The organism is Streptomyces sp. NBC_00414 (assembly GCF_036038375.1).
Taxonomy (GTDB): Bacteria; Actinomycetota; Actinomycetes; order Streptomycetales; family Streptomycetaceae; genus Streptomyces.
Map to the genome: position 1 here is coordinate 2,753,865 of NZ_CP107935.1, position 115,343 is coordinate 2,869,207.

At 69.7% G+C, this 115,343-nt stretch carries 89 protein-coding genes and 4 pseudogenes (2 of these 93 cut by a window edge); 38 read left to right on the plus strand and 55 right to left on the minus strand.

From position 1 onward, the window contains the following. The 9 genes from OHS59_RS11780 to ngcE form a co-directional block, all read right to left on the minus strand. Nucleotides 1-974 carry the 5' portion of an amino acid permease gene (locus tag OHS59_RS11780; RefSeq protein WP_328493354.1) on the minus strand. 523 nt of this gene lie to the left of the window's left edge, so 974 of the gene's 1,497 nt are visible here — the first part of the coding sequence; it begins with the start codon at nucleotides 972-974; its stop codon lies off the left edge, out of view. Between the two features lie 150 nt (nucleotides 975-1,124). Beyond that, a complete protein-coding gene (dxs, locus tag OHS59_RS11785; protein WP_328493355.1) occupies nucleotides 1,125-3,047 on the minus strand; it encodes a 1-deoxy-D-xylulose-5-phosphate synthase in 1,923 nt (640 codons plus the stop codon). Between the two features lie 324 nt (nucleotides 3,048-3,371). After that, complete coding sequence (locus tag OHS59_RS11790; RefSeq protein ID WP_328493356.1) at nucleotides 3,372-4,664, minus strand: sugar ABC transporter permease; 1,293 nt, start codon at nucleotides 4,662-4,664, stop codon at nucleotides 3,372-3,374. Continuing rightward, entirely contained in the window at nucleotides 4,661-5,452 is a 792-nt protein-coding gene (locus tag OHS59_RS11795) for an ATP-binding cassette domain-containing protein (RefSeq protein WP_189777611.1), read from the minus strand. Before OHS59_RS11795 ends, OHS59_RS11790 begins: the two co-directional genes overlap by 4 nt. A 219-nt stretch (nucleotides 5,453-5,671) precedes the next feature. Further along, nucleotides 5,672-6,778, minus strand: a complete 1,107-nt coding sequence (locus OHS59_RS11800; protein ID WP_328499172.1) for an ABC transporter substrate-binding protein — start codon at nucleotides 6,776-6,778, stop codon at nucleotides 5,672-5,674. 133 nt (nucleotides 6,779-6,911) lie between these two features. After that, complete coding sequence (locus OHS59_RS11805) at nucleotides 6,912-8,111, minus strand: ROK family transcriptional regulator (protein ID WP_328493357.1); 1,200 nt, start codon at nucleotides 8,109-8,111, stop codon at nucleotides 6,912-6,914. A gap of 194 nt (nucleotides 8,112-8,305) precedes the next feature. Next, complete coding sequence (locus tag OHS59_RS11810; RefSeq protein WP_328493358.1) at nucleotides 8,306-9,223, minus strand: carbohydrate ABC transporter permease; 918 nt, start codon at nucleotides 9,221-9,223, stop codon at nucleotides 8,306-8,308. 37 nt (nucleotides 9,224-9,260) lie between these two features. Beyond that, nucleotides 9,261-10,190 (minus strand): carbohydrate ABC transporter permease, encoded by a 930-nt coding sequence (locus tag OHS59_RS11815; protein ID WP_328493359.1) that lies wholly within the window; start codon nucleotides 10,188-10,190, stop codon nucleotides 9,261-9,263. A gap of 172 nt (nucleotides 10,191-10,362) precedes the next feature. Then, nucleotides 10,363-11,811 (minus strand): N-acetylglucosamine/diacetylchitobiose ABC transporter substrate-binding protein, encoded by a 1,449-nt coding sequence (gene ngcE, locus OHS59_RS11820; RefSeq protein ID WP_328493360.1) that lies wholly within the window; start codon nucleotides 11,809-11,811, stop codon nucleotides 10,363-10,365. Between the two features lie 593 nt (nucleotides 11,812-12,404). On the opposite strand from ngcE, the gene OHS59_RS11825 reads away from it, so the two are divergent. Further along, the gene (locus OHS59_RS11825; protein WP_443061425.1) at nucleotides 12,405-16,244 is read left to right on the plus strand and encodes a GH92 family glycosyl hydrolase; all 3,840 of its coding nucleotides are present in this window, start codon (nucleotides 12,405-12,407) and stop codon (nucleotides 16,242-16,244) included. 50 nt (nucleotides 16,245-16,294) lie between these two features. On the opposite strand, the gene OHS59_RS11830 is transcribed toward OHS59_RS11825, so the two are convergent. The 9 genes from OHS59_RS11830 to OHS59_RS11870 form a co-directional block, all read right to left on the minus strand. Next, nucleotides 16,295-17,659, minus strand: a complete 1,365-nt coding sequence (locus OHS59_RS11830; protein WP_328493361.1) for a hypothetical protein — start codon at nucleotides 17,657-17,659, stop codon at nucleotides 16,295-16,297. A gap of 348 nt (nucleotides 17,660-18,007) precedes the next feature. Beyond that, nucleotides 18,008-19,108: a lytic polysaccharide monooxygenase auxiliary activity family 9 protein gene (locus tag OHS59_RS11835; RefSeq protein ID WP_328493362.1), complete on the minus strand. Its 1,101-nt coding sequence runs from the start codon at nucleotides 19,106-19,108 to the stop codon at nucleotides 18,008-18,010. Nucleotides 19,109-19,409: 301 nt separating this feature from the next. Further along, entirely contained in the window at nucleotides 19,410-20,744 is a 1,335-nt protein-coding gene (locus tag OHS59_RS11840) for a DUF3500 domain-containing protein (protein WP_328493363.1), read from the minus strand. Between the two features lie 596 nt (nucleotides 20,745-21,340). Continuing rightward, on the minus strand, nucleotides 21,341-22,876 hold the full coding sequence (locus OHS59_RS11845) for a sensor histidine kinase (protein ID WP_328493364.1): 1,536 nt from the start codon (nucleotides 22,874-22,876) through the stop codon (nucleotides 21,341-21,343). Next, nucleotides 22,873-23,589 carry a response regulator transcription factor gene (locus OHS59_RS11850; protein WP_328493365.1) on the minus strand — a complete coding sequence of 239 codons (717 nt, stop codon included), beginning with the start codon at nucleotides 23,587-23,589 and terminating at the stop codon, nucleotides 22,873-22,875. The genes OHS59_RS11845 and OHS59_RS11850 overlap by 4 nt, the downstream gene beginning before the upstream one ends. A gap of 214 nt (nucleotides 23,590-23,803) precedes the next feature. Then, on the minus strand, nucleotides 23,804-26,518 hold the full coding sequence (gene acnA, locus OHS59_RS11855; protein ID WP_328493366.1) for an aconitate hydratase AcnA: 2,715 nt from the start codon (nucleotides 26,516-26,518) through the stop codon (nucleotides 23,804-23,806). Between the two features lie 319 nt (nucleotides 26,519-26,837). Continuing rightward, the gene (locus OHS59_RS11860; protein WP_328493367.1) at nucleotides 26,838-29,567 is read right to left on the minus strand and encodes a DUF6493 family protein; all 2,730 of its coding nucleotides are present in this window, start codon (nucleotides 29,565-29,567) and stop codon (nucleotides 26,838-26,840) included. After that, the gene (locus OHS59_RS11865; RefSeq protein ID WP_328493368.1) at nucleotides 29,564-31,081 is read right to left on the minus strand and encodes an SWIM zinc finger family protein; all 1,518 of its coding nucleotides are present in this window, start codon (nucleotides 31,079-31,081) and stop codon (nucleotides 29,564-29,566) included. The genes OHS59_RS11860 and OHS59_RS11865 overlap by 4 nt, the downstream gene beginning before the upstream one ends. A 206-nt stretch (nucleotides 31,082-31,287) precedes the next feature. Continuing rightward, a complete protein-coding gene (locus tag OHS59_RS11870) occupies nucleotides 31,288-32,793 on the minus strand; it encodes an MFS transporter (protein ID WP_328493369.1) in 1,506 nt (501 codons plus the stop codon). Nucleotides 32,794-33,130: 337 nt separating this feature from the next. Between OHS59_RS11870 and OHS59_RS11875 the strand changes: the two genes are divergently transcribed. Then, nucleotides 33,131-33,328 carry a DUF4236 domain-containing protein gene (locus tag OHS59_RS11875; RefSeq protein WP_189777588.1) on the plus strand — a complete coding sequence of 66 codons (198 nt, stop codon included), beginning with the start codon at nucleotides 33,131-33,133 and terminating at the stop codon, nucleotides 33,326-33,328. 63 nt (nucleotides 33,329-33,391) lie between these two features. After that, nucleotides 33,392-34,921 carry a helix-turn-helix domain-containing protein gene (locus tag OHS59_RS11880; RefSeq protein WP_328493370.1) on the plus strand — a complete coding sequence of 510 codons (1,530 nt, stop codon included), beginning with the start codon at nucleotides 33,392-33,394 and terminating at the stop codon, nucleotides 34,919-34,921. Nucleotides 34,922-35,069: 148 nt separating this feature from the next. Here OHS59_RS11880 and OHS59_RS11885 read toward each other — a convergent pair whose 3' ends face one another. Then, nucleotides 35,070-36,146: a hypothetical protein gene (locus OHS59_RS11885; protein WP_328493371.1), complete on the minus strand. Its 1,077-nt coding sequence runs from the start codon at nucleotides 36,144-36,146 to the stop codon at nucleotides 35,070-35,072. 153 nt (nucleotides 36,147-36,299) lie between these two features. Here OHS59_RS11885 and OHS59_RS11890 point away from each other — a divergent pair, with 153 nt between their 5' ends. Next, on the plus strand, nucleotides 36,300-40,142 hold the full coding sequence (locus OHS59_RS11890) for an NACHT domain-containing protein (protein ID WP_328493373.1): 3,843 nt from the start codon (nucleotides 36,300-36,302) through the stop codon (nucleotides 40,140-40,142). Nucleotides 40,143-40,412: 270 nt separating this feature from the next. Here OHS59_RS11890 and OHS59_RS11895 read toward each other — a convergent pair whose 3' ends face one another. The 4 genes from OHS59_RS11895 to OHS59_RS11910 form a co-directional block, all read right to left on the minus strand. Next, nucleotides 40,413-40,739, minus strand: a complete 327-nt coding sequence (locus OHS59_RS11895; protein ID WP_328493374.1) for a hypothetical protein — start codon at nucleotides 40,737-40,739, stop codon at nucleotides 40,413-40,415. Nucleotides 40,740-40,851: 112 nt separating this feature from the next. Further along, nucleotides 40,852-41,250 (minus strand): hypothetical protein, encoded by a 399-nt coding sequence (locus OHS59_RS11900; protein ID WP_328493375.1) that lies wholly within the window; start codon nucleotides 41,248-41,250, stop codon nucleotides 40,852-40,854. Between the two features lie 82 nt (nucleotides 41,251-41,332). Beyond that, nucleotides 41,333-45,322, minus strand: coding sequence for a golvesin C-terminal-like domain-containing protein (locus OHS59_RS11905; RefSeq protein ID WP_328493376.1), 3,990 nt, complete (start codon nucleotides 45,320-45,322; stop codon nucleotides 41,333-41,335). 141 nt (nucleotides 45,323-45,463) lie between these two features. Next, nucleotides 45,464-46,018, minus strand: coding sequence for a hypothetical protein (locus OHS59_RS11910; RefSeq protein ID WP_328493377.1), 555 nt, complete (start codon nucleotides 46,016-46,018; stop codon nucleotides 45,464-45,466). Between the two features lie 463 nt (nucleotides 46,019-46,481). Here OHS59_RS11910 and OHS59_RS11915 point away from each other — a divergent pair, with 463 nt between their 5' ends. Together OHS59_RS11915 and OHS59_RS11920 are read left to right on the plus strand one after the other, a co-directional pair. Next, nucleotides 46,482-46,784 carry a hypothetical protein gene (locus OHS59_RS11915; RefSeq protein ID WP_328493378.1) on the plus strand — a complete coding sequence of 101 codons (303 nt, stop codon included), beginning with the start codon at nucleotides 46,482-46,484 and terminating at the stop codon, nucleotides 46,782-46,784. Between the two features lie 306 nt (nucleotides 46,785-47,090). Further along, nucleotides 47,091-48,764, plus strand: coding sequence for a hypothetical protein (locus OHS59_RS11920; RefSeq protein WP_328493379.1), 1,674 nt, complete (start codon nucleotides 47,091-47,093; stop codon nucleotides 48,762-48,764). Between the two features lie 66 nt (nucleotides 48,765-48,830). Here OHS59_RS11920 and OHS59_RS11925 read toward each other — a convergent pair whose 3' ends face one another. After that, the gene (locus OHS59_RS11925) at nucleotides 48,831-49,340 is read right to left on the minus strand and encodes a DUF6299 family protein (RefSeq protein WP_328493380.1); all 510 of its coding nucleotides are present in this window, start codon (nucleotides 49,338-49,340) and stop codon (nucleotides 48,831-48,833) included. 234 nt (nucleotides 49,341-49,574) lie between these two features. On the opposite strand from OHS59_RS11925, the gene OHS59_RS11930 reads away from it, so the two are divergent. From OHS59_RS11930 to OHS59_RS11970, 9 genes are all read left to right on the plus strand, one after another. Then, a complete protein-coding gene (locus OHS59_RS11930) occupies nucleotides 49,575-49,787 on the plus strand; it encodes a DUF5999 family protein (protein ID WP_328493381.1) in 213 nt (70 codons plus the stop codon). A 407-nt stretch (nucleotides 49,788-50,194) separates the two neighbouring features. Next, nucleotides 50,195-51,049: a PaaX family transcriptional regulator gene (locus OHS59_RS11935; RefSeq protein WP_328493382.1), complete on the plus strand. Its 855-nt coding sequence runs from the start codon at nucleotides 50,195-50,197 to the stop codon at nucleotides 51,047-51,049. Between the two features lie 83 nt (nucleotides 51,050-51,132). Beyond that, a complete protein-coding gene (locus tag OHS59_RS11940) occupies nucleotides 51,133-52,050 on the plus strand; it encodes a sulfotransferase family protein (protein ID WP_328493383.1) in 918 nt (305 codons plus the stop codon). Then, nucleotides 52,047-52,493: a hypothetical protein gene (locus tag OHS59_RS11945; RefSeq protein WP_328493384.1), complete on the plus strand. Its 447-nt coding sequence runs from the start codon at nucleotides 52,047-52,049 to the stop codon at nucleotides 52,491-52,493. Before OHS59_RS11940 ends, OHS59_RS11945 begins: the two co-directional genes overlap by 4 nt. Further along, complete coding sequence (locus OHS59_RS11950) at nucleotides 52,490-53,869, plus strand: glycosyltransferase family 4 protein (protein WP_328493385.1); 1,380 nt, start codon at nucleotides 52,490-52,492, stop codon at nucleotides 53,867-53,869. Before OHS59_RS11945 ends, OHS59_RS11950 begins: the two co-directional genes overlap by 4 nt. Continuing rightward, complete coding sequence (cysC, locus tag OHS59_RS11955) at nucleotides 53,866-54,438, plus strand: adenylyl-sulfate kinase (protein WP_328493386.1); 573 nt, start codon at nucleotides 53,866-53,868, stop codon at nucleotides 54,436-54,438. Before OHS59_RS11950 ends, cysC begins: the two co-directional genes overlap by 4 nt. 71 nt (nucleotides 54,439-54,509) lie before the next feature. Beyond that, complete coding sequence (gene cysD / locus OHS59_RS11960; protein WP_328499174.1) at nucleotides 54,510-55,397, plus strand: sulfate adenylyltransferase subunit CysD; 888 nt, start codon at nucleotides 54,510-54,512, stop codon at nucleotides 55,395-55,397. Between the two features lie 2 nt (nucleotides 55,398-55,399). After that, a complete protein-coding gene (locus OHS59_RS11965; protein ID WP_328493387.1) occupies nucleotides 55,400-56,680 on the plus strand; it encodes a sulfate adenylyltransferase subunit 1 in 1,281 nt (426 codons plus the stop codon). A gap of 329 nt (nucleotides 56,681-57,009) precedes the next feature. Next, nucleotides 57,010-57,462 (plus strand): ATP-binding protein, encoded by a 453-nt coding sequence (locus tag OHS59_RS11970; protein WP_328493388.1) that lies wholly within the window; start codon nucleotides 57,010-57,012, stop codon nucleotides 57,460-57,462. Nucleotides 57,463-57,492: 30 nt separating this feature from the next. On the opposite strand, the gene argF is transcribed toward OHS59_RS11970, so the two are convergent. Both argF and OHS59_RS11980 read right to left on the minus strand, forming a co-directional pair. Beyond that, a complete protein-coding gene (argF, locus tag OHS59_RS11975) occupies nucleotides 57,493-58,500 on the minus strand; it encodes an ornithine carbamoyltransferase (RefSeq protein ID WP_328493389.1) in 1,008 nt (335 codons plus the stop codon). 133 nt (nucleotides 58,501-58,633) lie between these two features. Beyond that, nucleotides 58,634-59,860 carry an arginine deiminase gene (locus tag OHS59_RS11980; RefSeq protein ID WP_328493390.1) on the minus strand — a complete coding sequence of 409 codons (1,227 nt, stop codon included), beginning with the start codon at nucleotides 59,858-59,860 and terminating at the stop codon, nucleotides 58,634-58,636. Between the two features lie 167 nt (nucleotides 59,861-60,027). On the opposite strand from OHS59_RS11980, the gene OHS59_RS11985 reads away from it, so the two are divergent. Together OHS59_RS11985 and OHS59_RS11990 are read left to right on the plus strand one after the other, a co-directional pair. After that, nucleotides 60,028-61,164: an SPFH domain-containing protein gene (locus OHS59_RS11985; protein WP_328493391.1), complete on the plus strand. Its 1,137-nt coding sequence runs from the start codon at nucleotides 60,028-60,030 to the stop codon at nucleotides 61,162-61,164. Continuing rightward, complete coding sequence (locus OHS59_RS11990; RefSeq protein ID WP_328493392.1) at nucleotides 61,161-62,078, plus strand: hypothetical protein; 918 nt, start codon at nucleotides 61,161-61,163, stop codon at nucleotides 62,076-62,078. Before OHS59_RS11985 ends, OHS59_RS11990 begins: the two co-directional genes overlap by 4 nt. A 217-nt stretch (nucleotides 62,079-62,295) precedes the next feature. Here the strand turns inward: OHS59_RS11990 and OHS59_RS11995 are convergent, their stop codons facing one another. Together OHS59_RS11995 and OHS59_RS12000 are read right to left on the minus strand one after the other, a co-directional pair. Next, nucleotides 62,296-64,905: a polynucleotide kinase-phosphatase gene (locus OHS59_RS11995; protein ID WP_328493393.1), complete on the minus strand. Its 2,610-nt coding sequence runs from the start codon at nucleotides 64,903-64,905 to the stop codon at nucleotides 62,296-62,298. Further along, the gene (locus OHS59_RS12000; RefSeq protein WP_328493394.1) at nucleotides 64,902-66,422 is read right to left on the minus strand and encodes a 3' terminal RNA ribose 2'-O-methyltransferase Hen1; all 1,521 of its coding nucleotides are present in this window, start codon (nucleotides 66,420-66,422) and stop codon (nucleotides 64,902-64,904) included. The genes OHS59_RS11995 and OHS59_RS12000 overlap by 4 nt, the downstream gene beginning before the upstream one ends. 256 nt (nucleotides 66,423-66,678) lie before the next feature. On the opposite strand from OHS59_RS12000, the gene OHS59_RS12005 reads away from it, so the two are divergent. The 3 genes from OHS59_RS12005 (at nucleotide 66,679) to OHS59_RS12015 (ending at nucleotide 70,279) form a co-directional block, all read left to right on the plus strand. Further along, nucleotides 66,679-67,995, plus strand: a complete 1,317-nt coding sequence (locus tag OHS59_RS12005; protein WP_328493395.1) for a Clp protease N-terminal domain-containing protein — start codon at nucleotides 66,679-66,681, stop codon at nucleotides 67,993-67,995. Between the two features lie 135 nt (nucleotides 67,996-68,130). Beyond that, entirely contained in the window at nucleotides 68,131-69,621 is a 1,491-nt protein-coding gene (locus tag OHS59_RS12010) for a sensor histidine kinase (RefSeq protein WP_328493396.1), read from the plus strand. A 4-nt stretch (nucleotides 69,622-69,625) separates the two neighbouring features. After that, nucleotides 69,626-70,279, plus strand: a complete 654-nt coding sequence (locus OHS59_RS12015) for a response regulator transcription factor (protein ID WP_328493397.1) — start codon at nucleotides 69,626-69,628, stop codon at nucleotides 70,277-70,279. A 55-nt stretch (nucleotides 70,280-70,334) separates the two neighbouring features. On the opposite strand, the gene OHS59_RS12020 is transcribed toward OHS59_RS12015, so the two are convergent. After that, nucleotides 70,335-71,255 carry an LLM class F420-dependent oxidoreductase gene (locus OHS59_RS12020; protein WP_328493398.1) on the minus strand — a complete coding sequence of 307 codons (921 nt, stop codon included), beginning with the start codon at nucleotides 71,253-71,255 and terminating at the stop codon, nucleotides 70,335-70,337. Between the two features lie 209 nt (nucleotides 71,256-71,464). Here OHS59_RS12020 and OHS59_RS12025 point away from each other — a divergent pair, with 209 nt between their 5' ends. Continuing rightward, nucleotides 71,465-71,626, plus strand: a complete 162-nt coding sequence (locus OHS59_RS12025) for a hypothetical protein (RefSeq protein ID WP_328493399.1) — start codon at nucleotides 71,465-71,467, stop codon at nucleotides 71,624-71,626. A 179-nt stretch (nucleotides 71,627-71,805) separates the two neighbouring features. Here OHS59_RS12025 and OHS59_RS12030 read toward each other — a convergent pair whose 3' ends face one another. The 4 genes from OHS59_RS12030 to OHS59_RS12045 form a co-directional block, all read right to left on the minus strand. Next, a complete protein-coding gene (locus OHS59_RS12030) occupies nucleotides 71,806-72,267 on the minus strand; it encodes a DUF6099 family protein (RefSeq protein ID WP_328493400.1) in 462 nt (153 codons plus the stop codon). A 335-nt stretch (nucleotides 72,268-72,602) separates the two neighbouring features. Then, nucleotides 72,603-72,929: a nucleotide pyrophosphohydrolase gene (locus OHS59_RS12035; RefSeq protein WP_328493401.1), complete on the minus strand. Its 327-nt coding sequence runs from the start codon at nucleotides 72,927-72,929 to the stop codon at nucleotides 72,603-72,605. Next, on the minus strand, nucleotides 72,926-74,215 hold the full coding sequence (locus OHS59_RS12040; protein ID WP_328493402.1) for an ATP-binding protein: 1,290 nt from the start codon (nucleotides 74,213-74,215) through the stop codon (nucleotides 72,926-72,928). The genes OHS59_RS12035 and OHS59_RS12040 overlap by 4 nt, the downstream gene beginning before the upstream one ends. A 140-nt stretch (nucleotides 74,216-74,355) precedes the next feature. Further along, nucleotides 74,356-74,745 (minus strand): cell division protein SepF, encoded by a 390-nt coding sequence (locus tag OHS59_RS12045; RefSeq protein WP_328493403.1) that lies wholly within the window; start codon nucleotides 74,743-74,745, stop codon nucleotides 74,356-74,358. A 336-nt stretch (nucleotides 74,746-75,081) separates the two neighbouring features. Here OHS59_RS12045 and OHS59_RS12050 point away from each other — a divergent pair, with 336 nt between their 5' ends. The 3 genes from OHS59_RS12050 (at nucleotide 75,082) to katG (ending at nucleotide 82,040) form a co-directional block, all read left to right on the plus strand. Beyond that, nucleotides 75,082-79,098, plus strand: a complete 4,017-nt coding sequence (locus OHS59_RS12050) for a molybdopterin-dependent oxidoreductase (RefSeq protein WP_443061625.1) — start codon at nucleotides 75,082-75,084, stop codon at nucleotides 79,096-79,098. 231 nt (nucleotides 79,099-79,329) lie between these two features. After that, the gene (locus OHS59_RS12055; RefSeq protein ID WP_328493405.1) at nucleotides 79,330-79,776 is read left to right on the plus strand and encodes a Fur family transcriptional regulator; all 447 of its coding nucleotides are present in this window, start codon (nucleotides 79,330-79,332) and stop codon (nucleotides 79,774-79,776) included. A gap of 32 nt (nucleotides 79,777-79,808) precedes the next feature. After that, nucleotides 79,809-82,040 (plus strand): catalase/peroxidase HPI, encoded by a 2,232-nt coding sequence (gene katG / locus OHS59_RS12060; protein WP_328493406.1) that lies wholly within the window; start codon nucleotides 79,809-79,811, stop codon nucleotides 82,038-82,040. 103 nt (nucleotides 82,041-82,143) lie between these two features. Here katG and OHS59_RS12065 read toward each other — a convergent pair whose 3' ends face one another. From OHS59_RS12065 to OHS59_RS12095, 7 genes are all read right to left on the minus strand, one after another. After that, entirely contained in the window at nucleotides 82,144-82,488 is a 345-nt protein-coding gene (locus tag OHS59_RS12065; protein WP_328493407.1) for a DUF3140 domain-containing protein, read from the minus strand. Beyond that, a complete protein-coding gene (locus tag OHS59_RS12070) occupies nucleotides 82,485-82,724 on the minus strand; it encodes a DUF2945 domain-containing protein (protein ID WP_328493408.1) in 240 nt (79 codons plus the stop codon). The genes OHS59_RS12065 and OHS59_RS12070 overlap by 4 nt, the downstream gene beginning before the upstream one ends. A gap of 94 nt (nucleotides 82,725-82,818) precedes the next feature. Beyond that, complete coding sequence (locus tag OHS59_RS12075) at nucleotides 82,819-83,832, minus strand: DNA topoisomerase IB (protein WP_328493409.1); 1,014 nt, start codon at nucleotides 83,830-83,832, stop codon at nucleotides 82,819-82,821. A 72-nt stretch (nucleotides 83,833-83,904) separates the two neighbouring features. After that, nucleotides 83,905-85,077 (minus strand): spore photoproduct lyase family protein, encoded by a 1,173-nt coding sequence (locus OHS59_RS12080; protein ID WP_328493410.1) that lies wholly within the window; start codon nucleotides 85,075-85,077, stop codon nucleotides 83,905-83,907. 38 nt (nucleotides 85,078-85,115) lie between these two features. Beyond that, nucleotides 85,116-86,690: a cryptochrome/photolyase family protein gene (locus OHS59_RS12085; RefSeq protein ID WP_328493411.1), complete on the minus strand. Its 1,575-nt coding sequence runs from the start codon at nucleotides 86,688-86,690 to the stop codon at nucleotides 85,116-85,118. A 178-nt stretch (nucleotides 86,691-86,868) separates the two neighbouring features. Further along, nucleotides 86,869-87,615, minus strand: a complete 747-nt coding sequence (locus OHS59_RS12090) for a GAF and ANTAR domain-containing protein (RefSeq protein WP_328493412.1) — start codon at nucleotides 87,613-87,615, stop codon at nucleotides 86,869-86,871. 64 nt (nucleotides 87,616-87,679) lie between these two features. Further along, nucleotides 87,680-88,351 carry an ANTAR domain-containing protein gene (locus OHS59_RS12095; RefSeq protein WP_328493413.1) on the minus strand — a complete coding sequence of 224 codons (672 nt, stop codon included), beginning with the start codon at nucleotides 88,349-88,351 and terminating at the stop codon, nucleotides 87,680-87,682. 237 nt (nucleotides 88,352-88,588) lie between these two features. On the opposite strand from OHS59_RS12095, the gene OHS59_RS12100 reads away from it, so the two are divergent. Continuing rightward, nucleotides 88,589-90,121 carry an FAD-dependent oxidoreductase gene (locus OHS59_RS12100; RefSeq protein WP_328493414.1) on the plus strand — a complete coding sequence of 511 codons (1,533 nt, stop codon included), beginning with the start codon at nucleotides 88,589-88,591 and terminating at the stop codon, nucleotides 90,119-90,121. 53 nt (nucleotides 90,122-90,174) lie between these two features. Here OHS59_RS12100 and OHS59_RS12105 read toward each other — a convergent pair. Further along, nucleotides 90,175-90,726: pseudogene (locus tag OHS59_RS12105) on the minus strand (hypothetical protein); the annotation flags it as partial. A gap of 344 nt (nucleotides 90,727-91,070) precedes the next feature. Between OHS59_RS12105 and OHS59_RS12110 the strand changes: the two are divergent. Together OHS59_RS12110 and OHS59_RS12115 are read left to right on the plus strand one after the other, a co-directional pair. Further along, nucleotides 91,071-91,397, plus strand: coding sequence for a plasmid stabilization protein (locus OHS59_RS12110; protein ID WP_328493415.1), 327 nt, complete (start codon nucleotides 91,071-91,073; stop codon nucleotides 91,395-91,397). A 154-nt stretch (nucleotides 91,398-91,551) separates the two neighbouring features. Further along, nucleotides 91,552-91,953: an ANTAR domain-containing protein gene (locus tag OHS59_RS12115; protein WP_328493416.1), complete on the plus strand. Its 402-nt coding sequence runs from the start codon at nucleotides 91,552-91,554 to the stop codon at nucleotides 91,951-91,953. A 141-nt stretch (nucleotides 91,954-92,094) separates the two neighbouring features. Here OHS59_RS12115 and OHS59_RS12120 read toward each other — a convergent pair whose 3' ends face one another. Then, nucleotides 92,095-93,522 carry a non-reducing end alpha-L-arabinofuranosidase family hydrolase gene (locus OHS59_RS12120; protein WP_328493417.1) on the minus strand — a complete coding sequence of 476 codons (1,428 nt, stop codon included), beginning with the start codon at nucleotides 93,520-93,522 and terminating at the stop codon, nucleotides 92,095-92,097. Between the two features lie 490 nt (nucleotides 93,523-94,012). Continuing rightward, nucleotides 94,013-94,942 carry a LysR family transcriptional regulator gene (locus OHS59_RS12125; protein ID WP_328493418.1) on the minus strand — a complete coding sequence of 310 codons (930 nt, stop codon included), beginning with the start codon at nucleotides 94,940-94,942 and terminating at the stop codon, nucleotides 94,013-94,015. A 143-nt stretch (nucleotides 94,943-95,085) separates the two neighbouring features. Here OHS59_RS12125 and OHS59_RS12130 point away from each other — a divergent pair, with 143 nt between their 5' ends. Both OHS59_RS12130 and OHS59_RS12135 read left to right on the plus strand, forming a co-directional pair. Next, nucleotides 95,086-95,946: an alpha/beta hydrolase gene (locus OHS59_RS12130; protein WP_328493420.1), complete on the plus strand. Its 861-nt coding sequence runs from the start codon at nucleotides 95,086-95,088 to the stop codon at nucleotides 95,944-95,946. A gap of 50 nt (nucleotides 95,947-95,996) precedes the next feature. After that, nucleotides 95,997-97,169: pseudogene (locus tag OHS59_RS12135) on the plus strand (MFS transporter); the annotation flags it as partial. A 758-nt stretch (nucleotides 97,170-97,927) separates the two neighbouring features. Here OHS59_RS12135 and OHS59_RS12140 read toward each other — a convergent pair. After that, nucleotides 97,928-98,533 carry a hypothetical protein gene (locus tag OHS59_RS12140; protein ID WP_056789649.1) on the minus strand — a complete coding sequence of 202 codons (606 nt, stop codon included), beginning with the start codon at nucleotides 98,531-98,533 and terminating at the stop codon, nucleotides 97,928-97,930. Between the two features lie 166 nt (nucleotides 98,534-98,699). Between OHS59_RS12140 and OHS59_RS12145 the strand changes: the two genes are divergently transcribed. Further along, nucleotides 98,700-99,845: a helix-turn-helix domain-containing protein gene (locus tag OHS59_RS12145; RefSeq protein ID WP_328493422.1), complete on the plus strand. Its 1,146-nt coding sequence runs from the start codon at nucleotides 98,700-98,702 to the stop codon at nucleotides 99,843-99,845. Nucleotides 99,846-99,899: 54 nt separating this feature from the next. Here OHS59_RS12145 and OHS59_RS12150 read toward each other — a convergent pair whose 3' ends face one another. From OHS59_RS12150 to OHS59_RS12165, 4 genes are read right to left on the minus strand one after another with little or no spacing between them, the layout of a single operon-like run. Further along, the gene (locus OHS59_RS12150; protein WP_328493423.1) at nucleotides 99,900-100,148 is read right to left on the minus strand and encodes a TIGR02679 domain-containing protein; all 249 of its coding nucleotides are present in this window, start codon (nucleotides 100,146-100,148) and stop codon (nucleotides 99,900-99,902) included. Next, the gene (locus OHS59_RS12155) at nucleotides 100,109-100,549 is read right to left on the minus strand and encodes a TIGR02679 domain-containing protein (RefSeq protein ID WP_328493424.1); all 441 of its coding nucleotides are present in this window, start codon (nucleotides 100,547-100,549) and stop codon (nucleotides 100,109-100,111) included. Before OHS59_RS12155 ends, OHS59_RS12150 begins: the two co-directional genes overlap by 40 nt. Beyond that, a complete protein-coding gene (locus OHS59_RS12160; RefSeq protein WP_443061426.1) occupies nucleotides 100,546-101,088 on the minus strand; it encodes an SbcC/MukB-like Walker B domain-containing protein in 543 nt (180 codons plus the stop codon). Before OHS59_RS12160 ends, OHS59_RS12155 begins: the two co-directional genes overlap by 4 nt. Nucleotides 101,089-101,141: 53 nt before the next feature. Next, entirely contained in the window at nucleotides 101,142-101,351 is a 210-nt protein-coding gene (locus OHS59_RS12165; RefSeq protein WP_328493425.1) for a hypothetical protein, read from the minus strand. A 152-nt stretch (nucleotides 101,352-101,503) separates the two neighbouring features. Here OHS59_RS12165 and OHS59_RS12170 point away from each other — a divergent pair, with 152 nt between their 5' ends. After that, nucleotides 101,504-101,659 (plus strand): hypothetical protein, encoded by a 156-nt coding sequence (locus OHS59_RS12170; protein ID WP_328493426.1) that lies wholly within the window; start codon nucleotides 101,504-101,506, stop codon nucleotides 101,657-101,659. Between the two features lie 84 nt (nucleotides 101,660-101,743). On the opposite strand, the gene OHS59_RS12175 is transcribed toward OHS59_RS12170, so the two are convergent. Beyond that, on the minus strand, nucleotides 101,744-102,859 hold the full coding sequence (locus tag OHS59_RS12175) for an ImmA/IrrE family metallo-endopeptidase (RefSeq protein WP_328493427.1): 1,116 nt from the start codon (nucleotides 102,857-102,859) through the stop codon (nucleotides 101,744-101,746). A 578-nt stretch (nucleotides 102,860-103,437) separates the two neighbouring features. Here OHS59_RS12175 and OHS59_RS12180 point away from each other — a divergent pair. The 5 genes from OHS59_RS12180 to OHS59_RS12200 all read left to right on the plus strand — a co-directional run bounded on the left by OHS59_RS12180 (nucleotide 103,438) and on the right by OHS59_RS12200 (nucleotide 107,616). Next, nucleotides 103,438-103,689: a hypothetical protein gene (locus OHS59_RS12180; RefSeq protein WP_328493428.1), complete on the plus strand. Its 252-nt coding sequence runs from the start codon at nucleotides 103,438-103,440 to the stop codon at nucleotides 103,687-103,689. Further along, nucleotides 103,686-104,057 (plus strand): hypothetical protein, encoded by a 372-nt coding sequence (locus OHS59_RS12185; protein ID WP_328493429.1) that lies wholly within the window; start codon nucleotides 103,686-103,688, stop codon nucleotides 104,055-104,057. The genes OHS59_RS12180 and OHS59_RS12185 overlap by 4 nt, the downstream gene beginning before the upstream one ends. Continuing rightward, on the plus strand, nucleotides 104,054-105,532 hold the full coding sequence (locus tag OHS59_RS12190; protein WP_328493430.1) for a ThiF family adenylyltransferase: 1,479 nt from the start codon (nucleotides 104,054-104,056) through the stop codon (nucleotides 105,530-105,532). The genes OHS59_RS12185 and OHS59_RS12190 overlap by 4 nt, the downstream gene beginning before the upstream one ends. Nucleotides 105,533-105,606: 74 nt before the next feature. Further along, complete coding sequence (locus tag OHS59_RS12195) at nucleotides 105,607-106,638, plus strand: hypothetical protein (protein WP_328493431.1); 1,032 nt, start codon at nucleotides 105,607-105,609, stop codon at nucleotides 106,636-106,638. A 471-nt stretch (nucleotides 106,639-107,109) separates the two neighbouring features. Continuing rightward, complete coding sequence (locus tag OHS59_RS12200; protein WP_328493432.1) at nucleotides 107,110-107,616, plus strand: hypothetical protein; 507 nt, start codon at nucleotides 107,110-107,112, stop codon at nucleotides 107,614-107,616. A 350-nt stretch (nucleotides 107,617-107,966) separates the two neighbouring features. Here OHS59_RS12200 and OHS59_RS12205 read toward each other — a convergent pair whose 3' ends face one another. The 3 genes and pseudogenes from OHS59_RS12205 to OHS59_RS12210 form a co-directional block, all read right to left on the minus strand. Then, nucleotides 107,967-109,172 (minus strand): tetratricopeptide repeat protein, encoded by a 1,206-nt coding sequence (locus tag OHS59_RS12205; protein WP_328493433.1) that lies wholly within the window; start codon nucleotides 109,170-109,172, stop codon nucleotides 107,967-107,969. A gap of 39 nt (nucleotides 109,173-109,211) precedes the next feature. Further along, nucleotides 109,212-110,132 (minus strand): annotated as a pseudogene (locus OHS59_RS44540) (NB-ARC domain-containing protein); the annotation flags it as partial. A gap of 543 nt (nucleotides 110,133-110,675) precedes the next feature. Beyond that, nucleotides 110,676-110,929 (minus strand): annotated as a pseudogene (locus OHS59_RS12210) (Tat pathway signal protein); the annotation flags it as partial. Between the two features lie 402 nt (nucleotides 110,930-111,331). Here OHS59_RS12210 and cutA point away from each other — a divergent pair. Beyond that, the gene (gene cutA, locus OHS59_RS12215) at nucleotides 111,332-111,658 is read left to right on the plus strand and encodes a divalent-cation tolerance protein CutA (RefSeq protein WP_328493434.1); all 327 of its coding nucleotides are present in this window, start codon (nucleotides 111,332-111,334) and stop codon (nucleotides 111,656-111,658) included. Between the two features lie 74 nt (nucleotides 111,659-111,732). Here cutA and OHS59_RS12220 read toward each other — a convergent pair whose 3' ends face one another. From OHS59_RS12220 to OHS59_RS12230, 3 genes are all read right to left on the minus strand, one after another. Then, nucleotides 111,733-112,974 carry a helix-turn-helix transcriptional regulator gene (locus tag OHS59_RS12220; protein WP_328493435.1) on the minus strand — a complete coding sequence of 414 codons (1,242 nt, stop codon included), beginning with the start codon at nucleotides 112,972-112,974 and terminating at the stop codon, nucleotides 111,733-111,735. A 189-nt stretch (nucleotides 112,975-113,163) separates the two neighbouring features. Continuing rightward, nucleotides 113,164-114,327: a helix-turn-helix domain-containing protein gene (locus OHS59_RS12225; protein WP_328493436.1), complete on the minus strand. Its 1,164-nt coding sequence runs from the start codon at nucleotides 114,325-114,327 to the stop codon at nucleotides 113,164-113,166. A gap of 6 nt (nucleotides 114,328-114,333) precedes the next feature. Then, nucleotides 114,334-114,753, minus strand: a complete 420-nt coding sequence (locus tag OHS59_RS12230; protein WP_328493437.1) for an NUDIX hydrolase — start codon at nucleotides 114,751-114,753, stop codon at nucleotides 114,334-114,336. Between the two features lie 238 nt (nucleotides 114,754-114,991). Here OHS59_RS12230 and OHS59_RS12235 point away from each other — a divergent pair, with 238 nt between their 5' ends. Next, on the plus strand, nucleotides 114,992-115,343 hold the 5' portion of the coding sequence (locus tag OHS59_RS12235) for a TauD/TfdA family dioxygenase (RefSeq protein ID WP_328493438.1). It continues 509 nt past the right edge of the window; 352 of the gene's 861 nt are visible here — the first part of the coding sequence; the start codon lies at nucleotides 114,992-114,994; the stop codon falls past the right edge of the window.

Below are 115,343 nucleotides of genomic sequence, written 5' to 3' on the forward strand. Positions count from 1 at the left end.
CCGGTGGCCTTGAAGGCGTCGGCGAGCGGGGCGTCCACGGACAGCTTGGTGTAGTGCTGCATGCCGGTCACGACGATCGACACCGCGACGTACAGCGTGGTGCAGATGAGGAGTGAGCCGAGGATGCCGCGGGGCATGTCGCGCTGCGGGTTCCTGGTCTCCTCGGCGGCCGTGGCCACGACGTCGAAGCCGATGAAGGCGAAGAAGACGACGGAGGCGGCGGTGAAGATGCCCATCACGCCGAAGTTGGAGGGCGCCCAGCCGAACATCAGCTGGATCAGCGGCGAGTCGAGACCGCTGCCCGCCTCCACGGGCTTCGCCTTCGGGACGAACGGGTCGTAGTTGTCGCCCTTGATGAAGAAGGCACCCGCGATGATCACGACGAGGACGACGGTCACCTTGATGGCGACCACGACGGCGGTCACCCGCGCGGAGAGCTTCGTGCCGACCACCAGGATGGCGGTGAGCACCAGCACGAGGGCGGCGGCGAGGATGTCGAAGCCGAAGCCGTCCGCCCCCTCTCTCCCGCTGAGCGCCGCGGGCAGATGCCAGCCCGCGTTGTCGAGCAGCGAGGCGATGTAGCCGGACCAGCCGACCGCGACCACCGCGGTGCCGAGCGCGAACTCGAGCACGAGGTCCCAGCCGATGATCCAGGCGGGCAGTTCACCGAGGGAGGCGTAGGAGAAGGTGTACGCGGAGCCGGCCACGGGGACCGTGGACGCGAACTCGGCGTAGCAGAGCGCGGCGAGCGCGCAGACGACCCCGGCCACGACGAAGGCCAGGGCGACGGCGGGACCGGCGTTGTTCTTGGCGACGGTGCCGGTGAGGACGAAGATGCCGGTGCCGATGATGACACCGACCCCGAAGACCGTCAGATCCAGGGCGGACAGGGATTTTTTGAGCGCGTGCTCCGGTTCCTCGGTGTCCTGGATGGACTGCTCGATCTTCTTCGTCCTGAAGAGGGTGTTGCTCACGGGCGTACCTCCCACGCTTGTCGTCCTCGACATGATCGAGAGGGTGCGTGGTCCGTATGCCCCGGCGCGTGGGGATTCACGCGAATGGGCCGGTTCAGCCACCGTAAAGGGTGCGGAACCGGCCCATGCGGGTGTGTGCCGTCGGGTGGGTCAGTCGCGGGCGGGCTCCGGTGTGGCGTGGGCCTGGTCGTACCGTCCGTCGAGCTTGGAGACCAGACCGGTGACCTGGCGGGCGATGTCCGGTGCGGTCAGTCCGATCTCGGCCATGACCTCCTTGCGGGAGGCGTGGTCGAGGAAGCGCGGCGGGATGCCGAAGTCGCGCAGGGGTACGTCGACGCCCGCGTCGCGCAGGGCCTGGGCGACCGCCGAGCCGACGCCGCCGACGCGGGAGTTGTCCTCGACGGTGACGACCACGCGGTGCCGCTCGGCGAGCGGGGCCATGGCCTCGTCGACGGGCTTGACCCAGCGGGGGTCGACGACGGTGGTGGAGATGCCCTGCTGGTCGAGGAGACCGGCGATCTCCAGGCACATGGGCGCGAGGGCGCCGACCGAGACGAGGAGCACGTCCGGGGTGTCGGTGCCGGGCTCCCGCAGGACGTCCATGCCGCCGACGCGGCCCACGGCGGGCACGGCGGGGCCGACGGCGCCCTTGGAGAAGCGGACCACGGTCGGCGCGTCCGTGACCTCGACGGCCTCGCGCAGCTGGGCGCGGACCTGGTCGGCGTCGCGCGGCGCGGCGAGCCGCAGGCCCGGGACGACCTGGAGGATCGACATGTCCCACATGCCGTTGTGGGAGGCGCCGTCGGTGCCGGTGACGCCGGCCCGGTCGAGCACGAAGGTGACTCCGCACTTGTGCAGGGCCACGTCCATCAGGACCTGGTCGAAGGCGCGGTTGAGGAAGGTCGCGTAGACCGCGAAGACGGGGTGCAGTCCGCCGGTGGCGAGGCCCGCGGCGGAGACGGCGCCGTGCTGCTCGGCGATGCCGACGTCGTAGATGCGGTTCGGGAAGGCGTCCGCGAACTTCTTCAGGCCGACCGGCTGGAGCATGGCCGCCGTGATCGCGACGACGTCCTCGCGCTCCTTGCCGAGCGCGACCATCTCGTCGCCGAAGACGGAGGTCCAGTCGGCGCCCGAGGCCTTGACGGGCAGGCCGGTGTCGGGGTGGATGGGGCCGATGCCGTGGAAGCGGTCCGCCTCGTCGAGCAGGGCGGGCTGGTAGCCGCGGCCCTTCTCGGTGAGGCAGTGCACGATGACCGGGCCGCCGAAGCGCTTGGCGCGTGCGAGCGCGGACTCCAGGGCCTCCATGTCGTGCCCGTCGATGGGCCCGACGTACTTCAGGCCGAGGTCCTCGAACATGCCCTGCGGGGCGATGAAGTCCTTGAGGCCCTTCTTGGCGCCGTGCAGGGTCTCGTAGAGGGGCCTGCCGACGACGGGAGTGCGCTCCAGGAGGTCCTTGCCGCGGGCCAGGAAGCGCTCGTAGCCGTCGGTGGTCCGCAGGGTCGCCAGGTGGTTCGCGAGGCCGCCGATGGTGGGCGCGTACGACCGCTCGTTGTCGTTGACGACGATGACGAGCGGGCGGTCCTTGGCGTCGGCGATGTTGTTGAGCGCCTCCCAGGCCATACCGCCGGTGAGCGCCCCGTCGCCGATGACGGCGACGACGTGGTGGTCGTCCTTGCGCAGCACCTCGTTGGCCTTCGCGAGGCCGTCGGCCCAGCCGAGGACCGTGGAGGCGTGGCTGTTCTCGATGACGTCGTGCTCGGACTCGGCCTGGGAGGGGTAGCCGGACAGGCCGCCCTTCATCTTCAGCTTCGAGAAGTCCTGGCGGCCCGTGAGCAGCTTGTGGACGTAGGACTGGTGTCCGGTGTCCCACAGGATCCGGTCCTTGGGGGACTCGAAGACCCGGTGCAGGGCGATGGTGAGTTCGACGACGCCGAGGTTGGGGCCGAGGTGGCCGCCGGTCTTGGAAACCGCGTCGACGAGGAAGGTCCTGATCTCGTCGGCGAGCTGATCCAGCTGCTCCGGGCTGAGCCGGTCCAGATCGCGCGGTCCCTTGATGCGGGTCAGCAGCGGCACCCCGTGCCTCCTTGCAGTAGAGCGATTGCCGGGCCTGTCGAGTCTAATGTTCCGTCTTTCACCACGACGCCCGGGCTGTGCGTCATACATCACGCGTTCGGCCGTAAATCATCTCGCCCCCGGCTGCCCCACCAAACGCCCCAGACCACACAAAAGTGCCCGGCACCACGAGGGTGCCGGGCTCTCAAGCCCCGCTGTCGGGCCCCGTAAGGGGCGCGGGCCCGTGACGTCTGCGGCTCCGCCGCGGGGCGCGACCAGCCACAACGGCCCCGCGGCCCCCCGACGGACAGCAATCCTCACCACCGTCGGGGCAACCGCAGACCGTTACGCGCGGCCCGCGGTCTTCTGCGTCTTCCGCGTGATCGAGTCGATGACGACCGTGGCCAGAAGCACACCACCAGTGATCATGTACTGAACCGGCGTGGCGATGCCCTCAAGGGCGAGGCCGTACTGGATCGAGGTGATCACCATGACACCGAGCAGCGCGTTCCACGTGCGGCCACGGCCACCGAAGAGGCTGGTGCCGCCGATGACGGCCGCCGCGATGACGTTCATCAGGAGGTCACCGGCACCGGCGCTCTGGTTGGCCGCGGCGATCTTCGAGGCCCAGAACAGACCGCCGACGGCGGCGAAGAAGCCCGCCAGGGCGAAGACCGAGACGCGGACCGCCGTGACGTTGATGCCCGCACGACGGGACGCCTCGACGCTGCCGCCGAGTGCGAAGATCTTGCGGCCGTAGCTCGTGCGGCGCAGTACGAAGTCGCTGATGACCAGGACCAGCACGAACAGCAGCAGCGCCAGCGGCAGACCCTTGTACTGGTTGAACATGATCGCGGCGGCGAACGCCACGATCGCGAGCAGGGCCGTGCGCATGATGAGGTCGCCGAGCGGCCGGGACGGGATGCCCGCGGCCTCGCGGCGGCGGCTGTCCAGGAAGCTGGTGACGAAGAAGAGCACCACGGCGACGAGCGCGAGGCCGTAGGCGGCCGCGACGTCCGAGAAGTAGTACGTGGTCAGCTTGCCGACCACGCCGTCACCGTCGATGTTGATGGTGCCGTTCTCGCCCAGGATCTGGAGCATGAAGCCGAGCCAGAACAGCAGGCCCGCCAGGGTGACCGCGAACGCGGGGGCGCCGATCCGGGCGAAGAAGAAGCCGTGGAGCGCGCCGATGGCCGCACCGCTCGCGAGGGCGATGAGGACGGCCAGCCACTCGTTCACACCGTGGGTGACGCTGAGCACCGCGGTGATGGCGCCCGCGACACCGCTGACCGAGCCGACCGACAGGTCGATCTCGCCGAGCAGCAGCACGAAGATGATGCCCACCGACATCATGCCGGTGGCGACCATCGCGACGGCGATGTTGTTGAGGTTCTCGGCGGAGAGGAAGGCCGAGTTCAGGCTCTGGAAGATGATGCAGATGGCGATCAGGCCGAGGACGACCGGGACGGATCCCAGGTCGCCACCCTTCATCTTGCGCTTGAACTCGCCGACGTAGCCGGCCAGGCCCTGCTCGCGCACGAGCAGCCGGGGGTCGACCACGGTCACCGCGTCGGCGGCGGCCTCGGGGTTCGCGACGGCGTGCTCGTCCGTGCTGGCGGAGGTCTTGTCGATGCTCACTTCTGAGCCTCCCCGTTGCTGCGCGCCGCACGGCGGGTCACGGCGTTGTCCGTGGCACCGGTGATGGCGGAGATGATCTCTTCCTGCGAGGTCGCCTTGACCTCGAAGACTCCGTTGTTGCGGCCGAGCCGGAGCACGGCCACCTTGTCGGCGACGGCCTTCACATCGGCCATGTTGTGGCTGATGAGGAGGACGGCGTGGCCGCGCTCGCGCAGCCGCTCGACCAGGTCGAGGACCTGGGCGGTCTGCTCGACACCGAGGGCCGCGGTGGGCTCGTCGAGGATGACCAGCTTGGGCTCGCCGAGCATGGAGCGGGCGATCGCCACGGTCTGGCGCTGACCGCCGGAGAGCGAGGCGATCGGGATGCGCACGCTGGGAATGCGGATCGACAGCGTCTGGAGCAGTTCGCGTGAGCGGCGCTCCATCTCGACCTCGTCCAGGATGCCGCGCTTCTTCAGCTCACGGCCCAGGTAGAGGTTGCCGACGACGTCGATGTTGTCGCACAGCGCGAGGTCCTGGTAGACGGTCGCGACGCCCAGGTGCTGGGCGTCGTGCGGCTTGTTGATCTGGACGGCCTTGCCGTCCCATTCGATGACACCCTCGTCGATGGGGTGCACGCCGGCGATCGTTTTCACCAGCGTGGACTTTCCGGCGCCGTTGTCGCCGACCAGGGCAACCACCTCACCGGCGTGGACCTCGAGCTCGACGTCGGTGAGCGCCTGAACGGCACCGAATCGCTTCGAGACCCCGCGCAACGCCAGAACAGGCGTAGCGGACACGTTGACCATCTCCTTCGCCGCCTGACCCGGCGGGAGGTTGTGCAGAAGAATTGGGGGGAGTGAAGTGTTCCGTCCGGCGCCCCGCCCTAGCTTGCGGGGCTGGTGATTGCGGGGCGCCGGAGGGGCTTCGGGGGTGACCGTCCCTCATGGACCACATCGGTGGGCCACAAGCCCGTACGGGAATTCAGTGGCGCGAATTCCCGTACGCGGTGAGGGACTTGTCGTTGCCTACTTCAGGCCGGCCTTGTCACAGGCGGACTTGAACTTGGCGGTGCAGATCTCGTCGACGGTGTAGATGCCGTCCTTGAGGACCGTGTCGTTGATGTTGGCCTTGGTCAGCGAGATGACCGGGACGAGCACCGACGGGACGCCCTTGGTGGTGGGGCTGTCGACCGAGTCCTTGGCGATGGAGTCGAGCTTCTCACCCTTGGCGAGCGCGACGGCCATCTGCGCGGCGACGTCCGCCTCCTGCGGGTAGGGCTTGTAGACGCTCATGAACTGCTCGCCGGAGACGATGCGCTGCACACCCGCCAGCTCGGCGTCCTGGCCGGTCACGGGCGGCAGCGGGGAGACGCCCGCGGCCTTGAGGGCGGTGATGATACCGCCGGCCATGCCGTCGTTGGCCGAGTAGACGCCGACGATCTTGTTCTTGCCGATCGCCGAGATGGCGCCTTCCATGTTGGCGTTGGCGTTCTCCGGCTTCCACTCCTTGGTGTCGTACGACTTGGCGATGTCCACCTTGCCGTCGAGCTCGGAGAGCGCGCCCTTCTTGAAGAGGGCGGCGTTCGGGTCGGTGACCGCGCCGTTCATCATGACGATCTTCGCGGTGGGCTTGGCCTTGTCGCCCAGGGCCTCCAGGAGCGCCTTGCCCTGGACGCGGCCGACCTCTTCGTTGTCGAAGGAGGTGTAGGCGTCGATCGGGCCCTCGGCCAGACGGTCGTACGCGACGACGGGGATGCCGGCGTCCTTGGCCTTCTTCACGCCGTTGGCGATGGCCTTGGAGTCCACCGCGTCCACGATCAGCACGTCCACCTTGTTGGTGATCATCGTGTCGACCTGCTGGGACTGGGTGGTGGCGTCCTGCTTGGCGTTGGCGTAGACGATCTCGCCCTTGTCGTTCGTGAGCTCCTTGACCTTCTTCTCGATCAGGGGCTTGTCGAACTTCTCGTACCGCGCGGTCTGGTTCTCCGGAAGGAGCAGACCGACCTTGATGTTGTCGCCCTTGGCGGCGGACTTCGTGGAGTCGCTCTTGTCGCCGGACTCCTCGGCGCTGCCACAGGCAGCCAGCGAGACGGCCATCGCACCAGCGGCAACGGCAAAGGCGGCGCGACGCATACGCGTATTCACTTCAGAAACCTCCCTGACGAGGCCGCGACGTTGCGGCCGAGGTGGCTGGAAGTCAACTCGGCCGCACGTGCGACGTCAAGAAGTAAATCCTTAACGGAATGGCAACGCTGCCATCCGTTCTCTAAGTGAAGGCAGGCGTGACAGCCGTGAGCGATCCATCCAAAAGGGTTGAATCGCCCATCTCGCCGAGCGCGAGGGCGAGGGCCCCGAGGACCTCCGCCCGACCGCCAAGTGCCCCTGGCAGAACGGATAGTTGACGTGCCGCACTGGGGATCGCATAGCGGCCGACGGACTCCCGGATGGGTCCTAGTACGAGCTCTCCGGCCTCGGCGAGATCACCGCCGAGCACCACCCGGCTCGGGTTGAGCAGATTGCACAGATTTGCTACTCCACTGCCGATATGTCGGCCGACGTCGGCGATCACCCGACGGCAGCCAGGGTCTCCGTCCCGTGCCAGCCGTACGACACCTTCCATGGTCAGATCCGTGCCGTGGCTGGACTGGAGGAGCGGCAGCACATAGCGCGCCGCCGCGAAGGTCTCCAGGCAGCCCCGGTTGCCGCAGCGGCAGACAGGGCCGGACTCATCAAGAGTAATATGCCCGATTTCTCCCGCTGTGCCACCCGGGCCGCGGTAGATCTTGCTGTTGATCACGAGCCCGGCGCCGACACCGCTGGCCACCTTGATGTACGCCAGGTCCCGGACGCCCCTGCCGCTCCCCCAGACGAGTTCCCCGAGGGCTCCCAGGTTGGCGTCGTTGTCGACGTGCACAGGGACCCCCAGCCGCCCCTGGAGCTCCTCGGCGGGCTTGGTGCCGGTCCAGCCCGGCAGGATCGCGGTGGAGCCGAGCGTGCCGGACTCCACGTCGATGGGCCCGGGCACGCCGAGACCCACCCCCGCGACCTTCGCACGGTCCACCCCGGTGGCCGCGATCAGGCGATTGACCAGCTGTTCCGCCCGGTCGAAGCCCTGCGCGGCGGAGGCGTCCACGTCCAGCGGCTCGGACTCCTCGGCCAGCACCTGGTGCGCCAGGTTCCCGACCGCCACGCGCAGATGCGTATGACCGAAGTCGACACCGATCACGATGCCGGCGTCGCCGCTCAGGCTGACGCTGCGGGCCCTTCGGCCGCCCGCCGAGGTGGGTGTGACCTCGACCGTCCCGCCGTCCTTCAGCTCCCGCACGATGTTGGAGACCGTGGCCGCGGACAGGCCCGTCGTCCTCGCGATCTCCGCCTGCGTGAGCGACCCGGCCAGGCGCACCGCGCGTACGACCCGTTCGAGATTGGCTCGGTGCAGCGACGACTGCGACCCCGGAGTCTCCACGACGACCTCCTGCGTACGGGGTCGCCTCGGTGAGACCCCGTCTATGTCCAACTAGTGAACTCTAAGCTGAGCCGTTTGGGTCGCCTCCCGTCAAGAGGTTGAGCAAGAGAGGGGCCGCGGACGCCCGCACACACCAGGGTGGCCCCGGCTCCAATCCGGGACCACCCTCGCAAACCGAACCGATGCCGCGGCCGTTACTTGAGCGCGCCCGCCGTCAGGCCCTGCACCACCTGGCGCTGGAAGACGATGTACGCGGCGAGCACCGGCAGCATCGCCATCACGAGGCCGGCGAAGAGTCCGGACCAGTCGCCCTTGTAACCCTGGCTGACCGCCAGCTGGACGAGGCCCTGGGTGAGCACCTTGTTCTCCGGCTCGGTGTTGAGCACCGTCGGCAGCAGGTACTGGTTCCACTGGCCCAGGAAGTTGAAGATGGTGATGCTGATCAGGCCGGGCTTGGCCATCGGCAGCATCACCTGGAAGAACGTCCTGGTGTGCGAGGCGCCGTCCACGAAGGCCGCCTCGGCCACCGAGGTCGGCAGGGTACGGAAGAAGGACGTCATGAAGAACACGGTGAACGGCAGCGAGTAGCCGATGTAGACCAGGATCAGTCCGGGCAGCGTGTTCAGCAGCGCGAGGTTCTGCATGACGTAGAACAGCGGGACCAGCGCCAGGATGATCGGGAAGCTCATTCCTCCGATGAAGAGGAAGTAGATGAAGCGGTTCCCGGGAAATTCGAAGCGCGCGAGGACGTAGGCCGCCATGGAGCCCAGCAGCATGGTGCCGAGGAGCGAGCACCCCACCACGATGATCGTGTTGAGGAAGTAGTCGCTCATGTTCGCCTCTGTCCAGGCGCGCGACCAGTTGTCGAAGTGCAACGTGTCGGGCAGCGCCCACGGCGAACTGAAGATGTCCTTGTCCCGCTTGAACGAGGTCATCACCGCCCAGAGCAGCGGCAGCACGACCATGAACGCCCAGAGGATCAGGAAGCCGTGCGAGAAGATGTTGAGGGTCCTGCCGGTGGCCTTCTCCTGCGGCTGGGCCGCGGGCGCCGTCTTGACGACGGGCGGCCTCTCCCCTGCGGTGTCGGCGGGAGGCGTGTCGGTCGTCTTCACTCGTGGCCTCCTCGCGGCTCGGTCAGCTCGGTTCGCATCAGTACTCCAGCCGCTCGCGCCGGCCCAGCCGCATCACGATCGCCACGAAGAGCAGCGTCACGAAGAGCAGGGCGACACCGATCGTCGTCGCGTAGGCGGCCTGGCCGTCGCGGAACGCCTTCTGGTAGACGTACAGCGGCAGGACGGTCGTCGAATAGTCGGGACCGCCGCCGTTCGGGCCCACGGTCATGATCTGTACGACCGCGAAGGACTCGGCGCCGAGCGCCAGGATGCCCACGTAGGCCCAGCCGGACTGCACGGTGTCCCAGAGCAGCGGCAGGGTGATCTTGAAGAATGTCGTGATGCGGTTCGCGCCGTCCAGCAGCGCCGCCTCGTAGTAGTCCTTGGGAATGGAGGCCATTCCCGCGGAGAAGAGCACCACGAAGAATCCGACGGTGCACCAGACCAGGACCGCGAAAACACACCACAGGGCGAGGTCCGGGTCGCCCAGCCAATCGGGCTGGACGCTGTCAAGACCCACCGCCTGCAAACCCGAGTTGATCGCACCGCTGTTGGGGTTGTACGCGAACTGGAACAGCAGCGCGACGATCGCGATCGACAGGACCTGTGGAAAGAAGTAGACCACCTTGTAGAACGAGGAACCGCGGACACCGGCGATCGCGGCATTCTTCCGGCGCCGTCCGCCCACATTGAGCATGAAGGCGAAGAACAGCGCCATGGTGAGCGTCACCAGCGGCAGCAGCACGACGAACATCACGCTGTGCTGCAACGACTTCCAGAAAACCTCGTCGTCGAGCAGTCTCGTGTAGTTCTTGAAGCCCACCATCTTGAACTCGGGGCTCAGACCGCTCCAGTCCGTGAACGAGTAGTAGATGGACTGGACGAAGGGCCAGATGACGAACAGGCTGTAAATGGCCAGGGGGGCCGTCAAGAACCCCACGATGAAACGGTATTTGCCGTGTTGCATTCCTACCGACCCGATCTTCCCGCGGGGGCTGCCGTCGACGCCGCACAGCCAGATCCTGTCTCCCCGGTCTTCGCGGGCGCACCGCACCGGATGCCGCGCGCCGATCCGCGAAGGCCGGGGAGACAGGGCCTGGAGCCGGGGCCCCGGACACCGTCCGGGGCCCCGGCCGCGCTCACTGGTGCTTGTAGTGCTGGATGTTGTCGTCCTTGGCCGCCTCGTCGGCGTACCCCTGGATCTTCTTGATCGCCTCGACCGGGGTGAGCCGGCCCGCCATCATCTCGCCGAGACCGCCGACACCGATCTTCTCCTTCTGGAGCGCCACGTACCAGTCCTGGATACGCGGGTTGACCACGTTGTCGCCGGCCTTCTCCAGGGCCGCGACACCGGACTTCAGACCCGGCGTCAGCTCGATGCCGTCGGTGCCGCCGTTGAAGGCGGTCAGCGACTTGACGGACGAGGTGAAGTTCTTGGACGAGGCCTCACTGAGCATGATGCGCAGCTGCTCCATGCCGCCGTCGGTGTTCTTGGCCTTGGCGGGCACGATGAAGGGCTCGCCACCGGACGCCCAGATGGTGCCGAAGGGCATCTTGTCGGAGCTGTCGATGCCGCTGGGCGCGTTCACCGCGAGGTTGAAGTCCTTCGGCATGGTCTTCGCCGCCTCGTTCTCCACCCAGGAGCCGTTGGGGATGAAGAGCGCCTTGCCCTCGGTCCAGGCGGTCTGGGACTGGATGTGGTCCAGGCCCGGGGTGCCCTTGAGGATGTACCCCTTCTTGTAGAGCTCGTAGTACGCCTCGAAACAGGTCTTGACGGCCGGGTGCTTCCAGGCGTTCGGCTCCAGGTTGTCGATGGCGTCGAGAACCTCGCGCCCGCCGACCTTGGCGATCATCGGGTAGAGCGAGAAGGGGATGTAGTACGGGTGCTTGCCCGCGTACGTCCAGCCCGCGATGCCCTTCTTCTTCGCCTTGGCGCAGACCGCGAGCATGTCGTCCCAGGTCTCCGGGTACGTCGCGTCGAGGGAGTCCAGCGCCTTCTGGGAGTACCACACGCCGTAGACGGTGTACGCGTAGTACATGATCCAGACCGGGTCGCCGTCGAACTGGCCCATCTCGACGATGCCGGGGCGCAGGGTGTCGCGGACCTTCTTGGCCGGGTCGTCGAAGGACGGCGCGTCCAGCAGCGGGGTGAGGTCCGAGAGCTGCTTCTTGCCGACGAGGACGCCCATGTCCATCTGCTCGGCACCCGAGTTGTCGATCAGGTCCGGCGGGGTCCCCTGGTTGAAGCGCGGCTGCAGGACCGACTGGATCTTCTGGGTCGAGGAGAACTTGACCTTGGCCTTCGGGAAGTTCTTCTCGTAGACCGCCTTGGCGTCCTCGGCGTACTGGGTGCCGAAACCGCCGTCGAAGATGACGATCTCCAGCGGCGCGGTCTCATTGACCGCGAGCGGGTTCTCCTTGGTCTTCTTGCCCTTGTCGACCTTTTCCTCGCCGCCGCTGTCACCGCTGGCACACGCGGACAGAAAAGCCATCGTGGGTACGGAAATCAGACCGAGCGCGGCGGACCGCTTGATCAGGTCGCGCCGGCCGACACCCTCGCGGTCGTTGTGTGCGGAAGTGGATCCCATGCTCAAGTCCTCGCCTTCATCAGGACTCAGGCGGTGAACCGGACCCTCCCCGGCACCGCGGTTGGTACTGCATTACCCGGGGAAACCCCCGGTCCCCCGGCAGGAAAAGCTGGTCGGACGGGCTGCCCGGCGCTTGAGCGAGGGGACGTCAGTAGAGCTGGATCGTGCCTGGAATACCGGGAGCCACGGGAATGCACGGCGAGTCGCTGATCGCCACACCCCTCACCTCCGGCCTCTGCCTGTCCGCGACCGGTCGAACGACTGGGGCGGACGCCGACAGGTATAGTCCACTTCCCGCCAACGGAGCAAGATCGAATGCACAGTTGGCCGACACTCTTTCCCGAAGTGAGACCTCGCGGAAATATGAGCTGCCCGGACGCTTGCCACACAGCGGGTGATCAGGCAACGATCAGTGCCCGAACAGGAAGCCGACAGGTGGGCCCACGAGGGGGCCGCCGAGTCGGCTGTCGGCGATACCCCCGTACGCCTCATCCAACACCCTTGACATCAATGGTCACTTGACTCCCTACTGGACCTGCGCAGCGAATTTGACAACGTTGTCCAGGCGCACGTGACAGGGAGGGTGCTGGCGCATGCACCAGAATTCTCGGCAAGGGTCTCGGTACAGATCCCCGCTCGGAACACGGCACGGGTGGGGTTCCACGGCGGTCCTCGGAGCGGCCGCCTTCGCACTGGTGGTGGCCTCGCAGGGCGCCGCCGTAGCCCGTCCCGGTGAAGCGGCGGCCGCGGAGCGGGAGTTCGGCTCCTCCTTCGAGACGGGCCAACCCGCACCCGACTGGCTCAACACGGTCGACACCTCGGCCGACGGCACGAAGCGCGCGTCGGGCGTCGACGGCGGTTTCAGCACCGGCATTCCCGGCAATGTGACGGACCACGTCACGGACGTCCGCGCGAGCGCCGAGAACACCGGCGGGGGCGAGGTGAAGGAGAACCTCACCGATGTCGAGCCCGGCACCAAGTGGCTGACCTTCGCGCCCACCGGCTGGGTCGAGTTCGATCTGGACGCCCCCGTCAAGCTGGTCACCTACGCGCTGACGTCGGCCAACGACCACGACGAGCGCGACCCCGTCGACTGGACCTTCCAGGGCTCCACGGACGGCAAGGACTGGAAGACCCTCGACACCCGGACCGGCGAGTCCTTCGGCGAGCGGTTCCAGACGAAGTCGTACAAGCTCGGCGAACCAGCCGAATACGAGCACTTCCGGCTCGACATCACCAAGAACAACGGCGCCTCCGACGCCCTGCAGCTCGCCGACGTCCAGTTCTCGACGGGCGACGAGGAGGACCCGACTCCCAAGGACATGCTCTCCCTCGTGGACCGCGGTCCGAGCGGCTCCCCGACGGCCAAGTCGGGCGCGGGCTTCACCGGCAAGAAGGCCCTGCGGTACGCGGGCACCCACAAGACGGACGGGCGCGCCTACTCGTACAACAAGGTCTTCGACGTGAACGTGGCCGTCGGCCGCGACACCGAGCTGGCGTACCGGATCTATCCGTCGATGGCGGACGGCGACCGGGACTACGACGCCACGAACGTGTCGGTGGACCTGGCCTTCACGGACGGCACCTACCTCAGTGACCTGCGCGCCCAGGACCAGCACGGGTTCGCGCTGACACCGCAGGGCCAGGGCGCCTCGAAGGTGCTGTACGTCAACCAGTGGAACAACGTGACCTCGCGGATCGGCTCGGTCGCGGCCGGCCGGACCGTCGACCGGATCCTGGTCGCGTACGACTCCGCGAAGGGTCCCGCCAAGTTCCGGGGCTGGCTGGACGACGTGAACCTGAGCGTGAAGAAGCCCGGGAAGCCGAAGGCGCATCTCTCGGACTACGCGTCGACCACCCGCGGCACCAACTCCAGCGGCGGCTTCTCGCGCGGCAACAACTTCCCCGCGACGGCCGTGCCGCACGGCTTCAACTTCTGGACGCCGGTGACGAACGCGGGTTCGCTGAGCTGGCTGTACGACTACGCGCGCTCCAACAACGCGGACAACCTGCCCACCGTCCAGGCGTTCAGCGCGAGCCACGAGCCGAGCCCGTGGATGGGCGACCGGCAGACCTTCCAGGTGATGCCGTCGGCCGCCGCCGGCACCCCGGAGACGGGCCGCACCGCCCGCGCGCTGCCCTTCAAGCACGAGAACGAGACGGCACGCCCGTACTACTACGGGGTGACGTTCGAGAACGGGCTGAAGACGGAGATCACGCCGACGGACCACGCGGCGTCCATGCGGTTCACCTTCCCCGGTGACGACGCGAACGTCCTCTTCGACAACGTCACGGACCAGGCGGGCCTCACCCTCGACAAGGAGAGCGGCACCTTCACCGGCTACTCGGACGTGAAGTCCGGTCTGTCGACGGGCGCCACCCGCCTCTTCGTGTACGGGACCTTCGACGCGCCCGTGAAGGACGGCAGCTCCACCGGCGTCAAGGGCTACCTCAAGTTCCAGCCCGGCGCCGACCGCACCGTCACCCTGCGCATCGCCACGTCCCTGATCAGCATCGACCAGGCCAAGGACAACCTCCGCCAGGAGATCCCGGACGGTACGTCCTTCGACAAGGTCAAGTCGCGCGCCCAGCAGGCGTGGGACAGGATCCTGGGCAAGGTCGAGGTCGAGGGCGCGACCCCGGACCAGCTGACGACGCTCTACTCCAGCCTCTACCGGCTGTACCTGTACCCGAACTCCGGCTTCGAGAAGGTGGACGGCAAGTACCAGTACGCCTCGCCGTTCTCGCCGATGCCGGGCCCGGACACCCCGACGCACACCGGCGCGAAGATCGTCGACGGCAAGGTGTACGTCAACAACGGCTTCTGGGACACCTACCGGACGACGTGGCCCGCGTACTCGCTCCTCACGCCCGGCCAGGCCGGTGAGATGGCCGACGGCTTCGTGCAGCAGTACAAGGACGGCGGCTGGACCTCGCGCTGGTCCTCGCCCGGCTACGCGGACCTGATGACCGGCACCTCCTCGGACGTGGCGTTCGCGGACGCGTACGTGAAGGGCGTCGACTTCGACGCGGAGTCGGCGTACGACGCGGCCGTGAAGAACGCGACCGTCGTGCCGCCCTCCTCGGGTGTGGGCCGCAAGGGCATGACCACCTCGCCCTTCATCGGCTACACGAGCACCGACACCCATGAGGGCCTGTCGTGGGCGCTGGAGGGCTACCTCAACGACTACGGCATCTCGAAGATGGGCGAGGCGCTCTACAGGAAGACCGGCAAGAAGAAGTACAAGGAGGAGTCCGCGTACTTCCTCAACCGCGCCCAGGACTACGTCAACCTCTACGACTCGAAGGCCGGCTTCTTCCAGGGCCGGGACGCCAAGGGCGACTGGCGGGTGGACTCCGACAAGTTCGACCCGCGCGTGTGGGGCTACGACTACACGGAGACCAACGGCTGGGGCTACGCCTTCACCGCGCCGCAGGACTCGCGCGGGCTCGCCAACCTGTACGGCGGCCGGTCGGGACTCGCCGAGAAGCTGGACACGTACTTCAGCACCCCGGAGACCGCCGCACCCGAGTTCGTCGGCTCCTACGGGGGCGTCATCCACGAGATGACCGAGGCCCGCGACGTACGCATGGGCATGTACGGGCACTCCAACCAGGTGGCCCACCACGTCAACTACATGTACGACGCGGCCGGTCAGCCCTGGAAGACCCAGAAGAACGTGCGTGAGGTCCTCTCCCGCCTCTACGCGGGCAGTGAGATCGGCCAGGGCTACCACGGCGACGAGGACAACGGCGAGCAGTCGGCCTGGTACCTCTTCTCCTCGCTCGGCTTCTACCCGCTGGTCATGGGCAGCGGCGAATACGCCGTCGGCTCACCGCTGTTCACCAAGGCGACCGTGCACCTGGAGAACGGCCGCGACCTCGTCGTGAAGGCCCCGAAGAACAGCGCGAAGAACATCTACGTGCAGGGCCTGAAGGTCAACGGCAAGAAGTGGACGTCGACCTCGCTCCCGCACTCGGTCATCTCCCGCGGCGCGGTGATCGAGTTCGACATGGGGCCGAAGCCGTCCTCGTGGGGCACCGGGAAGAACGCGGCGCCCGTGTCGATCACACAGGACGACAAGGTGCCGGCGCCCCGGACGGATCTCGCCAAGGGCGAGGGCGCGCTGTTCGACAACACGTCGGCCACGAACGCCACCGTGGCGTCCGCGGACCTGCCGACCGCCGATCCGGCCAAGGCCGTCCAGTACACGCTGACGTCGGCGGAGGCCGCCAAGGCACCCAAGGGCTGGGTCCTGCAGGGCTCGTCCGACGGGACCAAGTGGAAGGACCTCGACAAGCGTTCCGGGCAGTCCTTCGCCTGGGACAAGCAGACGCGGGCGTTCTCGGTCGCGGCACCCGGCACGTACACGAAGTACCGCCTGGTCCTCGACGGTGAGGCGACTCTCGCGGAGGTCGAACTGCTGGGCTGACGCCCTGCGCTCGACCCCCTGGAGAACACGCACGGCGCACACGGCACCGGTTACGGCAGGACGGTAACCGGTGCCGTGTCGTCGGCGGGGTCGGGGTCGCGGCGGCCGGGCTCGTCGGTGTCCGTCACCCGCACACTCCCCTCGGACGGTCCGCCGAGCCGGAGCTCGAAGTCGAAGGTGCGCGACTCCCCCGGTTCCAGTCCGCCCTGCAACCGGCAGGAGTACGTGCCCTTGTCGAGGTCGCAGTAGGGCTCGTACACGTCCTCGTCGATGGCCTCCATGGGCTGCTTCACCACGGTGGCGCTCTCCGGCGGGGTGAACAGCAAGGTCGTGCTCCCGGGGGTGGCGGGCCCGTTGTTGCGGACCTTCAGACGCACGGTGTGCTCGGAGCCGCGCTTGCCGCTCACCTCGGCGCCGAACACCTCGAAGTCGGCGTGGGTGTCCACCCGTACCTCGCTCCACGCGTCGCCGCCGGCGAACGTCCCCTTCAGGTCGGGCCCCTTCGCGGTCCCGGTCGTCAGCCCCGGGCCGTCGCCGGGGTCGCCGCCCTCGGGTACGACGCTGTACTGCGCGGGGCCCATGTCCAGGGCCCACGCCTCCTGGTGGAAGGAGGTGTACATGTGGGTGGCGGAGACGTCCAGCGCCAGGTCCGGGTGGAGGACTACCGCCTTCCCGGGCGCGATGCGAAGGCGGGGGAACTCGCACACCGCCAGGTGGTCCTTCCGGGGCTCCGGATAACGGCGGTTGCCGTACCGGTCCTCGAAGGCCAGGCCGCTGCCGACGGAGATCTGCAGGCCCACGCCCCGCACGGGCACCTCCCCGGTGTTGCGGACGACGACGGGTGTACGGAGGACGGAGCCGGGCCCGACGTCCTCGAACACCTTCGTCGTCCGTACCTTCACCACGGGCTCGCCGACGACGACCCGCGTGCGGGCGCTGAGCGTCCTGCCCTTCTGCGTGGTGAACCGGAGACGGACCGTCGCGCTGTCGCCGGGCCTGCCGCCCGGGGCCGCGTACGGGTACACCCGGTCCAGGTCGGCCCAGCTGTCGTACGCGCCGCTCACCTCGCAGACGACCCGGGTGGCGGTCCCGGAGCACCTGGGGTTCTTCTTGCGGATCTTCGAGATCTTGAGCCGTACGGCCTGCCCGGACCCGGTGACCTGCACGGTGAGCCGGTGGTCCTGCGTTCCGGTGCGGCTCCTGGCCGTCACGTCCTCGGCCTGGACGTGGAAGGGCGTCTTCTTCTCCGGGCCGGAGTCGTCCCCGTGCGGCCGCAGATAGAACAGGTCCGGCGCCGAGATCCACGACTTCTCCCCGGAGTCGAGGATCGCACCGCACCCGGTGAGTCCGCCCAGCAGCATCACCAGCGCCAGACAGAGGGCCAAGGGCCGCGGTGCAATGCCGCGCTCACGCATGGCCACTCCCCCGGGAGGATCGTCGGAATCGCACACGCTACCGGCTCGACCGGACGGGCCCGGAAAAGGCGGACCCGCCCGGCTCCGGCCGTGCTGCGACACGAACCTCAGAAGTGGCTCAAGGTTTCAACTGCATTGGCAGCGCGGTCCGTTGGAGAGGTAGAGTCGTTTTCAGACCGCCGGACAACGTTGTCGCGTCCGCGGTCGGCACGAACCTCATCCCCTCCGGCCAGGCATTCCCCCGACCTGCCCGGCTCGCGGACCCGGTGGATTACGGCCACCGGGTCCGCCCAGAGCGGACCGCGCGCACGACGCCCGGGGCCGGTCCTGAACCGCCCCCGGACCGGCTCAGCCCGGCCGGCACGCCAGGGCGGTCGCCGTATCACCTCCGGAACCCTGGACCACGTATCCGAACGTGGCACTCTCGCCCGGATCGAGCGACCCGTTCCAGTCGGCGTTGTGCACCATCACGTTCTGCCCGGAGTACGTGGCGTTGCCGCTCCAGAGGCTGGCGACGGACTGTCCGCCCGGCAGCGACCAGTCGACCATCCAGCCGAGCAGCGACACGTCCCCGCTGTTGGTGACGGTCACCTCGGACTGGTAGCCGCCCGACCAACTGCCCGTCGTACGGCGGGTGGCGGAGCAGGCGCCGGCCGGGGGCTCGGTCGGGTTGCCCGGGTCGTGGATGCCCGTCACCTCTCCGTTGCCGCCGTCGAAGACGATGTCGGAGCAGGAGTAGAAGGTCTCCGCACTGTCCGAGCGCTGCCAGACCATGTAGACGACATGGCGGCCCGACTTGCCGGACGGGAGCTTGCCGGACCAGGAGTAGTTGGCCTCGACCGTGCCCGGGGACCCGTTGAGCGGCGGGTGGTCGACACTCAGGAACGGCTGTTCCTCCATGTCGTTCCAGGTGAGCGCCTTGGTCGGGTCGTAGCCGTCCTTGGTCAGGTAGACGTAGAACCAACCCGGGTGCGCCGCCCAGGCGTTGTAGGAGAAGTCGACGGTGGCGCCCGAGGTGAGGTGGGTGATCGGCCAGTCGGCGCTCGGAGTGTTGAAGCCGGTGAAGTTGGTGTTGCCGCCACTGCACAGTTCGCCGTCGGGCACGAAGCCGCGGGTGCGGCCGGCTCCGTCGGAGCGCAGGACCGAGAACCAGTTGTAGAACGGCGTCGTGCCGCTGACCTGCTGCGCCGCCTTGCAGGCGGGGTTGATCGGCTTGATCTCACCTGTGTCGGTGAGTGCGTCCTGCCAGCACAGGAAGGTACGGCTGGCGGGCTTCATGGGGGTGCCGTGGGCCTCGGCCTCACCGCCCGCCGAGACGACCAGGCCGAGAGCGGGGACCGTGACGACCAGGGCCAGCAGGATGAGGAGGAAGGCTCTGCCCCGGGCGGGGAGCGGTGGGCGGCGTGGAGGGCGCCGGGTCGGTGGGGTCGGTGCGGTTGTCAGGATCATGACAGTAGAGTCCATCCCTTCGTTCACAGGCCGTGGGGTGTGCGTGTGGTGTACGTGCGGGATGCGTGCGGCGTACGTACGGGATGCGTGGGGTGTACGTACGGGATGCGTGGGGTGGGAGCGGTCCCGGGGCGGGTTCCGGTCCACCCGGAATGGGAGCGCTCCCACCCCACGTGCTGTCGAAGCTAGCGCGGAGCGATGCACATGTAAACGGCTGGCGCGCGAGGGCCGCACCCGGACGGGTGCGGCCCTCGCGATGACGGGAGACCCGGATGACGGGAGACTCCAAGTGCGCTGTGCCTCAACGGTGGTGAGGAGACGTCAGGTAGTGCTGTCGCAGCAGCTCCTTCCCGTAGTCGTTGCCGTTCGGGGTGCGGATGACGGAGTGGACGTGCATCTGGGTCGCGCCGCTGCCCTGCGAGGCGCCGTACGCGCCCGCGAGCGGGCCGGGGGCCTGGCAGTCGACCTCGACCCAGACGACCGGGCTGTGCACCCGGACGTAGAAGGCGGAGTCGTCCGCGATGCCGCCCGCCCAGGTGACGTACGTGTCGTTCAGATGGGCCCGGACCTCGGCCAGCCTGGCCTTGGCGACATCGGCCTTGGCGCGGCCGGTGAAGGCCTCCACGATGCCGAGCAGTTTCAGCTTCTGGGCGCCGGTGAGGGTCCTGCCGCGGATGCCGGTGTACTCCTGGACCGCGTTGTCGGCGAAGGCGCCCGCCTTCATCGACTCGTTCGACTTGGTCGTGGACTCGATCGCGACCGTCCGCTGGTCCTCGGTGAGGGAGTTGATGAAGGCGAGGCTCGCCTCCACCTCCTCCTTGCACACGGAGACGGTCGTGCCCTCGATCTCGATCTCGGTCGGTTCCGAACCCCAGAAACAGGGGCTCATGACGACCTGGTCGCCGAGCACGAAGTAGTTGATGACCAGGTGGTGCCCGTCGAACTGGAAACCCCAGGGTTCGGTCGCGGACGGCGTGCCCATGACCGTGTAGTAGAAGGCTTCCTCGTTGAAGGCGTCCGTGTTGTCGATCGCCTCTCCGGCGGCCTGGTTGATCCTGCGGATCCTCTCGGTGGTCTCCAGGCCTTCTGCGCTGAGCGCCGACTTCAACAGCGCCTTGCCGAGGGCCTGTTGCTCGTCGGAGAGGTCGGCGATCGAGACGCCCTGGCGGTCGTACGCGTCGACGTTGCTCCACAGCCGCCACTCGGTGGAGTGGACGGTGAACTGCGTCGACGACTTCTGTACGGCGCTCAGTCCGGCCAGGAAGGCGTTCGCCGCGGCGATCACCGGGGCGGTCGCGACGCCCTCGGAGTGGACCGTGAAGAGGTCGTCGATCTTCTTGCCGTCGGTGGTCAGGCCGAAGAAGTCCTCGGTGATCGACTGGTTGCCGGGGCCTCCGGCACCGCCGGGCCCTCCGGTGGGGGCGCCGGTGGGGGTGGCGCTCGGGTCGGCCGAGGCGGTCGCGCCGGTGTCGTCGGCGGCGAGGGCGGCCCAGGCTCCCGCCCCGCCCATCGTCGCGACCGCCGTCGCGCCGCCGGCGAAGAAGACCTTGCGCATGAAGTTCCGTCGACCGGCGCGGGCCTGACGGCCCGTCTGCGGCTCCTGCGCCGCGGGCTCCTCGGTGTCGAGCTCGGTCATCGCAGCGGGGTCCCTTCGCCTTGGGCCGGTCCCTTGCGGACGGCCGTGCGACGACTGTGTACGGGGAACCTGAGTGCTACCTGAAGTGGGGGGTGGGGCGGGGGCGGTCGGTCGGGTGCGGTCGCGTTGCGGCCGGTCGCGCAGTTCCCCGCGCCCCTAAAGGCGACAAGATTGCGCCGTTCCCCGCGCCCCTGAGGGGCAAAGGCTGGGGCGCAGCCCCGCCTTTGAGGGGCGCGGGGAACTGCGCGGCCAGCATCCACACGCCCGCACAACACACCCGGCCCGCAGACCCCGCCCACAAGGGGCGCGGGGAACTGCGCGGCCAACCCCCACACGCCCGCACAACACACCCGGCCCGCAGACCCCGCCCACAAGGGGCGCGGGGAACTGCGCGGCCAACCCCCACACGCCCGCACAACACACCCGGCCCGCAGACCCCGCCCACAAGGGGCGCGGGGAACTGCGCGATCCGCCCCCGCCGGGGCCGCGCCCGACGGCGGGCGCCCGGTGGGCCGGGGTGGGGCTCCGCCCCAGGGGCCGGCGAAGGCCCGGGGGCGGAGTCCCGAGTACTCAGGTCGAGGGGTGTCGCTCCGTGGTCAGCGTGGGTCGGGGGTGGGGGCTCCGAGCGCCAGGTCGGGGCGTGGCGCGCCGGTGACCAGCGCTGCCGGAGGTGCCTCCAGGCGCACGTGGGACGGCGGCAGGGTGAGCGTGAACTCCGTACGGCCCGGCTCGCTGTCCACGGCTATGTGGCCCCCGTGCGCCGCCGTGATGGCCGCGACGATGGCGAGACCGAGCCCGGAGCCGCCGTCGGTGGGACCACCGCGGGAACGGGAGCTGTCTCCCCGTGTGAAGCGCTCGAAGACCGCGGGCAGCAGATGCGCCGGAATGCCGGGCCCGTCGTCGCGGACGCGAATCACGCAGTGGGCCTCCGTGGCCTCCACCGAGGCGACCACGGTCGTGCCCACGGGCGTGTGCACGCGCGCGTTGGCCAACAGGTTGGCCACCACCTGGTGGAGGCGGGCCTCGTCGCCCAGGACGAGCGCGGGTGCGTCGAGGAGCAGCGCCAGTTGCCAGTCGTGTCCGCCGCCGGCCGCCCGCGCGTCCCACACGGCCTCGGCGACCACCGCCGCGAGGTCGACCTCGGACGACTGGAGCGGGCGCCCCTCGTCGAGCCTGGCGAGCAGCAGCAGGTCCTCCACGAGGCCCGTCATCCGCGCCGACTCGGCGGAGACCCGCCGCCAGGCCAGTGCGGGCTCGATCCGTTCGGTGCCGCGGTTCATCAGCTCCGCGTATCCGGCGATGGACGCCAGTGGCGTACGGAGTTCATGGCTGGCGTCGGCGAGGAAGCGGCGCATGCGTTCCTCGCTGCGCTGACGCTCTGCGAGCGACGACTCCACGTGGTCGATCATGCGGTTGAGCGCGGCGCCGACCTGGCCGGCCTCGCTCCCGGGGTAGGTGTCGCGTTCGCGAACCCGGGTGAGGCCGGTGACCGCGCCCCGGCCCAGCGGGACACGCGAGACCTCGACGGCGGTGGCGGCCACCCGGCCGAGCGGCCGCAGCTGACGGCGTATCACCACGGCGCAGACGCAGCCGGCGACGGCCAGACCGGCGATCGCCGCCACGGCCTCGACCAGGACGAGGCCGCCGATCATGTCCTGTACGTCGTCCATCGGGAGCCCGGTGAGAACGGGGACGCCGTTGCCCGCGATGGCGGTCACGCGGTAGGTGCCGAGGCCGGGGACCGTGCGGGTGTGCCGGGAACCGTCGGTGGCGATGCCGTCGAGGGCGGAGCGCTGGTCGGCGGTGAGGGTCTGCTGCTTGCCGTCGTCGGTGACGACCTGGGCGGCGATGACGTCCCCGTCGTCGTCGAAGCGGGCGGCGAGGGTGCCGACGGCCTGCCCCCGCTCGTTCAGGAACCCGAGGTCCGTGTCGTCGCCGGTGCGGCGCTGCAGTCCGCCCTGGCTGCGCTCGGCGGCGTCGGTGACGCGCTGGTCGAGGTTGCCCAGCAGGTAGGCGCGTTGCGCGAGAACGGTGGTGAGGGCCATCGCCGTGCAGACGACGACCAGGGTGACACCGATGAAGAGCAGGAGGCGGGTGCGCAGTGAGCGCCGCTCCGGCAGCCGCGGCCTCATCTGCCGTCCCCCGGCGGTCTGATGGCGTACCCGACGCCCCGTACGGTGTGGATCATCGGCGTCCGCCCCTTGTCGATCTTGCGGCGGAGGCTGGAGATGTAGACCTCGACGAGGTTCCCCCCGCCGTCGAAGCAACTGCTCCACACATGGTCGAGGATCTGTGTCTTGCTCAGCACCTGGCGCGGATGGCTCAGCATGAGGCTGAGCAGGTCGAACTCCTTGGCGGTGAGCCGGATCCGCGTTCCGTCGCGGTGCACCTCGCGGGTCTCCTCGGTCAGCACCAGGTCCCCGAGCGCCAGCACCGAGGCGTCGGACCGGGCGTCCTCTGCGCCCGACCGCCGCAGCAGCCCGCGCAGCCGCAGCACGACCTCCTCCAGGGAGAAGGGCTTCGTCACGTAGTCGTCGGCGCCGGAGGCGAGGCCGTCGATGCGGTGTTCCAGCGCGTCGCGTGCGGTGAGCATGAGGACGGGCAGCTTCGGGTTCTCCTGCCGCAGGCGGCGCAGGACCTGGATGCCGTCCAGGTCGGGCAGCATTCCGTCGAGGACGACGGCGTGCGGGACGCGGGCGCGGGCGACGCGCAGCGCGGAGCGGCCGTCCGCCACCGGGTAGGGCCGCCAGCCGGCCTCCGTGACGGCCACGGAGAGCAGTTCGGTCAGACCTGGTTCGTCGTCGACGATCAGCACGCGGACGGGCTCGCTTCGGGTGCCAGACATGTGGTGATCCTGTCCGAATCGCCTGGGAGAACCCTGTGTTCCAGCTGAGCCGCAGCCGTGTGTCCGGGCGGACCCGCGCCGTTCGAAGGTGCTGGTCCGCTGCGGCCGGCCGCGCAGTTCCCCGCACCCCGGATGCCTCCGCCTCCGTGCACGGCGAAGGGCCGCACCCCCGTGACTTGCGGGAGTGCGGCCCTCGACTGCCGTACCGGAGCGCCTACTTGGCGATCAGGCTGCGCAGCACGTACTGCAGGATGCCGCCGTTGCGGTAGTAGTCGGCCTCACCGGGGGTGTCGATGCGGACGACCGCGTCGAACTCCACACCGGTGTCGGTGGTGACCTTGACCGTACGGGGGGTGGTGCCCTCGTTCAGCTCGGTGATGCCGGTGAAGGAGAAGGCCTCCTCGCCGGTCAGACCGAGGGACTCGGCGGACTGGCCCTCCGGGTACTGCAGCGGGATGACGCCCATGCCGATGAGGTTCGAGCGGTGGATGCGCTCGTACGACTCGGCGATGACGGCCTTGACGCCGAGGAGCGCGGTGCCCTTGGCGGCCCAGTCGCGGGACGAGCCCGAGCCGTACTCCTTGCCGGCCAGGATGGCCAGCGGGGTGCCCTGCTCGATGTAGTTGCGCGAGGCGTCGTAGATGAAGGAGACGGGGGCGTCCTCCTTCGTGAAGTCGCGGGTGTAGCCGCCCTCGGTGCCCGGCGCGATCTGGTTGCGCAGGCGGATGTTGGCGAACGTGCCGCGGATCATGACCTCGTGGTTGCCGCGGCGCGAGCCGTAGCTGTTGAAGTCACGACGCTCCACACCGTGCTCGGTGAGGTACTTGCCCGCCGGGGTGTCGGCCTTGATCGCGCCGGCCGGCGAGATGTGGTCGGTGGTGACCGAGTCGCCCAGCTTGGCGAGGACGCGCGCGCCGGTGATGTCGGAGACCGGGGTGGTCTCCATCGTCATGCCCTCGAAGTACGGGGGCTTGCGGACGTAGGTGGACTGCGCGTCCCACTCGAAGGTGTCGCCGGTCGGGATCGACAGGGCCTGCCACTGGGCGTCGCCCGCGAAGACGTCCTGGTAGGACTTGTTGAACATGTCCTCGCCGATGGTGTTCGCCACCACGTCGTTGACCTCGGCCTCGGTCGGCCAGATGTCCGCCAGGTGGACGGCGTTGCCGTCCTGGTCGACGCCCAGCGCGTCCTTGGTGATGTCCACCTTCATGGAGCCCGCGATGGCGTACGCGACGACCAGCGGCGGGGAGGCCAGGTAGTTCATCTTGACGTCGGGGTTGATCCGGCCCTCGAAGTTCCGGTTGCCGGAGAGGACCGAGGTGACCGCGAGGTCGTGCTCGTTGACTGCCTTGGAGACCTCTTCCGGCAGCGGGCCGGAGTTGCCGATGCAGGTGGTGCAGCCGTAGCCGACGAGGTTGAAGCCGATCTTGTCGAGGTAGGGGGTGAGCCCCGCCTTGTCGAAGTAGTCGGTGACGACCTTGGAGCCGGGCGCGAGGGTGGTCTTGACCCACGGCTTGCGGGTCAGGCCCTTCTCCACGGCCTTCTTCGCGACGAGCGCGGCGGCGACCATGACGTACGGGTTCGAGGTGTTGGTGCAGGAGGTGATCGCGGCGACGGTGACGGCGCCGTGGTCGATCTCGTACGTCGAGCCGTCGGGGGCCGTGACCGTGGTCGGGCGGGACGGTACGCCGTTGGTGGTGGCCGGGGAGTCGGAGGCCGGGAAGGACTCCTTGCCCGCCTCGTCGTCGTCCTCGACGTAGTTGCGGACGTCCTGCGCGAACTTCTGCGAGGCGTTGGCGAGGACGATGCGGTCCTGCGGGCGCTTCGGGCCGGCGATCGACGGGACGACCGTCGACAGGTCCAGCTCCAGCTTCTCGGAGAAGTCGGGCTCGGCGGCCGGGTCGAGCCAGAGGCCCTGCTCCTTGGCGTACGCCTCGACGAGCGCGACCTGCTGCTCGTCGCGGCCGGTCAGGCGCAGGTACTTCAGGGTCTCGTCGTCGATCGGGAAGATCGCGGCGGTGGAGCCGAACTCCGGCGACATGTTGCCGATGGTGGCGCGGTTGGCGAGGCTCGTGGCCGCCACACCCTCGCCGTAGAACTCGACGAACTTGCCGACGACACCGTGCTTGCGGAGCATCTCGGTGATCGTGAGCACGAGGTCCGTGGCGGTGGTGCCGGGCTTGAGCTCACCGGTCAGCTTGAAGCCGACGACGCGCGGGATGAGCATGGAGACCGGCTGGCCGAGCATCGCGGCCTCGGCCTCGATGCCGCCGACGCCCCAGCCGAGCACACCGAGGCCGTTGACCATGGTGGTGTGGGAGTCGGTGCCGACCAGCGTGTCGGGGTACGCCTGGCCCTTGCGGACCATGACCGTGCGCGCCAGGTGCTCGATGTTGACCTGGTGGACGATGCCGGTGCCGGGCGGGACGACCTTGAACTCGTCGAAGGCGGTCTGGCCCCAGCGCAGGAACTGGTAGCGCTCCTTGTTGCGGCCGTACTCCAGCTCGACGTTCTGCGCGAACGCCTCGTGGGTGCCGAACTTGTCGGCGATGACGGAGTGGTCGATGACCAGCTCGGCCGGGGCCAGCGGGTTGATCTTCGCCGGGTCGCCGCCGAGCTCCTTCACGGCCTCGCGCATGGTGGCGAGGTCCACGACGCAGGGCACGCCGGTGAAGTCCTGCATGATCACGCGGGCCGGCGTGAACTGGATCTCCTGGCTGGGCTGGGCCTGCGAGTCCCACCCGCCGAGAGCACGGATGTGGTCGGCGGTGATGTTCGCGCCGTCCTCGGTACGGAGCAGGTTCTCCAGCAGGACCTTGAGGCTGTACGGAAGGCGGGCCGAGCCTTCCACCTTGTCCAGCCGGAAGATCTCGTACGACTCGTCGCCCACGCTGAGCGTGCTACGGGCGTCGAAGCTGTTCGCCGACACGACAGTCTCCTTCATTCATGTGCGCGTACCACCGCATCCTGCCGCCACGCCCTCTTGGCCGATCCGCTAAGGTCAAGCTAAGTTAGGTAACCCTTACCGGTCCCGGGCGGCTGCGGCACGCCTCGGCAGATATCTCGATGTCGAGATAACTCTAGTACATGACCGCGGGACGGTCATGCCCGGAGGGTGCCGGCCCCTACCCGGAGGCCGCTCGGAGTCCGTCCTGAGTCGGTCCTGAGGCCTTCTGGAGGCCGTCCGTAGGCCGTCCGTAGGCCGTCCGGAGCGGGACCCGGTCCGGTGTCCCCACCGGTCAGGTCAATCAGCTCAATACGTCCCGCAGCAGCCGCGCGTTCTTCACCGCCTGGCTCGATCCGGTGCGCGCCGCTGCCGCTGTGACCTCGGGCATCTCCCCCTTCGCCGCGCAGCGCGAGGCACAGTCGACGCCGAGGGCGAGCAGCGCTCCGGCGCCCCGCACCACCGGGTCGCTCAGCAGATGGGGCAGGGCGGCTTCGAGCACGGACCAGACGGCGGCGTACGCGCCGGTCTCGGCCGCCGTGCGCAGGGCGGCGGTCACCCGGTTCGCCGCCACCGACTCGACGCGCAGCAGCTCGGCGAGCTGCCGTCCGAGGAGCCCGGTGTCGAGCTGTCCCCGCGCGGCGAGCACGAGGAGCGCGTCCACGGTCGCGTCACGTTCACCCTGCCGGTCGTACGAGAGGGTGTTCGCCAGTGCCAGGTGCAGCGCGTATCCCGCCGGGCCGCCGGACTCCGCGGCGAACGGCAGGGCGTGGGCCCAGCCCCGGTCGGAGCCGTAGCGCCACCTGAAGTAGTCGCGGGCCAGCACGGTCTCGCGGTGGTGGGGCAGCTGGGCCAGCCAGAAGGGGACCATCGGCTCGGTCATGCCCCTGCCGTACTCGTACGGCCCGATCAGGGCGGCGGCGGCCGGCAGGAGCGGCGGGCCGGTGGCCGGCTCGGGGGCCAGGTGGCTCACCAGGTCGTTCGGGTGGCGGTCCGGGCAGGACTCGGGCCAGTCGGCCGGGACCGGCTCCGGGTACGGCAGGCCGCCCTCGCGCAGCCATCGCGCCAGCCGCCGCCCGGCGTCGGACGTGAGTTCCCCCGCCGCGTCCAGCACCTTGTCGTCCGTGGTCGGGGTGACGCGCAGCAGCGCCTGGGCCAGGTCGACCGGCGCCGCTGTGACACCGAGCCCGTCGAGCGACGAGATCCGTTGTACGAGGGCGGTGGCGTCCAGTGCCCCGGTGGTGTCGGTCGGCACGGCCAGCAGGAACGGCTGCGCGCCCGCCTCGACGATGTCGATCGCCTCGGCGAGGCGGGCGGCCAGCAGCGCTCCGGCCGGCGAGCACGAGGCGTCGTCGGCGAGGCGGGCGATGACGCCGTACTGCCTCGGCTCGTCGCCCCGAAGGGCCGCGGCCACGTCGTACACGTCGGACTGCGTGCAGTCGGCGTGCTGGCGGGGCTGCTTGCGCATGACCGGCCGCAGCGCCTGTGCCAGTGCGGCCCGGTCGAGGTGGGCGTGCCGGACCAGGCCGTCCAGGACGCGCTCGAACGTGACGACGTCCTTGTCGTTCGCGACGACCGCGGCGAGCTCCTGGGCGACCTCGACCGCCGTCCCGACGGAGTCCGGCACCGGGCGTGGCTCGGGCACGGCGGGCAGCGTGTCGGCGTACTGGTCGGGGAGCGTGTCGGCGTCCTGGTCGGGGAACAGGTCCGGTGCGGTGCCGAACAGCTCCGCGGTCCGGGCCACGAGGCCGGGGTTGATGCGGGCGGCGGCCGTGCGCAGCTCCGGGAGCACCGAGTCGCCCGCGGCGGGCAGGTGCCGGGCGACCACGTCGAGGGCGCGCTCCTGCATGTCGATGTCCCGGTGGTCGAAGGCCGTCGCCGCGTCGAGGACGGTCCGGCGGGCGCGCGCGGAGTCCTGGCGGGCCGCGCGGTCGAGCCGGGTGAGCTGCGTGCGGACCAGCTTCTTCTCCGGGCGGAGCAGGAGGCGCTCGCACACCTCGGTGAGCACGTCGGGCTCCAGCAGCCCGGCCTCGTCCATGGCGTTCAGGACTTCCTGGGCGTAGGCGGCCACCGGCGCGGACAGGTCGAGCAGCGCCACGAGGTCCCTGACGAAGGGCGCGTTCTCGGCCGGGGTCAGGGCGAGCGCGTGGAGGTACGCGAGCGGGGGCGCGGTCTCCCTGCGCGTGCCGTCCTGGAGCAGTCGCGCGAGCAGGGACTCGGTGAGCGCGGCTCGTTCGGCGGCCACCGAGGCGAGTTCCTCCGGTGTGAGGGCGAACGCCGTCATCATGTCCGCGATGTCCGGCGCCTCCTCGGTGATGTCGAGGCCCGCGAAGACGTGCCGGACGAGCGCGGCGCGGTCGACCAGTCCCTCGGCGCTGAAGCTGATGAACGCGCCCAGCCTGTTGTGCTCCAGCATGAGCGGCAGGCCGTACCGGGTCATGTCGTTGTGGAACCAGTTCGGGCCGAGGTAGATCTCCTGCCGCTCCACGGCCAGCCGGAGGAACCGCGGCGACAGATCGTCCTGGCGCAGCTGCTCCAGGAGAGTGCCGTCGGGCCGTGGCCCGCCTCGCAGGTGTGCGGCGTGCCACGGCCACAGGCGGCTGCGGAGCCAGCCCGCGACGAACCCGGTGGAGGTCGGGACGGGGCAGCCCGTGTCCCGGACGAGGTGTTCGACGAGGCGGGCCGGGGGCCTCGGCCGCTCGGCGAGCTCCGCGGCGAGTTCGGCCCGCCAGACGACGGGGTGGAGGTTCAGGACGTCGACCACCCAGGCACCGCCGAGGGGCAGGTTCTCCTCCCACGGGCAGTTCTCCTGGATCCAGTCGGCCGCGGTCGCGGGAGCGGTCCGGCAGCCGAGTTCGGCGGCGAGCTGGGCGGCCTTCTCCTCGTCGGACAGATGGGGCCAGCCGGCCTGCACCGTCGCGCGCCGGGCCGCAAGGGTCTCCGTCTGGGCCGCGCGCCCGTCCGGCGTCAGCGCGCCGAGTTCCCGGAGCACTCCCTCGACGTCGGCGGCTTCCGCGAGTTGAACCAGCTTCATCGTGCCGCCTCCGGTCGTGCCGTTTCCGATCGTGCCGGGTCCCCGGCCGCTTCTGCGTCGGCCGTCGCTCGCGCGTCCACCGCCGCCTCCATGTCGGCCGTCGTCTGCGCGTGCGCCGTCGTCCCCGCGTCCGCCGTCGCCCGTGCATCGGCCGTCGTGTCGCGGGCCATGCCCACCGCGAGCACGTGCTTGCAGGGGCCGCGTCCGCCCCGGTACTTCGCCCACCAGAAGCAGGTGCAGCTCAACTGCCCCGACGCGTCGGGGCGCACCACGTGGGCGTCGTCGCTCTTACCGACCCGGGCCAGCGGCCCGTCCAGCCGCACCGACCCGTCCGCGACGAGCGCCCGCGCCCCGCGCAGCCGGGGGTTTCGTGTCTCCGCGGCGCCCGCGCGGTACGGCAGGTGGCGGTGGAAGTACGCCGCCTCGGTGAGGTCGTAGCCGATCTGGCCGGACGTCCCCAGCATGGTCAGCGCGGCGCGCACCCGGTCGGCGGGCAGCCCGGCCTGCTCCGACAGTTCGGCGATGTCGATCCTCGGCTCCCAGGCCAGCAGTTCCGCGACCCGTTCCGCGTCCGCCGCAGCCTGGCCGGAGGCAAGGTCATGCAGTACTCCGCCCTCGCCGGAGAAGCCGCGCGAGGCGCTTTGGGAGAGCATCAACGTCATTCGCATGCCGGGCAGTTCGACCTCCCAGGCGGTGGCGGCCCCGTCCGCGGTGACCGGCTCGGCCGGCGCGTACACCCGTACGGTCGTCGCGTGCCTCAGCACCGTCCGCAGGGTCAGCAGCCGTTCCGGCCCGGGCAGGCACACCGCGCCGGGCGCCGGCCTGGACGTGGGTCGCAGCGTGCGGCCCGCGGGCACCACCCAGCGTGTCGTACGGGCGTCGGCGCGGAGGGTGGGCCGGGGCAGCGCGCGCAGCACGGCGGCCGCCTCCGCGGCGGGCACCTCGGCCCGCAGGGCGAAACCCGCCGCGAGGACCTGTGCCTCGGCGAACCCGCGCAGCCAGCGCTCCGGCAGCGGGACCTTCTTCTCCACGAACTCGCCGTCGAAGGTTCTGACCGCCAACTCCTCGGGCCCGACGGCCAGATGAAGGGGGTCGAGCCCGCCGAGCCCTGCCAGCGCCCGCCGCAGGGGCATGTTGACGTCCACGTTGGTGGTGCCGTGCCCGACGTCGTCGCCGTCGAGGCCGGGCGCGAGGACGTCGAGCCGGGCGTACACCCCGCAGCAGCCGGAGAAGGACTCGAAGCGCAGCCGGTCACCGTCGGCCGTCACGACCGGGTCGAGCGAGGCCTTCGCGTTCGGCCGGTAGTAGCGGGCGGCGGCCACGTCGGCGACCGCGAGCAGAGCCGTCGCGGCGGCGGTCGGCGCGGTCAGGAACCCGCTGAAGAAGTGAGGGTTGGCCGCCTCTCCGGCCGGGGTGGCACCGCCGGAGGTCTCCAGCGCGAGACTGCGCCCGGCCGTGGATTCACGCACGGCCGAGGGGTGCAAGTAGGAGTAGGACTGCACGAGTTGGGTCACGCGCACACGCTACGACCACGGACTGACACCGGACGGCGGGGGCGTTCCAGCGCCCCGCCGGTACCCGCGGACACCGCCGGGGCGCCCGCGCACCGCCGGGACACCCGCGCGTCGCTGGAACGCCCCCCGCACCGCCGGGGCCTCCCGCCACGGAACCTCCTCCGCGGCGAGAGCCCCGCACGGCGCCGGAAGCCCGTCCCTCGCGCCTACTCGCCGCCAGCGCCGGTGGTGCCGGTGGTGCCGGTGGTTCCGATGGTGCCGGTCGCGGACGATGCCGACGCCGATGCCGAGGAGGATGCGGAGGAGGATGAGGACGCCGATTGCGTCGTACCGTCCCCGACCCGGCGGCGGCCACGGCTGATGCCCCATCCCACGAGCGCCGCGGCAAGGGCCGTGAGAGCGAGGCCGGCCCAGGTGACCGCCTCGCGGAACTCCGCGGTCTGGTGGGGGCTCCAGTCCGATGCCGCGATGTCGCCGGTGAAGGACGCCGCGAGGATGGTCCCGCTGACGGCGATGCCGATTCCGGTGGTGACTTCGCCGGCGGTGTCCACCAATGCCGCCCCGACGGTGGTGCGGTCGGCCGGGAGACCACGCATCACGTTGGTCCCGGCGACGACACCCACGACGCGCATACCGGCGGCGACGAGTACGAGCGCGAGGGCGATCCACACGTAACCGAAGCGGCCCAGCAGCCCGTAGACGGCGAGTCCGCACACCACGGCTCCGGCGCTGAGCCAGGCGGCCTTGTCGAGGCCGACACGTGCGACCAGTGGGCCGATGAGAGCGCCGCCGGCGATGAGCACGACGACCTGCGGCAGCATTCCCAGCGCCGCCTGCGCGGGCGTCCAGCCCCGGTCGAGCTGGAGCTGCAGGGTCACGAGGTAGCCGAGGCCGGCGGTCGCGAGGGCCGCGGCGGCCTTGAAGGCCAGACCGCTCGACACGAGGGGGCGGGCGACGAGTTCGAGGTCGAGCAGCGGATGGCGGGCCGAACGCTCCCGGACGACGAACAGCACCGCCGTCACGACGGCCGCGACCGCGATCAGCCACGGGAGAGGCGACGCGGCGCCCGCGTCGACGAACAGCGTCGGTGCGACCAGCGCGAGCACGATCGCGGCCGTGCCGAGCAGGGCGCCCGCGCCGTCGACCGGGTCGCGGTGCAGCTCGTCCGCCCGGTCGGCGGGGATGCCTCGTCGGATGCCGAGGTACGCGAGTGCGGCGATCGGTACGTTGACCAGCAGCAGCGCCTGCCACGGGGCGAACGCGAGCACGAAGCCACCCGCCGTGGGCCCGATCGCGAGCCCGACCAGTCCCACGGTCGAGATCAGCGTCGTCGCACGGACGCGGAGGCCGTCCTCGTCGAACAGGCGGAACGCCAGGGCGAGGGAGCCGGGCGTCGTCATCGCGGCCGCGACACCCATCGCCGCGCGGACCGCGATGAGCTGCTCCGCCGTGGTGACGAACGCGGTCGCGAGACTCGCCGCACCCAGCAGCACCAGGCCGACCAGCATGACCTTGCGGCGGCCGACCCGGTCGGCCAGCGCGCCGAGGACCAGCATCAGGCCGCCGAACACGACGGCGTACACACCCGTGACCCACTGCAGCACGGTCGCCGACGCCGACAGCTCACGGCCGATGGTCGGCAGGGCGACATTGAGGATCGAGTTGTCGAGCATCTCGAACAGGAACACCGCCGACAGCCCCGCGAGGGCCACCCCCGCTTCGCGGAGGGAACGCGGTGAACTCGGTGAACTCGGCTGACGAGAGCCGGCAAAGCGATGAGAGCGATTACGGCGGACACTCACGACGCACTCCTTCGAGGTGAAGAAGTGGCGGATCGTCCGATACCGCGTGTGCGCGTGTGGTCCCTGCTCCGGGTGGCCACACGTTTTTACTTCCGGTGCTTCGACAGTACCTCGCCGGTACGGGAGAGGTCACCCCGGTACGGAACCGGGGCCGGACCGGCGTCGAACCGGGCCCGGACGCAAGGGTGTTCGGCGTACCGACCGGCATCCGGGGTACCTGGGAGCGGACGACGAGAAGGGGGCACCCATGCCGCTCACATTCCGCAAGAGCTTCCGGATCCTGCCCGGGGTACGACTGAACATCAACAAGAAGTCGTGGTCCATCACCACGGGCGGCAAGAACGGCCCCAAGCACACACACAGCAGCACGGGACGACGGACCACCTCGATGGATCTCCCCGGTCCCTTCGGCTGGCGCCGCACCACCCGCGCCAAGCGCCACTGAGGCACTGTCACCCCATTGGGCCCCTCCGGATGCGGCATCTCATATGTGAGATAGCCTGCCGTCATGGCAGACGACTACCTCGTACGCATCGGCAAGCTCATCCGTGACGCCCGTCAGCACCGGGGCTGGACACAGACGCAGCTGGCCGAGGCGCTCAGTACCAGCCAGAGCGCGGTGAACCGCATCGAGCGTGGCAATCAAAACATCAGCCTTGAGATGATCGCCCGAATCGGTGAAGCGCTGGACAGCGAGATCGTCTCGCTCGGCTACGCGGGCCCGATGCATCTCCGCGTGGTCGGCGGACGTCGGCTCTCCGGCTCGATCGACGTGAAGACCAGCAAGAACGCGTGCGTGGCGCTGCTCTGTGCGACGCTCCTCAACAAGGGCCGCACGGTGCTGCGCCGCGTCGCGCGCATCGAGGAGGTGTACCGCCTTCTGGAGGTGCTGGGCTCCATCGGCGTACGCACCCGGTGGATCAACGGTGGCGTGGACCTGGAGATCGTGCCGCCCGCCACGCTGGACATGGCGTCGATCGACGAGGCGGCGGCCCGCCGCACCCGCTCGATCATCATGTTCCTCGGCCCGCTGCTGCACCGCATGGACGGCTTCAAGCTGCCGTACGCGGGCGGCTGCGACCTCGGTACGCGGACCATCGAGCCGCACATGATCGCGCTCCGCCGGTTCGGTCTGGACATCGCGGCCACCGAGGGCATGTACCACGCGCGGGTGGACCGCAAGGTGACCCCGGGCCGTCCCATCGTGCTGACCGAGCGCGGCGACACGGTGACGGAGAACGCGCTGCTGGCCGCCGCCCGCCACGACGGCACGACCGTCATCCGCAACGCCTCCTCCAACTACATGGTCCAGGACCTGTGCTTCTTCCTGGAGGCGCTGGGTGTACGGGTGGAGGGCATCGGCACCACGACGCTCACCGTGCACGGCGTGCCGAACATCGACGTGGACGTGGACTACTCGCCCTCCGAGGACCCGGTCGAAGCGATGAGCCTGCTGACCGCCGCGGTCGTCACCGAGTCCGAGCTGACCGTGCGCCGGGTGCCGATCGAGTTCCTGGAGATCGAGCTGGCGGTCCTGGAGGAGATGGGCCTCGACCACGACCGTACGGCGGAGTACTTCGCGGACAACGGCCGTACGCGCCTGGTGGACCTCACCGTGCGCCCCTCGAAGCTCGAAGCCCCGATCGACAAGATCCACCCCATGCCCTTCCCGGGCCTGAACATCGACAACGTCCCGTTCTTCGCGGCCATCGCGGCCTCCGCGCAGGGCCAGACGCTGATCCACGACTGGGTCTACGACAACCGCGCGATCTACCTCACGGACCTGAACCGCCTCGGCGGCCGCCTCCAGCTCCTCGACCCCCACCGCGTCCTGGTCGAGGGCCCCACGCGCTGGCGGGCCGCGGAGATGATGTGCCCGCCGGCCCTGCGCCCCGCGGTGGTCGTCCTCCTCGCGATGATGGCGGCCGAGGGCACATCGGTCCTGCGCAACGTGTACGTCATCAACCGGGGCTACGAGGACCTGGCGGAGCGGCTGAACTCGGTGGGGGCACAGATCGAGATCTTCCGGGACATCTGAGCCACGCATGCCGCCGCGTCCGGCCCGACCTGTACACATCGGGTCAGGGGGGGCGCGGCGGCATCTCCGGGATTTCTCGCGGACGCGAATTCATCACCTGGCGGAGAGGGCCGCCCTGGCACGGGTGGCCGCGGACGCATTCACCACCTCAGCGGGGCCCTTGCGACGGAGGCCCTATCGACGACGCGGGTTCGGACCGCAGCCGCTCGTAGACGAGGTCGAACGTGTATCCCGAGCTGAAGCCGAGAGGGATGGCGAAGAAGAGGATGCGGCGTACGTCAAGGTCGTCCAGGAGTGTGGGGACGGTGAGCAACTGCGAGGCCACATAGAGAAGGACGCTCACCACCCCGGCGCCCAGCCCGCGAACCGCGGCCGTCGGCCAGCGCGGATCCTGCTCGAAGGAGTTGCGGACGATCGCTCCGGCCATGGCGGCCAGCAGCGGGGCCGCGACGAGGAGCGCGAGACCGTGGGCGGCGGCCGGAGCGGGAGGCCCGGCCAGCACCAGAGCCGCAAGCGCGACCAGCAGGAACACCACCGCCGTACCCATTCCCAGCGCGAAGCCCCGAACCGCCTTCCGTGCGGAGTGGTCCTGCAGGCGGAGAGCCACTGCCCGTCGTTCCCGTTGCCGCAGGAGACAGGCTGTCAGCCGCGCGGCGGACTCGGCGTCCCAGTCGGCTCCCAGGAGCGCGATGTCCTCGTCGTCGGTGTCGTTGCGTATCTGTCCGAGGTTGACCCACACCAGGTTGGCGCCTCCGCCGAACGCGGCGACCGGGATCAGCGGAATGCCCTGAGCCATCGCCACCACTCCTGCGGCACGAGTGGACTGACCGCCTCCGACGAGCACGGCACCGTCGCTCGCCAGCAGGGTCCGGTAGAAGGGCACCTCCCACTGCGTGGTGGTGTCCCGGACGACCTTCAGCGTCGCGCTGCTGCCCGGCGGCACCACGAAGGTCGTGTCGCGATGCCGCGGCACGTGCACGAAGACGGTGCCCGGGCCGTCGGCGTCCGAAGCCGCCACGTACCCCTCCACGACGTGCACTTCGGCATAGCGCGGATCACTGGAGTGCACGATCAGATCGCATCCAGCCCTCGCCAGTTCACGCCCGAGCTGTCTGCACGCCTCGCGCGCCGCGGCGATCGACCTGAGCGGCGGGTCGATGTCGCGGTCGGGATCAAGACTGCCGAGCACCGCGATGTTCGGCCGTGTCTCCCGTGGTGAAAACATAGAGGGTGAGCGTACCTCCAGCAGGGTTGCGAAGAGCGGCAGTTGAGGTGCACTCAGCCTCGGGCGGGACGGGGGCGGCCCTATCCTGGGAGCAGTGGCCGCACGGTCCGTCGCAACGGCGGGACGTGCCCTGGGCAGTTGGAGGAGCCACGCATGTCACGACCGCGGGTCATGATCAGCTGGGCGCACTCCGATCGTTCGTGGACGAAATCGCAGACCTCCGCATGGAAGGACTCCGTGCGCGGGTTCGCGGAGCTGCTGTCCACGTCCGGCATCGACACGGAGCTGGACCTGTGGGCGGACCGGGACACCGATTGGACCCGGTGGGGTCAGCGGATGGTCCAGACGTGCGACATCGTGCTCATCGTCGCCAGCCACGCCTGGAAAGCGCGCTGGGAGGGTTCCAACGATCCCCGCGAAGGCGCGGGCGTGGTCGTGGAGGCGGACACGATGAAGGGCATCCTCCAGAACGACCAGAAGAGATTCCAGCGGACTTTCAAGGTGGTGCTGCTGCCCGGTGTCGAGGAGACGGCTGTCCCGAACGACCTCCACCGACTCCGGCGTTTCGTGCTCGCCGACCTGACGCCGACCGCGATCGAGCCCCTGCTCAGGAACCTCACGGACCAGCCCAGATACGAGCCGCCCCCGGTGCGACCCGTCCCCGACCTCCCCCCGGACCCCTTCCTGTTCGTGCCCACGGGTCTGTCCGGGCATGAAGGACCGACCCGGGCGCAGGACGGCCCGCCCGATGCCGACGAGGCCACGAGGCTCCTCGAAGCGATCGTGGCCGGCAGCGCGTCGGCCCGGTCCGTCGTTCTGCCGAAGACCATCCCCAGCATGGACCGGCTGGCCCATCTCACCGAGAAGCTCGCCTCGCCCATCGACCGCCTGCCGTCCCCCGTCGTCATCGTCGGCGAGGGCGGATACGGCAAGAGCGTCCTGCTGGGTCAGCTCTTCGACGCACTGGCGGCCCACGACGACGGGAGCACCTGCACCGTGCTCCTGCCCTGCGCCCGGGTGCCGGCGTCGGCGGACCTGTCGAGCCTGGATGCCCTCGACCAGGCGTTGGGCCACGCGCTGACCGACTCCCGTACGTCGCCCCCGCTGTCCTCGGTCATCACCCAGCTGGCACGACACCGCCGGGTGCGGCTCCTCATCGACACGCTCGACCTGGTCATCAGGGAGGAGAACGCCGACGACGCCTCCTACCTCCTGCGACAGTTGAGCCGCTCCTGCGATCTCCTGATCACATGCCGGGAAGAGGAATGGCACGACAACCTCGAAGGCGACGGGGAACTCACGGGTTCCCACTACCGCATGCCCAGTCTCGGGGCGGACGACATCCGGCGCTGGGCGGAGGCGTACCTCGCAACGGCAGGCATCGACGAGGCGGCCAAGCGGACCTTTCTGGACAGCCTCGTCACAGGTCAGGACGGACGCAGGGTACGAGAGGTCTGCGCCTCGCCTCTGCGGCTGGCCATGGCGTGCGAGATCTACGCTCGGCTCGGGGGCATCCCTGAGAACTTGACGGTGACCCAGCTGTACGAAGAGCACTGGCACAAGCGCGTCGGGCGGGACCGCCACGGCCGGCGCGGCGCCGCGGCGACGGCGCAGGAAGCGGCGGCCGAGAAGCTCGCCGCGGAGGTATGGGCCTCCAGCAGGACGCGGTTCGTGGAATCTGTCACGGGCGAGGCGCTGTCGCCCGACCCCGGCGCGATGCGCAAACTCCTCAGCGAGGGAGTGGTGAAGAGGTTTACCGGCCGATACGCCTTCTTCCACCAGACGTACGCGGAGTTCGCGGTCGCCCGGCTCCTGGCGGGAGCCGGTGACGAGCAGGACCTCGCCCGGCTGGGAAAGGGGCTGCGCTCGGCCCTGCAGGCGTACTGGCCCATCGCCCGGCACCTCCTGATGATGACGACGAGCGACGACCGCTACGAGACGCTCGCCGAGGCGGTGCCCCTGGACGATGTCGAAGGTGTCCGGGCGCAGTTGTACGGTGCGTTCAACCGGCGCTCGAGCGCGTTGGTCGCAGAGGTGACCGAAGAGGTCTGGAACATCTCTCCCGCGCTCCTGGTCGCCTGCGTCAAAGTCCTGAGGAACAGCCCCGAGGAATGTGTCCAGGAGTCGGTCGAGGTCTTGCTGAGGTGCGTGCGGACCTCGGACGCCAAGGACATGTCCCGGGTGGTGGAAACCGCCGCGTCGCTGCTCGCGCCAAGTCCGCCGGAGTATCGGATGCGAACCCTTCGGCGAGTGCTGGACGGCCTCATCTCCAGGGCCGACGAACTGGGGCACGAGTGTGTCTCCTCCGTCCTCGCCCGGCTGCTGGCCCTCACGGTCCGTTCCGGGGGAGCCGAGGCGGACCTGGGGCCCATGCTGGTCGAGGTGTACCCCGGCCTTCCCGAAGCCGCCCGCGCGGAGGTGATACGGCTGGTCGCCGGCAGCCCCGGGAACGGGCTGCTCGACCGCTCGCTGCTGCTGACCGCGCTGCGATTCCCGTGCCCCAGCGGTGCGGTGGACAACGTGACCACCGTCCTGCTCCGCGCCTGGGAGGACCCTGTCTTCCGGGACAAGGCGGGCTGGCGCGACTGGCGTGCCGTTCTGAAGGCGGTCCACCCAGAGCGCTGGCAGACATGCCAGGTGCGGCTCGTCGCCGGACTCTGCCGGAACGAGGAGGTGGCCCGGGCCCTGCTGGCCGACCTGGCGGGGTCCGAGGACACCGCCCGCGACAAGTACACCAACGCGGCCAAGGCGATTGCCGACGCCGATCCGGACCTGGTTCGACAGGCCCTGTTGGGATTCGGCGACGGGCTCACCGCAAGCGCGCTCAGCTCCGCCTGCTCCGTGGCGAACCACCTCGCCGACGGACTCCGCGCCGAGGACCGACCGGAACTGGTCGGCCTCTTCAGCCATTACGTCACCGCAGACCCACGGCGGGTCTGGCCGACCGTGATCAAACTCTGCGGCGACGACATGGACCTGCTGCGCGCCAGGGCGGACCAGCTGGACACCGTGGTCCAGGCCGCGGAGCGGGGGACGGCCGGCGCCCGCACGGTGCTGCTGAGCACCTTCGACGCCTTTCTTCAGTGCCTCGGCCCGGCTCAGATCGCGGAGATGCACGAAACCCTTCTCGCCCTGTGCGCGACGGACCGGGCCCGGCGGGCACGGCTGGAGAGCACGGCCGCCTTCCGCTCCGCGGAGGCCCGTTGCTGGATCCGGCGCGAACTCATGGACGGGAACGCGGGTGCCGCGTCGGCGGCGGCCAGAACCATGGCCGGCCAGCTGCACACCGCCGCCGTGACCGATCCGGACTCCGAGGCGGTCCCCTGGCTCGTCTCCCTCCTGGACTCGCCGCACTCGAACGTGGTCCGCGTTCTGGCCCGCGGCCTCGCGGACAACGCGTCGGTCCTCCCGCTACGGGACTCGTACGGCACGGATGTGCAGGAGCAGCTCGTGAAGTGGGCCACCCGGGACAGTGACGCGCAGGTCCAGAGCGCCCTGCTCGACTTGTTGGTCGCCGTCGAACGGTCGGCCGGCCTCGATCGTCGGCTGGCGGTCGGGGTGGTCGACCTGTACTTCGACATCCTGATGGACGGTCTCGGTCCGGACGCGCCGCCGAAACGGAAAGAGCAGCTCCCAGCCCTCTTCCCCCTCTTCGGCAAGTCTTTCACCACGCTGGGCATCAAGTACCTCAGCCACGAAGAGCTCACGAAGAGAGTCGAGGACGTCGTCACCCGTATCGACGCGGGAAAGATCGCCGGGCGGTCGGTCCGTGCCCTCGCCTCGCTGCTCGTACCCCTCGCGCGGAGGTACCCGCAGGTGCTGTCCAGGCTGGAGCAGCTCTGGCCGCGGATGCCGGCCGGCAACAGGCAGGCGACCGCCGAATGCTTCTTCCAGATCGAGCGGGGTTCGCCCGGTACGCGCAGCCTGGCCCTGGCCCGACGCCCGGACTGCCCGCTGGACACGGCCAACTACATTCATGGCAAGTTCGGCGGGTGATCTCGGCAGCGACCCACACTCGTGCTGCCAGGTCGGGCGCGGTCGATTCTTTCCCAAATCTTTTACTCAAAAGGGGCAACAAGAAGGAGTACATTGTCAGCGGAGTATTCGTCTCCGGGCCGGTGACGATGGTTCTTCACCGGGCGTACGACAAGTATTCGCTGAGAATCCTCGGAGGCGCGGTCGCTTAGGAGCGCCGCCTCGCCCAGAGACATGAAGGTCCCCGCTGTCATCGGCGGGGGCCTTTGCTCCGTGCGCGCTCCACCGGCGCTAGCACATGAGCTGTTCAGACTTTTCCTTGTACTCCTGCATTTCGTTCGCCGTGTAGTTCGCTTCCTTGAGGTCCTGCATCAGTGACGCCGTGTCGCCGCACAGACGCAGACGCTGCCCATCAAGGTAGGACTCGACGCCTTCAGCGGTCAGCTCTTCCAGGGACCGCTTGACCTCGTCGCTCTTCTCGTGCGCGTAGGAGAACTCGATCCATTCCTTTTCCTGGCTGGACAGGCGGGATGTGTCGACAGCCGTGCCGCCTCCCCCGCAGGAGGTGGCCATAAAGGTGCATGCCACCACCACGAGACATATGCGCGCTATCTTCACAACGCCCTCTTCTCTGTGAACCACCAGGAAGCGCATTTTATCGCACGCGCACGCCGATCGTTTCAATGCAAACGTCCTGATTGACGCTGTTCGCGTTATGCGTCCTGCGCTGTCAGGAACGCGTCCTCGGCATCTCGGCGAGGGAAGCCAAACCGCACAGCCCCGCGAACAGGGAAATGTACAGGCCGGTGGCCAGGTCGCTGACGTTGCCTTCCTCGACGAGTTTGCCGCCGATGCGCCACCAGGCCACGAAGCCGACCACGACGAGCAGATGGTTGCCGCGCTCCCTCAGCAGCCGCATGCCCGCCCACAGGAGTACCGGCATCGACAGAAGACCGACGATCCCCGCCAGCAGACCTTCCAGCCACCCTGCGCCCATGGCGTCGCCGCTGGCCCGGGACACGTCGTCCGACCACTCCCACAGAGAGGTCCACATCTCGTAGCAGGCGGCTGCCGCCAGTGCCGACAGCAGTGTGCCCTTCACTCCGCGGAAGACCCTGGCCCTCGTCATGTCCTCACCGTTTCACAGGGAGCGGACGCGGGCCTGAGTACGACTACTCAGACCCGCGCCCTCGATCGCGGCGCGGGATCGGTCAGTTCCCGGCGAGCGTGTGCTCCAGGGAGTCGGCGAACAGCCTGGCCCCCGCCACCTTCGGATGGAACGACTTCATGGAGGGTGCCACGTTGCCCGGCAGCCACTTCACGTCGCGGTTGTCCGCCCTGGAGTGCCCGGACAGCACGATGCCGTGGATCGATTCCGGGTCACCGCAGATCGCCTTGCCGGCGAACTCGTCACGCGGGTCGCTGAATACGGCGTTCGCGCTGTACCGGCTGTTGGCGTCGGCGACCGCGTTCGCCATCTCGGCGGCCACGTTGTCGGCCATCGCGTTCAGCCAGGGAGCCTCTGCCAGCCCGATGCCCGGTATGCACTGGCCGTTGCCCTCCAGCAGCCGCGGATAACCCATGAGCACGATCTTCGCGTTGGGCGCCCGCTTGTGGATCTCGTTGAGCGTGGTGACCAGACGCGGCCTGACCGTGTCGCGTGCCCATACCGGTGCCCACTCGTCGACCGGACCGGTCTCCCCGCCGGCCCCTTCCCCGGTGTCCGGATCCTCGTTGGGGAAGGAGTCGTCGGTGCACACCCCCTCCAGGCCCAGGATGCAGTTCCGGAAGATGTCCGTGAACCGCATGTCGTTGCCACCGACCGACAGGGTGACCAGGGTGGTGTTCTGGTCGAGGTACCCCTTGTCCAGCTGGGCGAGTTCGCCGTACTGGGTGTCGCGCAGGACCTGGAAGTAGCGGGCGCCCCCGCACGCGATGAACTGGAAGTCCATGTCGGAGTCGCGGTCGTCAGCCAGCGCTCCCATCGACTTCGACTGGCCCGGCAGCTTGGCCTGACGCGCCCAGGCGTACTTCGAACGGTGGCACTTGTTCTCGGCGTCCGGCTGGGCCGAGTCGTAGAAGTCGGACTCCGGGTAGTAGTCGTCGCCGCCGTTCGTCGACGCGCCCTCACCCGAGGAGTAGGAGTCGCCCATGGCGACGACCTGGTTCTGCGGCTTGCCCGCCATCGGCTGGAAAGCGACCGAGTCCCAGGCGACGTCCTCGGTGCCCGTGCCGTCGTCCGTCGTGTTCGACAGCGAAACGGTGGGCGTTCCGGTGAAGTTGAAGACGCCGATCGGCACCCAGGTGTTCGCCCCCACCCGCTGCGGCAGCGCGCGGTTCGGGCTCGTGGAGTTCGTACCGCCGACCTTGTACTTGGCCTGGCGGGTGTGCGCGCCGTGGTCGGGCAGGTGCACCCAGACCCGCATCCAGCCCCGGTCGGACTTGTTCAGGGTCCACGTGCCGGTGGTCTTCAGACGGCTGCCGTCGGTGGTGCCCTCCTTGTTGGTGTGGGTGAACCAGAAGTGGTTGTCGTAGGCGGCGCCCAGCTGGTGCAGGTCGATACGTGCCGAGGCGGAGCCGAAGTCCAGGTTGAACGAGCCCGCCGAGGACACGCTCCCGCAGGAGCGGAGATCGGAACCGGCCGGAACTGTCCCGTCGGCCAGGTCGTCGACGATGTACGTCCCCGAGGGCAGGTCGGCGGAGCATTTCGGCGGGTAGGAATTGGCGTCCGCCTGCTCGGGATAGGTCTCGTCGAACCGGTGGATGGCGTTGCCGCACTGGGCGGCGGTCGTGCAGCTCTTCCACGTGGCCGCCTTGGTGTACCAGCACTTCAGGTACAGCGGATCCGACTCGTTCGGGTCGCCCGGCAGCAGGCAGGGGCCGCCGCCGGTGTCGTTGCTCGCGCCTGTGCTGATCTTCGACGGGTCGCAGTCGTTGCTGCTGTCGCAGAACAGTCCGATCGGCGGCTTCGACGTGGTGCGGTAGGCGTTGCTGTTCCACCACGCCTGGCGGTAGCCCGCCTTGAAGTCGCCGGGCGCGAACATCGCCGACAGGGGGCGTGCGGACCAGCCGATGACCTTCTCCTGGTACGGCCAGTTCTGCGGGCTCGCGGCGTGGCTGTAGTCGTCGGCGCCTGCGGCGTCCTCCAGGAAGGGAGTGCGGTTCTCCTTCCACAGCGGGTTGGCCGGGTTGTTCGTCCAGCCCAGGCCCCACTTGCCGGAGTTGCCGCCGGCCTCCGACTTCGGGTGATAGCCGGTGTTGTACGACCAGAGGGCCGCGAACCAGTTCTCGATGTACTTCGGGTGGCCGTCGTTGATGACGACCCCGTCGGCCCGGGTCTGGTTCCACTTCTCGATGAGGATGTTGACGCCGGCCGCGATGTTCGCGGCGTAGTCGAGCGCGACGGCCTCCTGCTGCGTGGTCGTCATCGTCGGCTGGCCCTTGCCCGGCAGCCGCATGCCGTCGGTGACCTGGGTGACGCCGTAACCGCAGTCCGACTTCGACCAGTCGATGGCCCATGGGTCGGCCTGCGAACCGTCGGCCGAGTACTTGACGCCGTAGAAGTTGCCGATCAGTGAGTTGGCCGTGACACCCGGCACGGCGTAGCGGGTCGCCTGCCACATGTTCGACTCCTGCGCGGTGATGCCCAGCATCACCTGAGCCGGTATGTGCCAGTCCGCGCCGCTTCCGCCGCTCAGCGAGGCCAGCGGGAACAGAGTCTGCGGGGCGTACGCCGACATCCCGGTGTTCTTCCAGTTCGCCGGCCGGGTGGCGCCACTGTTGAGCTTGCCGACGATGGCCTGGTCCACGGCCCACTCGATCTGCCGCGGGGTCGGCTGGAACGCCTGCTTCTTCGCGTTGTTGCGGGGTACGGAGCAGGTGCGGTCGTCGTCCACGGGCGAGGCCTGCGCCGACACGTCACCGGACACCGCGGCCTTCGCGGCCAGCGCGGGACTCGCGGAGGTCGCGGCCCGTCGGGCGCTCGCGCCGCCGATGACGTCACCGGGCGCGGCGTCCAGCACGATCGACTTCGCGGTGTCCAGGGCCTTCACGGTGATCCGCGCGGGCCGGGCCGAGAAGGAGTCCTTCTGCGAGATGCGCGAGTCCTTGCCGTCCGCCCACGCCGTGGTCAGCGCGGCGGCGCCGTCGCTGGAGATACGGGCGTCCTTCGGGATGCCGCCCGGGTTGTGGATCGAACTCGGCAGTGTGCCGCGGTTCTTGGCGTCGCCGGTGACGTACACGGCCCCGTCCGGTGTCCGGGCGAGGTCGAAGCGGGTGAGCGAGCCCTGTGCGAGCTGGGCGGCGCGCGCCTTTCCGTCGGCTGTCCTCAGGGCCGCGGTGCTGACGCGGGAGACGGCTGCCTGACCGGTGGCGGCGGCCGTGCCGCCCGCCGCCTTGTCCACGGGCAGGCGGTCGATGAAGGTGACGCCACCGTCGGCGTCCGGCTTGAGCTGGAACGGCACAGCGTGTGTGGGGGCCACGGTCCTGACCGTCGTCCCGTCGATGCGCACGATCTGCTTGCCGCGTGCGGCGACGACGTGACCGTCGACCGGGACGGCCGAGGTGACCTGTCCGGCGACCTTCACCGTGTCCGACCTACCGGTGCGGGCATCGGCTGTGATCAGCCGGGTCTCGTTCTTCTTCGAGGCGACCTCGTCGGTGAACTGCGAGAACACGATGTCCTCGCCGGTACCGCAGCCCGGGGAGAAGTAGCCGAGTGTCGCCGTGAACGGCAGTTTGCGGACCTCACCGTCGGTCAGGTCCACGAGGGCGGTGAAGGCCCCGCGGCTCATGAGCTCAGGCTTGTTGGTGAACGTCCGCGGCGCGTACGCGACAGCCGCGTACCTGCCGGATTCCGTCACACAGGCGTTGCCGATCCACGCGTCCGTCTCGAAGCCCGGCTCCGACAGCGAGGCGGCGGTCTTCCACCGGTAGCCGTCCTTCTCGGAGGCCACCAGCACGTGAAAACCCGTGCCGTCGCCCGATGTGGTGATGGCCCGGTCCGATGACGACCGGTAGCCCTTGCCCAGTACCTCGGTGCGCTTCGCCACGGGAACCGAGTGCGGTTTGGCACCCGGGCCGGTGCCGTCGGCGGAAGGCGCGGTCTTCGAGGACCAGCCGTTCGCCGCCCCGGGCGGTACCGCCTCCGCGTAGGCCTGCGTGGTACCGACACCACAGGCCATCGCGATCGCGACTGCCATGGCCGCCGGTATGCGCGCGTGATTGAGGATGCTGCGTCTGCCGTGTCCCAACTTCCTGTCCTTCTTGAGAGAACACACCCGGGTCAGGGTGCGAGGAGTGGAGTTCCGGTGCCGCGGAGCGCGGCATACGCGCCGGTGGCGTCAGTTGCAGGACCCGACCTTGAGGTAGTTGTCGACGACCACGCTGCTTCCGACCTTCATGTAGGAGTACGCCTGGCCGCAGTAGCCCTTGTTCTGGTAGACGGGCCCTGCGTAGGAGCTGTACGTACCGAAGTCCTCGGTGTCAGGGGTGGCGGTGTAGTTGTCCTTCAGACGGACACCCATCGAGTGGGCGGTGCCTGTGTCGTTGAAGAACACGGCACAGATCGGCTTGTCGTAGTAACCGCTGCCTGTCGTGGTGCCGTTGGTCCAGGTGTAGGTGGTCCCGTAGGTGCCGTAGCGGGCAGCGTTGGTGGAGATGGTGTAGCCGGATCCGCACACGTTGGCGGCGGCTGCGGCGACGGCCGCGTCGGACTCGATGATCTTCCTGGTTTCCGCCGACGCCTCTGTGTCGACCTCGATGCCGTTGACGTCCACGACCTCGACGGACGTGTCGGCCTCAAGGCCGGAGCGGTCGGCCGCCGACGCGGTGGGCACGATCATGGTGACGGCCAGCAGAGCCGCGAAGGCACCACCCATACGTATCGCTAACTGCATTTTCTCCCCCTCGTGGTGACAGTCAGGTGACTGGAGCGCACAGAAGGTATCGCAGTGAACGTACAAACGATCGATATTTGTCGATCGTTCTGTCCGTTAGGTACATGTATCTGCGCACTGCGGGGGCAAGCGTTTTCTGCCATCTTCGCCCTTCGTCCGACGGGGCCGAGGAGCATTCCGAGTCCCGCACACGGGTCCGAAACGGCGGACTCCTGGGCACCTCCGCGCTGTCGGCGACCGAGACGGAGCCGGTGCGGCGCTGGCGATATCCGGCCGTACGAAAGTCACCGGCCGACACTCTTACGCCACGGACAGTCGCTCACGCGGGGCGCGCCGGGACAGGAAAAGGTTTGTCATGCTCCTGCCTTTTATGCATGTGCAAGGTGGGAGCCTTCGGCGGTCAGGGCATCGCCGAGGCGCAGGATCGGCGTGTGGTCGGCCCGGCCAGAGGGAGGGGACGTCCATGCCGGTCCTGCAGGACCACGCGCCCGCCCGTCGTGGTGTCCAGGATCAGTGCGAGCGGCGGGGCGGGGAGTTCGAGTCGCTCTCGCACGACGTCGTCCCCGACACCGCAGGCGACCCGGTCGTCGCCGCTACGGCGGTGGAGCTCTTCCGGGGCCGCCACGGTGTCTTCCGTCGCGGTATCCGGCCTCCCAGCCATCCCGCCGCCACCCGCGCCGCCATCCACGCGACCGTCCTGGAGGAACGACTGTTGACGCGGGTCCACCCACTTGCGAGCGACGACACTTCCCCGCTCGACCTCTGACGAGGTGACACCCCCGCATCCGCGGGGCCTTCCGACACACCGCTCTCTCACTGACCGTGATCGCGTCTCGCCCGAGTGCGCCACAGAGCGTGACGGCAGCCCGCGGCGGGTCGTTGGGACCGTGGCCGGACCGCCTCCGGTTCCGGTTCCGCTCCCGCCCGGCCCTTGGACCACTCCCCCATGTCCGTACAGCCGCTCTCCCCGCCGGCCCCCGCACCCGCCCCACCCGCGCCCGACCGTGTCCCCGAAGCGCGCCGGGCGCCCGCGTACCGGCCGCTCCGGCCGTGTCTTCCGGGAGCGTGGCGAATGCCCGCGCTCGTGGTCCTCGCCGCTCTTCCGCTGTACGGGGTGTGGGCCGCCCTTCTCGCGACGGGCGGCGGTGATCTCGCGGCCCAGTACGCCTGGGCGGGCTTCGTCGCACGCAACCCCGACACCGCGTACGGGCTCTTCTGGTACGGCGGCGCGCACACCGCCAACTACAGCGTGCTGTCACCTCCGTTGATGGCGGTGCTGGGTGTGCGCACCGTCTCCGTCCTCGCCGGGGTGGCCGCCACCTGGCTGCTGGGCGCGCTGCTGGAGCGGACCGTGGCCGGGGCGGCGCTGTGGCCCGCGCTGCTCGGCGCGTTCGGGCTGTGGGCCAACGTCGCCTCGGGACGCACCACGTTCGCCCTCGGGCTGGCCTTCGGGCTCGGGGGCCTGCTGGCCGTCGCGGGCCGTCCGGAGCGGCCGGGCCGGCTGGCCGTGGGCGCCCTGGGCGCGCTGCTCGCCACCCTGGCCAGCCCGGTGGCCGGGCTGTTCCTGCTGGTGGCCGGCGCCGGGTGGCTGCCCGCCCGGCGGTACGCCACCTGCCTCGCCCTGTCCGTGCCGCCCGTCGCCGTCGCCGCGCTGACGGCCCTGCTGTTCCCCTTCAAGGGCGAGCAGCCCATGACGGCGGGCCGCGTACTGATGCCCGTACTCCTGTCGGCCGCCGTGGTGTGGGCGGCTCCCCGCGCGTGGCGGGCGGTGCGGGCCGGGGCGGTCGTCTACGCCGTCGGCGTGGTGCTGACCTGCCTCGTCCCCTCACCGATCGGCACCAACGTGGAGCGGCTCGCGGCGCTCTTCGCGCCCGCGGTGCTGCTCGCGTGCCTGGTGCGCGCCGCCGGGTCCGGGGGTGCTCGGGCCGTCGGCTCGCCGGCCGGCGTGCGGGACGTCGTGCGCCGGGCGGGACCGCTCGGCCTCACCCTCGTGCTCGTCGTGTCGGTCGCCTGGACCGGCATGTCGACCGTCAACGACCTGCGGGTCGCCACGTCCGTACCGGCCTGGGCCACCCACACCCACGGCGTGCTCAAGGAACTCGACCGGCTCGGCGCGCTCCGCGACCGGGTCGAGGTGGTGCCCGCCCGCAACCACCGGGAGGCCGCCCTCTTCGCCCCGCACGCGCAGTTGATACGGGGCTGGAACCGGCAGTTGGACGTCGAGCGGGGGCGGCTCTTCTACGAGGGCGCTCTCGACGCGCCTCGCTATCACGCCTGGCTTCGACACTGGGCCGTCGGCCACGTGGTCGTGCCGGACGGGAGGCCCGACGGTCCCGCCGAGCACGAGGCTGCCCTGGTCGCCGCCGGACAGGACTGGCTCAAGCCCGTCTGGCAGGACTCCCATTGGAGGATCTACCGCGTCCGGGACGCCGAACCGCTCGTCTCGGCTCCGGCCGACGTGGTGCGGGCGGGCGAGGCGGCCGTGGTCCTGAGAGTGCCGCGCGCCGGGACGGTGACCGTACGGGTGCGGTACTCGCCCTGGCTGCGGGCCGACGGCGCCTGCGTACAGCCGGACGGGCCCTGGACACGGCTGACCGTGCGGCGGGCGGGCGTCTACCGGCTGGACTCCAGCTATGCGGCCGGGCGCTCCGGTGAACGGGGATGCGCGCCGGGGCGGGACGGGGAACGGCGAGGCGGGGACCAGCGGGACGGGGAGCGGCGGGACGAGGAGCGGCGAAGCGGCTGACCCGGCCCGGCCCCCGGGCCCTTCGGGCTCGGCAGCCGGGCTGTCGTCAACCGCCGTCAACTGCCGTCAACCGACCAGTGTGACGTCCTGCTCCTTGGCCGCGTGGAACATCGGCAGCGGCAGACCCGTGGAGCGCAGTTCCATGAGCGTCGCCTCGACCTTCGCCGCGCCCGGCTCGAACCGGCCCGGATCGGTGCGTTCGGTGTTCACCCAGCGGTGTTCGGCGCCGTCGCAGACCGCGGTGGTGCTGCCGATGCCCTTGCGCACGTTGCTCCCGCCCGGGCTCAGCGAGGAACTGTCCTGGCTGAGGGAGGGGCGGTCCTGGCTCAGGGAGGAGCTGATGAAGACCGGGCCCGTACCGCCCGTGCAGCGGTAGGTGCCTGACAGTGTGACGGTGCCGTCCGCGGCGAGACGGGCCGTCGGGTCGACGGTCACCGTCTCCGACAGTCCGGCCGGACCGGCAGGCCCGACCGGCGCGGCGGACGGGGCCTGTCGGGACAGCGCGCTCGCGGACGGGGCGGCGACCAGCAGCAGCGCCGCCCCGGCGGCTGTGCCCATGACCTGGTGCAATCGCATTCGGAGTACCTCCTGGAGTGGGGGCCTCCACAGGTACCGGCCCGGCGCGCCCGCGGGCGTGATCCTCACTCCTTTGGTGGCGAGTCCGCATCGTCCGTCCTGGGCTCGTCCGAGTGTTGTCCGCGTGTTGTCACGCTTCCCGTCCGGCTGTTCCGATGAGTTCTCGGCAGGCGCATGGTCTATCCATACGGGCGACGAAAACGCCGCCCGACTCCTCGCACGTGGAGGCCCACCATGTGTTCTCACCAGGCTTCTTGCCCGTCCGCCGAGCACTCCGGGCGTTCGAACCACTCCGACGCGCACATCGTCTCCGCGCACCCCGAGCAGGGCTGGTACCTGCTGTGCGACGGCACGATCGTCTTCGACGACACCGGCGCGCTGCTGCCCGACGGACAGGTCGTCGGTCCGCACCGGGTGCCGGTCGAGCAGCTGGCCATCGCCGCCTGATCCCGCCCCGACGCCCTGCGGACGCCGTACCGGCCCCGTACCGCCTGACCACGTACCGCCGTACGCCATGCGCCGTCGAGGGCAGCGGAACAGCCCTCCGACGGGACCGGCGAAACGTGAGAGACCTGAGCGACCTGCGCGATCTGCGCGATCTGCGCGATCTGCCGGACCTGCGAGACCCGCACCATCGGCCGGAGCCTGCCGTCTCCTGTTATCGCGGACCGTTGACTGCCGTCATGAAGTCGATACGCTCCTGATGCGGCCCCACCACGACCAGGGGCCCGAGTTCTTCTTCCGGCACGACGCCCGAAGGCGTCAACCCGGTGCGTACGCACGGCCGTTCCGTGCGAATGGAAAGTGATCCCCTGCCCCCGGACGGCGATCTCGCGTGACGGTGACGATCTAGAGTGATCAACGTGTCCGAGCAACACGCCCCCCGGTCCCTCATCGTCACCTTCTACGGCGCGTACGGCCGCTTCGCCCCCGGTCCCGTACCCGTCGCCGAGCTGATCCGGCTTCTCGCCGCGGCCGGCGTGGACGCGCCCTCCGTGCGTTCGTCGGTGTCCAGACTCAAACGCCGGGGGCTTCTCCTGCCGGCCCGTACCGAGGCAGGCGCGGCCGGGTACGTCCTGTCGCCGGACGCGCGACAGCTCCTCGACGACGGCGACCGCCGGATCTACGCCGCCTCGCAGCCCGAGGACGGCACCTGGGTGCTCGCCGTGTTCTCCGTGCCGGAGTCCGAGCGGCAGAAACGTCACGTACTGCGCTCACGCCTGGCCGGGCTCGGTTTCGGGACAGCCGCCCCCGGAGTGTGGATCGCCCCGGCCCGCCTCTACGAGGAGACCCGTCACACGCTGGAACGGCTCCGGCTGGACTCGTACGTGGAACTGTTCCGCGGTGAGCACCTGGGGTACGCGCCGACCGCCGAGGCGGTCGCGCGCTGGTGGGACCTCGCCGAGATCGCCAAGCAGCACGAGGCGTTCCTCGACCGGCACGCGCGCGTGCTGCACGACTGGGAGGCCCGGGACGACACCCCGCCGCAAGAGGCGTACCGCGACTATCTGCTCGCCCTCGACTCCTGGCGCCATCTCCCGTACACCGACCCGGGACTGCCCTCCTCGCTGCTGCCCCAGGACTGGCCCGGAGCCCGTTCCGCCGCCGTCTTCCGGGCCCTGCACGAGCGGCTGCGGGACGCCGGAGCGGCCTTCGCGGGCGTGCCCCAGGGTCTCCCCGAACCCGAACCCGAACCCGAACCCATGTGACCTGAGCCACATTTCGAGTCGCTAAGGGAACGCTCAGGTCACTCAATCCCTCTTCTCATGTTCCTTACCTAGCGTCGGGGCCCATGAGTCTGATGGGCAATCTGAACCGGGCGCTCTCCGCCACCACCGGCCTTCAGGTGCGCCGGGCCGCTCCCGCCGCGCCGCCACAGCCGAAGAAGGGCGGGGTGAAACCCGGGAAGCGGCCCACGCCGGTGTACCGATGTCCGGCGCCCGGGGATCTCGCCACGGACCGGTTGCTGCGGCGGCCGGTCTTCATCATGTCGCCCGTCCGCTCCGGTTCGACGCTGCTGCGGATGCTCCTGAACGCGCACTCGCAGCTGCACTCCCCGCACGAGCTGCACATCCGCCGCCTGGAGGTCGACTTCGGCAGCAGACTGTCGCAGCGCGCCATGAGCGCCCTCGACCTGGAGCGCGGCGACCTGGAGCATCTGCTCTGGGACCGGGTCATGCACCGGGAACTGGTCCGGTCGGGCAAGGACGTCCTCGTCGAGAAGACGCCCAGCAACGCGTTCGTCCACCGGCGCATCCGGGACTGCTGGCCCGACGCCCGCTTCGTCTTCCTGCTCCGGCACCCGGTGTCCATCGCCCGGTCCTGGCACGAGGGCGACCCCGGCAAGCGGACCTTCGACGAGGCCGCGGCCGACGCACTGCGCTACATGAAAGCCGTCGACAGCGCCCGGAACGCGACCACCGGCGGCCACACCGACGACCCTGCCGGCCACTGCACCCTGCGCTACGAGGACCTCACCGCCGACGCCGAGAAGGAGTTGCGCGGCCTCTGCGCCTTCCTCGGCATCGGCTTCGAGCCGTCGATGCTCGACTACGGCCGCCGCGACGACACCCAGGTGGTGAAGGGCCTCGGCGACTGGCGGGACAAGATCCGCAGCGGGCAGGTGCAGAGCGGGCGCGCGCTGCCCGCCGAGGACGAGATCCCGGAGCTGCTGCGCCCCATGTGCAAGGCCTGGGGATACAGCTCGTGAACCGGCACGAGCGCCCGACCCGGCACGAGCACGTGAAACCGCACGCCGAGATCGCGGAGGTATGGCCGCGCGACGGACACGTCCGGCTCGTCGGACACATCCACGGCCGTCCCGCCGAGGGCGACTGGCGGCTGCAGCTCACCCGTCGCGGCCGTCCCGGGCGGCCCCTCGACTACCCCGCCCGGGTGAAGGGCGACCGCTTCGAGGGCGAGCTGCCCATCGCCGACCTGGTGCCGTCCGACCCCGCCGAGACCGACGAGTGGGACATCCATCTCACCGACGGCGAGGCGCGGTTGAGGGCAGGACGGCAACTCGACGACATCCACGGCAAGAAGAAGATCATGGTTTTCCCCGAGCAGCGCGTACGCGGCCTGCGCGTGCGTCCGTACTACACGGTGAAGGACAACCTTTCACTGGAGTGCCGTACGGGAGCCGCCATATGACGGGACATCAGGGCACCACCCGGCGTCCGGGCACGCCCCGGCGGCCGAAGGTCCGCTATCTGCTGCTGCACGCCTACGGCCGCGGCGGCACCATCCGCACGGTGATGAACCAGGCCAACTCCCTTGTCCAGGCGGGCTGGGAGGTCGAGCTGGTGAGCGCGCTGCGCCGCCGGGACGACCTCCAGTTCCCGCTCGACCCGCGCGTGAGTGTCACCACGGTCGTCGACCTTCGCGAGAGCGCCCGCACTCCCGGCCGGGGTGCGGCCGGCCGCTGGCGGGACTGGCGCCGCGGGCGGCTGACCGAGCGGCCCGCACGGCACATCCCGTCGGGCGAGTTCGGCCACCGGTACTTCAACCGGTACGTGGAGCAGCGGCTGATCGCGTATCTCTCCTCGCTGCGTGACGGCATCCTCGTGACCACCCGGCCCGCGCTCAACTTCCTCTCCGCGGGGCACGCGACGGGCGGCGTGGTGCGGGTGGCGCAGGAGCACATGAACCACGGCACGCACAAACCCGACGTGCGGCGACGCATCCGGGAGACCTACTCGCGGTTCGCCGCGGTCGCCGTCCTGACGGAACGGGACCGCGAGGAGTACGAGCAGTTGCTGCCCGGCACCCGGGTGGTCCGCATCCCCAACGCCGTGCACACCCTCGACCAGGTCCCCTCGGACCACCGGTCGAAGATCGCGGTGGCGGCCGGGCGGCTGTTCCCGCAGAAGGGCTTCGACCTGCTGATCCCCGCGTGGGCGAGGCTCGTCGAGAGGTACCCCGACTGGCAGTTGAGGATCTACGGCAGCGGCGAGAGGAAGGCCGAGCTGCGTGCGCTGATCGAGGAGCACCACCTCTACAACCACGTGCTCCTGATGGGCCACACGGACCGGCTCGACGACGAACTCGCCAAGGCCTCCTTCTACGTGCTCAGTTCACGGTTCGAGGGGCTGCCGATGGTGATGATCGAGGCGATGAGCCACTCGCTGCCGGTGGTGGCCTTCGACTGTCCGACCGGCCCTTCGGACGTGCTCACCCACGGCGTCGACGGCCTGCTGGTACCGCCCGAGGACCCCGAGGCGCTGGCCGAGTCCATGGCCGAGCTGATGGGCGACCGGGCGCTGCGCGCGGACATGGGCGTCGCGGCCGTACTGACGGCGGCCTCGTACGGCCCGGACGCGGTGCACCCGCGCTGGGAGGCCCTCTTCAACGAACTCGGCGAAACCGACGGCCCCGCATCCGGTGGATCCGGTATGTCCGCTGCATCTGCCGGGTCCGGTGCACCCGGCGGGCCCGGCGGCGCCGTTGCCCCGGGCGGCTCCCACGACCACGACCTCCCCGAACAACGGCACCCCACCTCGGACGCCGCGAAAGGACACCACGCATGACCACCACGGCAAGGGGCCGTCACAAGCCCCCTACCGCTCAGGGAGCCACGGTCTGGCTCACCGGGCTGCCGAGCGCGGGCAAGACGACGATCGCCCGCTTCCTCGCCGGCCGGCTGCGCGCCGAGGGCCATCGCGTGGAGGTCCTCGACGGTGACGAGATCCGCCGCTTCCTCTCCGCGGGGCTCGGCTTCTCCCGCGAGGACCGCAACACCAACGTGCAGCGCATCGGCCTGGTCGCCGAGGTGCTGGCCCGCAACGGCGTCCTCGCCGTCGTCCCCGTCATAGCCCCGTACGCCGACAGCCGCGAGGCGGTCCGCAAACGGCACGAGGCGAGCGGGACGCCCTACATCGAGGTGCATGTCGCCACACCGGTCGAGGTGTGCAGCGAGCGTGACGTGAAGGGCCTGTACGCGCGGCAGGCGGCCGGCCGGCTGACCGGGCTCACGGGGGTCGACGACCCGTACGAGCCCCCGCTCGACCCGGCGCTCGCGCTGGACACCCGGTCGCGGACGCCCGAGCAGTCGGCCGACTCGGTGCACGCGGTGCTGGCGGCCAGGGGGCTGGTGTGAGTCCCTCGACGACACCTACGGCGGCCCCGGCCGGCGCGACGGCCCCGGCAGCCCCGCAGCGCCCGTACGCCTTGAGCCACCTGGACACTCTGGAGTCCGAGGCGGTGCACATCTTCCGCGAGGTGGCGGGCGAGTTCGAACGGCCGGTGGTCCTCTTCTCCGGCGGCAAGGACTCCATCGTCATGCTCCACCTGGCACTGAAGGCCTTCGCGCCCGCCGCGGTGCCGTTCTCACTGCTGCATGTGGACACGGGACACAACTTCCCCGAGGTCCTCGAATACCGCGACCGCACGGTCAAGAAGCACGGCCTGCGGCTGCACGTGGCCTCCGTACAGGACTACATCGACCGCGGCACGCTCAAGGAGCGCCCGGACGGCACCCGCAATCCGCTGCAGACCCTGCCGCTGACCGAGAAGATCCAGGCCGAGCGCTTCGACGCGGTCTTCGGCGGCGGACGCCGCGACGAGGAGAAGGCCCGCGCCAAGGAACGCGTCTTCTCCCTGCGCGACGAGTTCTCCCAGTGGGACCCCCGCCGCCAGCGCCCCGAACTGTGGAACCTCTACAACGGACGCCACGCCGCCGGCGAACACGTCCGCGTCTTCCCGCTGTCCAACTGGACCGAGCTGGACGTGTGGCAGTACATCGCCCGCGAGGGCATCGAACTGCCCGAGATCTACTTCGCCCACGAACGCGACGTCTTCCAGCGGGCCGGCATGTGGCTGACCGCGGGCGAATGGGGCGGCCCCAAGGACGGCGAGACCATCGAGAAGCGGCAGATCCGGTACCGCACGGTCGGTGACATGTCCTGCACCGGCGCCGTCGACTCGGACGCCGTGACCCTCCACCAGGTCATCACCGAGATCGCCGCCTCCCGGCTCACCGAGCGGGGCGCCACCCGCGCCGACGACAAGATGTCCGAGGCCGCGATGGAAGACCGCAAGCGCGAGGGGTACTTCTAGCCATGACCAGCACCACCAGCTCGGCGGCCCGCACCGACGTCGACACCTCTGTGATCCGCCCCGACGTCGACACCTTGCGGTTCGCGACGGCCGGTTCCGTGGACGACGGCAAGTCCACCCTGGTCGGCCGCCTGCTCCACGACTCCAAGTCGGTCCTCACCGACCAGCTGGAAGCCGTCGAGCACGCCTCGCGCAACCGCGGCCAGGACACCCCCGACCTCGCCCTCCTCACCGACGGCCTGCGCGCCGAACGCGAACAGGGCATCACCATCGACGTCGCCCACCGCTACTTCGCCACCGCGAAAAGGCGGTTCATCCTCGCCGACACCCCCGGCCACGTGCAGTACACCCGCAACATGGTCACCGGCGCGTCCACCGCCGAACTGACGATCATCCTCGTCGACGCCCGCAACGGCGTCGTCGAACAGACCCGCCGGCACGCCGCCATCGCCGCCCTGCTGCGCGTCCCGCACATCGTGCTCGCCGTCAACAAGATGGACCTCGTCGGATACGAGGCGAAGGAGTTCGACCGGATCGTCGAGGACTTCGCGGGTCACGCCGCCGAGCTGGACCTGCCGGGCTTCACCCCGATCCCCGTATCGGCCCTGGTCGGCGACAACGTCGTGGACCGTTCCGCGCACATGGACTGGTACGAGGGCCCAGCGCTGCTGGAGCACCTGGAGTCCGTCCCGGTCGGCGGCGATCCGAGGGGCGAACCCGCCCGCTTCCCCGTCCAGTACGTGATCCGGCACGGCGAAAGCCGTCACTACGCGGGCCAGCTGGCCTCCGGCTCGCTGCGCGTGGGCGACCGCGTGACCGTTCACCCCTCCGGCGGGACGTCCGCGATCGAGGGCATCGACGTACTCGGCGAGGAGGTGCGGGAGGCGTACGCTCCGCAGTCGCTGACCCTGCGCCTGACGGACCACCTCGACGTGTCACGCGGCGACATGATCACCAGTGGGCCGGACGCGCCCGCGCTCACCCGGGACGTCCGGGCCGCCGTCTGCCATCTGGCCGACCGCCCGCTGCACGTCGGCGACCGCGTCCTGGTCAGGCACACGACCCGCACGGTGCAGGCCGTGGTGAGGAACCTGACCGCGGGAGAGGCCGGGCTGCACGCGAACGACCTGGGCCGGATCGTCCTGCGCACCGCCGAACCGCTGGCGCTCGACGACTACGCGGACTGCCGGCGCACCGGCGCGTTCATCCTGATCGACCCGGCGGACGGGGCGACGCTGACGGCCGGCATGGTCGACCTGGGCGAGGCCGCCGCCACGATCTGACCGCGCGATCCAGCAGGGCCGTACGGGGCCGGGCACCGAGCGACAGGGTGCCCGGCCCTTTGCTGTCGCCCCCTGCCGCCCCCTGGCGCCCAGGCTGCCGCCCGCGCTGCCGCCCGCGCCCTCGCCGTCACCCGCCCTGTCGGCCGCCCGGTCACCGAGTCACGACTCGTCGATAGCTCGGTAACGGCGGGAGCGCGGCGCGGGAGCCGGACCGTTCCACTGGGTAGGCAGCCCGAAGCCGGGCCGAACGTCCCGAAAAAGGCCCACCGAGCGCCTCTGTCGGGATGCGACGTACCATTCCTAAAGTTGAAAGCAGGACATCCTGCTCCATGAACGGATCCGCCTTGCACGAGCCCCACGCCCCAGCCTCCTGGCGCATCGCCCTGCCGCACACCGTCGCGGCGGTGCCGGTCGCCCGCGCACTGGTCCGTACCGCGCTGGCCGAGATCGAGCTGAGCGCCGACTGCGACACCGCGGAGCTGCTCACTGCCGAGCTGGTGGCGAACGCCGTGGAGCACACGAGAGGCGACGCGCCCATAGAGCTGGTCGTGGAGCTGCTGCCCAGCGGATGCCAGGTCGAGGTGCACGACCCGGACCCGTCCCCGCCGGGCGACCTCACGATCCCCGGCCCTTCGTACGAGCCCGACCCCTGGCAGGAGCACGGCCGAGGGCTGCTGCTGATCCGCACCCTCAGCTCGTCCTGCGGACATCGCCCGACGGAGTCCGGCAAGGCGGTCTGGTTCCGGCTGCCGGTGGTGCCCCACCAGCGCAGGTCCGCCTGACAGGGCTCCTGGCAGCAGCCGGGACAACGCTCAGGACAGCGTCGCCACCAGTACGGCCTTGATCGTGTGCAGCCGGTTCTCCGCCTCGTCGAAGACGACCGAGTGGGCCGACTCGAAGACCTCGTCGGTGACCTCCAGGCAGTCCAGGCCGTGCCGCTCGTGGATCTCGCGGCCGACCTTGGTGCCCAGGTCGTGGAAGGCGGGCAGACAGTGCAGGAACTTGACGTCGGCGTTGCCGGTGGCCCGCAGGACATCCATCGTCACCGCGTACGGGCCGAGGTCGACGATGCGCTCGTCCCAGACCTCCTTGGGCTCCCCCATCGACACCCACACGTCCGTGGCGACGAAGTCGACCCCCAGGACCCCCTCCGAGACCTCCTCGGTGAGCGTGATCCGCGCGCCGCTGCGCACGGCGAGCTCGCGCGCGTGCTCCACGATCTCCTCGGCGGGCCAGTAGGCCCTGGGCGCGACGATCCGTACGTCCATGCCGAGCAGCGCGCCGGTGACCAGGTACGAGTTGCCCATGTTGAGGCGGGCGTCGCCCAGGTAGGCGAAGGCGATCTCGTTCAGCGGCTTGTCGCAGTGCTCGACCATGGTGAGGACGTCGGCCAGCATCTGCGTCGGGTGCCAGACGTCGGTCAGGCCGTTGTAGACGGGCACTCCGGCGTGGGCCGCCAGCTCCTCGACGCCCTCCTGGCTGTCCCCCCGGTACTCGATCGCGTGGAACATCCGGCCGAGCACCCGCGCGGTGTCCTTCACGGACTCCTTGTGCCCTATCTGTGAACCGGACGGGTCGAGGTACGTGGTCGACGCGCCCTGGTCCGCGGCGGCGACCTCGAAGGCGCAGCGGGTGCGTGTCGAGGTCTTCTCGAAGATCAGCGCGATGTTCCGGCCCCGCAGGTGCTGGGTCTCCGTCCCGGCCTTCTTCGCCGCCTTCAGCTCGGCGGCGAGCTCGATCAGGCCGCGGAACTCCTCCTGCGTGAAGTCCAGCTCCTTCAGGAAGTGGCGGCCGGCGAGGGCGTACGGGACTGTCGCCATGGGGGCGCTCCAGGGTTACGTAAACAGGGACTCTTGGAATTCTATACGACGACCCACATTTCTATACGGCCCCTCTTCTCGCGCGGCCCCGCTCCGGCACCCTCGCTCCGGCACCCCGGCCCCGGCGTCCCTGTCAGCCCACGGCGTCCCGCTGGACCGGGCAGCTCATACAGCGCGGGCCGCCCCGTCCCCGCCCCAGCTCGCTGCCGGGGATCTCGATGACCTCGATGCCCTGCTTGCGCAGATGCGTGTTCGTGGTCTGGTTCCGCTCGTACGCGACGACGACGCCCGGCTCGACCGCGAGGACGTTGCAGCCGTCGTCCCACTGCTCGCGCTCGGCCGCGTGGACGTCCTGGGTGGCGGTCAGCACCCGGATCCGGTCCAGTCCGAGCGCGGCGGCGATCGCGCGGTGCATGTGCTCCGGCGGATGGTCGGTGACCTTCAGCTCCTTGTCGCCGACGCCCGGTTCGATGGTGTACGAGCGGAGCATGCCGAGCCCCGCGTACTGGGTGAAGGTGTCGCCGTCGACCATCGTCATCACCGTGTCGAGGTGCATGAGGGCCCGCTTCTTGGGCATGTCGAGCGCCACGATCGACTGTGCCGAGCCGGTGGCGAAGAGCTTGTGCGCGAGCATCTCCACGGCCTGGGGTGTCGTCCGCTCGCTCATGCCGATGAGCACGGCGCCGTTGCCGATGACGAGCACGTCGCCGCCCTCGATGGTCGACGGGTAGTCGGCCTGACCCTCGGACCACACGTGGAACGTTTCTTCGCGGAACAGCGGATGGTGCCGGTAGATCGCCTCGAAGTGCACGGTCTCGCGCTTGCGGGCGGGCCAGCGCATGGCGTTGATGGAGACGCCGTCGTAGATCCAGGCGGAGGTGTCGCGGGTGAAGAGGTGGTTGGGCAGCGGTCCGAGCAGGAAGTCGTCGAGGTCCATGACATGGAAGCGCACGGACGTCGGCTCGGGGTGCGCCTCCAGGAACTCCCGTTTGGTCATCCCGCCGACCAGCGCCTCGGCCAGCTCGCCCGCCGGCAGGCTCTCGAAGGCGGCCCGCAGATGATCGGTGGCGAGCGGCCCGTACTCCTTCTCGTCGAAGACCCTGTCCAGTACGAGCGACCGGGCCTCCGGGATGGCCATGGCCTCGGTCAGCAGGTCGCCGAAGAGGTGCACGGTGACCCCGCGGTCGCGCAGGACGTCCGCGAACCCGTCGTGCTCCGCACGCGCCCTGCGCACCCACAGCACGTCGTCGAAGAGCAGAGCGTCCTTGTTGCTGGGGGTGAGCCTTTTGAGCTCAAGATCCGGCCGGTGGAGGATGACGCGGCGCAGCCGCCCGGCTTCGGAGTCGACGTGGAATCCCATGACTCCATCCTGACCACCGGAAGGCCGCTTGACCCACCGGTCGGCACTTTCTTCGCCCACTCGTTCGCCTTCGCGCCCTCACGACCCGTCCTCCTCTTTATAGTCCTCTTGACTATAAAGAGGAGGACGGGTTATCGTCGAACGGACGACAAACGAGGGGGAGTCCGATGGCCGACATCACCCGGCGCCTGGGCTGGCGCCACCTGCGCGGCGCTCCGACGGCGCACATCCGGCACCACCGCGGCGGGGAGCTGCTGCACGACGGCCCCGGACTCAGCTTCTGGTACCGCGCGTTGAGCGCCGCGCTGTCCGAAGTGCCGGTGGACGACCGCGAGTTGGCGATGACCTTCCACGCCCGTACGTCCGACTTCCAGGACGTCGCGGTGCAGGCGACCGTCACCTACCGGGTCAGCGACCCGGCGCTCGCCTCCGCCCGCCTGGACTTCAGCGTCGACCCCGACACCGGGGTGTGGCGGGGAGCGCCGCTGGAGCAGCTGGGCACCCTGCTGACCGAGACGGCCCAGCAGCACGCACTGGACGTACTGGCCCGTACGACACTGGCGTCGGCGCTGGTCGACGGCGTGGCGGCGGTACGGGAACGGGTCGCGGCGGGGCTGGGCTCGGAGCAGCGGCTGCCGGCGACCGGCATCGAGGTGGTCGCCGTGCGCGTGGTGGCGCTGCGTCCGGAGCCGGAGGTGGAACGGGCCCTGCGCACACCGGCCCGCGAGCAGATCCAGGAGGAGGCGGACCGGGCGACGTACCAGCGGCGGGCCGTGGCCGTCGAGCGGGAGCGGGCGATCGCCGAGAACGAACTGGCCAGCCAGATCGAACTCGCCCGGCGCGAGGAGCAGTTGGTCGAGCAGCGCGGTACGAACACGCGCCGCGAGGCGGAGGAGAACGCGGCGGCGGACGGGGTACGCGCCGAGGCCGAGGCGGCCCGGACGGTGAAGCTGGCCGGGGCGGAGGCCGAGCGCTCCGTGCAGCTGGCGGACGCCGAGGCCAGGCGGACCGAGCGGCTGGCCAAGGCGGAGGCCGATCGGACGGTACGGCTCGCGGACGCCGAGGCGATCCGTTCCGTGCGGCTCGCGCGGGCGGAGGCGGAGGCGGCGCGCGAGGTCGGGGAGGCACGGGCGCAGGCCCAGGCCGCCTGGCTGCGGGTGCACGCCGACGTCGACGTCAGCACGCTGCACGCCCTGACCGGGTCGCGGCTGGCGGAGAACCTGCCGAACATCGACAGCGTGACCGTCTCGCCGGACGTGCTGACCGGCCTGCTGGCCAAACTGGGCGTACGGGACGGGACATGAGCCTCGCCCCACGGGTGGTGATCGTCCACCGCACCACGGAGTACGAGGAGTTGGTGGCCCACCACGGCACGCACGGGCAGGCCGCCTTCTTCCTCTCCTCCCGGGGCCGGGACATCGAGGAGGTCGCCGAACGCCACCGCCGCACCCGGCGCGCGCTGACGGACGTGACCTCCGTGATTCCCCTGACCTGGCGTCAGAGCCGGGTCGAGCGAACCGATCTGGACCGTTTCCTGTTCGCGCCGGAGGACGTGGTGGTCGTGGTCGGCCAGGACGGTCTGGTGGCGAACGCGGCCAAGTACCTGGCCGGGCAGCCGGTGGTGGGCATCGACTCGGAACCCGGCCGCAACCCGGGCGTCCTGGTGCGCCACCGGCCCGCGGACGCGGGCAAGTTGCTGCCCGCGGCGCTCTCGGCCACGACGTCCGTGGACGAACTCACCATGGTCGAGGCCGTCGCCGACGACACCCAGCGGCTGCTCGCCCTGAACGAGATCTACCTGGGCGCGGCGGGGCACCAGACGGCCCGGTACCGCCTGGGCGTCGAGGAGAGCGGGTCCGCCGCGGGTGGTGGAGGCGTCGTCGAGGCCCAGGCCTCGTCCGGGGTCCTGGTGGGGACGGGGACGGGCGCGACGGGGTGGATCCGGTCGGTGTGGGAGGGCCGGGGCGGCCCGCTGCCCCTCCCCCACCCCACGGAGGACCGCCTGGTCTGGTTCGTCCGCGAGGCCTGGCCCTCCCCCGCCACCGGCACGTCCCAGGTGTCCGGCCAGCTGACCGCCACCTCCCACCTCACCCTCACCGCCGAGTCCGAACGCCTGATCGTGTTCGGGGACGGGATGGAGGGCGACGCGCTGGAACTGACGTGGGGGCAGTCGGTGCGGGTGGGGGTCTGTGGGCGGCGGTTGCGGTTGGTGGGGTGAGGAGTTCCTCGCCCCCGCCGCCCCTACCCTCCCCCATCGTCACTGCATGGGGGCTGCGCCCCCTCGCCCCCGTTGTCCTCAAACGCCGGACGGGCTGAAAGACGTCCGCCGGTCCGGCGTCATCTCAGCCCGTCCGGCGTTTGAGGACCGGGGGTTCGGGGGCAGCGCCCCCGAGTACGTGACGGGAAGGGCAGGGGCGGCGGGGGCGGGAAAAGCCCTACAGCCGTGGATCCACCGGCTCCGACTCCAGCGCCAGCACCCCGAACACAGCCTCGTGCACCCGCCACAGCGGCTCCCCCTCGGCGAGCCGGTCCAGCGCCTCAAGCCCCAGCGCGTACTCGCGAAGCGCGAGCGAGCGCTTGTGGTTGAGGGAGCGCCCCCGCAGCCGGTCGAGGTTCTCGGGGCGCGTGTACTCCGGGCCGTAGATGATCCGGAGGTACTCGCGGCCCCGGCACTTGACGCCCGGCTGGACCAGTCGGCCGTTCCCGGCGCGTGCCACGGCCTGGACGGGCTTGACGACCATGCCCTCACCGCCGCGGCCGGTCATCTCCAGCCACCAGTCGACCCCGGCCCGCACCGACGCCGGGTCGTCCGTGTCGACGAAGAGACGTCGGGTGGTGCCCAGCAGCCCGGACGGGTCGGCCGTCACCAGCCGGTCGATCAGTGCGAGTTGCTCGTCGTGCGGCACGGCCGCGAGGCTCCGGCCCTGGGTGGCGAGGATCTGGAAGGGTGCGAGCCGCACGCCTTCCAGGCCGGACGTGGGCCAGCAGTACCGCCGGTAGGCGTCGGTGAAGGAGGCCGCGTCGGCGGCCCGTTCCCGCTGCTTGGCCAGCAGGTCCCCGACCTCGATGCCACGGGCCGCCGCTCCCTCCAGCGCGGCGATCGCTCCCGGGAACACCGCCCCGGCCGCGGCGCCCACGGCGGCGTACTGCGAGCGCAGCAGCCCGGAGGCCTTGAGCGACCAGGGCAGCAGCTCGGCGTCGAGCAGTACCCAGTCCGTCTCCAGTTCCTCCCACAGGCCGGCCTCCGTGACGGCGGCCCGCACCCGCCCGAGGATCTCCTCGGTGAGGGAGACCCCCGCCGCCGAACCCTCCCCGGAAGCCGCCGAATCCGCCGAACCCGAGAAGAAGGGGCGGCCCGTACGGGTGTAGAGCGCCCCGGTGACCCCGGCCGTCGATCCGAACCGCCCGCGTGCGGTCTCCGCGGTCCGGCACACCAGCGCCACCGCCCGCGACCCCATGTGCTTCTCCTCGCACACGACCCGCGCGACCCCGTCGGCCCGGTACTGCTCGAAGGCCTCGGCGGGGTGCTCCAGGTATCCCTTGACCCGCGAGGTGGCGGTGGGTGCCATCGTCGGCGGCAGGTACGGCATCAGGCGCGGGTCCACGGCGAAGCGGCTCATGACCTCCAGGGCCGCGGCCGCGTTCTCCTCGCGCACGGCGACCCGCCCCGCGTGCCGGGTCTCGACGACCCGGCGGCCGTGCACGTCCGCGAGGTCGAGCGGCCGTCCCTCGTGACCGCCCGGCGCCTCGGAGGCCAGCGGCCTGACCGGCTCGTACCAGACCCGCTCGGCCGGTACGTCGACGAGTTCGCGCTCCGGCCAGCGCAGCGCGGTGAGCTTGCCGCCGAACACGGCTCCGGTGTCCAGGCAGATGGTGTTGTTCAGCCAGGTGGCCTCCGGCACGGGTGTGTGGCCGTAGACGACCGCCGCCCGGCCCCGGTAGTCCTCGGCCCACGGGTAACGCACGGGCAGCCCGAACTCGTCGGTCTCGCCGGTGGTCTCGCCGTACAGCGCGTGCGAGCGCACCCGGCCCGACGTACGGCCGTGGTACTTCTCCGGCAGGCCCGCGTGGCAGACGACGAGGCCGCCGCCGTCGAGGACGTAGTGGCTGACGAGCCCGTCCACGAACTCCCGTACCTGCTGCTTGAACTCGTCGCTCTCCCCCTCCATCTGCGCGATGGTCTCGGCGAGGCCGTGGGTGGGCTGGACCTTGCGGCCCTTCAGGTGGCGGCCGTACTTGTTCTCGTGGTTGCCCGGTACGCACAGGGCGTTGCCCGAGCCGACCATGGACATCACCCGGCGCAGGACGCCCGGGGAGTCCGGGCCGCGGTCGACGAGGTCGCCGACGAACACGGCCGTACGACCGTCGGGGTGCACGCCGTCGTCATAGCCCAACTTGCCGAGCAGCGACTCCAGTTCGGAGGCGCAGCCGTGGATGTCGCCGATGATGTCGAACGGGCCGGTGAGGTGGGTCAGGTCGTTGTACCGCTTCTCGGTGCGGACCTCGGCGGTCTCGGCCTCCTCCACACCCCGCAGGATGTGCACCTTCCTGAAGCCCTCACGCTCCAACTGGCGCAGGGAGCGCCGCAGTTCGCGGATGTGCCGCTGGATGACGCGGCGCGGCATGTCGGCGCGGTCGGTGCGTGAGGCGTTGCGCTCGGCGCACACCTCCTCGGGCACGTCGAGCACGATGGCGATGGGCAGCACGTCGTGCTTCCTGGCGAGGTCGATCAGCTGCTTGCGGCTCTCCGACTGCACGCTGGTCGCGTCCACGACGGTGCGCCGGCCCGCCGCGAGCCGCTTGCCCGCGATGTAGTGCAGGACGTCGAAGGCATCCGTGCTCGCGCTCTGGTCGTTCTCGTCGTCGGCGACGAGGCCCCGGCAGAAGTCCGACGAGATCACCTCGGTCGGCTTGAAGTGCTTACGGGCGAAGGTGGACTTGCCCGAGCCGGACGCGCCGATCAGCACGACGAGGGAGAGGTCGGTCACGGGCAGCGTACGCGCCCTGGAGCCATCGGACGTGGTGGTTGCGTTGTCGGCACTCATGCGGCCTTCTCCTCCTTCGTGTCGCTCGCGCCCTTGGCGGTCGTGGTGGTCCTCGCGTGCGTGGCGGTTGCGGTGGTCGTGGTGGTCATGGTGAAAACGGCCATCTGGGTCGGGGGTCCCACCTCGGGGTCGTCGGGTCCGACCGGTACGAACTCCACGCCGTAGCCGTGCCGTTCGGCCACCGTGCCCGCCCAGGCCCGGAACTCCTCACGTGTCCACTCGAAGCGGTGGTCGCTGTGCCGGACATGGCCGGCCGGGAGGGTGTCCCAGCGGACGTTGTACTCGACGTTCGGTGTCGTCACGATGACGGTCCTGGGGCGCGCGGAGCCGAACACCGCGTACTCCAGGGCGGGCAGCCGAGGCAGGTCGAGGTGCTCGACGACCTCGCTCAGCACGGCGGCGTCGTACCCCTTGAGCCGCTTGTCGGTGTACGCGAGCGAGCCCTGGACGAGCTTGACGCGCTCGGCCTGCCGCTCCCCCATCCGGTCCAGCTTGAGCCGCCGCGAGGCGATGATGAGGGCCCGCATCGACACGTCGACCCCGACGATCTCGGAGAAGCGCGTGTCCTTCAGCAGCGCCTGCACCAACTGGCCCTGTCCGCAGCCGAGATCGAGCACCCGGGCGGCGTCGGCCGCCCGCAGCGCGGCGACGATCGCGTCCCGCCGCCGGACGGCGAGCGGTACGGGGGCCTCCTCGGTGTCCGTCCGCTCGTCGACGGCGTTGTCGATCTCCTCGACCGCGCTGTCGTCCGTCTCGGCGAGCCGTACGAGTTCCAGCCGCTCCATGGCCTGCCGGGTGAGCGACCAGCGGCGCGACAGATAGCGGCTGGTGATCAGCTTCTGCTCCGGGTGGTCCGGCAGCCAGCCCTCCCCGGCCCGCAGCAGCTTGTCCACCTCGTCGGAGGAGACCCAGTAGTGCTTGGCGTCGTCGAGCACCGGCAGCAGGACGTACAGGTGCCGCAACGCGTCGGCGAGGCGCTGCTCACCTTCGAGTACGAGGCTCACGTACCGCGAGTCGCCCCACTGCGGGAACTCGGTGTCCAGCGCCACCGGTTCCGCGCTCACCGCCCACCCGAGCGGCTCGAAGAGCGCGCGTACGAGATCGGCGCCGCCGCGGGCGGGCAGTGCGGGCACCTCGACGCGCAGGGGCAGCGGGCGTGCGGGCAGTTCCGGCTTCGCCTGGCAGGTGCCCTTCATGGCGCTGGAGAAGACGCTGCTCAGCGCCACGGCGAGCAGCGAGGACGCCGCGTACGGGCGGTCGTTGACGTACTGCGCGAGGGCCGCGTCCGGTGCTCCGCCGCGGCCCTTGCCCTTGCCGCGCCGGACCAGTGCCACCGCGTCGAGCTCCAGGAGCAGCGCCGCCGTGCAGCGCTCGGCGCTCGCCTCCGGGTAGAAGACGTGGGCCTCGCCGTAGGAGGTCGAGAACGCCTGCGTTTTGTCGGGATGCTTGTGCAGCAGGTAGCCGAGGTCGGTCGCGGGGCGCTCCGGGGCGCCGGTGGTACTGATCGCAAGGAACACTGATCTGCCTCAAAACGTCTTCTGAACTGCGGGAACCTGCCGTGTCGGCGCGCCCGCCCAACGTACAGCGGACATCGCCGTCGCACGCAGGCATTTTCCTTGACCGGGTTCTTGCCCAGGTTCCTTTCCCTGGCCGTTCGGACCGCGGGGTTGGACAGTCGGCCGACGCGGTGCTCGGGGGTGCGCGCCTAGCGTCGTTCGCACCAGAGACCACGGAGGGCCACCGCAGGCCACCGCATCCCGAGGGGACCATTCGATGGATCAGCGAACGACGACCGGGGCGACCACGGAACTGGAGCCCGACGTCATGGACCTGCTCGTGGAAGCACTGCGTGGCGCGGTCAGGCGCGAGGCGACGGCCGTGGGTACCGAGACCGTGCTGGCCGCGCTCGTCATGGGGGACACGGACGCCGGGGCGGCGATCGCCCCGGGCATGCGCCGGGCCGGTGCGCTCAGCGGGCTGATCTCCGGCCGGGCGGGCCATGGTTGGGCGAGCGACGACGACACGAGCGGCGACGCGCCCTTCGCCGACGCGGCCTATCTCGACGCGGTCTCTTTCGACTCGACCGAGGCCGACGCGGCCGAATCCGACGCGGCCGAGGTCGACACCGCCTGGCGCGAGGCGCGGTGGCGTCTCGGACTCGGCTCGCGCGCATCCGCCCCGCGCGGCGACCGGGCGCCGGTGGTGCCCGCGATGAGCGGGGCGCTGCGTACCTGTCTGCTGCTCGCGATCGAGGCGGCCCGCGCCGAGGGGACGATCTCGGTGCGCTGCCGGCACGTGGCGCGGGCCCTGGTGGACCTGCCCGGCGGGCGGGCCCGTGAGGCGCTGCTGCTGCGGGGCCTGGACCCGGCCGACGCGGCGACGGCGCTCGACGCGCTGCGCTCCGACGACCCGGCGCGGAGCGAGGGACCGGAGTCCCGCGGCGTCACCCTGCTCCGCCGGGCCGGGACTCTGGGCAAGTCCGGCAACCCCTTGAGCCGCGCGTTCACGTCATGGACCGCGGGAGCCGCCCAGAACGGCTCGCCGGTCCTGTTCGCGGTGTCCGTCGAGGCCGTACGGCAGGCGGTACGGTGCGGGCGCGCCGCGGCCGAACCCGTGGATCTCCTGCTGGGTGTACTGGCCCTGGACCGGGCCCTGTCCGTCGCCGGACGGTCGCTTCCCGGGGACCTCGCGGCGGCCAACTCCGCCGCGGCCCTGCTGCGCCGTCACGGGGTGCGGCAGGCTCCGCTGACCCTCGCGGCGATCGCCTCCGATCCGGCGCCGGATGTGGATGCAGCTGATATCGCCGATGCCACCGACGTTCGGCTCTCCGCCGCCTCCCACAAGGTGATGGCGGTCGCCCAGCTCACCGCGGCCGAGCACCGCTCCCCCACGGTGGGTACGGTCCACCTGCTGGCCGCACTCCTCGACGAACCCTCGGCGAAGGCGAAGGCGGAGGCCGGGGTCGGAGCCGGGGCCGAGAGCGAGGGCGAGGGCGAGGGCACGGTCGTACGGCTGCTGCGGGCGGGCGGTCGGGTGGACACCGCGGCCCTGCGGGCGGAGCTGCGACTGCGACTGCGTCCAGGCGCGTGACAGCCGTGACAGCAGCGTTCGGGCGCGTGACAGCAGCATCCGGGCGCATGACGGCAGCGTTCGGGATCCGGAGTGGGAGCGAGGCAGGAGCAGGGCAGGGGTGGGGCAGGAGTGGGGGCAGGAGCAGGAGTGATCATGAGTCAGGTGTCCGACGTGTCTCGGCGGATACGGCACGCGGCGGCCCGGAGCCGGGCCGCCGTGCGTACCGTTCCGCGCCGTACGGTCCTCGCCGAGGCGCTGCTGTGCGTCCTCACCGCCGCCCTAGGGCTGATACCGCTGCTGCTGGTGCCGCCGGACCGGCCCGTCCTGGCGGTGCTCGAAGCTCTGTGGGCGACGCTGATCGTCGCCGCGCGGCGGGGCCGGCCGGTCGCCGCGGTCCTGTGCGTGTCCGTGCTGCTGGTGGGTCACAACATATGGACGCTGGCGCCGGTGGCTCTGATCATGCTGTCCGCCACCCGGCGTATCGCTCCGACGCGGCGCGCGTGGCAGGTCGCCTGGACGGCGTGCGCCGTCGTGGGCGTGCTGACCGTCGTCCGGGCGATCCCCCGGTGGGAGGACCTGGCGGAGGAACTGGCGGGCAGCGCGGTCAACTCGGTGCTGCTCCTCCTGCTCCCCGCCCTCGCCGGGACCCTGCTGGGGCGGCGCCGACTCCTGGTGAACCTGCTGCGGGAACGCAACGCCTATCTGGAACAGGCCCGTTCGCTGAGCGCCTCGGCCGCCCGGCTGGAGGAACGCAACCGGATCGCGGGTGAGATGCACGATCTCCTGGGACACCGGCTGAGCCTGATCTCGATGCACGCCGGGGCACTGGAACTCGCCGCCGCGCGCCAGTCGCCTCCCCTCTCCGGGCAGGCGGAGCTGCTGCGCACGACCGCCGGCACGGCCATGGAGGAACTGCGCGAGATCCTCGGAGTGCTGCGCCACGCGGACATGACGGACGTGGCGGACCGGGCGAACAGGGCGGACGGGTCCGGGAGCGAGCGGGGTACGCGGGAGGACGTCACGGCTCTGGTGGCGGAGTCCCGGCGGACGGGCGGCGACTTCGAACTCGACTGGTCCGTGCCCGACTCGGCGGTGCTGGGCGACCGCACCCGCCAGGCCATCCACCGGGTGGTCCGCGAAGGACTGACGAACGTCCTGAAACACGCGTCCGGCGCGCCCGCCCGGGTGGAGGTCAGGAACGCGGGCGGCGGGATCGAGGTGTCCGTCACCAACGGCGTGCCGCGTACGGAGGACCCTTCCCGGGGCGGAACCCGCAGTGGGCTGGCCGGTCTTCAGGAGCGGATCTCGTTGCTCGGCGGCGGGTTCGAGGCGGGTCCCCTGACGAACGGCGGTTTCCGCGTGGCGGCCTGGCTGCCGCCCCAGTCCGGCGGAGGCGTGCCCGCGGGGCCCGCGCCCGCAGGGCCCGCAGGGCCCGCGACCACACAAGCGGCACAAGCCGCACAGACAGCGCAGACAGCGCAGACAGCGCAACCTTCGCAGGACTGGAGCCGGTCGCCGCTTCCGGGCTCGGACGAGGTCCTGACCTGGCCGCGCGTCCTCGGAGCGGGCTGCGCGGCGGTGCTCGTGGTCCTGCCGACCGTGGGCTTCCTCTTGTTCCTGCTGATGACAGCGACCCTAAGATGAGCCGATGATCCGAGTTCTGGTCGCCGACGACGAGGCGCTGATGCGTGCCGGAATCCGGCTGATCCTGGAGAACGCCGAGGACATCGAGGTGGTGGCCGAGGCGGGCGACGGCCTGGAAGCCGTCGCGGCGTGCCGCGCCCAGGACATCGATGTGGCCCTGCTCGACCTCCGGATGCCGGGCACGGACGGGATCGCGGCCGCCGAGGACATCGCCCGGCTCTCGCCCCGCACCTGCACAGTGATGCTGACGGCGTTCGGCGAGGAGGCGAGCGTGACGCGTGCCCTGCGGGCCGGGGCGAGCGGCTTCCTCCTCAAGGACACCGGCCCCGCCGAGCTGATCCGCGCCGTGCGGCTCGCCGCCGACGGTGAACCGGTCCTGGCGCCCCGCATCACCCGCCGGCTGCTGGAACGGCAGATACGGTCCGGCCGCGACACCGAGGCCGCCCTGCGCAGGACCGATGAACTGACCCCGGCCGAACGGGATGTGCTGCGGTTGCTGGGCACCGGTCTGTCCAACACGGAGATCGCCGCCCGGCTGTATCTGAGCGCCGGCACTGTCAAGGCGCACATCAGCAGGATCCTGACCCGCACCGGGTGCGCCAACCGCGTACAGGCCGCTGTGCTGGCGCACGACGCGGGTCTGCTCGCCGAGCGTTGACGATGCGGGGCCCCGCCGGGGAGCGGACGGACGGGCACAGGCGGGGCACTGTCGCTCAGAGCTGGGACTGGACCTGGGAGGAGATGAGGTCCAGGTGGTCCAGATCGTCGAGGTCCAGGATCTGGAGGTAGATCCGCTGGGAACCGATCTCCGCGAAACGGCCGATCCTGTCGACGACCTCGGCCGGGGAACCCGCCAGGCCGTTGGCCTTCAGCTCGTCCACCTCACGGCCGATCGCCGCCGCCCGGCGGGCCACCTCGGCGTCGTCCTTGCCCACACAGGCGACGAGCGCGTTGGAGTAGACGAGGTCGGTGCCCTTGCGGCCGGCCTGCTCCGCGGCGGCCCGCACCCGGCCGAACTGCCGCTCACTGTCGTCGACGGACGCGAAAGGCATGTTGAACTCATCCGCGTACCGGCCCGCGAGACGAGGTGTACGGGACGCCCCGTGGCCGCCGATGAGCACCGGCACCCTGGACTGCGCGGGCTTGGGCAGCGCGGGCGAGTCGGTGAGCTGGTAGTAGGTGCCGTCGTAGGTGAAGGTCTCGCCGGCCTTGGTCTCCCACAGCCCGGTGACGATCGCCAGCTGCTCCTCCAGGCGGGCGAACTTCTCCTTCGGGAACGGGATGCCGTACGCCTTGTGCTCCTCCTCGAACCAGCCTGCGCCCAGGCCCAGTTCGACCCGGCCGCCGGACATCTGGTCGACCTGGGCGACCTGGATCGCCAGGACGCCGGGCAGGCGGAAGGTACCGGCGGTCATCAGTGTGCCGAGGCGGATCCGCTTGGTCTCGCGGGCGAGTCCGGCGAGGGTGATCCAGGCGTCCGTCGGGCCGGGGAGGCCGTCCACGGACCCCATGCGCAGATAGTGGTCCGAGCGGAAGAAGGCATCGAAGCCGAGGTCCTCGGTGGCCTTCGCCACGGCGAGCAGGGTGTCGTAGGTCGCCCCTTGCTGGGGCTCGGTGAAGATTCGAAGATCCATGCCTCCATCCTGCACGGTCGGACACCGTCGGGCGCCATCGGTACCGCCGGTGGCCCGTGTCCCCGGTCGGGTGAAATCCGTCAACCTCGCGCACGGCGCGGGTCCGCGGCAGTGACCCGCCTGTGCGGTGATCGTTGGCTCGGGCGGACCCGGACCGGCCGGCGTCCGCCGCTCCCCGGCGCGGGAGGGTGTAGGCCGAGGAGGCCGTCATGTCCCAGGAAACTGTTCCCTCGTCGCAGCCGAAGGGTTTGCTGCAGCAGATGGAGGAGTTGATGGCGGCGCTCAACGCGGACCTGTCACAACTCGACGCCGACCTCCAGCAGTCCGGCCCCCACCAGCCGGCCCCGACCGACCCGTCCGACCGCCCCTGATTCCCCTCGCCCCCGCCGCCCCTACCCGTCCCTGCCTCGGGGGCCGGCGGCCGAGGACCTTCCAGCCCGTCCGGCGTTTGAGGACGAGCGCGCAGCGCGATACGGGGGCGAGGGGCGCAGCCCCATGCAGTGACGATGGGGGAGGGTAGGGGCGGCGGGGGCGAAAAACACCCCGCCCCCTACCCCGCCGCCGCCCCCTGATCCCGCACCGCGAGTCTTCGCAACATCTCCAGCACCCGGTCCCGCGACTCGTCCGCCGCGTCGATGGCCTCCATGCACTGCCAGTACGTCGCCTCGTCCGCAGCCGCGCAGGCTATGCCGACGAGGACGATCCCGACCTCACCGAGCAACCCCCCGAGTTCGAGAAGCGCCCCCCGGGCGTCACCGAGCTCGGTCAGCTGCGCGGCCCGTAAGTCGCTGACATCGAGCGCCGGAGCGTCCAGCACCCCGCACCCCCGGCCGGCCAGCTCCGTCAACCCCAGTGCCTCGCCCCGTAGTTCGGGAGGTCCGGACACGGCCAGGCGACTGCCTATCGCCTGGGCGAGGGCCGAGGCCTGCCAGGCCTCCGCCATGGTCTCGGAGGCGTCGCCGCTCTGCATCAGGGCACACCTGCTCGCGCCGATGAGCCGCACCGCATCCATGCGCTGTCCCCGTCTGTCCCGACGTGTTGTGCACACGCCTACCCGAACTCCGCCTGCCACTACCCAGAGTGAGGTGCCTCGGGACGAAAAGCCAGAGGAAGTCTGAAATCTGCGGACACGGAATCGAATTCTGATAGATCGACAACTCCGGAGAGTGACAATCGGAACTGTTGGTTCGTTTTCCCTTGCGCAGTCGGGGAGTTGGGCACAGTTGGTGAAGTTGGCAGAGCCAGGCAGATGACGGCGGCCGGACGGCCGCAGCCGGATCGCGGCAATCGGATGACGACAGCCGCGATCCGGCTGCGGCCGGGCGACGGCAGCCGGCCGCGATCAAGTCACTCCCCCACCGGGAACCTCCGCTCGTTCCGGTCGATCTTCGCGTCGAGCGCGGCCAGGGCGTCGACCCCGAGCACCTCGCACAACTGGAGCAAGTACGCGAGCACGTCCGCGATCTCGTCCGCCACGCGTGGCGCCTTCTCCGGGTCGTCCATCACCCGGGCCGACTCCTCGGGCGTCAACCACTGGAAGATCTCGACGAGTTCGGACGCCTCCACGCTGAGCGCGGCGACGAGGTTCTTGGGCGTGTGATAGGGCTGCCAGTTCCGCGCCTCGGCGAACGCGGTCAGCCGGCGCTGCAGTGTCGACACATCAAGTTCGGTCACGGTTCAAGGTCTACCACCGTCACCCCACCCACCCCCGCCGCCCAGGACGCGTCGCTCACGGCCCCCACCAGCCGGATGTGCCCGCGCTCGCACATCCGGGCCGCCAGCCGTACGAGCCCTTCCCGTTGCCGTGCGTCCAGATCGCGGTCGAAACCGTCGACGAGCACGGTGAGCGTCTGCAGCGCCGCGGGCACCTCCCCCGCCAGGTCGACCTCCAGCACGCCGGGCCCGGTGAGCAGCACCAGGGCCAGCGCGAGATACCGCAACTCCCCGTTCCCCAGCCGCCCGAGCGGTGTCCGCAGACCGTCCCCCCGGTCCAGCAGCGCCCGGACGGTGGCGTCCGACCCACCGCTCGCGATCTCCGCCAGGACGTCGCGCACCGGGCCCGCACAGCCCGCCCGTACCGCGTCGACCAGCAGCCCGTGCCGCCGCCCGCACTCGGAGCGCGTACGCCACAGCACTTCGGCGAGGTTGTCGCAGCCACGCAGCAGCCGGCCCGCGCCGAGCGGCACGTCGGTGCGCATGGAGCGGGGCAGCGGGTCGCAGACGAAGACCGAGCGCAGGGCGACCACCATCTGCTCGGCGGCGGCGAGGACTCGGCGCTGGCCGTCCGTCCGGCCCGCGACCCGCAGTGGCAGGAGCGCGGTGCCGAGCCGGTCGTCGGGCAGCGGCGCCCTCGTCACCGCGGACGAGCCCGCGGTGTGCCAGGCCGCCTGCACCGCCCTGCGGCTCGGGTCCCGCAGAGCCGTCTCCAGCAGGGTGAGCCCGCCGGCGGTCAACCGCTCGCCCGCGATGCGCAGTTCGGGCTCGGCCTGCACGGCCACGTCGAGCCGTACGGGGCCCTCGGGGCCGTCCGCCGTACAGCCGATACGGAACCCGCGGCGCCGCTGGGCGTCGGGCCGGGCCCGCTCGGGCACACAGGCGGCCGGGTCCGGGAACACCTCGGCCAGTTCGGCTCCGCCGCCGAGCCGGGCCAGTGCCTCGTACGCGTGCAGGGCGCTCGATTTTCCACTGCCGCTGGGCCCGGAGAAGAGGCTGAGGGGGCCCAGCGGGAATCCGGCGCCGCGGTGGGCGGCGAACGCGGACAGCCTCAGTTCGGTGACGCTCGGCCGGTCCGGACGAAACGGGTGCGCCTCCGCTTGGGGCTCGCGGGAGTCCGCGGCTCCGTCGCGGCCGGCCGCGTCGCGCCCCGCGCCCCTGATGAGCCACGACGAACCCGGCCCCGTCAGGGGCGCGGGGAACGGCGTGATCTTTTCGCCCTCAGGAGGGCGGGGAGACACGGTCATATCCGGACGGTAGGACTCCGCCGCGAGGCCGAACCGTTTCGTCCGCGGACCTTCCTACGATCGGGGGATCCGGTCCCAGCGGTTGCCGGTAAGGCCCACGCCGAGAACGTCCGCGCCAAAAACCGTCCGCGCCGGGAACGTCACACGCCGGGGATCCCGGCCCCCTGCATCAGTCCCGCGACCTCGGTCCCCGGCGGCGTCAGCAGGAAGACGTTCTTGTCGACCCGGTGCATCCCGCTCGCGAGGCCGAAGACCACTCCCGTACTGAAGTCGAGTACGCGCTTGGCGACGTCCGTCTCGGCGCTGGTGAGGTCCAGGAGGACCGGGATACCGGCCATCAGGGTCTCGGCGACCTCGCGGGCGTCCGCGAAGATGTTGATCCGCAGCACCACGAAGCGGCGCCGCGTCTCTGTCTCCGCGTCGGGGAGCGCCCGATGGCCCACCGCCGACGGCCAGGCGTCGCGGCCGCGCAGAGGAACTACCTGGGCGAGCCCTTCCCACTGTTCATCGGTGACGTCGTGGCTGTTCACCGGCTCCCCCCGCCCTGTCGTGCCCTGAATCGTGCTGATTGCCCGCAGCGTCGTGCTGGTTGGCTGCAGCGGCCATTGTTGCGCATGGTCACCCGTTCGGCCCAATGCGACACGGTCCGCAGCCGACAGACCGTAACGATTCGGGGCCCTCACACCGGGCCTGCCAGCACTGTGTGACGGGTGTAACCCCTCATGATCGCGCCACGTGACACAGGCGTAACGGGCAATTCGTACAGTCGGAGCCCCGTGAAAGCCGGAGAAAGGCAGCGTGTGAGCACGACCTCCCCCACGTCCCAGGTTCGCACGGTCTGCTCGTACTGCGGCGTCGGCTGCGGCATGGTCCTCGACATCGGGATGGGCCCCGACGGGCGGCGTACGGTCCTGAAGGCGTCCGGGGACAAGGCGCACCCGGCGAACCGCGGGCGGCTGTGCACCAAGGGGGCGACCACCGCGGACATGCTGGCGGCTCCCGGACGGCTCTCCACCGCGCTCGTACGGACGGACCGCGGGACCGAGCCGGAACCGGCGCCCGTGGCCGCGGCGATCGCCGAGACCGCGCGGCGGCTGCGCGCGGTCGTCGACGAGCACGGCCCCGACGCCTTCGCCTTCTACGTCTCGGGGCAGATGAGCCTGGAGGCCCAGTACCTGGCGAACAAGCTGGCCAAGGGCTTCGTGCGGACGAACCAGATCGAGTCGAACTCCCGGCTGTGCATGGCGAGCGCGGGCGCCGGCTACAAGCTGTCACTGGGGGCCGACGGGCCGCCCGGCTCGTACCAGGACTTCGAGAAGGCGGACGTCTTCCTCGTCATCGGCTCCAACATGGCCGACTGCCATCCGATCCTGTTCCTGCGGATGATGGACCGGGTGAGGTCGGCGGGCGCGAAGGTGATCGTCGTCGACCCGCGGCGCACCGCCACCGCCGACAAGGCCGATCTGTACCTGCGGATCAAGCCGGGTACGGATCTCGCCCTGCTGAACGGGCTGTTGTACCTGCTGCACGAGAACGGGCACACGGACCCCGGCTTCATCGCGGACCGCACGGAGGGCTGGGACGCCATGCCCGGCTTCCTCGCCGACTACCCGCCCGCCGCCGTCGCAGAGCTCACCGGCATCCCGGAGGACGACATCCGTGCGGCCGCGCGGCTGATCGGCGAGGCCGGCGAGTGGATGAGCCTGTGGACCATGGGCCTCAACCAGTCCACGCACGGCACCTGGAACACGAACGCCCTGGTCAACCTGCATCTCGCGACCGGCGCGATCTGCCGTCCGGGGTCCGGGCCCTTCTCCCTCACCGGGCAGCCCAACGCCATGGGCGGCCGCGAGATGGGTTACATGGGTCCCGGTCTGCCCGGACAGCGGTCCGTGCTCGTCGACGACGAGCGTGCCTTCGTCGAGGAACTGTGGGAGCTGCCGCCCGACACCCTCCGGGCCGACGGGGCCGGGAAGGGCACCGTCGAGATGTTCCGGAGGATGGCCGACGGCGAGATCAAGGCCTGCTGGATCATCTGCACCAACCCCGTCGCCTCGATGGCCAACCGCCGGACCGTCATCGAAGGCCTCGAAGCGGCCGAATTCGTCGTCACGCAGGACGTGTTCGCCGAGACCGAGACCAACGCGTACGCCGATGTCGTGCTCCCCGCCGCGATGTGGACCGAGACCGAGGGCGTCCTCGTCAACAGCGAGCGCAACCTCACGCTCGCCCGGCCCGCCGTCGACCCGCCCGGCGAGGCACTCGCGGACTGGCGGCTCATCGCGCGCGTGGCCTGCGAGATGGGATACGAGAAGGGGTTCTCGTACGAGAGCGCGGAGGAGGTCTTCGAGGAGATCAAGCGCGCCTGGAACCCGAAGACCGGGTGGGACCTGCGGGGTGTCACGTACGAGCGGCTGCGGGGCACGTCCGTGCAGTGGCCGGCCGCGGACGAGGAGGGGCCCGACCGGAACCCGATCCGGTACGTGGAGTCGGGCGGCCCCGTTTTCCCCACGGCGAGCGGGCGGGCCGTGTTCCATGCCCGGCCGCACATGCCGGCCGCCGAACTGCCCGACGACGACTTCCCGTTCGTGCTGAACACCGGTCGGCTCCAGCACCAGTGGCACACCCTGACCAAGACGGGGCGGGTGGCCAAGCTCAACAAGCTCGATCCCGGGCCGTTCGTGGAGGTGCACCCCAAGGACGCGGCCGTGCTCGGTGTGAGTGACGGGGACCGCGTCGAGGTCGCCTCGCGGCGGGGGCGGGCCGTGCTGCCCGCGGTCGTGACGGACCGGGTGCAAGTGGGGTGTCTGTTCGCGCCGTTCCACTGGAACGACCTGTTCGGGGAGTATCTGAGCGTCAATGCCGTCACCAGTGACGCCGTTGATCCTGTGTCTTTTCAGCCGGAGCTGAAGGTGTGTGCGGTGGCTGTGACTCGGGTTTCCTCCCCGCTGGGGGCGCTGCCCCCAGACCCCCGCTCCTCAAACGCCGGAAGGGCTGAGAGTACGGCGGCCGGAGGGGCTGCGATCATCGGTGCCGCCGGGAGCGTCTTCGGGCTGGAGCCGAGTGCTCCGCCCGTCCTCTCCTCCTGCGAGCGTCAGTACCTCACAGGCTTTCTCGCCGGGCTTCCCGCCGGTGCTGCCGGTGTGCCCGTGCTTCCGCCGGACGCGCCCTTCGACCCGGATCACGCGCTCTGGGTGAACGGTGTGCTCGCCGGAATGTACTCGCGAGCGGCGGACACCCCGCGGGCCATCACCCCCGCCACCCCCCTCCGCGAAGTCGTCGTCCTGTGGGCCTCGCAGACCGGCAACGCCGAGGAGTTCGCGTTCGTGGCCGCCGAGAAGCTCACCGCCACCGGCCACAAGGCCACGCTCGTCGGCATGGACGACGCCGACCCGCGCGCGCTGCCGCCGGGCGCGGATCTGCTGCTCATCACCAGTACGTTCGGCGACGGGGACGCGCCCGACAACGGCTCGGGTTTCTGGGCCGCCCTGGACCTGCCCGAGCCGCCCCGCATGGACGGCGTGCGCTATGCGGTGCTGGCCCTCGGCGACTCCTCGTACGACGACTTCTGCGGGCACGGCCGCCGGCTCGACCAGCGGCTGGACGAGCTGGGCGGGGTCCGGCTCGCTCCGCGTACGGACTGCGAGCCGGACTACGAGCCGTCCGCTCAGGCCTGGCTCGACCAGGTGGTCAGCGCGCTCGCACCCGGTCAGGAGCCCACCGGGGCACCCGTTGCCGCACCGGCCCCCGCCCCGTCGGGAAAGCCCGCCGCCGTCACCGCGCGGCTCGTCGGGAACCGGCTGCTCAGCCTGCCCGGCGCGGGCAAGGAGGTTCGCCGGTTCACCTTCGACACCCGGGGCGGCGACACCCCGCTGACGTACGAGGCCGGGGACGCGCTCGGGGTCCGGCCGCTCAACTCGCCCGCACTGGTGGCCGAATGGCTGGAGGTGGCCGGGCTCGACGCCTCAACCGCCTTGGAGATCGGCGGAGTTGGCCACACGTCCGTCGCCGACGCTCTCGGACGGCATCTCGACATCACCAGGATCTCCCCCGACCTGTTGCGCTTCGTCTCCGAACGCACCGGTGACAACCGGGAGTTGAAGAGGCTGCTGCGTCCTGACAACAAGGACGGTCTCGCCAAGTGGAGTTGGGGGCGGCAGGCCGTCGACGTGCTCGCCGAGCACCCCGTGCGGGCGAGTGCCCAGGAGTGGGCCGGAGTCCTGAAGCGCCTCCGGCCCCGCCTGTACTCCATATCGTCCAGCCCGCTCACCGACCCCCACCTCGTGTCACTGACGGTCTCCGTCGTGCGGTACGAGAACCTCGGCGGACGGGCCCGCGGCGGTGTCTGCTCACCGTTCCTCGCCGACGCCGAACCGGGCACGCCGGTACCGGTGTTCGTACAGCGCTCCCCGCATTTCAGGCCCCCGGCGGATCCGGCGACGCCCATGGTGATGGTCGGGCCCGGCACCGGGGTCGCGCCCTTCGTCGGCTTCCTGGAGGAGCGGCGGGCCCTCGGCCACCGGGCGCGGAACTGGCTGTTCTTCGGCGAGCAGCACCGGGCGACCGACTTCTACTACGAGGAGGAGCTCGGCGGCTTCCTGGCCGACGGCACCCTCACCCGGCTGGACACCGCGTTCTCCCGCGACCAGCGCGCCAAGGTCTACGTCCAGGACCGGCTGCGCGAGCACGGGCCGGAACTGTGGTCGTGGCTCCAGGACGGCGCGCGCTTCTACGTCTGCGGCGACGCCTCCCGTATGGCGAAGGACGTCGACCGGGCCCTGCGGGACATCGCGGTCACCCACGGCGGGCTGAGCGAGGCCGAGGCCGCCGCCTACGTCAAGCAGCTCGCGTCGGACAAGCGGTACGTCCGCGACGTCTACTGAGCCCGGCCCGTACCGCGCCCTTCAGGAGCGCGGGAACCGCGCGGCCGGCCCCCACCGGGCCCGCAGAGCGAATCGCCGCCCCTACCGAGCCACGGCCCTTGCGGGACAAGGCCACTACTGACCTGCGCCGATACACCCACCGGACGGTGAACGGCACACCAGGCCCACGCACCTAAACCTGTACCGTTCATTTACTTGAACTGTTCGTGTTTATGTCAGTAGGTTGGGTCCATGACCGCATCCAGGACTCCGACCACCGCCGAGGAGCTGCGCGGTGCCGGCCTGCGAGTGACGGCCGCCCGTGTCGCGCTGCTCGAAACCGTCCGGGACGGTGATCATCTCGGTGTCGAGGCGATCGCCACCGAGGTACGGGCCCGCGTGGGCCACATCTCACTTCAAGCCGTGTACGAGGCGCTGCACGCGCTGACCACGGCGAAACTCGTCCGGCGCATAGAACCGCCCGGCAGTCCGGCTCTTTTCGAGGGACGCGTCGGGGACAACCACCACCACCTCGTGTGCCGGTCGTGCGGAGTCGTGGCCGATGTCGACTGTGCGACCGGTCACGCTCCCTGCCTCACCGCGTCGCAGGACCACGGCTTCTCGGTCGACGAGGCCGAGGTCATCTACTGGGGCCTGTGCCCCTCCTGTGCCACCGCTTCCACCACCCTCAGTTCCTGAGCATGCGAACCACCCGTTCGGAAGGATTTCCCATGACCGAGAACCATGACGCGATCGTCACGGACCCTGAGCCGCAGGAGTCGGGCGGCTGCCCGGTCGCCCACGGTCGCGCCCCGCACCCGACCCAGGGCGGAGACAACCGTCAGTGGTGGCCCGAGCGCCTCAACCTGAAGATCCTTGCCAAGAACCCCGCCGTCTCCAACCCCCTCGGTGAGGAGTTCGACTACGCGGAAGCGTTCCAGAGCCTCGACCTTCCCGCGGTCAAACGTGACATCGCCGAGGTACTGACGACCTCGCAGGACTGGTGGCCCGCCGACTTCGGCAACTACGGGCCGCTCATGATCCGTATGGCCTGGCACAGCGCGGGCACGTACCGCATCAGTGACGGACGCGGTGGCGGCGGCGCCGGCCAGCAGCGTTTCGCGCCGCTGAACAGCTGGCCGGACAACGTCAACCTCGACAAGGCCCGCCGTCTGCTGTGGCCCGTCAAGAAGAAGTACGGCCAGAACCTGTCCTGGGCCGACCTGATGATCCTCACCGGCAATGTCGCCCTGGAGACGATGGGCTTCGAGACCTTCGGCTTCGCCGGTGGCCGCGCCGACGTGTGGGAGCCCGACGAGGACGTCTACTGGGGTCCCGAGACCACCTGGCTCGCCGACGAGCGCTACACGGGCGACCGTGAGCTGGAGAACCCGCTCGGCGCCGTCCAGATGGGCCTCATCTACGTCAACCCCGAGGGCCCGAACGGCAACCCGGACCCGCTGGCCTCGGCCCGCGACATCCGTGAGACGTTCCGCCGGATGGCGATGAACGACGAGGAGACTGTCGCCCTGATCGCGGGCGGTCACACCTTCGGCAAGACCCACGGCGCGGGCCCCTCGGAGAGCGTCGGCGACGACCCCGAGGCCGCCTCGTTCGAGGAGCAGGGCCTGGGCTGGAAGAGCAGCTACGGCACCGGCAAGGGCGGCGACACCATCACCAGTGGCCTTGAGGTCACCTGGACGAGCACGCCCACCCAGTGGAGCAACGGCTTCTTCAAGAACCTGTTCGAGTACGAGTGGGAGCTGACGCAGAGCCCCGCGGGTGCCAACCAGTGGGTGGCGAAGGACGGCGCCGGCGCGGGCACGATCCCGGACGCCCACGACTCGTCGAAGAGCCACGCCCCGAAGATGCTGACGGCCGACCTCGCGCTCCGGTTCGACCCGGCGTACGAGCAGATCTCGCGCCGCTTCTACGAGAACCCCGACCAGTTCGCGGACGCCTTCGCCCGCGCCTGGTACAAGCTCACCCACCGTGACCTGGGCCCGAAGTCCCTCTACCTCGGCCCGGAGGTCCCGGAGGAGACCCTGCTGTGGCAGGACCCGGTCCCGGCGGTCACGCACGAGCTGGTCGACGCGGCGGACATCGCCGAGCTCAAGAGCCAGATCCTCGCCTCGGGCCTCACGGTCTCCGAGCTGGTGTCCACCGCGTGGGCGTCCGCCTCCACCTTCCGTGGCAGCGACAAGCGCGGCGGCGCCAACGGCGCGCGTATCCGTCTGCAGCCGCAGAGCAGCTGGGAGGTCAACAACCCCGACCAGCTGGCCTCGGTGCTGCGCACCCTCGAAGGCGTCCAGGAGTCGTTCAACTCCGCGCGGACGGGCGGCAAGCAGATCTCGCTCGCCGACCTGATCGTGCTCGCCGGTGCGGCGGGCGTCGAGAAGGCCGCCAAGGACGGCGGCGTCGACATCGAGGTGCCCTTCACGCCGGGCCGCACCGACGCGTCGCAGGAGCAGACGGACGTCGAGTCGTTCGCCGCGCTGGAGCCGACCGCCGACGGGTTCCGCAACTACCTCGGCAAGGGCAACCGCCTGCCGGCCGAGTTCCTGCTGCTCGACAAGGCGAACCTGCTCAAGCTGAGCGCCCCCGAGCTGACCGTCCTCGTCGGCGGCCTGCGTGTCCTGGGCGCCAACCACGGCCAGTCCTCGCACGGCGTCTTCACGGACACCCCCGGGACCCTGACGAACGACTTCTTCGTCAACCTCCTGGACCTGGGCACGACGTGGAGCTCGACCTCCGCCGACCAGACGGCCTTCGAGGGCCGGGACGCCTCCACCGGCGAGGTCAAGTGGACCGGCACCCGCGCCGACCTGGTCTTCGGCTCGAACTCCGAGCTGCGCGCGCTCGCCGAGGTCTACGCGAGCGACGACGCGAAGGAGAAGTTCGTGAAGGACTTCGTCGCGGCCTGGGTCAAGGTCTCGAACGCGGACCGCTTCGACCTGGTCTGATCCCCCGGTTCGCCGAGGGTTGAGGGCAAGCCGATGCCCGGGCCGGTCCACCTGGACCGGCCCGGGCATCGTCGTCCCACGACCCCTGCGGCTACGTCGGCGCCTACGACTTGGGGTCGTGGCCCCAGTTCATCAGCGAGTGGCGCCACCGAGTGTTCGTGACATCACCGGAAGGGCGCTGCTTGAGGTGGCGGTGCACATAGCCGACGACCTTGCGCATATGGGCGACGTCGTCGTCCGTCAGGTCGGCCTTCTTCTTCTCCAGCAGGCGGACGATACGGCGCCCGGAGGCGTGCCCCACGCTCTCGCCGTCGCCGTCCGACTGGCCCACGCTCTTCGAGTCGTCCGTGTCCAGCCACTTCTCAAGGGCGCCGGGCGTCATGTTGACGGCCTCGCCGAAATCCTTGACCGTGTCCGCCCGATCCGTGTCGGTCCTGCCGCCACTCATGAACCGCTGCTCCTCTTGCGCAGCGACCCGGGCTTGTGGACGGCGTTGCGGCCGGACTTGTCGCTCTCGACCTCGTACTGTGGTTCGTCCTTCGAGGCGTCGACGGTGCGGCCCGCCACCTCGGCGCGGCCCGTGATCTTCTTCTTCACCTTGCCGGGGACGGTCTGCCCATGGCTGCTCCAGGCGACCTTGTCACCCTTGCCGAGCTTCTTGTCCTTGTCCTTGTCCTTCGCCACGATCCACACGCTCCCTCTGCTTCGGCCCCCGCAACGGACGACCTTCCCCACTGTCCGGTCCCTCGTGGCACAGCGCACTTCGGCGGCGCGGCGCCTAACGGCTGAGCAGCCGAAGGACCGCCTCCTCCACCGGCTGTGTGGCCAGCGCGCCCGCCACCGGTACGGAGCCCAGGGACGCGAGAGCGGGGGCGATCGTCCTTCCCTCGTCGAAGAGTTCGAACAGGCGCGGGTTGATGTAGGAGGCCCGGCAGACCGACGGTGTGTTGCCCAGGTAGCCGGCGACCTCGCTGACCGCCCGTGCGGAGGCCCGCCTCCTGGCGCTCGGCGAGGTGCCCGCCACGTCGGCCGACACGGCGAGCGCGACCGCCGCGAGCACCGTGGCGTGCCAGGTCCGGAAGTCCTTGCTGGTGATGTCGAGGCCCGCGAGACCGCGGAGGTGCGCGTTCAGGTCACCGGCGTCGATCGGGTGCCAGCGGCGCGACTCCCAGTACGCGAAGAGGTGATCGTCGTCGTCGCCGCGGCGGAGCAGCGCCCGGACGGCCGTGTAGGCCTGGGCGTCGACGATCTCGCGGCAGTAGCGGCGGCCGCTCTTGGCCGCGTAGTCGAAGCCGACCGCGCCCCGGCTGCAGGTGACCTGGTGGCGCCGCACGGTGATCAGCCCGTAGGACTCGTTGGTCTTCGCGTACCGGTCGTCCCCGACGCGGAAGAAGCCGAGGTCGAGCAGGCGGACACCGAGCGAGAGAACCCTCTCCCGGCTCAGGCCCTGGCCTTCGAGACCCTTGCCGACCTGCCGTCTCACCTCGGGCAGGGCCGCGCCCACCTCCAGGATCCGCGTGTGCTTGGCCGCTTCCTGCCGCTCCCGGAACAGAGGGTGGTAGAGGTACTGGCGTCGGCCGGCCTCGTCCGTGCCGACCGCCTGGATGTGGCCGTTCGGATACGGCGAGATCCACACGTCCTGCCAGGCCGGCGGGATGACGAGATCACGTACGCGCCGCGTCTCCGGGCCGGCGGGCAGGGCCCGGCCCTTGGTGTCGAGGTAGCGGAAACCGCCGCCGTGCCGGCGCCGGCCGTAACCGGGGCCCGTGAGGTCACTCGTCCGGAACCGCATCGCGCTGCTCCCTCTGTCACCAGGAACCGCCTGAACCACCTGAACCACCTGAACCGCTGATCCGCATCTTCCTTAGAAGGCGTACCTGATCCGCAGCCACGGCGCATGCGCTGCCAGCAGTTCCCGCAGTCGAGTCAGGGCCCGCTGCTTGGTCTCCAGGGCGTAGCGGACGTTGAGGGCCCCGTTCTGGGAGCGCTTGGTCTCCTGGATCTCCGGCTGCCACAGCACGTCCTCGGCACGGGGGTGCCAGCCGAGGTTGACCTCGTGGAGCGACTGGTTGTGGGTCAGCATGATGATCTCCGCCGCGGCCTGCTCCTTCACGCGGGCGGGCAGGACGTCGTCGAGGTGCGTGAGCAGGTCGGCCCAGTCCCGCTGCCACCCCGGGCGCAGCACGACGGGCGAGAGGTTGAAGTGGACCTCGTACCCGGCGTCGAGGAAGTCCGCGGCCGCCGCGATCCGCTCGGGAACGGGGCTGGTGCGGATGTCGAGGAGCCGGGCGTCCTCGGGCGGCATGACGGAGAAGCGCACGCGGGTACGCCCCTGCGGGTCGAGGGCGAGCAGGTCGGGGTTGACGAACTTGGTCGCGAAGGAGGCCTTCGCCGTCGGCAGGGTGCGGAACGCGGCGACGAGATCCGCGGTGTTGTCGCAGACCAGGGCGTCGACGGAGCAGTCACCGTTCTCACCGATGTCGTAGACCCAGGCCTCGGGGTCGCACTGGTTGGGTTCCGGTTTGGGGCCCTGGACCCGTACGTGACGCCGTACGTGCGCCACGATCGCCTCGATGTTGGTGAACAGGGTGATGGGGTTGGCGAACCCCTTGCGGCGGGGGACGTAGCAGTAGGCGCAGGCCATCGCGCAGCCGTTGGAGGGGCCGGGGGCGATCCAGTCGGCCGATCTGCCGTTGGGGCGTGTGGTGAGGCTGTGCTTGACGCCGAGTACGAGCGTGTCGGTCTTGATGCGGACCCACCGGGCGATGTTGCCGTCGTTGCCGTGCAGGGAGGGGATGCGCCAGTGCCCTTCGACCTCGGTCACCCGCACACCCGGCAGTCCGGCCATGATCTGCTGCCCGCGCGGGGAGTCGAGGGCGGCCGGTTCGGCGTACACCTCCCGCACGTCGAGCATCCTGCGCGCCTGGGGGCTGTCCCGGAACGCCCCGTGCCCGGTGTTCGCCGGCCGCGCGGGTTCCGGCGCCGTGTCCGACCATTCGAAAAGCGCTTGCTGCTCGGGCTGCTGCTCGGACTCCACGTGCTGTTCCTCTCCGGGCGGGGGCGGGCCGTGGGCGCTCAGTCCCTGCGGTCGCGCTCCTGCTCCAGCAGCTCTTCGAGATCGGCGAGGCGGTCCAGCCCCCGCACAGCCTGCGTCATCCGCGGGTTGTGTTCGAACCGGTCGCGGTGGCGGTGCAGGAGGTTCCAGTACCCGGCGGTGAAGGGGCAGGCGTCCTCGCCCACCCGTACGGACGGCTTGTAGCGGCAGCCGCCGCAGAAGTCGCTCATCCGGTTGATGTACGCGCCCCCGGACGTGTACGGCTTGGTGGTCATGCGGCCCCCGTCCGCGTACTGCGACATGCCGACCACGTTCGGGACCATCACCCAGTCGTAGCCGTCGACGAAGGAGCGGTGGAACCAGTCGGTGACGGCCCGGGGCTCCCACCCCCGCTGCAGGGCGAGGCTGCCCAGGATCATCAGGCGGGGGATGTGGTGCGTCCAGCCGGTCGTCCTGACCTGTCGCAGGACGTGGCTGAGGCAGTTGGCGTCCGTCCCACCGGTCCCGTCGGTCCCACCGGTCCCGTCCGTCGCATCCGGGGACAGGTCGGTGAACCAGTCGGGCAGCGGCTCGTGGTGGCCCAGGACGTTGCTCTCCCGGTACCGCGTGCCGAAGCGCCAGTAGACGTGCCAGACGTACTCGCGCCAGCCGGCGATCTGCCGTACGAACCCCTCGGCGCTGTTGAGCGGCACGTCGCCCGACCGCCAGCGTGCCTCCGCGCGCTCGGCGCATTCGGCGGGGTCCAGCAGGCCGAGGTTGAGCGAGGAGGAGAGCAGGCTGTGGCTCATCGTCGCGTCCCCGGCGAGCACCGCGTCCTCGTACGCGCCGAAGGTCGCGAGCCGGTGTTCGACGAAGCGGTCGAGCGCGGCCAGTGCCTCCCGGCGGGTGGCGGGGAACCCGCGTGGTCCGTCCTCGCCGACGAACTCGACGTCCCCGTCACGCGACCACCGGTCGAGGTCGGCCCGCACCTCGTCGTCGATCTCGCTCTCGCGGGGGTGGTACGGGGCCGGGACGCCCAGGTCGGCGGCGCCGCGCGGCGGGGGCTGCCGGTTGTCGTGGTCCAGGTTCCACCGGCCGCCGGCCGGCCGGTCGCCGTCCATCAGCAGGTCGTGTGTCTGACGGACCCAGCGGTAGAAGTCCTCCTGGCGGAGGTGTTTCGTGCCGCGGCCGTCCGCCCAGAGCTTGAACTCGTCGTGCGTCACGAGGAAACCGCGCGCCGGCAGGACACGTACGGAGGGCAGGGCGCGTACGAAGGCGAGGGCCGCGTGGGACGTCGGGTGGTGCACGGTCACCCGGCCGTCCCCCACCGCCTCGCGCAGCCCCTCGCGGTAGGTGTCCGCCTTGACGTACCGCACCCGGTCGCCCAGCCCGGCGGCCCGGTGGCGCATCGCCGACAGGATCAGGTGCGCCTTGGCGCGGTGGAACCGCCGTCGTCGCAGGACGCTGCGGGCCTCGATCATCAGCAGCGGCGCGTCCCGGCGCGGGCCGCCGCGCGCGGGATCGACGAAATGAGGGCCGAGCTGGTCACCGAAGAGCCAGTGGGGGGTACCGGGCTCCTCCCCGGCCGCGTTCTCGGTCACGTCGTTCTTGGTCATGCCGGGCGCTCCGTCGACGGGTCGTCGCCTCGTCGGCGCCCTGCGCGGCGCGACGCTTCCTCCGCAGATCAAAGCGCACGACGGCGCGGGCGGTACGCGGCACACGCCGGAGCGGCGTCACCAGGCCCCGCCCGACATCGCTCGATCACTCGCCGTACGTCGCTCGCCTTACCGGTCGTCACTCGGCGTCGGCCGCGCTCGTCCCGGGCAGCACGGCGGAGTTGTGAAGCGTGGAGCCGGTGTCGATGACGTCCCGGGCCACCTTGCTGAGCAGGAGCCGGCGCCGACGGGCGTGACGGCGCATGATCTCGAACGCCTCGTTGAGGCTGACGTCACGGCGGGCGGCAAGCAGTCCTTTCGCCTGTTCGATGATGATGCGGCTCTGCAGGGCGGTGTGGAGTTGTTCGTTGACGGTGTCCTGGCTCCGGATGGTGCGGGCGTGCAGCAGGCCGATGGTGGCGGCGTCGGCGAGGGTCTGGGCGAGGGCGATGTCGTCGGCGTCCAGTGGCCGGTCGGCGGAGCGCAGGAGCAGCAGACTGCCGATGGTCTCCTGGCGCAGCCGCATCGGCAGGGCGGTGGCACGGGAGTAGCCGGCCTGCCTCAGCTGCGCCGTGAACTCCGGCCAGCGGGCGGCCTCGTCGCCCGGACCGTTCGCGTCGACCGGCCGGGCGGTGCGGTGGGCGTCCGCGGCCGGGCCCTCGGCGCAGGCGATGTCCAGTACGCGCTGCAGGGTGGGGCCGGCGTCGCACGGGGCGGGGCTGTACAGCCGGGGCCCGTGCGCCAGGAAGACCGCGGCGTCCGTGACGTCCAGGAGTTCCTGGCAGCGGACGGTCATCTGCTGCAGGAAGCCGATGACGTCGAAGTCCTCCACCAACGTGTCGGCGAGTTCGACGAAGGTGCGAGCGATGTGTTGCTCCCTGCTCATGGGCAAGCTCCTTGTCCCTCACACCGGCTGTCCTCGGTGTGGTCGACCGGGTCCGGTGATGTCGTCACGGCAACTGCCGCTCGATGATGTCGCGGGCGGTGTCCGTCAGGGACCGGCCGGAGGTGTAGGCCTGGCTCCGCAGCCGGTCCAGGGCCTCGGCCAGCGACACGCCGAGTCGCGCGCTGAGGACGCCGGTGGCCTGGTGCACTTCGGCGCGGTGCAGATCGACCGTGCCCCGGTGGCCGGGGCCGTCGTCCGCGTTGTAGGCGGACGGCCAGTTCTGGAGCACCTGCTCGGCGAGCGCGTCGGCCACCAGCCAGCCCTCGGTCAGCTGCTGCCGGGTGAGCGGGCCGGGGGTTCTGCGGTAGCCGGTCATCGTCCCCGCCTGTACGGCGCCGATGTGCACGGGCCAGACGAACAGCGCCGCGATGTCGAGTTCCTCCGCCTCCGCGGCGAACTGCGGCCACTGCCGTGCCAGCAGTCGGCCGAGATCGGGCACCTGCCGTACCTCGGTCGCGTCCTCGATCAGCAGACCGGGACCCTGGCCCAGGACGAACTGCAGGTCCTCCAGGCGTGCACTGGTGTTGTCGCTGAACCACACGAGCTCCCGTCCTAGAGTGACCGCGATCCCGCCGAGCCCCAGGGCATGCGCGCAGGCGACCGCCCACTGCCGGCGCTCTTCCTCGTCCGCTGCTGGGCCCAGGCTGTCCAGCAGCCCCCTGACAGTGGCACCCATGTCGCCGCCCACCGCCTTCCTGACGCTTCCCGCACGGCGTCGGCCGCACGGTCCGAGCGTAGCGACAGTCATACGGTGCGTGACAGCCGGTAGCCCGATCGCGCCGACTGCCGACGGCACGGGGACGGGGCGGCCCGAAGGCACGGGGACGGGGCTTGCCCGACGGAGACAGGGCCGCTCGGGGGAAGAATCGTTCCCCTCGCGTCTCCTTTCGAGCGGTGGGGGAACCCGTGGTCCATGACCACGCGATCGGAACTGCCCGGCACGGCCGAGTCGTACTGGATGGCCACGGCGCCGGGACCCCGGTGGCCGGCCCTGGAGACCGACGCGACGGCGGACGTCGTCGTGATCGGGGCGGGCATGGCCGGCCTGTCCGTCGCCTGGGAGCTGACCCGGGCCGGACGCAGCGTCCTCGTACTGGAGGCGGACCGTGTCGCCTCCGGCGTGAGTGGCTACACGACGGCGAAGCTCACCGCGGCGCACTCGCTCGTGTACGAACGCCTGCGCCGCACCCGCGGGAAGGAAGGCGCACGCCGGTACGCGCACTCCCAGCAGGCCGCGGTGGAACGGGTCTCGTCCGTGGCGGCCGAACTCGGCGTCGACTGCGACTTCGAGCGCTCGTCGGCCCTGACCTTCACCGTCGATCCGGGACAACGGGCCAGGTTCGAGGCCGAGGCGGAGGCCGCCGCCGAAGCGGGGCTGGCCGCCGACCTCGTGACGGAGACGGACCTGCCGTTCCCCGTGGCCGCGGCGGTACGCGTCACGCACCAGGCGCGGTTCCACCCGCGCAAGTACCTGCTGGCCCTGGCCGACGACATCACCGCGCGAGGCGGTGTCATCCACGAACGGACCCGGGTGACCGGCCTCAGTGAGGGCAGTCCGTGCAGGCTGGCGACCGAACGGGGCACGACGATCACGGCGGACGACGTCGTCGTCGCCACGCACTACCCGGTATTCGACCGCGCCCTTCACTTCGCGCGCCTGTCACCGCGCCGCGAACTGGTCGTCGCCGCTCCCCTGCCCGCCTCGGCGGCACCGGAGCACATGTACATCACGGACGACCTGGGTAAACGGTCCGTACGCACCGCCCCGCTCGACGAGGGCCGGCGGCTGCTCATCGTCACCGGGGAGAGCTTCACTCCCGGTACGGGTGACAGCAACGAGCGCTTCCTGCGACTCGACGCGTGGATGCACGAGCACTTCCCGGTCGGCGACACGGCGTACCGGTGGGCGGCCCAGGACAACGACGTGAGCGACGGCGTGCCGCTGGTCGGCCCGTTCCATCCGGGCGCCCGCCATGTGTACGTGGCGACCGGCTTCGGCGGCTGGGGCATGAGCGGGGGCGCCATGGCCGGACAACTGCTGGCGTCGACGCTCACCGGCACGGAACCCGAGTGGGCGGGCCTGTACGACCCGCGTCGGCTGTGGAGCACCGTCCGGGAGGGCTCGGCCCTGCTGAAGCAGCAGGCGGAGGTGGCCAAGCACTTCGTGGGCGACCGGCTGAGGACCACCCATGTCGATTCCGTCGCCGAGATCACCCCTGGTTCGGGCGCGGTCGTACGGGTCGAGGGGCGGCGCTGTGCCGTCTACCGGGACGAGACCGGCGCGGCCCACGCCGTGTCGGCGCGCTGCACCCATCTCGGTTGTCTGGTCGCGTTCAACGAGGCGGAGACCGCGTGGGAGTGCCCGTGCCACGGTTCACGCTTCGGTATCGACGGGGAGGTCCTCCAGGGACCGGCGGTACGCCCGCTGCCGCCGCGGACGGTCTGAGCGCCTGAGTCCGGGCGCGGGCCCACCAGCCGGTCCGAGCCGGACTCCGTCCGTCAGTCCGCGCCGACGTCGTGCACGGACACCCGGATGCTGCCGGCGCTGCCGTCGGCGGCATCGGGGATGAGCATCCCCGCCTCGGCACCGGTCCGCAGGTACTCCACCACCGCCTGGTCGAGCATCTCGCCGGGGAGCGCCACGGGGATCCCGGGCGGGTAGGGCGTGAGCATCTCGGCGCAGATCCGCCCGACCGCCCGGTCGGCGGGAACCTGCGCGACCTCGCCGAAGAAGGCATCACGCGGCAGGGTCACCTGGCGCAACCGCAGACCGCCCGGGTCCGGGACGCGGATGTCGGGGGCGCGCGGCAATTCGTCGGCGTGGGAGACCAGATCGCGCAGGCCGTCGAGGAGCCGCTCCGTCGTCGTCTCGTCATCGGCCTGGGTGAGCTGGGCGTTGATCCGCCGGTGGAGGGTCGGGGCGGTGACCCGGTCGCCCTGCAGGTGGAACACCGAGCCCTGTTCGAGTCCGGAGCCCATCTTGTGGACCGACGTGACACAGACGTCGGCGCCGGCGTCCATGGCCCAGGTGGGCAGCTCCGGGTGGAAGGGCGAGAACATCTCGCACTGAGCGGGGTGTGTCGGGTCGTCGGCGGGCGGGGCGGGTCGGCGGTCGACACGAACGGTTTTCACGCGGGGACGGAGTGACCGCTGTCGACGAGTGCCCCTCACCGGGACAGCCGACACATGTACTGCGCCGTCCGGCGCCGGGTGCTGCTTACTCATCCGTTCGGTCGCGGTCCGCTCGCACACCCGGCGGAGCGCCACATCAGATGGGAAACGCGTACGCCAGGTGAGAAACGGACCGGGTGAGAAACAGACCGAGGGGTACGCGGACAGACGTCGAAACGCGGGCCCGGTCGAGTCGCCCGCCCTCAGTTCAGGAGGAGTTCGCCATGCCCCAGGGTTCCAACGCGAAGCGTGAGCGTCAGTACGAGCACATCAAGGAGAGCGCCGAGAAGCGCGGCACCTCCACGGGGCGGGCGAAGGAGATCGCGGCGCGCACCGTGAACAAGGAGAGGGCCCGCGCCGGCGAGTCGAAGACGGCGAGCAGGACATCCACCCAGGACAGGAAGTCCGCCCCGCAGCGCGGTGGTGAACGCTCCCACAGCGGCGCCCAGGGTCCGACGAGGGACCAGCTGTACGCGGAGGCGAAGAAGCGCGGCGTCGAAGGCCGTTCGTCGATGAACAAGCAGCAACTGGCCAAGGCTCTCGGCCGCTGAGGTTCACCAGACAGCTTTCCGGTCCAGGAGCCCGATCGCGGCGAACCGGTGTTTCAGGGCAGCGGTGATGCCCCTGTGCCGGTACGGGACAGGGGTGGGCCGATGTATCGATGTGCCGATGTATCGATGCGCAGCGGACGGGAAGGTTCCAGGCATGCGCCCTTCCCAGCGCCCCGGCCCCGGACGCGACCTCGTAGGACGACCCACGCGCGGGGCGCCGCACGAGATCGATCGTGAACTCGGCCGTGAGGAGGGCGGGTTGCCGACCGGGGAGCAACTGCTCGCGGAGACGGAGCAGCTCAAGCGGGCGCTGGAGCGGCGGCCGGTCATCGACATGGCACGCGGGGTGCTGATGGCGACCTGGTCGTGCACCGCGGAGGAGGGCTGGCGGATCCTGGTCTGGGTGTCCCAGCACTCCAACACCAAGGTGCACGACGTGGCGGAAGCCCTGCTCGCGACGACACGGAACGAGCCGATGCCCCCACACCTTGAGAAGCATCTGCCCGCGGCACTGGAGCAATGGCGGGCGCTACGGGCTTCCCTGTCGGACCGGTGAACCACCGGTGGCGTCGACGCGGTCGCCGTCGCCCACCCCACGAACCGCCCGTCCGCCTGTTCGCCGACGAACCGACGAACCGGCGAACAGACAACCCGGCGAACCGGCGAACCGCGTCACGGTCACCGTGGATCGGGAAAATCAGCGCTGCAGGGTGAGGACACCCGGCCGCCACGGCAGTCTGTTGTAGTCGCCGCCCGCCGTGGGGGACTTGCCCTGATAGAGGAACTGCAGGTTGCAGGGGTCGATGGTCATGGTCTGGTCGGGGTTGTCGCGGACCAGGTCACCGTGGCTGATGTCGTTGGTCCAGGTGGCACCGCTGTTGGCCTTGCCCGCGAAGGGGTTGCTCTCACCGGCGGCCTGCGGGGTCCACGAGCCGCTCAGGCTGGAGGCCGTGAAGGAACGGAAGTAGCGCCCGTTCGCGCCCATCGCCTCGACGATCATGAGGTACTGGTTCTGACCCTGGACCTTGTAGACCTGTACGCCCTCGAACAGGTTGGCCTTCGTGTCGCTCATGATCGTCGTGTACGACGAGCCGAAGCTGCCCGGGAAGTTTCCGACGGGCATGCTCGCCCGGTAGATCTTGCCGTTGTCACCGGCGAAGAACAGGTACATGTTCTGGCCGTCGGCGATCAGGGTCTGGTCGATCGGGCCGGTGTCGGACCCGGAGATGCTTCCGGTGAACAGCGGCTGCGGAGCGGACCAGCCGTTGGGGTTGGTGGGGTCGCTCGACGTGCGGTAGATGAAGGGCCACGCACCCCACTGGTACGCCAGCACCCAGATGTTCTTGGGCGCGAAGTAGAACAATGTGGGCGCCACCGCGGCCTGACCCATCCCGGACTGGCCGGCCGACGCCATGTCCGACCAGTTCGTGAAGGGACTGAACATCATCGAGCCGTACGACGCAGATCCCGACACGTTCGACGCGTAGACCAGGTGCTTGCCGTTGTGCGTCACGGTGGTGAAGTCCTTCACCGCGAGCCACCCGTTCGCCGGCTGCGCCAGCACACCCGTCGATGTCCACCGGTACGTCGACGGAAGGGAACACGAGCCGTCCGTCGGCGGGGTCGACGCCGGTCCGGCCCACTTCTGGTTGCTGCCGCCGTTGCACGTCCACAGCTGTACCGCCGTGCCGTTGGCCGTACCGGCGCCCGCCGCCTCCAGGCACAGCCCGGACTCCACACCGACGACCGTGCCGTCGGAGTTCACCCGCCACTGCTGGTTCGCGCCGCCGGAACAGGTCCAGAGCTGCACCCAGGTACCGGCCGTGGTGGCGTGGCCCGGAACATCCAGGCACGTGTTGCCGTACACGGTCAGCTGGTTGGCGTCCGTCAACGTCCACCGCTGGTTGGCCCCGTCCCAGCAGTCATAGAGCTGCACGTATGTGCCGTTGGTCTGGCTCGCGCCCGGCACATCGAGACACCGGTTCGAACCAACTCCGCGCAAGGCGCCACTGGTGGCCGCCTGAGCCGGGCCGGCGACGAGCATCGCCGCCAACGCGGCCAGGACCGTCACCGCGGCGGCGAGCACCCCGGACGGATGCCTGAGGCTGAATCTTCCTCTGCGCATGGGAATTTCCCCAACCTTGAGTAGGCGGTTCCGGTCGACCTCGTCAGAGGTGGTCCGGACTGCGCGACAACAGGAGACTGATTGATGCGTCCATGACAGGTACACCCACAGCACACTCCTTGCGCCTCGACATTCGGGGCGGGCCTCGGAGATGCCCTGTTGTGCGATGACCGACTTCGACACGTTCGCGATACCGAACAAAGGTCGAAGCGTCGAGCAAGCTGAATCATAGGGAGCCCGTAAACGACGTCAATACCTCTCGCATGTATCGCTTGAAGCACCGAAACCTTTCGGGGAGTCCACGCGTGAAACGGCGCACGTCACACCGCGATGAGGCCGGGGAAAGCAACCCGACCCCCGAGGCTCCCGGACGACCTCGACGAACGAGTTCTCCGCATCCTTGCGACCTCCGTACCGACTGCCACCACACCCACAACCGTCCCCGAGTACGAGCACGAAGCACGAGCACGAAGCAGACCAGGTGCGGCACTCATCCCCGCCCCAACCGCAGATCGAGCGCGGCCCCTACGTCAGGGCAGTTCCGGCGGACGGTGTCGAGGAACGCGCCCAGCGCCGGGGAGCGGTCCCGGTCGGCGAAGGACAGGACCAGGTCGGGCAGCGCCGTCCTCGGGGTCACCTCGCAGAACCGGATCCCCGGCCTCGGCGCCTCCCTCATACGGGACGGACCGAGGCCCACGCCGACCCCGCAGGCGGCCAGGCCCATGATCGTGTGCACGTCCCTGGCCCTGGTGGCACCCTCCAGCGCCGCGGCGTCCTCGCCCAGCAGGACACGCAGCCCGCTGGCGACGGCGGGCTCGTCCTCCCCGGCGGCCACGATCAGCGGCTGCCGTCGCAGCTGGTCCACGCTCACCGATGCCTGGCCCGCATAGGGGTGCGTGCTGCCGACCACGGCGATCAGGTGGTCGTGGCCGACCGGGACGGACACCAGGTGCTCGGCCCCTGCGCCCCGGGGCGGTCCGAGGGTGACTGCCACGTCCAGTTCCCCGGCGATGAGCGCGGCGGCGCTGCGGCCGGATGCCATCTCGTGCAGCTCAAGCCGTACGTCGGGCCGCTCGCGGCCGAACCGGCCCAGGACGTCCGGGAGCGGGTCGAGCAGTGCGGAGGCGATGAAGCCCAGCCGCAGTCGGCCCGTCTCGCCGCGCGCCGCCCGGTCGGCGTCGGACTTGGCCGCCGCCATCTCCTCCAGCGCCCGCCGCGCCCGGGCGAGGAACGCCTCGCCCGCGGCGGTCGGAAACACGCCCTGGCGCGTGCGGTCGAACAGCCGGGCCCCGGTCTCGCGCTCCAGGTCGGCGATCTGTTTGGACAGCGGGGGCTGCGCGATACCCAGCGCGCGGGCGGCCCGGCCGAAGTGTCCGTGCTCGGCGAGGGCGAGCGCGTACCGCAGATGCCTCGCTTCCACGACACCCCCTCCACACACGAAGCCCGTGCAGACGAATTCCATACCGTTCCATACCCGCGAGGTCCATACACACGAAGTATCGCCACCCAGCCTGCCATATCTTTTCCTGGATCGATCCACCGTGGTCGGCTGGGATGGAGGCCATGACCCCCTCCCTGAACAGCACGAACAGCACGAACAGCACCGTCTTTGTCCTGGTGCACGGTGCCTGGCACGGCTCGTGGCAGTGGGCGGCGACGCAGCGGGCGCTCACCGGTCTCGGTGCCGCGAGCGTTGCCGTCGACCTGCCCGGGCACGGCTTCGGCGCTCCCCTGCCCAGCGGATACCTGCGGCCCGGCCGCCCCGGCCTGCTGACCGAGAGGTCGCAGCTCGCCGACGTGACGATGGACGACTGCGCCGACGCCGTCCTGGACACACTGCGCCGGGTCCGCCGCTACGGCTGTGTCGTGCTCGTCGCGCACAGCGCGGGCGGCGGCCCCGCGTCGCTGGCCGCGGAGCGCGCGCCCGAGCTGGTCGACGGCGTCGTCTACCTCTCCGCGTTCGTCCCCGCCGGCCGCCCCCGGTTCTTCGACTACCTGAGCGCGCCCGAGAACGCCACCGCTCTGGGGCAGGGCCTCAACCTCGGTGATCCCGAGGCGCTGGGGGCCGTACGGATCGACCCGCTCTCGTCGGACCCCGCCTACGTCGAGGAGCTGCGGCAGACCCACTACCACGACACGCCCGTCGACCGCTTCGACCGCTGGCGCTCCGCGCTCAGCCCCGATCTGCCGCTGGCCGTCCCGACGACCCCCGTCACCCTCACCGCGGCACGGTGGGGCCGTATCCCGCGTACCTTCCTGCGCTGCGCGGACGACCGGGCGCTGCCGACGGCCGCACAGGACCTGATGATCGCGGAGGCCGACCGGGCCATGCCGGACCAGCCGTTCACCGTCCGCACCCTGCCGGGCAGCCACAGCCCGTTCGCCGCCCGCCCGCAGGAACTCGCCGAGGCGCTGGTCCGGTGAACCGCCGACGCCTCCTGCCGCCGGTGAACGGCCGAGGCCTTCTGCTGCCGGTGGTCCTGAGCGCGACGTTCGTACAACTGCTCAACGTCACGATCGCGCAGATCGCCGCCCCGGCCATCCAGTCCGGCCTGGGCGCGGGGCCCGGCGCGGTCCAGCTCGTGCTCGCCGGATACACCCTGGCGTACGCGTGTCTGCTCATCACCGCCGCACGGCTGGGCGAGCGCTACGGCTACCGGCGGCTGTTCGTGCTGGGCACCGCGGTGTTCACGGCCGGCTCGGTGGCCTGCGCCGCCGCGCCCGGCGCCGGCTGGCTGATCGCGGCCCGGCTGGTGCAGGGTGCGGGCAGCGGCCTGGTCGCCCCGCAGGTGCTCTCGCTCATCCGCACCGCCGTTCCGCCGGAGCGCCGCCCACGGGCCCTCGCCCTGTACGGCGCCACGATGGGCGTGGCCTCGCTGGCCGGACCGCTCATCGGCGGGCTGCTCGTCGGCGTCGACCTCTTCGGCCTCGGCTGGCGCGCGGTCTTCCTGGTCACGGTGCCGGTGGCACTCCTCTCGCTGGCGGGGGCGGCCCTGCTGCCCCGTACGCACTCCACGGACGGACAGCGCGTGGACCGGGTGGGAGCGGCGCTGACCACGATCGGCTTCGCCGCGCTGGTCCTGCCGTGCACGCTGGGCCGGGAGGCCGGCTGGCCCTGGTGGACCTGGGCCTCCTTCGCCGTGGCCGCGGTGGCCCTCACCTGCTTCGTCCGCACGCTCCGGCACCGGCAGGACCCGCTGATCCACCCGTCGGTCCTACGGGACGGGACCGCGCGGCGGGGTGTGCTGCTGGTGTTCGTCTTCAACGCCGGGGTCCCGTCGTTCACGTACCTGCTGTTCCTGCATCTGCAGTCCGCTGTCGGGTACTCGGCGCTGTCCGCCGCACTGGTGTCGGCGCCGTTCGCCGCCGCGGCCGTCGTGGGCAGCCGTGCCGCCCCGGCCCTCTCCCGCCGGCTGGGCGCGACGGCGCTGACGGCCGCCGCGCTCGTCCTGGCGGGCACGGCCGTGGCGCTCGCGCCGCTCATCGGCACCGAGTCCGGGCGCCGGGCGGCACTGCCGGTACTGGCTGCCGGAGGCGCCGCGTTCGGCCTGTTCACGGCCGCGGTCTTCACGCTGGTGCTGGCGGGTGTACGGGGCGCCGCCGCGAGTTCGGTGTCCGGGCTGCTGCCCACGGCCCAGCAACTCGGCGGCTCGATCGGGGTGACGGCGGCCGGGCTCGCCTACTACGCACCGGCCGACAGCACGAACGCGGCGTTCGCCCACGCCATGGCGTACGAGGCCGCGGTCTTCGTACTCACGGCGCTGATCGCCCTCCGGCTACGACGGGCCGGTTCAGTGCCTCAGGCGCCCTTGGCCACCGGCTCCAGGATCGCCACGCACTCCACATGATGCGTCATCGGAAAGCTGTCAGCTTGAGCGGATCACGGAAAAGTCCAGGTCAGAGCTAGTTTCTGAGCTCGCCGTCCTGCGTGTGAGTGCCTGGAGCGTCAAACGAGCGTCACGGTCGACAAGTAGCGATGGTCCTCTCCTGCTGGCCGGGCAGGTACGGGTGGGGGCGGCGACGGGCCTGTGCAGTGCCGTGCTCGCCGCCGTTCTGCCTTGTTCGCAGGCTGGTCGGAGTCGGTGCGTTCGCCGACGCGGCCATCGGCCAGTGTGCGGCCTGCGGATGGTGATCGTCTTCAGCAGCCCGCACACCGCAACTACATCGTCGCCTTCTTCGGTGTCGGCTGTTCGGCATGGCGGCTCCAGGAAGCGCGGCTACGTTCCTGACGCCAAGAGACCATCTCAATTGGCGAGTCTGCGTTAGCAGAAGAGGGTGCAGGCGATGCTGGGGAAGGCCAGGAAGTGATCGCCGCCGGCGGAGCAGGTGGGCTCGACAGCGGCGCGCCCGGGTTCCGGCCGCGCCGCTGTCGAGCTGTGGTCAGCCCTCGGGGGGAGCCCCCGGCTCAGTGGAGCTTGTTGACGGCGGTCTTCGTCGTGGTGCGGAAGGCGGTCAGCGGGGCGTCCTCGAGGTCACCCATCTGGCCCCAGCGGACGAGGGTGACGGTGCGGCCGTCGCGGCCGACGGAGAACAGGTGGATGTCGGAGATGCCGATCTGCGGGTCGGCGGTGTCCAGGCTGTAGACCCAAGCGCCCTCCTCGACGGCGAGCTTGCCGTGGGAGGCGCTGACGGCCTGCAGGCCCGGGTTCTGCTGCTCCAGCAGGGGGCCGCAGCCGGCCAGGGCCCCGCGGAGGGTGTCGACCAGCTTCACGGCGTCGGCCTCGGTACGGGCGACGGTGGTGACCTGGACGCCGTTGGTGTCGAGCTCCGTGCTGAACTCGCGGTAGCGGGTGTTCTGCGCCGGGATCTTGTACGGAGCGCAGAGGACGCCGCCGTTCTCCGGGACGCCGGTGAAGACCTGGGTGGCGGTCCACGGCGTCGACGACGGCGGCATCTGAGAGGCGGCGAGGAAGGCGGGCTGGGCAGCGGCCTGCGCCGGGGCTGTGGCGAGGGCCGCGAGGCCCAGTGCGGCAGCGGCTGCGGTGGCGAGCGCGGTGCGGAGCTTGTTCATGGTGGTGGATCCCCCGTCGGGTCGTTCGTTCGGTCAGTGCTCAACCAGCGTGGGGCCGGCGCCCGCCGGCTGCAACGATCACGCGCCCACCAGCCGTCCCGGAACCATTCCACCCCCGCTGACGTGCAAGGACGTGAAGGTGGGACGCAGGGTCGAGGGGGATGGAATGCCGAAGGACGCCGCCGTCGAGGAGTTCGCGGGGCTCGTGCGCGCGCTCAAGGCGCGGGACGGGAGGAGCTACGAGGCGCTGGGCCGACGGCTGAGCGTCAGCGCGTCCACCCTCCACCGCTACTGCTCGGGCGCGACCGTCCCACAGGAGTTCGCCGTGGTCGACCGCCTCGCCCTGCTGTGCGGGGCGGACGAGGAGGAACGGCGGGCCCTGGAGGCGGCCTGGACGGAGGCGGACCGCGCCCGCCGCCGAGCGGCCTCGCCCGCGCCCACGCCTGTGCCAGCCGTGTCGGCCGCGCCGGAATCGAACCCGGAACTGTCCGCACCGGAGGCGGACCGCGCCCGCCCCCGTCGTGGCGCCCCCGCTCCCCTCCTCGTCGCCGCCGCCGTCGGCCTCGTCGTGCTCGCCCTCGCCGCCGCCCTGCTCGGCCACCCAACCCGTACGGCTTCCGCCCCCGCTCCCGCTTCCACCGCTCCGGGGCGGACCGCGGCCCCCCTCCCCTTCACGTGGAGCATCGGTTCCCAGCTCTGGGAGGGCGGCTGCGGGCACACCTACCTCGTGGACCGGGCCCCCCGCACGGTCGCCCCGCCGCCGGTCGCGGCCGACTCCGGGGCGTGGGCCGGGACGCACGGTGCCGTGCATGGCGGGGAGGCGCTGGTGCGGATCACGGTCCAGGGCCGGTCGCCGTCCGACGCCGTCGTCCTCCATGGCCTGCACGTGCGCGTGGTCGACCGCGCCGCGCCGCTGCCGTGGAACGCGTACCGGATGGACAACGGCTGTGGCGGCGCCGTCACCCCGCGCCACTTCGCCGTGGACCTCGACCGACCGCGCCCGCTCGCGAGGCCCGTCGACGGCCTTGACGCCTCCGGCGCAAAGGTCCGGAAGATCCCGGCCGTCTCCTTCCCGTACAAGGTCACCTCCTCCGACCCCGAGGAGCTGCTGGTCTCCGCGCGGACGGCGGGCTGCGACTGCCGCTGGTACCTGGAGCTGGAGTGGAGCGCCGGGGGCCGTACGGGGACGGTGCGGATCACGGACGGCGGGAAGCCGTTCCGCACGAGCGGGACCAGGGGGAGGCCGGCGTACGTGCACGACTCCGCCGAAGGGCGCTGGATCACAGACTCGGACTCTGGACAGACCGAGTGACCGCTGAGTAACTTCGAACGGGAAGGCCGTTGCCAAGGGCACCGACCTGGAGAACTACGCAAGCACCGACGCGCTGTCGAAGTTCCGTTCGGCGGTGTCATGGAGGGTTGCCAGGGCGCGGAGAACGAGGGTGGACAGGCGGGTGCCGTCGTCGAGCGCGTGGGAGTCGCCCTTCAGGATCCGGGCAGCGAAGACGGGCAGGGGCTCGGCCTGAGCCGGGCATTCGGCGAGTACGGTCAACGCGTCCGCGAGCAGAGTGCGGGTCAGTTCCGGTGATCCACCGACCAGGCCGGCGCTCGGCACGACGCGGTCCAGTCGGAGAGCGCGGGCTGGGCCCGCACGGTGGCGTGATCGTCCAACCATGCCCACAGCTCGGCGCGTTCGGTTTCTTCGCGGCGGCGGTCGGACGCGCGGTCCCCGAGGGGGCCCACAAGTTCGGTGACGGTTTCACGGACCGTGCGGCCGGACAGTTCGGTGACGGCCTCTTCCAGGCGCGACAGAGCGACGAAGGGGCGCGGGTCCGGCAGACGATCCAGGCCGAGAAGGTCGGCAAGCGCCTCGCGCTGAGCTTCGTCGAGCGGTCCGAGGCGCACCCGTGTGACGGGGCGGCCGGAGGACAGCCGGCTGTGGACCATCTGCCAGAGCGGGCGGAGTTCGGGACGGCTCAGGGTGCGTTCGCCCTGGGCCGGTTCCGTGTAAGTCATCCTGCCTCCAGATCGGTGCCGTTCCAGACGAAGCGAGCGCTGGTGACAGCGTCGTCGTCCCCGTCGATGAGGAGTTGGTGGACAGCGATGCCGGGTAGTTCGCCGTAGGTGCACCACTCGTGGTCGGAGGTGACCATGAGATCGAGGTCGAGTGCGGTGAGCAGGGCAAAGACCTGCCCGCGGTTGACTGCGTCCACTCCGACGAAGACCTCGTCAAGCAGGATGGGTCGTGGTGCCAGTGGCACGGCCTCGTAGTGGGCGGCGACTGCGGCGAACAGTGGTAGGTGCAGGGCGATGGCCTTCTCCCCACCGGAGAGTGCGCCGTGCAGCTTCTTGGTCAGCGGCTGCCAGCCGTTTCCGTTCGCCCGATCGAGGCGCACCGTGAATCGGTGCCAAGCGGTGTAGTCGAGCACCTCGCCGAGCTGCTCCTCCCAGCTCGCGGCCGTGTCGCTGCTCTTGGCCTCCTCGATACGGGCTCGGAAGAAGCGGTGCAGGGCCGGTCGAGGCGTTTCGAGAAAGAGAGAAGAGGGGTGGATCATTTCGGGTCGCAGTTCGAGAAACCGTTTTTCAGGCCATCGCCCCCGCGAGCCCCTCACTGCGCAGGCGGGAAGCCGCGCACGGTGGTTGGGGCCAGGCCCCGGATTACGTCGACGAACGCTTGACGGTTCGAGTAGCGCACCGATGCCTTCACGCCGAAGGCTTGGCCGTCCTCGGCGGCCGATACGTGCCTGTCGTCGTCCGAGTACTCCACGGTGACGCAGACGTAGGCGTTGATCGAGCCGCGGAGGGTCCTGTGTACCAAGCGGCTGGTAGCTCTTGCTGCCGCGGCCCGGTCGGAATCGCAGCAGGTTGAGCATCACCACCAGGCCGCCAGGATCGTCGGCGAGCAAGACATCGAGATCAAGGTCGCCGGTCTCGACCATCAAGCAGCAACCGGCCCGCCGGGCGTGGCCGGTGGCCCTCACCGCTGACTACGGCAAGCGGCAGACGCCCAGCTCGGGCAGAGCCAGGCCCATCGGCCAGATCTGTATGGTCATCGCCGATGCCGACCTGCTCGACGAAGTCCGTGGTCACGTTGAGTCGAAGGACCTCGAACTCGCCGTCGGCTGATCGGATGACCGGGGTGGCTCCTGCGGTCGATGGCGGCTGCCCCGGACGTGGCACAGACGCGCATTGACGGCTTGACGCTCGCAGTCAGCCGAGTGTGACCTTGCGTTTGAGGCCGTTGCCCTGGCGCCAGTCGTAGATCCGGTCATGCTGGAGCCGTCCGACGACGATCCCCGGTGCGATACCGGCAGTATCGGCGAACGCTTCGATGGCCGTGAGCGAGAGGTAGCGGGTGGCAGCCAGCTTTTGATACGCCGCGGCGTGTTGAGGTGGCAGGAGAACGTCGGCCGCGAACGCGTTTGCCTCGTCTTCGCTGATGTCTTCGTGGCGTTTGCCGGGTGAGAGGTTGTCGCGGTCGTCCATGAAGGTCAGCCGCTTGCCGTGCAGCAGGACATGCGCGAGTTCGTGGAAGAGGCTGAACCAGAACTGGTCGTCTGTTTTGAACCGGTCGCTCAGCGCCACCATGACCTTGTCGGATGTCAGCCAGCGCGTCGCACCGGAGACGTTGGTTTTGCTGAGTGCCGGGACGAACGTCAGGGCGACCCCCACCTGCGCGCAGAGCTGCGGCAGTTCCACCGACCAGGCGTCCTGCTTCTGCAGGGTCAGTTCACGCAAGCGGGGCAGCAGGGCAGTGAGGGCCGCTCGGTCGTACGGCTCGCAATCCCGTTCGCGGGCTTCGCGCTCGGCCAGGCGCAGCCAGGTCGCGGTCGCGTACTCGTTCTGGCTGAGCATGGAGGAGCGACGGAACGCTGCCTGATAGCCGCGCCACACGTTCTCGGCGACATCTGGGGTGACCACGCCGAAGAAATCGAGCAGGCGCCGAAGGTTCCGCACGTTCTTGGACCGGTCGGGCAGAATGCCGCGACTGACCAGCTCACGCAGGGGGAAGCGATCGAGCCATCCGAGATGTTCGGACAGGGCCAGCTCTTCCACCTCGCGGGCAAGTTGTGTGCGCCAGGCGGCCTCACGGGCATTCCACAGCCCCGCAGGCACTCCAGTGGCGCGCTCCAACAGCAGGGCGGTGTCGGGGCTCAAGGCGGCGGTGCCCTGAACGACCTGGTTGATGTGTTTGGTGGACAGTCCGGTTCGGCGAGCAAGGTCGGCTTGCGGGATCCCCAGGACCTCCAGAGTCTCCTTCAGGGTCTCTCCGGGGGGCGGGACCGTCTGAGGCGCGTACGAGGTCGGGTCGGCGCCGGGGGTCATCTCGATGCCTCTCTGCGGGTGTGGAGCGGGGCGTGGCGGGGGCCAGGGGCGGCGGGTCCGGTCCGGACGTCTGTGACGAGTACGGATCGCACGTCCGAGTAGTCGAGTCTTCCGTTGGCAAGCCGAGGAGGCGGGTCGGCGCGCGGTCTCAGCAGCAGGTCCGCCTCCGGTCCAAGGGATACGAGCAGCAGGTCAGGGCTGGCCGGGCAGGGGCGCAACCTGGCTGCCGGTAGACGTGTCAGGGCGGCCAGATGGGCTGCGGCATCGATCTCCGCCAACCGTCGCCGCAGTACCGCGGCCAGTGCCGGACCGTAGCGACGCTCGCGCGCGTCGTCGTCGTTGCAGGACCGGGCCAGCTCGACGTCGAGGAAGGAGAGCTCCACCGGTCGCCTCACGAATCATTTGCATTAACGGACTCAGTGCATGCTAACATCGGCGCAAGATCGAAAAATTGCATGCACCGAACTGGTGCATGCAATAATTCCGCCTGGTCGTTTGTGCCTGTTCATGGGTGCCAGGCGCCTCGCGGGCCATGCCCGCTCGACTCCGGCATCGCCGGAAGGCAAGGAGGTCTCGCCATGGCTGTGGCAGACGCCGCCCCCAAGACCGTCACCATCACCGTGGACCGTGAGCCGGTCTCCGGTGTACCCCGCCGAACCACGCCGAACGAGATCCTGCGTCTGGCCGGGATCGACCCCGCCGGCCACTACCTCGTCAAGATCACCGGCCGTCACCAGGAGTCCTTCGAGGGGCGGGGCGAAGAGCCGATCACTGTGCACGAGCACGAGAAGTTCGTGTCGCTGTCCACGGGGCCGACGCCCACTTCATGACCACGACCGAGCCGCTCTGGGGGCCCGCCGCGCTGCAGGCAGGCCTCCAGGCCGCCGGCTACACACCGCAGCAGCAGAACGACTTCATCGTCTTCGACTACACGATCGAGGCCGGCTCGTACGCCGGGCAGACCATCAGGATCGGACTGCAGGCGACCGCGGACTACCCCACGACTCCGCCCGGCGGCCCGCATGTGAGCCCGCGCCTCGGACACCCCCAGGGGGCCGTGCACCCCTCCGGACTGGGGACGGAGTGGGAGTACTGGAGCCGTCCGGCCGCAGGCTGGGCCGCCGACCGCAGTGCCCGGGGCTACCTACGGCACCTGCGCACCCTGTTCGCGCAGCTCGACGAGCGAGCAGCGGCATGATCACCCGGTTCGGCGCGGCCGTGCCCACGCCCCTCGCCCGGCGACTCAAGGAGCACCTCCTGCGTGCTGATGGGCAGGAGGACTGCTGTTTCGTCCTGTGGCGTCCGGCCACCGGTGCCAGCCGCACCACCGCGGTGCTGGTCGAGGTGGTGCTGCCCTTGGAGGGCGAGCGCATCGTGCATGGCACCGTCGATTTCACCAGCGCCTACTTCCTGCGCTCCGCGAGCCTGGCTGCGGAACGCGACTGTGGTGTCGGCCTGATCCACTCTCATCCCCGGGGACAAGGCTGGCAGCGTCTGAACCAGGTCGACCACGACGCCGAAGCCTCCTTCGCGGCACAGGCTCTCGCACTCACCGACCACCCCCTGCTCGGGATGACCTTCGCCGGCGGCAATGCCGGGCACAGCGCCCGGATCTGGCAGAAACGCGATTCCCGGCACTACCGACCGCTTCACGCTGAGAGCGTCCGCGTCGTCGGCGAAGAGTTCAGCGTCACCTTCAACAGCCTTTCGTTCCCCGCACCGGCCGTCACGAGCGCACAGCAACGCAGTCTCTCCGCGTGGGGGCAACAGACCCAGGACACCCTCGCCCGTCTCCACGTCGGCGTGGTCGGAACCGGCTCGGTCGGCATGCTGATCGTCGAAGCCCTCGCACGCACCGGCATCGGGCGCCTCACCCTCTTCGACTTCGACTCCGTGGAGACCGTCAACCTCGACCGCCTCCTGCACGCCACATCACGCGACGCCCGCGCGAAGCGGCCCAAGGTTCACCTTGCCGCCCGAGAGGCGCGTCGTGCCGCCACCGCCCCGGCCTTCCGGGTCACCGCGCTGGAGGCGAGCATCACCGAGCCGAACGGCTTCGCGGCGGCCGCCGACTGCGACGTGCTCTTCTCTTGCGTCGACCGCCCCTGGCCGCGCCACGTCCTGAACCAGCTGGCGTACGCGCACCTCATCCCCGTCATCGACGGCGGAGTGAGCGTCGACGCCCGCGGCGGCAGTCTCCGAGGTGCCGAATGGAGGGCCCACGTCGCGGCTCCCGGCCGGGCCTGCCTCGAATGCCTCGGGCAGTACGACTCCGCGGACGTCCCCACGGAACGCGACGGCTTGCTTGAGGAACCCTCCTACATCACAGGCCTGGCCGCCGATCACCCACTGCGCCGCAAGGAGAACGTCTTCATCTTTTCCACCGCCGCAGCGGCCGCCGAACTGGCCCAGTTCATCACCATGGTGGCCGCGCCTGCCGGGATCAGCGACAACGGGGCCCACCTATACCACCTCACCACCGGCACCCTCGATCGCCGTACCGAAGGGTGCGTCCCCGGATGCCCCTACGACACGACACTGCTCGCCCTGGGCGATACGGCGCCCACCGTCACAGGGCGACACCTCGCGGCCGAGCGCGTCCGCGCCGGACGCGGCACGTTCCGCTCCCGCTTCACCGAGCTCGCGCATCGACTGCGCCAACCCAGGTCATGACAGGCGCGCTGTCCCAGCCAGCCAACGCACGTGCAATGCCTACTGATCGCCTCTCGCCAGATGGAGACGTACCGATGGTTCGAAAAGAGTCCCTTGCGCAACTTCTCGACGAAGGACGCCGCAAGATCCAGGTGACCGACAAGGAACTCGCCGAGGCCAAGCGCCGCCGCCGGCTTCTGGCCGCGTCCGTACGCCGGGCCTTCCCCGGTTCCACCAGCTACTTCAACGGGAGCGTCGCGCATGGCGACGCCAACACACCCCTGACCGACGTCGACCTCGGCGTCGTCCTCACCAGGAAGCAGGCTGGGCCGTACGGCCCAGGCAAAAAGAGCGCCCTGCCCTTGATGGAGGTCGCACGCGACGCCATCCACGACGACCTCGACGACGAGTTCCCGAACCTCACCATCGAGGTCGTCGGCCGCCGCCGTGCCGTTCTCGTACGGTTCGGCGACCCGGTGACCCCGGGGCAGTCCGACTTCACGGCGGACGTCATGACGGCGCTCCCGCACCTCTCGGGCCGCGGGCTGTACATCCCCAACAACAAGATTGCAGCACGGTGGGACCGCGCCGACCCGATCACCCACACGCGGATGGTGCTCCACGCTATCGAGGACACGAAGGTCGTCTTCGCGCGGACGGTCCGATTGCTGAAGCACTGGAACGGCACCCACAGCAAGCCCATGTGCTCCTGGAACATCAAGGCCCTCTGCCTCGGCTGCCTCGACGAGCCCATGTCGCTCATCGCCGCGCTCCAGGCCTTCTTCACCCACGCGGCGGACGAGATCGACAAGGGCCCGACGCCCGACCCGGCCGATGTGGCCGGCCCGATCCCGCTCAACATGCCACGCAGCGAGGTGCACAAGCGGCTCTGCACCGCGCGGAAGTACATCAACCTGGCGATCGACCACGAGAAAGCCGGCCGTCCGCACAGCGCGCAGAACGCCCTGCACCAGGTCCTCCCGGAACTCGTGCCGAACGCGGACGCCACGGAGGAGGAGGCAGACCGTCTGGCGAGAACTGTGCGCTCCGGCGGCACATCCCTCTCCGGGCTGGGGCTCGCCACCGGACTCGTCACGCCCACCCGGACCCGGGCGTGGGGGGACTGACGCCATGCCGATCTGGTACGGAGCCCAGCCGGCCTGGTGGGCCCCGCTCGAACGAGACGCCCGGCGGCACTTCGGTGACACTCTCCGCCACACGTACCGCCGCGACACACTGACGTACGAACTCAGCGGGCTCGACGTCACAGGCGAACGCGACCCCATCGATGTCCGGATCTGCTTCCATGCGGATCCGCCCTACTCCACCTATGGCGAGAAGCCGGAGAACTCCCCGCGCGTCCACGCCAAGCCCGGGGCCTCGTCGAAGCACCGGCACCAACCCGACGACGCCCTCTGCCTCTGGTATCCGCTGGACGCGGAAGAACAGCGCTGGACGAGTTCCAGAGGCCTTCTGGACCTCATCGAGATTGTCCGCACACACTTGTTCCTCGAACACTACTGGCGGCTCACCGGCGGTGAGTCCGACGGCCAGTGGCTGATAGAGGACGCTCCTCACGGCATGCCGGAGAGTGGTGTGTGGCAGTCATCGCGGCAGCGCAAGCGACGAAGAGCAGCTGGACCTGGGCCGAGACGGCCGCGCTGATCGTCCCGTTCATCGCCCTGTTCGGCGCCTTCCTGTCGTATGCCCTCAGCCAACGGGCCGTACGAAAAGAGCGCCGGGCGAAGTCCTTCGCCGAGGCCCTCACGGCGGTCGAGGAGTATTTGGAGATGCCGTACCGCATCCGGCGCCGCCCCGAGTCCACCTCAGCCATACGGCAGCAACTCACCGACGAGGTCAGCAGCCTGCTCGCTCGCATGGCCTTCCACCAGGCCTGGCTCCAGATCGAGGCATCGGCCGTCGCGGCCCCCTACGCAACGCTCGTGGCAACGGCACGAGCCGAAGCCGGCGCACAGATGAGCCTCGCCTGGTTACAACCGCCGATTACCACAGACGACGGAATGAACCTCGGAACCCCATACCCGCGAGATCGATCGACCTCAGCCCGGGCCTCTTGCATCGAAGTCATGCGACGTCAGCTCTAACAACGAGAGTCGGTCACGGGAGCCAACACCGAGCTGGCCTCTTCGGGGCGCTCCGGATGCCAAGTACTCAACTCTCTAGTGATTTCCTTCGACAGTTCTGGGAGGGGTGCGCCCAGGGCTCTATAGGGGGCGACAGTGTTGAGGAACTCGCCGACAGTGAAACCGAAGTCGAGTGCGCCGGCAATGATCTGACCGACACCGAGGCTCCAGTCCACAGGCTCCACAGCCCAACGTGGGGTGATTAAATATTCCTGCAGAAGCCAAGGTTGGAGATCCTCAGTGCTTTGAGTGATCGCGGGAAGCTGGGCCTCAGGATAAGTCCGGGAAAGGCATTCACAGGCTTCTCCGATCTATCCTAATTCCCTGAGCTTCCTTTTAATGCGATCGCAGTCTGCTTGCCTTCCCTGATCTTGATAGATCAGAAGGGCCCCCTCCCAAGCGGCACGCGCTTGACCTAGGTCATTAATCGAAAAACTTACTCGACCAAGGCAATCCAATGAATTAGCCTCGTAGTAAACATGGCCTAGGATGCGAAAGAGATCAAGAGCCTGTCGGTAGTAACTCAGAGCTTCATTAGGTTGAGCTGCCAGCTCGCCCACATAGCCCAAGTTGGAAAGCGCCTGCGCTTCACCTTGGCGCTCATTGTTATGCCGACACAGTGACAGGGATTTCTGGCAAAATGTGCGAGCTTCTTGATGGTTGCCAAGTCGTGCAGAGTATAGGCCCACCATACTCAAGGCATTGGCCTCCCATGTCGCATCATTGAGGTTCTGGAAAATTCGTAGGGCGCTCATGGCGTGTTCCAAGGCGCGTCGCGTCTCCCCCTTTTCCTCCCAAGCCTTTGTTAGAGTGTAGTGCACCTGAGCTTGACCGAAATCATCTGCAATCTCTTCTGCCAGATTTAATGCCTGGCGCAGATGCGTAGTTGCTTTTGTATGCTTGCCTACTCGCGTATAGGCGTGACCAAATAGCCTATGCACCATTATAAGAGCGACTGCATCACCTTCCGTTTGCGCAGCTGCCAGCGCAGAGCGCCAGGCGGCAATGCGCTCATGAAGGTATCCCTGCCGGTACTGGTAGGTGTCCATTGCCCAGGTCAATTGCCAAGCCGCTCTGTGACACCGCCCCGACTCGACCGCCAGCACTTGTACAGACCGTAAACAAGCCAACTCGCTACCGAACCAGTCTCGTGCTTTTACTGGATCAGAAAACGATAAAGGACGACATGATGAGCCCGGAGATGAAATCTCGATAGGCGGCCGACGGGGATTAATGACCCTGTCGGCCGAATGGGCGGAGTGAAGATAGAAATAAACCAGTCGGTCCAGCGCAACTTCCTGATGAATGGTCGGCTGGATTTTCCGTGCCTGCTGTGCTGCGTAAAGTTGAATGAGGTCATGCATGCGCCATCGACCGGGTACGTGCTGTTCAATTAAGGAAGCTCTTTCCAGTACCTCAAACGTCGAGACGGCACCTCTCTCTGTGAGGCCAAGTAAGTTTGCCGCCGCTGGAAGGCTGATTTCCGGAAGGCTGGCCGCGCCTAGAAGCTCGAACACGGTCCTTTCCTGTGAGGCGAGAGCCCTATATGACCAAGATAGGACAGCTGAAAGACTAGCCGATGGGTCTCCTGCATCAAGCGAGTTGAGTCGATTGGCCGTGTCGCGAAGTTCCTCAGCCCATACACTGAGAGGGAAAGACGGGTGACTTGCGGAGCGTGCAGCCACAATGCTTAGCGCCAATGGCGATCCAGCACAGAACCCGATGAGCTCCGCAACCGCTTCAGGTTCAGCGTCGAGCCGTTCTTGACTGAGTCGTAGAGTAAGCAATTCACGGGATTCATGTTCGTTAAGTCTATCCAAGACCAACCAATTCACGTTTTGTGTTGCGACGAGAGCCGAAAGTTTATCGCGGCTCGTCACTACAACGGTGCACGTAGGACTTCCAGGCAATAGGGGCGAAACTTGGGCACTGTCACGTGCATTGTCCAGCACTATAAGTATGCGTCTGCCTGCGACGAGGCTTCGAAATAAACCCACCTGGGCGCCCGGGGTATTCGGCATCCTTTCAACGCCTACTCCTAGCGCCTCCAAAAAAATATGAACAACAGTTTCCGGCAACATTGGACGGCCTGCGGGAGCATAACCATGTAGGTCTATAAAGATCTGCCCATCCGGGTAAGATTCAATATTTTCGTGCGCCCAGAATAGGGCTAGCCACGTCTTTCCGATACCTCCCGTACCCGCGATTGCGGATATAGCTAGAGTCGCTCCTGGTTGTCCTTTACGCACCAGAGGAAGGGATAGCTTCGCTAGTTCATCTAACCGACCAACGAACGGACGAGGAAGCGGTGGAAGTTGGCGCGGAATCGCCGTTGGTTGCATTGATGAGTATATATGAACATCGCCAACAGTTCCTGACTGCACAATAGCGCCACTGGATGCCGAGTTAACGGAATTGTAAACCGTTAACCTAGATGAGATTTGGTTTCGGTCTTCTGGTGAACTTTCTGATCTCATTTGTTTGAACCCATTTGCAGAGCGCTAGACTCGCATATTAAATTGCATCATAGCTAGTGCGCTATAGGCGTGCCTGCCGAGATGTCCTGCAGTAAACCCTGTCCTTGCTGCAAAACGGTCGGCTCGGTTACTTCACTCTGGCGCCACTACGGACGCTGTGTTGGAACCGATCACTAGCTGCCTGAGCTTCCCAAGTAACGATGCCTTCAGGGTAGTAGGTCACGCTCAGTTCGGACCCCGTGCAGTCAGACACTCGTGAGGTGGGCGGACCTCTCTACGGCTAGTCTCGATCACTCGGACGGATGGCTTACGTCACCATTTGAGACTCCAGGACCCACACGAAAGCCACTCCGCCCTTCGCAAACGTCCAACCCTCGTAAGCAACCTCGACACTCGGCGGCAGTTCAGACGCTTCGAGGTGTCTATGTCTTGGCTGCCGCGGGCCTGACAGGTAGTCGACGACGTGCATGCGACGGATGCCGCACTCGCCACACCAGAGTTCAGCGCGGAAGTCCTTGGTCGGCTAAGCGAGGTCGAGGTGCAGGACGCTTGGCCGTAGCGGTCGCGGTTCATGGAGGCGTCGGTCAGGACGAGGGCGCGGCGGGGATGCCCAGGGTCCACGGCTTGGTGCGCGAGGGCGCGCAGGATGTGGCCGCCGAGCGGCCCGTCGCCCGCTTCGGCCGCTATGCGCGCGGCGAGAGTGAGGTAGCGCTGGGCGGTGCGGTGCTCGGAGGCGTCGAAAGCCATCCACCCCGACAAATAGGCCATCTCCGCCACGGCCGATAGGTGTCGCGACGAGTTGATCGTGGCGCTGGTGGCCGTGCAGTGTCTTGATGCAAGTGAGGACGTCGTCGCGGACTACTTCGCGCGGGTGGTCGTAGGGGTTCGACCATTCCAGTAGGGCCGGGCGGACTCGGTTGCGGTAGAGCCAGACCGTGCCTTCCCGTCGCGGGAGGCTGCGGGGTCCGCCGTCGCGCAGGACGCGGGTCCAGCGCTCGGCCTCCGAGCGGATGCCGGCTGCTAGCCCCTCCAGCCTTTCGGCGAGCCAGCGCACGACTCCACGTTCGCTGAGGCGATGGATCGCCCCGAGGTTGCGAGTGGAGCCATTGTAGACCGCCCAAAAGGGCCATCTACTTCTCCGGAGCCAACCTGAGGCTGCTGAGTAAGGTCGTGGTACATCGAGCTGGAGAGGTAGTTGCGTGGCCAACGAGATTGTGATCGCACAGACGACCATCGACAACGAGGACCAGGCAAAGGAGCTGGCCCGGGGCGCGGTGGAAAGCAAGCTGGCAGCCGGCGTCCACATTGACGCGCCTGTCACTGCCGTCTACTGGTGGAAGAGCGAGGTCGAGACGACGTTGGAGTGGCGTATCTCGTACATGACCACGACAGATCGCCTCTCGCAGCTGGAGTCGTGGTTGTCCGAGAGGCACCCGTACGACGTCCCTCAATGGATCACGCTGCCTGTGACTGGGGGATCGGATGCATATCTGGCGTGGGTTGTTGAGGAGACAACGCGGGACTGACAAGTGACGCGATGTGCGGCGAGCTGCGACAGTCGGTTTCCGTGGTCGCCAGTGTCCGGGACAATGGGATCTGCTCAAGCCGCGAACTGTCCCAGGTGATGAGCGAGTTCTCGCTCACTGTCCGGGAGCCGTGCGGCGATCTTCGCGGCACGTTCCTTGCCCATCGTGTTCGGCTTGGCTTGTGATGCGGCCGTGAACTGGCGTGACACGTGAACGCCTTGTTCAACGTCGCCCCCATGTAGAAGCGCCGAGGCGAGATCACCGAGGACAACAACGCCGCCGTCCGGGAGTTCGTCCCCGAGGCGGCTGATCGCAGTGTCGGCCGTGAGGGTCAGTTCGGGCCGCCCCAGCTGCCCGAACACGGACAGGGCCAACGAATCCATCCGATACGGCGTCACGAAGCGGGCCCATGACTGTTCACCGGTGTGATCCGCAAAGTCGTAAGCGAAGCGCGCTCGGTCAAGCGCACGCAGAGCCCCTATCTCGTCACCGACCGCGGCAGCTTCCTCCGCATGTCTTCCGAGTACCCAGGCAGCGGCCGTGGCGTTGCCGTGACCGCGTACGTCCTTGGAAGCTTGAGAGAGGAGTTCCAGCTTCCTCTTCGGTGTCGAAGCCTCGTAGCTAGCGTAGGTGAGAGCCAAGGCTCTGAGCGGAGGGTGCCCGGCCTTCGTCGCGCACGCAGTCGCGACGTCGTAGTAGGCGTCGGCCTTGTCGTACTCGCTTAAGTCCCAGGCCACCCATCCGGCCAGGGCAGCGGTTTCCCCGGCCGCGATGGTGAGAGCCCGTTCATGCTCGCCGGCATGAGGCAGGGCTACCGTGATCGCGTCGAGGTGCGATTCGACCGTGCGTTGCAGGCGCTGGGCACTGAGGTTGAGTTCCTGCACATGCAGGTCGGCAGCTCGGTTGATGAGCGCGACCGCAGCGGGCGTGTCGATACGGGAACCCTTACTGAGAGCGAAAGCGAGCCTCCCCCAGGGCTCGGCAGCCGCGCTTACGCCGATGGCGGCGCTGCCCAGCAGCTGGCGGCGCTTCACGTCGTCCTGGTCCTCCTCTTCACGAACGTTTCCCCGCCGCCGTCGAGCACGGGCCGCTTTGGCCGCCAGGAGTAGCTCGTCGACGGGGACCCCGGAGGCCGCAGCGATGTGGGCGAGTGTGTGGTTCGTTGGGACGTTCTCGGAGTTTTCATAGCGGCTGATCTCCCGGCGACTCACGGTTTGTCGCCCGGAGGCAGCGTTGATCGCGTCGGCCTGCTCCTCTTGCGTCCGGCCCGCGCCCTTCCGGAGCCGGAGCAACAGTTCGGCGAACTGATCTGGCATCAGTGTGACCTCTGTCGTGGGCGGAATCCAATCATGGCCTCAATTCCCCCGGGGTTCCCCCTTGACAGAAATTTCCCCCTCGGGATTCCCCTGGTAGACGGCTTCGCAACGCGGTGCGATGGGCACATGACCACGCTCCTCAAGCTCGGTAACCGAAGCCGGCCGGTGCTGCTCTGGGACGGGATCAAGTTAGGCGGCCATCTCCTGCCGAATCCGGTCCAGGCCATGGTCTGCGACTTCCCTGATCTCCGGCAGCCGATGGCGCGCCGCGCGCACAATGCGCTGCAATTGGTGCGGAAGGCGCTGGCGGACGGCTTCGTCGACGGCGGTGTGCAGGGACTGCGCGGCGCGGGCGTAGTCGTCAGCGGCCAGCCGTACTTGGGCGACGGTGATGAGTTCGATCACGCGCCACTGCGGGGCGACGGCCATCGTCGGTACGGGACTGCCCTGCTCGACCAGTCGTATGGCGATATCGGTCTTGCCAATAGCCATCAGGCCTCGAAGTCGGATCTCGTGCAGGGCGTAGGGATTGAACAACGAGGTGTGTTCGGTCTCGGCGAGAAGCCGGTTCGTTTCCCTTATCGCCTCGTCGAACAGGGGCTGATTTCGGATGGCGCCGGCCGCGCGAGCGAGGAGTGGCAGCACAGCTGCTTTGGCCTCGTGGTCCGGTGCAAGAGCTGCCGCGTGTTGAAGCCGGTCGACGGCGGCTCCGTGAAGGCGGGCTTTGCGCAATTCGTTTCCGTGCATGCGCAGCACGTAGGACGTGAAGACCGGATCGCCGAAGTAATGAGCGAGGGCGATGCTCTTCGCAGTCCAGCGGGCAGCGGTACTGAGTCGCTCCTCTGGCAGGACATTGCCCAGGGCGACACCAAGGCCGACACGAGCTCGAGCCAACAGGTACAGGACTTCCCGTTCCATGTGACCGTCCTCCATGCGCGCTTCGAGCCGGGCGACCAGTGGCCACAGCTCGGCGACCGCTTCGGAAGCGTGCCCGGATTGCCGAGCGATCTCGGCAAGGCGGACGGTGGACTCGCCGAACTGGAGCATGGCGCGGTGATCGGTGTCCGCAGGATCAGTAACGCCGACGACGTGCGGAGGCAGACACAGGGACTTCGCGATGTGTCGACGAGAGCCGACATCTTCGAGGCTCCGTTTGCCCAGTTCCAGCAGCGAGATGTACGTCTTGTCGTAGCCGAGAAGCTTTCCGAGTTCGGTCTGGGTTATGCCGTGCACACCGCGGTGGAAGCGCAGGATAGCCCCGATGTCGCGGGTGGCGAGGATTGCCTCGGCCTGCGGGGTGGCCCAGTGCCACAGGGTGTGTTGAGGGCGTCGTGCCATCATCGCGCCGTCCATGGCCGGTCACATCCGCGCAAACCAGGTACCGATGGACTGTTTGTATCCGTCCGGCATGGCCAAGCCGGACACTTCGTCGGCCGGGAACATCCCGAGTTGTTTGTGCTCGTGACTCAGCACGGGGGTCATGTCCGGAGTGAGGACAGTGCATCCGTAGGTGACGATCACGACTCGCCGGTCCGGCATGGCGACGGGCAGCGGCTGGTAGATCCACACGTCCAGGAGCGGACCGGCCTTCACCGCCCAGCCGGTCTCCTCCTCGATCTCCCTCTCCACAGCGAACTCTGGTGTGGTGTCGCGGGGTTCGAGTCGCCCTCCTGGCAGTTCCCACTCCTCGCGTTCGTTCTTCAGCAGCAGTACGCGTCGCTGGCTGTCCACGGCGACGCCCTTGACGGAGACGGGCCATGTAGGGGGCGTGTAATCCATCGCTCTCCTCGCATTACACGTGTGGCCGGGGGTGTGCGGAACGTAGCACGCGCCCCGTGGACCAACACGGGCGTGGGTGAATTGCCCGAGTCGACAATCCGTCGCTTTACCCCCGCCCTCGCGGCGCCGAACAGTGAGCTTCTTCAGAACGGCCACGATCGGGTGACGGCTGTATCTGCCGGGGTCAGCTGCTGCCGCAGCCCAGAAGCCGGGTCAACCGGCGAGAGCCATTCGCCCCATGGTGTGGCTGCTGAAGAAGCTCAGTGAAAACACCACAGCGCCGAGAAGGAGCTTCAGGATGCGCCGAGTTCATGAGCCGTACGCCGACGTCTTCGCGCGCAACCGTATCGACCTCACCGTGACGGGAGTGGAGGCGAGGATCGCGGGGCGGCTTCGGGAGACGGGCCTGGTCACTGTCGACGGCCTTGCCTCACGCGCTGCCGTGCTCGCTTTTGCCACCCGGATCATGAATGTGGTGCCGCACCGCGACAGTGACCCGGATGGTCTCACCACGATCTGCGACACCCGTCGCGATGCGCATCGGGCGGGCTTCGCGGGGTTCAGCAACGTCTCCCTCGATCCGCACACCG

Excerpts from the sequence above, each read along its gene's own strand:
- OHS59_RS11995 (WP_328493393.1), bottom strand. The coding sequence starts at position 64,905 with ATGAGTGCCGACAACGCAACCACCACGTCCGATGGCTCCAGGGCGCGT.
- OHS59_RS11840 (WP_328493363.1), bottom strand. The coding sequence starts at position 20,744 with ATGACCGAGCTCGACACCGAGGAGCCCGCGGCGCAGGAGCCGCAGACG.
- OHS59_RS12095 (WP_328493413.1), bottom strand. The coding sequence starts at position 88,351 with ATGGGTGCCACTGTCAGGGGGCTGCTGGACAGCCTGGGCCCAGCAGCG.
- OHS59_RS11850 (WP_328493365.1), bottom strand. The coding sequence starts at position 23,589 with ATGTCTGGCACCCGAAGCGAGCCCGTCCGCGTGCTGATCGTCGACGAC.
- OHS59_RS11970 (WP_328493388.1), top strand. The coding sequence starts at position 57,010 with ATGAACGGATCCGCCTTGCACGAGCCCCACGCCCCAGCCTCCTGGCGC.
- OHS59_RS11890 (WP_328493373.1), top strand. The coding sequence starts at position 36,300 with ATGTCACGACCGCGGGTCATGATCAGCTGGGCGCACTCCGATCGTTCG.
- OHS59_RS12015 (WP_328493397.1), top strand. The coding sequence starts at position 69,626 with ATGATCCGAGTTCTGGTCGCCGACGACGAGGCGCTGATGCGTGCCGGA.
- katG (WP_328493406.1), top strand. The coding sequence starts at position 79,809 with ATGACCGAGAACCATGACGCGATCGTCACGGACCCTGAGCCGCAGGAG.
- OHS59_RS11950 (WP_328493385.1), top strand. The coding sequence starts at position 52,490 with ATGACGGGACATCAGGGCACCACCCGGCGTCCGGGCACGCCCCGGCGG.
- cysC (WP_328493386.1), top strand. The coding sequence starts at position 53,866 with ATGACCACCACGGCAAGGGGCCGTCACAAGCCCCCTACCGCTCAGGGA.
- OHS59_RS11985 (WP_328493391.1), top strand. The coding sequence starts at position 60,028 with ATGGCCGACATCACCCGGCGCCTGGGCTGGCGCCACCTGCGCGGCGCT.
- OHS59_RS12160 (WP_443061426.1), bottom strand. The coding sequence starts at position 101,088 with ATGATCCACCCCTCTTCTCTCTTTCTCGAAACGCCTCGACCGGCCCTG.
- OHS59_RS12115 (WP_328493416.1), top strand. The coding sequence starts at position 91,552 with ATGCGCCCTTCCCAGCGCCCCGGCCCCGGACGCGACCTCGTAGGACGA.
- OHS59_RS12120 (WP_328493417.1), bottom strand. The coding sequence starts at position 93,522 with ATGCGCAGAGGAAGATTCAGCCTCAGGCATCCGTCCGGGGTGCTCGCC.
- OHS59_RS11980 (WP_328493390.1), bottom strand. The coding sequence starts at position 59,860 with ATGGGATTCCACGTCGACTCCGAAGCCGGGCGGCTGCGCCGCGTCATC.
- OHS59_RS11930 (WP_328493381.1), top strand. The coding sequence starts at position 49,575 with ATGTGTTCTCACCAGGCTTCTTGCCCGTCCGCCGAGCACTCCGGGCGT.
- OHS59_RS11800 (WP_328499172.1), bottom strand. The coding sequence starts at position 6,778 with ATGCGTCGCGCCGCCTTTGCCGTTGCCGCTGGTGCGATGGCCGTCTCG.
- OHS59_RS11900 (WP_328493375.1), bottom strand. The coding sequence starts at position 41,250 with ATGACGAGGGCCAGGGTCTTCCGCGGAGTGAAGGGCACACTGCTGTCG.
- OHS59_RS12025 (WP_328493399.1), top strand. The coding sequence starts at position 71,465 with ATGTCCCAGGAAACTGTTCCCTCGTCGCAGCCGAAGGGTTTGCTGCAG.
- OHS59_RS11940 (WP_328493383.1), top strand. The coding sequence starts at position 51,133 with ATGAGTCTGATGGGCAATCTGAACCGGGCGCTCTCCGCCACCACCGGC.
- OHS59_RS12085 (WP_328493411.1), bottom strand. The coding sequence starts at position 86,690 with ATGACCAAGAACGACGTGACCGAGAACGCGGCCGGGGAGGAGCCCGGT.
- OHS59_RS11880 (WP_328493370.1), top strand. The coding sequence starts at position 33,392 with ATGGCAGACGACTACCTCGTACGCATCGGCAAGCTCATCCGTGACGCC.
- OHS59_RS11835 (WP_328493362.1), bottom strand. The coding sequence starts at position 19,108 with ATGATCCTGACAACCGCACCGACCCCACCGACCCGGCGCCCTCCACGC.
- OHS59_RS11965 (WP_328493387.1), top strand. The coding sequence starts at position 55,400 with ATGACCAGCACCACCAGCTCGGCGGCCCGCACCGACGTCGACACCTCT.
- OHS59_RS11990 (WP_328493392.1), top strand. The coding sequence starts at position 61,161 with ATGAGCCTCGCCCCACGGGTGGTGATCGTCCACCGCACCACGGAGTAC.
- OHS59_RS12180 (WP_328493428.1), top strand. The coding sequence starts at position 103,438 with ATGGCTGTGGCAGACGCCGCCCCCAAGACCGTCACCATCACCGTGGAC.
- OHS59_RS12040 (WP_328493402.1), bottom strand. The coding sequence starts at position 74,215 with ATGACCGTGTCTCCCCGCCCTCCTGAGGGCGAAAAGATCACGCCGTTC.
- OHS59_RS11845 (WP_328493364.1), bottom strand. The coding sequence starts at position 22,876 with ATGAGGCCGCGGCTGCCGGAGCGGCGCTCACTGCGCACCCGCCTCCTG.
- OHS59_RS12100 (WP_328493414.1), top strand. The coding sequence starts at position 88,589 with ATGACCACGCGATCGGAACTGCCCGGCACGGCCGAGTCGTACTGGATG.
- OHS59_RS11920 (WP_328493379.1), top strand. The coding sequence starts at position 47,091 with ATGCCCGCGCTCGTGGTCCTCGCCGCTCTTCCGCTGTACGGGGTGTGG.
- OHS59_RS11915 (WP_328493378.1), top strand. The coding sequence starts at position 46,482 with ATGCCGGTCCTGCAGGACCACGCGCCCGCCCGTCGTGGTGTCCAGGAT.
- OHS59_RS12230 (WP_328493437.1), bottom strand. The coding sequence starts at position 114,753 with ATGGATTACACGCCCCCTACATGGCCCGTCTCCGTCAAGGGCGTCGCC.
- OHS59_RS11910 (WP_328493377.1), bottom strand. The coding sequence starts at position 46,018 with ATGCAGTTAGCGATACGTATGGGTGGTGCCTTCGCGGCTCTGCTGGCC.
- OHS59_RS12010 (WP_328493396.1), top strand. The coding sequence starts at position 68,131 with ATGAGTCAGGTGTCCGACGTGTCTCGGCGGATACGGCACGCGGCGGCC.
- OHS59_RS12030 (WP_328493400.1), bottom strand. The coding sequence starts at position 72,267 with ATGGATGCGGTGCGGCTCATCGGCGCGAGCAGGTGTGCCCTGATGCAG.
- OHS59_RS12155 (WP_328493424.1), bottom strand. The coding sequence starts at position 100,549 with ATGACTTACACGGAACCGGCCCAGGGCGAACGCACCCTGAGCCGTCCC.
- ngcE (WP_328493360.1), bottom strand. The coding sequence starts at position 11,811 with ATGGGATCCACTTCCGCACACAACGACCGCGAGGGTGTCGGCCGGCGC.
- OHS59_RS11795 (WP_189777611.1), bottom strand. The coding sequence starts at position 5,452 with ATGGTCAACGTGTCCGCTACGCCTGTTCTGGCGTTGCGCGGGGTCTCG.
- OHS59_RS12020 (WP_328493398.1), bottom strand. The coding sequence starts at position 71,255 with ATGGATCTTCGAATCTTCACCGAGCCCCAGCAAGGGGCGACCTACGAC.
- OHS59_RS12065 (WP_328493407.1), bottom strand. The coding sequence starts at position 82,488 with ATGAGTGGCGGCAGGACCGACACGGATCGGGCGGACACGGTCAAGGAT.
- OHS59_RS11875 (WP_189777588.1), top strand. The coding sequence starts at position 33,131 with ATGCCGCTCACATTCCGCAAGAGCTTCCGGATCCTGCCCGGGGTACGA.
- argF (WP_328493389.1), bottom strand. The coding sequence starts at position 58,500 with ATGGCGACAGTCCCGTACGCCCTCGCCGGCCGCCACTTCCTGAAGGAG.
- OHS59_RS12185 (WP_328493429.1), top strand. The coding sequence starts at position 103,686 with ATGACCACGACCGAGCCGCTCTGGGGGCCCGCCGCGCTGCAGGCAGGC.
- OHS59_RS12140 (WP_056789649.1), bottom strand. The coding sequence starts at position 98,533 with ATGAACAAGCTCCGCACCGCGCTCGCCACCGCAGCCGCTGCCGCACTG.
- OHS59_RS11860 (WP_328493367.1), bottom strand. The coding sequence starts at position 29,567 with ATGAAGCTGGTTCAACTCGCGGAAGCCGCCGACGTCGAGGGAGTGCTC.
- OHS59_RS12050 (WP_443061625.1), top strand. The coding sequence starts at position 75,082 with ATGGTCCTCGACATCGGGATGGGCCCCGACGGGCGGCGTACGGTCCTG.
- OHS59_RS12130 (WP_328493420.1), top strand. The coding sequence starts at position 95,086 with ATGACCCCCTCCCTGAACAGCACGAACAGCACGAACAGCACCGTCTTT.
- OHS59_RS11830 (WP_328493361.1), bottom strand. The coding sequence starts at position 17,659 with ATGCGTGAGCGCGGCATTGCACCGCGGCCCTTGGCCCTCTGTCTGGCG.
- OHS59_RS12075 (WP_328493409.1), bottom strand. The coding sequence starts at position 83,832 with ATGCGGTTCCGGACGAGTGACCTCACGGGCCCCGGTTACGGCCGGCGC.
- OHS59_RS11815 (WP_328493359.1), bottom strand. The coding sequence starts at position 10,190 with ATGCAACACGGCAAATACCGTTTCATCGTGGGGTTCTTGACGGCCCCC.
- OHS59_RS11825 (WP_443061425.1), top strand. The coding sequence starts at position 12,405 with ATGCACCAGAATTCTCGGCAAGGGTCTCGGTACAGATCCCCGCTCGGA.
- OHS59_RS11885 (WP_328493371.1), bottom strand. The coding sequence starts at position 36,146 with ATGTTTTCACCACGGGAGACACGGCCGAACATCGCGGTGCTCGGCAGT.
- OHS59_RS12110 (WP_328493415.1), top strand. The coding sequence starts at position 91,071 with ATGCCCCAGGGTTCCAACGCGAAGCGTGAGCGTCAGTACGAGCACATC.
- OHS59_RS12145 (WP_328493422.1), top strand. The coding sequence starts at position 98,700 with ATGCCGAAGGACGCCGCCGTCGAGGAGTTCGCGGGGCTCGTGCGCGCG.
- OHS59_RS12005 (WP_328493395.1), top strand. The coding sequence starts at position 66,679 with ATGGATCAGCGAACGACGACCGGGGCGACCACGGAACTGGAGCCCGAC.
- OHS59_RS12175 (WP_328493427.1), bottom strand. The coding sequence starts at position 102,859 with ATGACCCCCGGCGCCGACCCGACCTCGTACGCGCCTCAGACGGTCCCG.
- OHS59_RS12190 (WP_328493430.1), top strand. The coding sequence starts at position 104,054 with ATGATCACCCGGTTCGGCGCGGCCGTGCCCACGCCCCTCGCCCGGCGA.
- OHS59_RS12220 (WP_328493435.1), bottom strand. The coding sequence starts at position 112,974 with ATGCCAGATCAGTTCGCCGAACTGTTGCTCCGGCTCCGGAAGGGCGCG.
- OHS59_RS12055 (WP_328493405.1), top strand. The coding sequence starts at position 79,330 with ATGACCGCATCCAGGACTCCGACCACCGCCGAGGAGCTGCGCGGTGCC.
- OHS59_RS11905 (WP_328493376.1), bottom strand. The coding sequence starts at position 45,322 with ATGGCAGTCGCGATCGCGATGGCCTGTGGTGTCGGTACCACGCAGGCC.
- OHS59_RS12195 (WP_328493431.1), top strand. The coding sequence starts at position 105,607 with ATGGTTCGAAAAGAGTCCCTTGCGCAACTTCTCGACGAAGGACGCCGC.
- OHS59_RS11925 (WP_328493380.1), bottom strand. The coding sequence starts at position 49,340 with ATGCGATTGCACCAGGTCATGGGCACAGCCGCCGGGGCGGCGCTGCTG.
- OHS59_RS12225 (WP_328493436.1), bottom strand. The coding sequence starts at position 114,327 with ATGGACGGCGCGATGATGGCACGACGCCCTCAACACACCCTGTGGCAC.
- OHS59_RS12090 (WP_328493412.1), bottom strand. The coding sequence starts at position 87,615 with ATGAGCAGGGAGCAACACATCGCTCGCACCTTCGTCGAACTCGCCGAC.